Source organism: Corynebacterium sp. TUM25020, assembly GCF_056388495.1.
Genome location: NZ_JBWJFG010000007.1, coordinates 1 through 85,701 on the forward strand (window position 1 = coordinate 1; position 85,701 = coordinate 85,701).

Annotated in this window: 82 protein-coding genes and 3 pseudogenes; 29 read left to right on the top strand and 56 right to left on the bottom strand. The window is 56.9% G+C overall.

All coding sequences use genetic code 11. The features are described 5' to 3' along the window. Positions 1-60: 60 nt before the first annotated feature. From AC05K6_RS08100 to AC05K6_RS08250, 31 genes and pseudogenes are all read right to left on the bottom strand, one after another. A complete protein-coding gene (locus AC05K6_RS08100) occupies positions 61-384 on the bottom strand; it encodes a hypothetical protein (RefSeq protein ID WP_476728318.1) in 324 nt (107 codons plus the stop codon). Between the two features lie 115 nt (positions 385-499). Beyond that, the gene (locus AC05K6_RS08105; protein ID WP_476728263.1) at positions 500-1,171 is read right to left on the bottom strand and encodes a hypothetical protein; all 672 of its coding nucleotides are present in this window, start codon (positions 1,169-1,171) and stop codon (positions 500-502) included. After that, complete coding sequence (locus AC05K6_RS08110) at positions 1,168-1,701, bottom strand: hypothetical protein (RefSeq protein WP_476728264.1); 534 nt, start codon at positions 1,699-1,701, stop codon at positions 1,168-1,170. The genes AC05K6_RS08105 and AC05K6_RS08110 overlap by 4 nt, the downstream gene beginning before the upstream one ends. 283 nt (positions 1,702-1,984) lie before the next feature. Beyond that, the gene (locus AC05K6_RS08115) at positions 1,985-2,962 is read right to left on the bottom strand and encodes a hypothetical protein (protein ID WP_476728265.1); all 978 of its coding nucleotides are present in this window, start codon (positions 2,960-2,962) and stop codon (positions 1,985-1,987) included. 456 nt (positions 2,963-3,418) lie between these two features. Further along, positions 3,419-4,033: a hypothetical protein gene (locus AC05K6_RS08120; RefSeq protein ID WP_476728266.1), complete on the bottom strand. Its 615-nt coding sequence runs from the start codon at positions 4,031-4,033 to the stop codon at positions 3,419-3,421. A 390-nt stretch (positions 4,034-4,423) separates the two neighbouring features. Further along, on the bottom strand, positions 4,424-5,119 hold the full coding sequence (locus AC05K6_RS08125; RefSeq protein ID WP_476728267.1) for a hypothetical protein: 696 nt from the start codon (positions 5,117-5,119) through the stop codon (positions 4,424-4,426). Beyond that, positions 5,119-5,676, bottom strand: coding sequence for a hypothetical protein (locus AC05K6_RS08130; RefSeq protein WP_476728268.1), 558 nt, complete (start codon positions 5,674-5,676; stop codon positions 5,119-5,121). Before AC05K6_RS08130 ends, AC05K6_RS08125 begins: the two co-directional genes overlap by 1 nt. A 30-nt stretch (positions 5,677-5,706) precedes the next feature. Beyond that, positions 5,707-6,369: an RHS repeat-associated core domain-containing protein gene (locus AC05K6_RS08135; RefSeq protein ID WP_476728269.1), complete on the bottom strand. Its 663-nt coding sequence runs from the start codon at positions 6,367-6,369 to the stop codon at positions 5,707-5,709. 237 nt (positions 6,370-6,606) lie between these two features. After that, a complete protein-coding gene (locus AC05K6_RS08140) occupies positions 6,607-7,272 on the bottom strand; it encodes a hypothetical protein (RefSeq protein ID WP_476728270.1) in 666 nt (221 codons plus the stop codon). After that, complete coding sequence (locus tag AC05K6_RS08145; RefSeq protein ID WP_476728271.1) at positions 7,272-8,057, bottom strand: hypothetical protein; 786 nt, start codon at positions 8,055-8,057, stop codon at positions 7,272-7,274. Before AC05K6_RS08145 ends, AC05K6_RS08140 begins: the two co-directional genes overlap by 1 nt. A 372-nt stretch (positions 8,058-8,429) precedes the next feature. Beyond that, positions 8,430-8,690 (bottom strand): RHS repeat-associated core domain-containing protein, encoded by a 261-nt coding sequence (locus tag AC05K6_RS08150; RefSeq protein WP_476728272.1) that lies wholly within the window; start codon positions 8,688-8,690, stop codon positions 8,430-8,432. Positions 8,691-8,897: 207 nt separating this feature from the next. Continuing rightward, the gene (locus tag AC05K6_RS08155) at positions 8,898-9,023 is read right to left on the bottom strand and encodes a hypothetical protein (protein WP_296213198.1); all 126 of its coding nucleotides are present in this window, start codon (positions 9,021-9,023) and stop codon (positions 8,898-8,900) included. 126 nt (positions 9,024-9,149) lie between these two features. Continuing rightward, positions 9,150-9,590: a hypothetical protein gene (locus AC05K6_RS08160; RefSeq protein WP_476728273.1), complete on the bottom strand. Its 441-nt coding sequence runs from the start codon at positions 9,588-9,590 to the stop codon at positions 9,150-9,152. Positions 9,591-9,604: 14 nt separating this feature from the next. After that, positions 9,605-9,940, bottom strand: a complete 336-nt coding sequence (locus AC05K6_RS08165; RefSeq protein ID WP_476728316.1) for a NucA/NucB deoxyribonuclease domain-containing protein — start codon at positions 9,938-9,940, stop codon at positions 9,605-9,607. A 241-nt stretch (positions 9,941-10,181) separates the two neighbouring features. Then, positions 10,182-10,604 (bottom strand): hypothetical protein, encoded by a 423-nt coding sequence (locus AC05K6_RS08170; protein ID WP_476728274.1) that lies wholly within the window; start codon positions 10,602-10,604, stop codon positions 10,182-10,184. 29 nt (positions 10,605-10,633) lie between these two features. Further along, positions 10,634-11,284, bottom strand: coding sequence for a hypothetical protein (locus AC05K6_RS08175; protein ID WP_476728275.1), 651 nt, complete (start codon positions 11,282-11,284; stop codon positions 10,634-10,636). Between the two features lie 28 nt (positions 11,285-11,312). Further along, positions 11,313-11,453 carry a hypothetical protein gene (locus AC05K6_RS08180; RefSeq protein ID WP_476728276.1) on the bottom strand — a complete coding sequence of 47 codons (141 nt, stop codon included), beginning with the start codon at positions 11,451-11,453 and terminating at the stop codon, positions 11,313-11,315. A gap of 14 nt (positions 11,454-11,467) precedes the next feature. Continuing rightward, a complete protein-coding gene (locus AC05K6_RS08185) occupies positions 11,468-11,671 on the bottom strand; it encodes a hypothetical protein (protein ID WP_476728277.1) in 204 nt (67 codons plus the stop codon). Beyond that, positions 11,628-11,939, bottom strand: a pseudogene (locus AC05K6_RS08190) (RHS repeat-associated core domain-containing protein); the annotation flags it as partial. The gene AC05K6_RS08185 and the pseudogene AC05K6_RS08190, both read right to left, overlap by 44 nt. A gap of 157 nt (positions 11,940-12,096) precedes the next feature. Next, a complete protein-coding gene (locus AC05K6_RS08195; protein ID WP_476728278.1) occupies positions 12,097-13,074 on the bottom strand; it encodes a hypothetical protein in 978 nt (325 codons plus the stop codon). A gap of 108 nt (positions 13,075-13,182) precedes the next feature. Next, positions 13,183-13,620, bottom strand: coding sequence for a hypothetical protein (locus AC05K6_RS08200; protein ID WP_296213185.1), 438 nt, complete (start codon positions 13,618-13,620; stop codon positions 13,183-13,185). A gap of 95 nt (positions 13,621-13,715) precedes the next feature. Continuing rightward, positions 13,716-14,057 (bottom strand): NucA/NucB deoxyribonuclease domain-containing protein, encoded by a 342-nt coding sequence (locus AC05K6_RS08205; protein ID WP_476728279.1) that lies wholly within the window; start codon positions 14,055-14,057, stop codon positions 13,716-13,718. Positions 14,058-14,084: 27 nt separating this feature from the next. Further along, positions 14,085-14,285 carry an RHS repeat-associated core domain-containing protein gene (locus tag AC05K6_RS08210; protein ID WP_476728280.1) on the bottom strand — a complete coding sequence of 67 codons (201 nt, stop codon included), beginning with the start codon at positions 14,283-14,285 and terminating at the stop codon, positions 14,085-14,087. A 151-nt stretch (positions 14,286-14,436) separates the two neighbouring features. Further along, positions 14,437-14,964 (bottom strand): hypothetical protein, encoded by a 528-nt coding sequence (locus tag AC05K6_RS08215; protein WP_476728281.1) that lies wholly within the window; start codon positions 14,962-14,964, stop codon positions 14,437-14,439. A gap of 18 nt (positions 14,965-14,982) precedes the next feature. Beyond that, on the bottom strand, positions 14,983-15,642 hold the full coding sequence (locus tag AC05K6_RS08220; protein ID WP_476728282.1) for a hypothetical protein: 660 nt from the start codon (positions 15,640-15,642) through the stop codon (positions 14,983-14,985). Between the two features lie 71 nt (positions 15,643-15,713). Continuing rightward, a complete protein-coding gene (locus AC05K6_RS08225; RefSeq protein WP_476728283.1) occupies positions 15,714-16,178 on the bottom strand; it encodes a hypothetical protein in 465 nt (154 codons plus the stop codon). Between the two features lie 9 nt (positions 16,179-16,187). Continuing rightward, positions 16,188-16,766: an RHS repeat domain-containing protein gene (locus AC05K6_RS08230; RefSeq protein WP_476728284.1), complete on the bottom strand. Its 579-nt coding sequence runs from the start codon at positions 16,764-16,766 to the stop codon at positions 16,188-16,190. 58 nt (positions 16,767-16,824) lie between these two features. Further along, positions 16,825-18,052, bottom strand: a pseudogene (locus AC05K6_RS08235) (IS3 family transposase). Between the two features lie 149 nt (positions 18,053-18,201). Then, positions 18,202-19,203 carry a hypothetical protein gene (locus AC05K6_RS08240; protein WP_434829858.1) on the bottom strand — a complete coding sequence of 334 codons (1,002 nt, stop codon included), beginning with the start codon at positions 19,201-19,203 and terminating at the stop codon, positions 18,202-18,204. A 29-nt stretch (positions 19,204-19,232) separates the two neighbouring features. Beyond that, entirely contained in the window at positions 19,233-19,988 is a 756-nt protein-coding gene (locus AC05K6_RS08245) for an RHS repeat-associated core domain-containing protein (protein ID WP_476728285.1), read from the bottom strand. 27 nt (positions 19,989-20,015) lie between these two features. Continuing rightward, complete coding sequence (locus AC05K6_RS08250) at positions 20,016-20,186, bottom strand: hypothetical protein (RefSeq protein ID WP_476728286.1); 171 nt, start codon at positions 20,184-20,186, stop codon at positions 20,016-20,018. A gap of 505 nt (positions 20,187-20,691) precedes the next feature. Here AC05K6_RS08250 and AC05K6_RS08255 point away from each other — a divergent pair. Then, positions 20,692-21,085: pseudogene (locus AC05K6_RS08255) on the top strand (transposase); the annotation flags it as partial. Positions 21,086-21,422: 337 nt separating this feature from the next. Here AC05K6_RS08255 and AC05K6_RS08260 read toward each other — a convergent pair. The 11 genes from AC05K6_RS08260 to eccCa all read right to left on the bottom strand — a co-directional run bounded on the left by AC05K6_RS08260 (position 21,423) and on the right by eccCa (position 36,464). Next, complete coding sequence (locus AC05K6_RS08260; RefSeq protein WP_476728287.1) at positions 21,423-21,851, bottom strand: hypothetical protein; 429 nt, start codon at positions 21,849-21,851, stop codon at positions 21,423-21,425. A 12-nt stretch (positions 21,852-21,863) separates the two neighbouring features. Next, positions 21,864-22,817, bottom strand: a complete 954-nt coding sequence (locus AC05K6_RS08265) for an RHS repeat-associated core domain-containing protein (protein WP_476728288.1) — start codon at positions 22,815-22,817, stop codon at positions 21,864-21,866. Between the two features lie 654 nt (positions 22,818-23,471). Continuing rightward, a complete protein-coding gene (locus AC05K6_RS08270) occupies positions 23,472-24,224 on the bottom strand; it encodes a hypothetical protein (protein WP_476728289.1) in 753 nt (250 codons plus the stop codon). Continuing rightward, positions 24,217-24,579, bottom strand: coding sequence for a hypothetical protein (locus AC05K6_RS08275; RefSeq protein WP_476728290.1), 363 nt, complete (start codon positions 24,577-24,579; stop codon positions 24,217-24,219). Before AC05K6_RS08275 ends, AC05K6_RS08270 begins: the two co-directional genes overlap by 8 nt. Before the next feature lie 8 nt (positions 24,580-24,587). Further along, entirely contained in the window at positions 24,588-29,882 is a 5,295-nt protein-coding gene (locus AC05K6_RS08280; protein WP_476728291.1) for a DUF6531 domain-containing protein, read from the bottom strand. Positions 29,883-29,962: 80 nt separating this feature from the next. After that, positions 29,963-30,256 carry a WXG100 family type VII secretion target gene (locus AC05K6_RS08285; RefSeq protein ID WP_034966005.1) on the bottom strand — a complete coding sequence of 98 codons (294 nt, stop codon included), beginning with the start codon at positions 30,254-30,256 and terminating at the stop codon, positions 29,963-29,965. Positions 30,257-30,304: 48 nt separating this feature from the next. Then, positions 30,305-30,640, bottom strand: a complete 336-nt coding sequence (locus AC05K6_RS08290; RefSeq protein WP_434817235.1) for a WXG100 family type VII secretion target — start codon at positions 30,638-30,640, stop codon at positions 30,305-30,307. Between the two features lie 160 nt (positions 30,641-30,800). Further along, the gene (locus AC05K6_RS08295; protein WP_473963952.1) at positions 30,801-31,106 is read right to left on the bottom strand and encodes a WXG100 family type VII secretion target; all 306 of its coding nucleotides are present in this window, start codon (positions 31,104-31,106) and stop codon (positions 30,801-30,803) included. A gap of 3 nt (positions 31,107-31,109) precedes the next feature. After that, positions 31,110-31,427, bottom strand: a complete 318-nt coding sequence (locus AC05K6_RS08300; RefSeq protein WP_448308356.1) for a hypothetical protein — start codon at positions 31,425-31,427, stop codon at positions 31,110-31,112. Between the two features lie 3 nt (positions 31,428-31,430). Next, positions 31,431-32,132 (bottom strand): hypothetical protein, encoded by a 702-nt coding sequence (locus AC05K6_RS08305; protein WP_473963951.1) that lies wholly within the window; start codon positions 32,130-32,132, stop codon positions 31,431-31,433. A gap of 276 nt (positions 32,133-32,408) precedes the next feature. After that, complete coding sequence (eccCa, locus tag AC05K6_RS08310) at positions 32,409-36,464, bottom strand: type VII secretion protein EccCa (protein ID WP_476728292.1); 4,056 nt, start codon at positions 36,462-36,464, stop codon at positions 32,409-32,411. A gap of 117 nt (positions 36,465-36,581) precedes the next feature. Between eccCa and AC05K6_RS08315 the strand changes: the two genes are divergently transcribed. Continuing rightward, positions 36,582-38,087 carry an EsaB/YukD family protein gene (locus tag AC05K6_RS08315; protein WP_476728293.1) on the top strand — a complete coding sequence of 502 codons (1,506 nt, stop codon included), beginning with the start codon at positions 36,582-36,584 and terminating at the stop codon, positions 38,085-38,087. Positions 38,088-38,265: 178 nt separating this feature from the next. Here AC05K6_RS08315 and AC05K6_RS08320 read toward each other — a convergent pair whose 3' ends face one another. Both AC05K6_RS08320 and AC05K6_RS08325 read right to left on the bottom strand, forming a co-directional pair. Then, positions 38,266-39,195, bottom strand: coding sequence for a MaoC family dehydratase (locus AC05K6_RS08320; RefSeq protein ID WP_473963948.1), 930 nt, complete (start codon positions 39,193-39,195; stop codon positions 38,266-38,268). 44 nt (positions 39,196-39,239) lie between these two features. Beyond that, positions 39,240-40,562 carry a 3-oxoacyl-ACP reductase gene (locus AC05K6_RS08325; protein ID WP_476728317.1) on the bottom strand — a complete coding sequence of 441 codons (1,323 nt, stop codon included), beginning with the start codon at positions 40,560-40,562 and terminating at the stop codon, positions 39,240-39,242. 261 nt (positions 40,563-40,823) lie between these two features. On the opposite strand from AC05K6_RS08325, the gene AC05K6_RS08330 reads away from it, so the two are divergent. Then, positions 40,824-42,140, top strand: a complete 1,317-nt coding sequence (locus AC05K6_RS08330; RefSeq protein ID WP_476728294.1) for an acetyl-CoA C-acetyltransferase — start codon at positions 40,824-40,826, stop codon at positions 42,138-42,140. A 29-nt stretch (positions 42,141-42,169) separates the two neighbouring features. On the opposite strand, the gene AC05K6_RS08335 is transcribed toward AC05K6_RS08330, so the two are convergent. Further along, positions 42,170-43,423, bottom strand: a complete 1,254-nt coding sequence (locus tag AC05K6_RS08335; RefSeq protein ID WP_476728295.1) for a DUF4185 domain-containing protein — start codon at positions 43,421-43,423, stop codon at positions 42,170-42,172. Positions 43,424-43,484: 61 nt separating this feature from the next. On the opposite strand from AC05K6_RS08335, the gene AC05K6_RS08340 reads away from it, so the two are divergent. Together AC05K6_RS08340 and coaE are read left to right on the top strand one after the other, a co-directional pair. After that, complete coding sequence (locus AC05K6_RS08340; protein WP_476728296.1) at positions 43,485-43,832, top strand: hypothetical protein; 348 nt, start codon at positions 43,485-43,487, stop codon at positions 43,830-43,832. Between the two features lie 16 nt (positions 43,833-43,848). Beyond that, entirely contained in the window at positions 43,849-44,433 is a 585-nt protein-coding gene (coaE, locus tag AC05K6_RS08345; RefSeq protein WP_476728297.1) for a dephospho-CoA kinase, read from the top strand. Between the two features lie 3 nt (positions 44,434-44,436). Here coaE and AC05K6_RS08350 read toward each other — a convergent pair whose 3' ends face one another. Continuing rightward, positions 44,437-45,405 carry a YdcF family protein gene (locus AC05K6_RS08350; protein WP_476728298.1) on the bottom strand — a complete coding sequence of 323 codons (969 nt, stop codon included), beginning with the start codon at positions 45,403-45,405 and terminating at the stop codon, positions 44,437-44,439. A gap of 91 nt (positions 45,406-45,496) precedes the next feature. On the opposite strand from AC05K6_RS08350, the gene uvrB reads away from it, so the two are divergent. Continuing rightward, on the top strand, positions 45,497-47,626 hold the full coding sequence (gene uvrB, locus AC05K6_RS08355) for an excinuclease ABC subunit UvrB (RefSeq protein ID WP_408925802.1): 2,130 nt from the start codon (positions 45,497-45,499) through the stop codon (positions 47,624-47,626). Between the two features lie 10 nt (positions 47,627-47,636). Beyond that, positions 47,637-48,071 carry a universal stress protein gene (locus tag AC05K6_RS08360; RefSeq protein ID WP_293791982.1) on the top strand — a complete coding sequence of 145 codons (435 nt, stop codon included), beginning with the start codon at positions 47,637-47,639 and terminating at the stop codon, positions 48,069-48,071. A 9-nt stretch (positions 48,072-48,080) separates the two neighbouring features. Here AC05K6_RS08360 and AC05K6_RS08365 read toward each other — a convergent pair whose 3' ends face one another. From AC05K6_RS08365 to AC05K6_RS08375, 3 genes are all read right to left on the bottom strand, one after another. Then, entirely contained in the window at positions 48,081-50,381 is a 2,301-nt protein-coding gene (locus AC05K6_RS08365; RefSeq protein WP_476728299.1) for a HelD family protein, read from the bottom strand. A gap of 289 nt (positions 50,382-50,670) precedes the next feature. Next, complete coding sequence (locus tag AC05K6_RS08370) at positions 50,671-51,513, bottom strand: DoxX family protein (protein ID WP_293791977.1); 843 nt, start codon at positions 51,511-51,513, stop codon at positions 50,671-50,673. A gap of 118 nt (positions 51,514-51,631) precedes the next feature. After that, positions 51,632-52,318: an MBL fold metallo-hydrolase gene (locus AC05K6_RS08375; RefSeq protein ID WP_476728300.1), complete on the bottom strand. Its 687-nt coding sequence runs from the start codon at positions 52,316-52,318 to the stop codon at positions 51,632-51,634. A gap of 74 nt (positions 52,319-52,392) precedes the next feature. On the opposite strand from AC05K6_RS08375, the gene uvrA reads away from it, so the two are divergent. Further along, positions 52,393-55,239: an excinuclease ABC subunit UvrA gene (uvrA, locus tag AC05K6_RS08380; RefSeq protein WP_476728301.1), complete on the top strand. Its 2,847-nt coding sequence runs from the start codon at positions 52,393-52,395 to the stop codon at positions 55,237-55,239. Here uvrA and AC05K6_RS08385 read toward each other — a convergent pair. Then, positions 55,222-57,621: a DUF2339 domain-containing protein gene (locus tag AC05K6_RS08385; RefSeq protein WP_476728302.1), complete on the bottom strand. Its 2,400-nt coding sequence runs from the start codon at positions 57,619-57,621 to the stop codon at positions 55,222-55,224. The two genes, uvrA and AC05K6_RS08385, sit on opposite strands and share 18 nt — an antisense overlap. 407 nt (positions 57,622-58,028) lie before the next feature. Between AC05K6_RS08385 and infC the strand changes: the two genes are divergently transcribed. The 15 genes from infC to argH all read left to right on the top strand — a co-directional run bounded on the left by infC (position 58,029) and on the right by argH (position 73,623). Beyond that, positions 58,029-58,550, top strand: a complete 522-nt coding sequence (gene infC, locus AC05K6_RS08390; protein ID WP_080716109.1) for a translation initiation factor IF-3 — start codon at positions 58,029-58,031, stop codon at positions 58,548-58,550. A 32-nt stretch (positions 58,551-58,582) separates the two neighbouring features. Next, a complete protein-coding gene (gene rpmI / locus AC05K6_RS08395) occupies positions 58,583-58,777 on the top strand; it encodes a 50S ribosomal protein L35 (protein ID WP_269955193.1) in 195 nt (64 codons plus the stop codon). A gap of 113 nt (positions 58,778-58,890) precedes the next feature. After that, positions 58,891-59,274: a 50S ribosomal protein L20 gene (rplT, locus tag AC05K6_RS08400; RefSeq protein WP_011273437.1), complete on the top strand. Its 384-nt coding sequence runs from the start codon at positions 58,891-58,893 to the stop codon at positions 59,272-59,274. A gap of 155 nt (positions 59,275-59,429) precedes the next feature. Beyond that, entirely contained in the window at positions 59,430-60,221 is a 792-nt protein-coding gene (locus AC05K6_RS08405; RefSeq protein WP_293791969.1) for a hypothetical protein, read from the top strand. Positions 60,222-60,240: 19 nt separating this feature from the next. Continuing rightward, complete coding sequence (locus tag AC05K6_RS08410; RefSeq protein ID WP_293791967.1) at positions 60,241-61,056, top strand: TrmH family RNA methyltransferase; 816 nt, start codon at positions 60,241-60,243, stop codon at positions 61,054-61,056. Positions 61,057-61,221: 165 nt separating this feature from the next. Next, on the top strand, positions 61,222-62,277 hold the full coding sequence (gene pheS / locus AC05K6_RS08415) for a phenylalanine--tRNA ligase subunit alpha (protein WP_476728303.1): 1,056 nt from the start codon (positions 61,222-61,224) through the stop codon (positions 62,275-62,277). Between the two features lie 59 nt (positions 62,278-62,336). Continuing rightward, positions 62,337-64,895 carry a phenylalanine--tRNA ligase subunit beta gene (gene pheT, locus AC05K6_RS08420; protein ID WP_476728304.1) on the top strand — a complete coding sequence of 853 codons (2,559 nt, stop codon included), beginning with the start codon at positions 62,337-62,339 and terminating at the stop codon, positions 64,893-64,895. Positions 64,896-64,958: 63 nt separating this feature from the next. After that, positions 64,959-65,984, top strand: coding sequence for an N-acetyl-gamma-glutamyl-phosphate reductase (gene argC / locus AC05K6_RS08425; RefSeq protein ID WP_293791963.1), 1,026 nt, complete (start codon positions 64,959-64,961; stop codon positions 65,982-65,984). 7 nt (positions 65,985-65,991) lie between these two features. Continuing rightward, positions 65,992-67,209 carry a bifunctional glutamate N-acetyltransferase/amino-acid acetyltransferase ArgJ gene (argJ, locus tag AC05K6_RS08430; protein WP_476728305.1) on the top strand — a complete coding sequence of 406 codons (1,218 nt, stop codon included), beginning with the start codon at positions 65,992-65,994 and terminating at the stop codon, positions 67,207-67,209. An 87-nt stretch (positions 67,210-67,296) separates the two neighbouring features. Next, a complete protein-coding gene (gene argB / locus AC05K6_RS08435; RefSeq protein ID WP_476728306.1) occupies positions 67,297-68,262 on the top strand; it encodes an acetylglutamate kinase in 966 nt (321 codons plus the stop codon). After that, entirely contained in the window at positions 68,259-69,482 is a 1,224-nt protein-coding gene (locus AC05K6_RS08440) for an acetylornithine transaminase (protein WP_476728307.1), read from the top strand. Before argB ends, AC05K6_RS08440 begins: the two co-directional genes overlap by 4 nt. A gap of 10 nt (positions 69,483-69,492) precedes the next feature. Then, positions 69,493-70,428 carry an ornithine carbamoyltransferase gene (gene argF / locus AC05K6_RS08445; protein WP_476728308.1) on the top strand — a complete coding sequence of 312 codons (936 nt, stop codon included), beginning with the start codon at positions 69,493-69,495 and terminating at the stop codon, positions 70,426-70,428. Beyond that, positions 70,413-70,877 (top strand): arginine repressor, encoded by a 465-nt coding sequence (argR, locus tag AC05K6_RS08450; protein ID WP_293791956.1) that lies wholly within the window; start codon positions 70,413-70,415, stop codon positions 70,875-70,877. The genes argF and argR overlap by 16 nt, the downstream gene beginning before the upstream one ends. Positions 70,878-70,940: 63 nt before the next feature. Then, positions 70,941-72,137 carry an argininosuccinate synthase gene (locus tag AC05K6_RS08455; protein ID WP_293791954.1) on the top strand — a complete coding sequence of 399 codons (1,197 nt, stop codon included), beginning with the start codon at positions 70,941-70,943 and terminating at the stop codon, positions 72,135-72,137. 46 nt (positions 72,138-72,183) lie between these two features. After that, a complete protein-coding gene (gene argH, locus AC05K6_RS08460) occupies positions 72,184-73,623 on the top strand; it encodes an argininosuccinate lyase (protein WP_476728309.1) in 1,440 nt (479 codons plus the stop codon). Here argH and AC05K6_RS08465 read toward each other — a convergent pair. From AC05K6_RS08465 to thiC, 6 genes are read right to left on the bottom strand one after another with little or no spacing between them, the layout of a single operon-like run. Beyond that, complete coding sequence (locus AC05K6_RS08465) at positions 73,620-74,807, bottom strand: ThiF family adenylyltransferase (RefSeq protein WP_476728310.1); 1,188 nt, start codon at positions 74,805-74,807, stop codon at positions 73,620-73,622. The two genes, argH and AC05K6_RS08465, sit on opposite strands and share 4 nt — an antisense overlap. Further along, entirely contained in the window at positions 74,807-75,610 is an 804-nt protein-coding gene (locus AC05K6_RS08470) for a thiazole synthase (protein ID WP_293791951.1), read from the bottom strand. Before AC05K6_RS08470 ends, AC05K6_RS08465 begins: the two co-directional genes overlap by 1 nt. A 10-nt stretch (positions 75,611-75,620) precedes the next feature. Further along, a complete protein-coding gene (gene thiS, locus AC05K6_RS08475) occupies positions 75,621-75,839 on the bottom strand; it encodes a sulfur carrier protein ThiS (protein WP_476728311.1) in 219 nt (72 codons plus the stop codon). A 44-nt stretch (positions 75,840-75,883) separates the two neighbouring features. Then, on the bottom strand, positions 75,884-77,050 hold the full coding sequence (gene thiO, locus AC05K6_RS08480) for a glycine oxidase ThiO (RefSeq protein WP_476728312.1): 1,167 nt from the start codon (positions 77,048-77,050) through the stop codon (positions 75,884-75,886). Between the two features lie 42 nt (positions 77,051-77,092). Then, positions 77,093-77,755, bottom strand: a complete 663-nt coding sequence (locus AC05K6_RS08485) for a thiamine phosphate synthase (RefSeq protein WP_476728313.1) — start codon at positions 77,753-77,755, stop codon at positions 77,093-77,095. Beyond that, complete coding sequence (thiC, locus tag AC05K6_RS08490) at positions 77,745-79,661, bottom strand: phosphomethylpyrimidine synthase ThiC (protein WP_293791946.1); 1,917 nt, start codon at positions 79,659-79,661, stop codon at positions 77,745-77,747. Before thiC ends, AC05K6_RS08485 begins: the two co-directional genes overlap by 11 nt. Before the next feature lie 215 nt (positions 79,662-79,876). Here thiC and AC05K6_RS08495 point away from each other — a divergent pair, with 215 nt between their 5' ends. Genes AC05K6_RS08495 through tyrS form a run of 6 tightly spaced genes read left to right on the top strand, consistent with a single transcriptional unit; the run spans position 79,877 to position 85,418 of the window. Next, positions 79,877-81,532, top strand: coding sequence for a vWA domain-containing protein (locus tag AC05K6_RS08495; protein ID WP_408925789.1), 1,656 nt, complete (start codon positions 79,877-79,879; stop codon positions 81,530-81,532). 34 nt (positions 81,533-81,566) lie between these two features. Further along, entirely contained in the window at positions 81,567-82,232 is a 666-nt protein-coding gene (locus tag AC05K6_RS08500) for a hypothetical protein (protein ID WP_035002562.1), read from the top strand. Between the two features lie 60 nt (positions 82,233-82,292). Then, positions 82,293-82,421, top strand: coding sequence for a hypothetical protein (locus AC05K6_RS08505; RefSeq protein ID WP_476728314.1), 129 nt, complete (start codon positions 82,293-82,295; stop codon positions 82,419-82,421). 2 nt (positions 82,422-82,423) lie between these two features. After that, positions 82,424-83,869: a vWA domain-containing protein gene (locus tag AC05K6_RS08510; protein WP_476728315.1), complete on the top strand. Its 1,446-nt coding sequence runs from the start codon at positions 82,424-82,426 to the stop codon at positions 83,867-83,869. Positions 83,870-83,917: 48 nt separating this feature from the next. Beyond that, positions 83,918-84,085: a Trm112 family protein gene (locus AC05K6_RS08515; RefSeq protein WP_408925787.1), complete on the top strand. Its 168-nt coding sequence runs from the start codon at positions 83,918-83,920 to the stop codon at positions 84,083-84,085. Positions 84,086-84,131: 46 nt separating this feature from the next. Beyond that, entirely contained in the window at positions 84,132-85,418 is a 1,287-nt protein-coding gene (gene tyrS, locus AC05K6_RS08520) for a tyrosine--tRNA ligase (protein ID WP_408925786.1), read from the top strand. Positions 85,419-85,701 lie beyond the last annotated feature (283 nt).

Here is an 85,701-nt window from a genome sequence, read left to right on the forward strand (position 1 = left end):
ATATTTTCCGCCAAGATGCGGTCTTCCACGAGACGGACCACACGGTCCTTGGCATCCTGGTCAAATTTTCTTGGCATATTCCAGATTTTCCCATCTACTCAAACGGAACAAAACCTGGGACACTTCACCCACCCGTGCCGGATCGGTGTCGACGGTGGTGGTGACGGCTGCTAGTTGGTTGCCGGTGTGGGTGAACACGTCACGGTGGGTAACTTCTCCGGTGGTGGTGTTGATCGTGTCTTTGGCTACACGTCGGCCAAGCCCGTCGTAGGTGTAGCGGTAGCCCACAGTCGGTTCATCGGAGGAGGTAAAGCCGATGGGTTGTTCACCGGTGGCGTAGTAGAAGTGATGGACTAATGGTTTCTTGCCCAGGCGTTTGGTCACGGTCCGGGTGATACGCCCTGCATCATCGTAGGTGTAGGTAGTCCGGCCGACCTTGACCGGCAGGGTGTTGTGGTAGTCGATTGCCCCGCCGGTGGCTTGACAGTGCTTGTGGCTTTTAGGTGATGTTTAGCTTCTGCCATCCGTGTGTTGAATGGGTACCGGTGGTTATCCAAGTGGTGAGTTCGTGGATGACGGTGCTTGTTTCGGGAGTCGTGTGCCAGTAATGGTGCTGGGCATCGCCAAGGCGGATCTCAACCCGGTAGGTGCGGTCGGCGGGGCTGTAGTAGCACTGCATGTAATGCTGGTGTTTGGTGGCGTTGGTGATGATCAGGAAGTCCCGCGGATCGTTTCCTAAGTTCAGTTCAGCCATTGTGCAAGCGTTGGTGGTAATTAATTCAATCCAGGACGATAGACCTCGCAGACTTGCCCACGGGGCGCTGTATTCCGATGTTTCTGTCGAGAAGTTGGTATTTTCGTCACCAAAGTTCCAAACAAATTCTGAGAATTCAAGGACCGTAAGAGTAGGGTATCGAGACAGCAACGGGCTGATAAACTGAAGTATCTGGGGGATATGCTCGTCGTAGTCACTAATGCCTATACAGTTATCCCCAACCAGTTCTACGGGAAGGTCGTGCGGAGCCAATATCTTCGTGAGGTGCTGCTGGAGCTGAAGCGTTTGTGGCGAGGCATGTACTTCTTGCTGGCTGGCAAAGCTCACGTAGTCGTATACCTCGTGTGGGGCGACTGGTGCGGGTGGAAGGTTGATGATAATTCGTTCAGCGCTCATTGTTGGCAGTCTTCCATTCGCTGCGCGACCTTTGTCCAAAAATCTGGAACCGTGACTCCTACTCTTACGGCTATCGTCTGTAGGTTTGATGCGTTGTCAAAACTGGCCTTGAGCACTGTGAAAAACTCGTCGAAATCAGTACGTCTTTTCTCAAGGTCTTTGAGCTCCGGGGTACCAATTAAAGTTCGAACTTCATGGTCAGTATTTCCAAGGTAACTGTTGAAAAAGATCGAGTAGAAGTTTTCGTGTGTACCGTGGTAATCAATTTGAAGGTTTAACTGATCTTTTTCTACCAGTTGTCTGATTCCTATTCCCGCTCCGCAGAGTAGCTGTGTCCGTTCTCTAGTAATCCAATCTTGGTGGCCATAGAAAACTTTGATTTCGTAGCTCGGGCGCTCGGGATCTTTTTCGAATTTAATTAAGAAAGCTAATTCACCGGTTTCGTATGTCCAAAGCATTTTTCGTCCAATGCGGGAGAAGTGGGAATTAGCGGCTTCGGTTAGTGCTTTTTTGAAGTCTTTGAAGTCCATTTTTAGGGAGTATACCAATCGGCGGTGGCTATTACATCTGGCACAGTGCTGCGGCCAAGCTAGGCGCCGCTTTGCTGGCTAAAAGACTCGGCGTATTCCCTGTATTTGGCAAGTGGCTGCCGCTCGACAGGTACGTAGTCGCCCCAGTAGAGGATGTTGGGGAACATGCCGCCGGTGCCGACTTGGGCGGTAACACGGCCGTGGTCATCGTAGCGGTAGTGATACGCAGCACCATTCCAGCCGGCTGGCTGGCTTCTAGTGTGTCAGGACACAAGCTTCTGTGTTAGTCGTCGAAGTCTGTTCCTGCCGCTTTAGCTTGGTTGAGTGCTTGTTGCAGGTCGTTGGTGTTGTTGAACAGGTCTGTGAGTTGGGTGTGGAGTGGCTCCAGGGTTTCGGTGGTGCCGATGAGGCTGAACATGCCTGCTTCGCTGTCGAACTCAATGCCGTCGGTGGGTACGTTTGCTTGTCGGAGTAGGTACGTGGTGAGGTTGTCGAGGAAGTAGCCGTTGGGTGTGTGTCCTGCTTGTTCGATGACGCTGATTGCTTCTTCTGGCAGGGTGTCCATGGCGGCGAACAGGGTGGTCAGACTGTCGATTTCTGCGAGGTGGAAGAGTGGTTGGTCTTCTTGTTGTGTGTTGGTTGGCATTGTGTCGTGTTCCTGGCTTTCTGTGAGGTCGGGGTGTGCGGGGCGTGGGGTATCTATTAGTCCGTAGTAGGCAAGGGCGTCTTCAAGGGCGTATTCGATCTCGCGATAGCCGCCTAGGACAGTGGTCATAAAGTAGGTGCCTTCTGGGGCCTCGTCCGTGGTGCCGCCTTGTGGCGGATTTGTGTCGTGGATGGTGTAGTTGATGATCCGTCTTTCCTTCGGTACCCACTCATTTTCTTTTGTCGTAGGGACGAATGCTTGCTCCTCTGGTGACCAGAAATCAGCGAGTGTGTAGTGGAAGTAGTTGTCAAAAGGGATGGTCTTAGGATGGCTTTTCGCTGGGATTCTTTGAAAAGGTCCGCCTTTTCTGAAGTCACTCTTGGCGATCTGAATTGGTGGAATAAGTAGTTCGTTCTTTTCGACGAGCGGAAACCATGATGTATCGGATGGGTCGCTGATGAGCGCGCGATAAGGGTGAATCATTGCAGCCGCGCCGAAGAATGCTTCGGTGGAGGTGACACCAACAGGGATGTAACCGAGAGTGGTTTTCATCAGGTAGAGCTGTCCAGCTTTAGGGTGGCTGCCTTTAGGGCTGTCTAAAGAGAATTTTAGCATCTAGGTTTCCTCATCGAATCTCTGGTGCATTGATGTTTGTCCAGTTACGTCCGAAAGATGTGGCTCTTTCATAGAACTCGTGTCTAGGGCTCATTTAATTAATCTTGTTTTCAAGATTACCTACATTGGTCGTAGCACCGGTTGGCCTTCGCATTCCATATCGTTCAATTGGATGTTGCTCGTCTCTCCTTGCCCCGTAGTATTCCGAGTGGTTTTCTCTCGTCGACCGTAATGTCTCAGTAGGCCTTATGGTCGGCGGAGCTTTGTACAGAGGCCGAGTATGAAACCTGGCTTTGTGGTTCTTGGGTGCACTAGTGGCATCCCTTGGGCCTGTGGGCTCATTCGCCGTTTACGCTGCCGGTAGTGGGGTTGGTTTGGAATTAAATCTTAGACGCCGAGTCGCGGCTGGTCAGGCCTCACGTGGGGCTGTGGTTTTGGCGGCGTGTGGTGGTTTTTCTAGTGTTCTTCGAGAGCTGCTTCCGCGGCAAGGGCTTCTTCTCTGACCCATTTGACTCGGTCAGGTTTGCCCATGAATGTCATTGCATAGACAGATTCTGGGTGGTTGGCAAAGCGTGAGGTTTTCAGCCATTGGAATTCTGGGGCCATGCGGAAGGCCTTGGTTTTGATCGCGCCACAGAGGAACAAAGTTTGCCCTTCCATCAGTGCTTTGCCTTCGAGGCGTAAGTATCGGTTGAATTGCTCAAAGTTCGTGGGGGCTACGACGTCCATCATGTGGCTTTGATCTTGGGCGATCATTTCTAGTGCTGTCGGGTCGGTCGTGTTCTGGTACTGCTCTAGTTCGTCGACAATAGGGGTTACATCGAGATCTTTTGCACCTAAGGTGACAGCGATTGCGAAATATTTTCTTGTAGCTGGGTCGGAAAAAGTATCTGCGGCATACGGCCTAAGAAGCTCGATAGCCTTCTTGCGTTGAGCCAAGGTCGAGTTCTTTTTGATCGTAAGATTCCAGTGGTAGTCAATGCCTGAAAAGTCTGGTATCGCTTGGCGGATAATGTTGCTGGCTTTTTCATTTACGCCTGGAACTTTTTCGTAGGGGTTAACAATAGTCATGGGGATCCTTTCTGGAGTGTTGGTATTGGTGCATCCTATGTCTTAGCGCATATCGTCTTTGGTTTGTGAGTCCATGGCGGCTCCGTCCCATGAGTGGTCTCCTGCGGAAATATTTTTCATGAATTTCGACTCGACAATGTCTTTGTTGTTCAACGTGATATCGGGCATGCGATACTCTTCCGTTTCAGTTGTTGACGTGGAGGTCGCGACGTTTGAATGGGGCAATTGGTGGACCGAGACATGGTTTCACCAAAGTCTGGGTTACTGCACGTCAACTGAGGTTTAGTCAGGGCTTTGGGAAAACCCGACTTACGAATGAATGGAAGTTGATGCGGATGCCTAGGATCACGACCTGGAGCATCTCAATACCTCTAGGGGGCGTGGTTCAGTCTATGCTTGCGGGAACTCCAACTTGTGCCATCCTTCAGTTGAATGTGACTCGCTGGATATCCACGTGATGAATCTCTGGACTACAGCTTGTTGAGCCGTTTCTTCGCGCCAATAGTGATGCTCTTCATCACCTAGCCGCATTTCTACCCGGTAGCTTCTATTGACAGGATCGAAAACAGTTTGAATAAAGGTTTCTGTACGGTCTTCCTTCTTGACCACCAAGAAATCCTGATTTTGAATCTTACTTGGCTGACCTGGAGCAACTGTTGTGCGCTGTGTAATTTTATAAACCCATTGTGGGATCCCGGAAATGCTTACACAGGGGCATTCGAAGACAAAACCGTAATGGGATACTTTGGTTATAAAATCTATAGATTCATCCCCGAAAAGCCAAACGAGACGCGAATTTTCTAAGACCATAAGTGCAGAGGTTTCTAACGCTAATCGCGTTATGTGGTGAAGGATCCATGGCACTTCAGGTTCGCTGGCAGGAATGACTAAGCAATTGTCGCCAATTGGTTCTGAAGTAGGCAATGAAGCCTTGTTCAATTGATCATTAATAGCGTTTTGGAGCTGAAGCAGTTCAACCGAGCTATTTTGAATGGGTTTCTCGCTAGCGTTGAGGACGGTGCGAAGAACTTCTCCACCTCTAACAAAACTATTCGAGATATGAAGTAAGATATTCTCGTTTGACATTAGCAAGGCTCGCAATCAGGGAAATTGGTAACTCGTTGCTTCATACGGTCCCAAAATTCGCTGTTGAGGTTCCCGTCGAATTCGTTCTCAATGTCGTCAAGTGTATGAAGCGGTTGGAGTCGTTGACGAAGCACTTCAAAAAACTGAGTCCAGTCCTTTTTGCGAAGTTCTAGATTCATCATGTCGGGAAACTTTTCGCGTCTGTTCCGTGTGATGATATCGGAGTTGAGAAGACTGTCGAATAGAGCTCCGTGAAAGTTTTCCTCTATGCCTGGATATGTCACGGACAGGTTGAGATCACTCTTGCGAGTGAGTGCTCGGTATGAAGCTTGTGCGCCGCAAGAGATAGCTTCGTAATTACCATCTTGAATCCAGTCTCTATGCCCATAGAACAGTTGAATGTCAAAGTACTTCATCGCTTTAGGTTGGATTAGCTTAAGCAAGAAGATAACTTCGTCCGGTTGATAAACCCACATCATTTTTTTGCCGACGCGATGCCACGAGACAGCTGATTCCACAATTCCTGAACGAAAGTCCGAAAATGTGTATAGCTCCATATGTCCTCCTGATTCTACGAACTTCTGTTTTTATTCTCCGAGCTTAAATATAAAGTTCCCGTTTTCAACCGTATAGAAGTCAGCGTAGCTTGAAACTGTTGGGGCTGGCTGACCAGTAGCTTCGGAGACTCTTGCGTTGTTCTGGTTAGCAATAGTCTCGTATTTCTGTAGCTGTGCTGCACCAGCGCGGCGTCCTGTTGGAGTGTCAGGCTTCAGTTCACGGACTTCAGTAACGAAATTATCTTCATTTATCCTGTAGGCGTCTGGACGTTGGTTGCTATTCGGCAATGACCTATTGGTTTCGTAACCTAGAGCACTCATGGTTTCAGAATATTCAGCGTGCGCAGACATACCATCTCTGGTCAGCGAAGACTGGCCCATGAACTCACCATTTACCCTGTGACCATCATAAATGGGATGCGGGGCGCTAGGGTGCATACCGCGGGTGGCTTTGTGAGCCATGAGCCCGAGCACATCGACCCAGTGTGCTGCGTGGTCGACATACCCTTGTGCTGAGGCGAGTCGTGGGGCGAGTCCGAGTGGGGCTTGGGCGTTGTAGGCACCCAGGGTGGGACTGTAGTAGCGGAAGCGGTTGTACGCCCACCCGGATTCCGCATCCTCGTACTGACCGGCAAACAACAACGGGCTGGTGCACCGACCAGACCAGGTGCGTGTGCCGTACAGGGTTTGCATGGCCCGGCCTTCTACGGCTCCGGTAGTGGTGTTAATCAGTTCCTGTGGTGCATCTGCCAGGTGACACACCCGGGCATACCAATAATAAGATTTAGGGCAAAGCCTGGGAACATGCCTCAGGCCATTTCAGTCAATTGCCCGTTTTGGCTTCTTGCCTCAGCAACTTTCAGATTTTGATTTATGAGGTGATGTCACGACGCTGAGAACACTTGTCCTGTTGGCCATATCCCATAAAGCTTAGGATTCGCTGCGATTAGGCCACCACAATTGGCCATTCCCCAAGTGCAGTGCACCAAACTCTTCATACGGTTGAAGCTGATACTCCCGGGGCTCAATCAACATGTCATAAATGGACACTTGCTGGGCAAATAGCCCACAGGGAACCTCTTGAGTAGCAATACACAGCTGTTCGGGAAAACCATAAACGATTCCCTCCTTACTTGTGACGGTGTAGTCCCAGCCGTGATCAGTACGGAAGTATTCGAGGTTGGCAGATCCACCTGGTGTCTCTATTGTTGTGTTGCCATTCGCTGACGATTGATCTGCTATTAGAGAACTTGCAATCGAATAAATCTCACTGCTGATTTGTTGTTCGACGAAAGACCCTGACAGCTTCTCTGCCTTCAGCGAACCGACACAGAGCTCTCTCCACATGACGATGAGCAGAGTTCCAGGGTGAGCTCTTTGGTCTAGGCAATAGGGAACAAAGAAGGTGCTGACCAGCTGCTCCAGAGCATCCGAAACATATGTGGCAGATTCAAGCTTTCCAACGTCTTGGCGTAGCCACCCCAACAGGGAATCATCATTGTAGTTAGCTGCAAACCTTGGAACGACAAGCAGCTGCTCAATTGCAGAGTTCAGGCACTCTGCAAGACTGGAAGTGAGAATTTCAAACGTTTTCACTAGTTCTCCTCCTCGCCCCAGAAGCACATGTCAGTAACAAAGGGCATATCAATTGGAGTGAGTCTTGGAATCTTCCACCACGATAATCCGGATTCAGTTTCATTCCTACTGGCTTTGCCTTTCGCTAAGGCGCCTACGAAGGGAAAGTATTGTCGAGAATGGAGTAAACGACCTGTGGATGAACCGTGAGGTGTGTAGTTGCCTGTAGCTGCACATCCAATTGCGAACCAATGTTCGGGAGTTAGCAGGTAGTAATAGGTCTGTCCTTGGTTTGTGAGGATAAGGCCTATGGCGGGGCTTTCTCCGAATCGGAAGACTTGTCCCTCCGGATATTGCCGTGAAAGTTGCTCGGTCTGCTTCAACAGATCGTCAGGAGCTATCGGGGCTAGTCCCTGGATTCCTTTACCCGTGCAAACCCCAAGATAGTCGCCAGCTAGGTTTGTTTCTGGGAAGGTTTTGAGTTCGGCGCCTGCGTCCTTTAGAGATTGACATGCTGTTCCTATGAACTCCTGGATGATTTTTTTGTCGATGGCGGGGAAGTCATGCGAATGAAGTATGTGAAGGGCGGCCGAGTAGCGAAAAATGGTATCGATTGGTGAAATATCAAGGTGGTTGATCAGGCCGGTTTGGATAGGCTCTGCTAGGGAAGGAACTAGTTCATGAAGAGCGGTAGTTGGGTCGGCATATTGGTGAGCTTGCAGTTCGAATACCCAGTTCGGTAGAGCATTTTCAAATGGGTTTGAAAAGCTCTGAGTGTTATTTTCACTGTCGATCAGGTCTGTCAATACCCATTGGATTGGTCGTACGGGTAGGAGTTCAGATCCGGATGAATTCAACTTATCTCATTCCATTTCTAATAATGTTTAGTCCATCTTGCGTGAATCGGACTGGGTATGCAGTGTCCAGTTGGGGACTTACGGTCATGAATCCATTTCTGGAAAGGACTTGCTCACAACCTGGGATGGATCCGCCCCGAACGAAAGTGTCGCTGTCTCGCAATCCGATATCTGTAGGCGAAAGGCTTGAAGGAATGTCTGTAGATGCGCCATGAGCAAAGTACCTATTTCCATTAGTGTCTACTAGCATGGCAGAGTTTTGCCCGCGAGCTGCCGTAGAGTGCACAGTTCGAAGGGCTTCTTGATCCCTTGCAATATTTTCTAGAGCTTTTCCGCTTTCGCAGCATGACCTCCGCCATGCAACCCGAGCACATCGACCCAGTGTGCTGCGTGGTCGACATACCCCTGGGCCGAGGCCAGGCGTGGGGCGAGCCCGAGTGGGTCTTGTGCGTTGTAGGCCCCCAGGGTGGGGTTGTAGTAGCGGAAGCGGTTGTACGCCCAGCCTGATTCCGCATCCTCGTACTGACCTGCAAACAACAACGGGCTGCTGCACCGACCTGACCACGTACGTGTGCCATACAAGGTTTGGGTGGTGTGTCCCTCTATGACATCGGTGGTGGTGTTGATCAGTTCTTGTTGTGCCCCTGCTAAGTCTGCGACTAGGGCGTAGAACGTGGCATCAATATGGTCTTGGGGCCACTCGGTGGCTGGGATTGCTAGCGCTACTGTGGCACCACTAGTGGAGTCGGTGGTACCACTGGTGTCTCTGGTAGTGCTGCTTAGTTGGATTTATCCGTGTGTCTGGCCAGTGGCAGGGTCAGTGGTCCACACGTAGCCTTCACCCACACGTGCCGGATCGGTGGTGTCGATGGTGGTGGTGACGGCTGCTAGTTGGTTACCGGTGTGGGTGAACACGTCGCGGTGAGTGACGTGCCCGGTGGTGGTGTTGATGGTGTCTTTGGCTACGCGTCGGCCGAGTCCGTCGTAGGTATCGGAAGGGAAGAAGATCCGATCGCTGACTCTGCTAGAAACTCACTAGACTTAAGTCTTTGATGCTGGGCTAAATGTTAAGTGTAGACTAAGCGGCACTAACTCGCCCTCACTATTTCTCGAAAAACCTTTCGGAGCGCTTAACATAATTTCTGTAAAGCCAGACCATGGCAAGGAGTAAAGAGTTCCGACAAATCCCTCTGAACCTGCAATCTGGCTTTCAACGACATCTGATATTTCTATTTGCCCATTAAAAGTATCAATGACATGTTTAGAGAAAGTGTTTTGCTCTTCGATTGGGGTATCGGTAAAACAAACAGTTGCTGAAAACGTCTCGCCTATCTCTAGATCGGGAAGCGCTACTGCAAATGCCCCCTTGGCTTTACCGACCGGCGGATTATCAGACCAATGAAGTTCGGTTTCAGCAGATTCGTCGCCAAACACTTCAAAAATATAGTTTGTTGGCTCGATTTTAATGAGAAACGATTCCAATCGTATAATCCTAATCAATTAATAAAACTACTAAAGTAGTCACTATCGCCAATTTTGTCAGATCGGTAGCAACCGGACAATGAGCCTCCTTGACTTCTCTGCGCAGTACGTGACACTCCATCAACGGTTGGTCCTGCACCTCCCTGTCTACTTGATGCGTATGGAAATTCATCGGGGCCTCCCTTAGTGTAATCCCATCCTCTGGTTGCTTCGGTTCTATTTTGGCGGATGATTGATTGTCGGTCGTTCTTTGAAGTAGGGTCGGTTGGCCTTGTTGAATTGCCTTTTCTAGGGTCTGTGCAACCTCTGGTTGAGATGTGCGACTGACTTCGTAAGCTGGTATCTCGAATTGGTCATTTGGAAGTAGTGGCTCTTCTGTGTCAGGTGTCGGGCGTCCATGTCGCGAATGTCCCCAGCCAGCAAGCCCGAGCACATCTACCCAGTGTGCTGCGTGGTCGACATATACACACTCGGGGCCACCTCATTGAAGGGGGCTTGCTTTCAGAGTTTTTTGAGGTGACTACGGTAATGCCCGAGTGACGTGGTTGTCCTCGGGCATTGATTCAGGAGATTGTTGTGGCTGGCAGTTGGCTATTGGGTGAGTGTGCTGCCGTCGGGGAAGTGGATGGTGGTGGTGCCGCTGATGTCAATGAAGGCGAGGTTGTTGGCTTTGGCGAGTTCGAGGCAACGTTGTGCTGCGTCTTCGGCGACGGCGTAGGCGAAGGCGATGTAGAGGAAATCGTCGCCGATGGTGTAGTCGGCGGCTGTGTCATCATCGATCTCGTCTTCATCGTCTTCATCGTCTTCATCGTCGAGGTCGTCGGCGGCGTTGAGGTCAGGGAAGTGTTCAGTGATGGCGTTGTAAAACGCCGCAATAGCGTCGGTGGAGCCATCGGTAGTGGAATAATCTCGATCGTCGTTCCATTCCGTGGTCTCTTCGTACCAGGTCATGAAGGCAGCATGGGTAGAGGTGGGTACGGTGGTCGGTTCGATGATCATGATGTCGAAGCTCATGGGGTGTCCTTCGTTGATGTCGTTTGGGGTTAGCTGTGTTTGGCGATGTATTCGTCAACACCTTGACGAAGATGTTCGAGTTCTTCCACATCGCTCCATTTACCGGGTTGTGGCGGACGCCTCCTTAGATTGAATTGTTCTGGTGTCAGGCTGTGGGCGATGTCACGGGCGGTGTCGAAGTCGCCGACGTGAAGGGCCGCGTAGACATGTGAAAATCCTGTGCCTGACCAGGTGAATGGGCTGCGTCTGTCGTCGAGGAGTGGGCGGTAGTCCTCGACGTTGATCATTGCTTCGAGGTGGGGGACGTCGGTGAAGATTTTGTCGGCGAGCTGTTGCCACTTCGGGCCGAAGGTATCAGTTTCGACTTCTTGGCTGCTGTAGGCCCATTCGATGATGGCTTTTCGTTGAGTCATTACTTTTGCCCGTGTTTCGACGGTTCCGCTGCCTCGGACGGAGCTGTTTTTCAGTAAAGAATGGTCGAGTTGGGCAAGGGGCTTAGCACTCGCGCCGTAGGCGAAGCCGACATCGTCAATGCCTGCAATCGAACGGTCAATTCCGCCATAGATGTAGAAGACGAGTCCTTTTGATAGTTCTTTGAACCAGCATGCCTCCTGGGTGTACTTGCGTTTGTATCCGAGCTCTGCAAACTGGTCATCGAGAAAGGTCAATTTTTTTGCCATTGGTGTTCTCCGTTTCTTCGTCCGAATACTAGTTCATCTTCATCAGCAGTGATGCGAAGTCTTCAAGACCACGGTCGGTGTCCAAGCGGAATACGTGATAATCGCCATCCATGAGATCACTATGATTGAGGTCAAGTTGCTCAGCTCGCTTCTTTGAACGGAGTTCCACACTGCCGCCGTTGTTTACAACGTTTTGGACAACGGCTGGTTCTTTGTTAGCTGTGCATTGCCGGTCTTGAACTCGATAAATTGCATCCGACCAGTGCTTGTGTCGCGCAAGACCATATCAACTCGACTGCGGACGGTCTTGCCGGCGGCGTCCGTGGTCCGCACTGTCACTTGGTTAGCGTACAAGGTGTTTTTGTTTTTCAACATGGCTTCTGCCATGCCTTCGCCGACCTTCTCGAACTTTCTTCCCTTCGATAGCGTTGATGATGCAGGATAACAATCCGAAGAAGTCTACCCAGTGTGCTGCGTGGTCGACATACCCTTGTGCCGAGGCCAATCTGGGGGCAAGGCCGAGTGGGTCTTGGGCGTTGTAGGCGCCAAGGGTGGGGTTGTAGTAGCGGAACCGGTTGTACGCCCACCCGGATTCAGCATCCTCGTACTGACCGGCAAACAACAGCGGGCTGGTGCACCGACCTGTCCAGGTGCGTGTGCCATAGAGGGTTTGGGTGTCCTGGCTTTCGACTGTGTCGGTGGCTTTTGGCTACGCGTCTGCCGAGTCTGTCGTAGGTGTAGCGGTAAAAGATACGCAGCACCATTCCAGCTGGCTGACTGGCTTCTAGTCAGTCAGGACAAAAGCTTCTGTGTTAGTCGTCGAAGTCTGTGCCTGCGGCTTTAGCTTGGTTGAGTGTTCGTTGTAGGCCGTTGGTGTTGTTGAACAGATCAGTGAGTTGGGTGTGGAGCGGTTGGAGGGTTTCGGTGGTGCCGATGAGGCTGAACATGCCTGCGTCACTGTCGAACTCGATGCTGTCGGTGGGTACGTTTGTTTGTCGGAGTAGGTACTTGGCGAGGTTGTCGAGGAAGTAGCCGTTCGGTGTGTGCCCTGCTTGTTCGATGACGCCAACTGCTTCCTTGGGCAGGGTATCCATGGCGGCAAACAGGGTAGTCATACTGTCGATTTCTGCGAGGTGGAAGAGTGGTTGGTCTTCCTGCTGTGTGTTGGTTGGCATTGTGTCGTGTTCCTGGTTGTCGGTGAAGTCGGGGTGTGCGGGGCGCGGGGTGTCGATTAGTCCGTAGTAGGCGAGTGCGTCTTCAAGGGCATATTCGATTTCGCGATAGCCGCCTACGACAACGGTCATAAAGTAAGTACCGTCTGGAGCCTCATCAACCCTCCCACCTTGCGTTGGGTTGGAATCGTGGATTATGTACTCAAGGATCCGTCTTTCCTTCGGCACCCACTCATTTTCTCTTGTTACGGGGACGAATGCTTGCTCCCCTGGTGACCAGAAAATAGCGTCTAAGTAATGAAAATATCTATCAAAAGGGACAGGATCAGGGTGAGTTTTTGCCGTAACTCTGTAGAACGGTCCACCCTTTCTAAAGTCGGGTTTAGGGATGCGGAGTGGGGGGATTAGTAGTTCGTTCTTTTCGACGAGCGGAAACCAGGTTGTGTCTGATGGATCGCTGATGAGCGCGCGATAGGGGTGGACCATTGCAGCCGCACCAAAGAATGCTTCGGTGGAGGTGACACCAGCAGGGATGTAACCGAGGGTGGTTTTCATCAGGTAGAGCTGCCCAGCTTTAGGACGGCTGCCTTTAGGACTGTCTAAAGAAAATTTTAGCATCTAGGTTTCCTCATCGAATTGAAGTTAAAACTGCTTTTTGGGTCCTATTAATAAGGGGTCACGGAAAATGTGCGAAAAGGGAAAAGATAAGTTATATTTTAGCTCTGACTAGTTGAAAGATGGACAGACGAGTACAAAAAGTGATGTCGGAACCAGATGTCCATCGCGATCGGTCGCAAAACCTGTAGGAGACTGAAACTGCAAGGTCGTTTTTCCCGTCCAAGGCAAACGGAAGCTCCGTCCAACAACTCCCTCTCTACCTTCCGGATTTGAATTCAGAACATCTGCTACCTCAAGACCTTCAGAATCTATCAAAAGATCGTGTGAAAGAAATGCATCTTTGAGGATTCGCCGTGTGGAAGTTACTTCTACTGATACGTGAAAAGTTTCGTCATCTATCAATTCTTTGATGCCAAGACTTATCGCACCGTCTGCTAAGCCCACTAGAGGAGTGGTCTGCCAGATGAGGTCGTTGCTCGCGTCTTGAGATCCAAAAAACTCCACGCCAGCTAGCTCTGGCTCAATGTCTAACTCTATTTTCAGCATTGATTGTCCTATTCGGTGAGTTTCACTCGGAAGAAGTCACCGTTCTGAATATTATTTTGCCTGTAGAAGCCACGTAGGCGACCACCCTGCTTGTTCTATGCCAGTGTAGAAACTTCGTTTACGGTGGCCCCTTTACCTCCTTGCATTGTTGATGCGTTTGGAAATTCATCGGGGCTTCCCTTAGTGTAATCCCATCCTCTGGTTGCTTCGGTTCTATTTTGGCGGATGATTGATTTGTCGGTCGTTCTTTGAAGTAGGGTCGGTTGGTCGTGTTGAATGGCCTCTTCTAGGGTACGCGCAACTTCTGGTTCTGCTGACTTGCTTGCTTCGAGGGCTGGTACCTCTAATTGGCCTTTTGGAAGTAGTGGTCCTTCTGTGTCAGGTGTTGGGAGTCCATGTCGTGGATGTCCACTGCTAGCAAGCCCGGGCACATCCATTCAGTGTGCTGCGTGGTCGACAAACCCTTATGCCGAGGCTAGTCGTGGGGCAAGTCCGAGTGGCTCTTGGGCGTTGTAGGCACCCAGGGTGGGACTGTAGTAGCGGAACCGGCTGTAAGCCCACCCGGATTCCACATCCTCATACTGGCCTGCAAACAAAAACGGGCTGGTACACTGACCAGCCCACGTGCGTTTGCCGTAGAGGGTTTGGGTGGTGGGTTCCTCCACGCTTCTGGTGGTGGTTGGGATCAGTGGTTGTGTTTAATTCCGTGAGGAATTGTTCGGTTGTGGTTTCTGCCGGATTTAATGGCATGGCGTTGTCGGCCTAGTAGGCGGAAAGTGACATTGTCTCATTCTCCAGATGTGCACAGCGTGCGGATCATAGATCTTTGGATCGTGGGTGCAGGCTTTGCTGTGGTCGGTAGGTACCGTCAGTTTCCACGTCACGGAATACAATAGCGCCGCAGTTGACAGTGGACTTTAGCCATTTGGCGAAGGAGACTGAGATGTATTGTTCCACGCCGATTTCTGTGGGGTCTTGAAACTCCGCGAGTCTGAAGATGTTGGATTCAGGTGACTGGCCTAGAAGGTTGAAAGCTCGAAATCCTGTGTACGTGCCGAACTGGGTTTGGATTGTGCATTCTGCAATATCGCCACCGTTTTCGCATAGTTTTGGGCGCAGGATTTTCGAGGTGGCTTCGTCGGCGAGAAGTAGTCCGTATGTTGTTGTAATGGGGAAGTGAGGGAGATCGGAGCCATCTTCCTCGATACGCTCTTCGATTGCGTGGAATGTTTTGTTTTCTAGAACGTCGCGCGTTTTTGCCCAGGTGAACTTAGCAGTGCTCGGTGCGTTTAGGGATTGGAATCTGGTTGTTGAGTAGTTCAATCCCATTTGGATTACTCGCATTAGTGACCCTTTCAGTGTCTATGAGAGGCGCGGCTTGTGGTGCCGCCCTGATGCTCCATTGATGTTTCTGGCTTCGAGGGTGTCTATGAGGTCTTCTTCTTCCGTGGAATCCCATAGGATTGGTTCTGTGTGCCCGATGAAAGATATGGCGTAGGCCGATTCGGGAATGGTGGCGAATCGTGAGGTGGCTAGCCATTGGAATTCTGGTGCGTTACGAAAGGTTTTGTTTCTTACTGCTTTGCGTAGGAATTCGATCTGATTGTCGAGAAGAGCTGGGCCGTCGAGTTGCAGGTAGCGGTTGAGTTGCTCGAAGTTTGAGGGGCTAATTTCGTCTAGCAAGAGGACTTGGTCATTATCGATCATTTCTAAAACGGCCGGGTCTGTCGACTTTTGGTAGCGCTCAACCTCATCAACGATGGGGGTTACATCAAGTTCCGAGGCTCCCAGATCACTGGCAATGGCGAAAAACTGTCGCGTTGCCGGATCCTCGAAACTAGCGGTCGCAAAAGGGGTAAGAAGTTCAATGATTCTGTCGAGCTGTTCTGGGGTTGAACGGCGAATGATTCTTCTGTGCCAACCAGGTCCAAGAGCTGGAGTGTCGGGGAGTTCTTGGTTGACGAGAGCCCACGCTTTTTCGGTGACGCCTTCAACCGGTAGAACAGGGTTTACAACTGTCATGACTGTCCTTTGGAGCGAGTTTGGGCGAAATGACAGAAAAAACGCATTGCCTGGCACGACGCCCAAGTGAACTAGGAGTTGCTAGGGAATGCCATTTCAATAAGGTCAAGGTCTGAGTAGTAGTTGGGGTTCATCCAAGTGATGTTGACTATTTCGTCATCTTCGATGAAGAACCTGGTCCAATGCTCGTAGAGAATGATTTCTTGGTCTTGAACCATTGAGAAAGGAATTGAAGCGTTTGTTAGCTCTTCGCAAAATTCCGGTGGGGACAGCTTCAGCGGGATGTCATAAAAGGAGTCGGGATTGACAACTTTCTGGATCCCAATTTCTGCGACCACGCCATCAAGTTCAGTGATTGTAGTTAGCCGGGCCGGATGTATGAACTCGGCTTGCCCAACGTGGTGCATACAGTTAACTTCTGGGGTGCTGTACCTCAGTTTTCTTTCAATAGAACTTTTGTTTGAGAGGTGTTCTAAAAGGGCGTGAACGTCCAGCGAAAAAGAGAATTGGGGTGGTGGACTTGATTCGAAACGCATTTTTGTCCTTTACGGGATTAGTTGATCGGGTTGCCAGTCAGGACGGGCTCTGTCAGCCATCCAAGCCTGCAATAGACCCTCATCATAGTTGTGGGAAATCGATTGAACGTCTTGTATTTGTTCGCTGAACAGTTCATTTCGCCTACCTTGCTTGATCATATCGATTTCATGATTTCGTTGCGCATTTGCGCCTGGGAAGCTTCGGTAGTTATTTGTTTTCGCATGATCTTCCGGGGACATGCGCACGCAGATTCCTTCTCTGTGTGCAGTGCTCGCTTTCACTCCTCCTGGTCGTGTCTCCTTGAGCGCGTGACTTGAAATCAAGTGGTGGCGTTCGTATTTGTTTCCTTCGAGGTCCTTCGCGGTGAGATCTTTGTAGCGTCCGCCATTGAGCCTTGGGCAGGCCTTGAGCCCGAACACGTCGACCCAGTGTGCTGCGTGGTCGACATACCCCTGGGCTGAGGCGAGGCGTGGGGTGAGTCCGAGTGGGGCTTGGGCGTTGTAGCCACCGAGGGTGGGGTTGTAGTAGCGGAAGCGGTTGTACGCCCAGCCTGATTCCGCATCCTCGTACTGACCGGCAAACAACAACGGGCTGGTGCACCGACCAGACCAGGTGTGAAGCGTCCTGGGTTTAGTTCCGCTTCATTTACGACCCTGTGTTGATGAGCTCGGTGAGATAGTACTCGGTTTCCACTTCCTGTGGGGTGGCGTAACCCAACGCCTCGTGAAGTCGCTTGGTGTTCCACCAATGCACCCACCGCAAGGTGGCTAGATCGACTTCCCCCACCGATATCCACGGGCCTTGGGCATGAATCAATTCTGTTTTGTAGAGACCATTAACCGTTTCGGCGAGAGCGTTGTCATAAGAATCACCGACCGTTCCCACACTTGGCCGAATTTCGGCTTGCGCCAAGGCCGTGGAATACTTCAACGACACGTACTAACTACCCCGGTCACTGTGGTGAATCAGCTGACTTCCATGAACCCGGCCGGCCGCCGTGAGAGCATGCTCCAACGCCTCCATCGGCAACGCATCGGTACGCATCGTAGAGCCAGTGGCAACACCAACGATTTTCCGGTTATAGACATCCACGACAAACGCGGTGTAGGCGAAGCCAGACAAAGTACGAACGTAGGTAATGTCGGCCACCCACAGCCGCCCAGGGGCCTGGGCACGAAAGTTGCGTTGCACCACATCGGGGCGACGATCCGGTACTTTCGCACTCATCGTTGTTACTGGATTACGCCCACGGCGCCGACCGCTGACACCGGCTAGTTTCATCAGGCGTGCGGTCTTATCACGGCCGATATGAAAGCCCTCACGGTTCATCGCGTGCCACATCTTGCGGAGGCCGTAGACCGAGAAGTTTTCCGCATGGACGCGCTGAATCTCTGGGATAAGCAGGCTATCGCTTAAAGCCCTGGCACTCGGGGCGCGTGTGGTGGCTTTACGGTAGCCGCGTGAGGTGATGAATCCACGATCTGCCTGTTTCAAAACACGGCAGATGGTCCCAGGCCCCAAACTGAACTTTGTATGCGTCGATGTAGGAGATTATCTGGTCGTGGGTCGGTCGAGTTCCGCTGCGAAAAAAAGTCGAGGCAGTCTTGAGGATTCCGTTTGCTCGTTTCAGCTCGCGGCTTTCCAGGCGTAGCCGTTTGAGCTCTTCTTCCAATGTTTCGCTATCCGGCGTTGTGCGGCCATCTCGTGTGGAGGCACTGTCGCGGTACCAGGCGCGTAACGTGTGGTGGGACACGCCAAGAAGCTCCCCGACTTCCTCGTACGCGCGTTGCCGTGAGCAGGACTCCAGACGGACCATCTCTAAGACTTGATGGACCGCCTTCTCCTTGAATTCGGCGGAATACTTTCTGGGCATAGTGCCAATCCTTCCTTAGCAAAGGTAGGAACTAAACCCAGGACGCTTCAAGTCGAGCGCCGCAGATCTCAACTAGCCCTATGAAGTCACGCATTCGGCATCGAGCAATCCCAAGACGTTTGTCATGTGCGTCGTGTGGAGTGGGGTTGCTAGTTGTCGAATTCAATTCCGTCGGCTTGCGCGTTCTTGATGGCTTCGGCGACGGCGTCGGAATTGGTGGCTAGTTTGGTGAGCCAGTGTCGGAGTTCGGTGATGATTTTTCTGTCGCCGGTGATGGTTGAGTTTTCTGCGGAGGCATCGATGGTGAGGTTGCCGTGGTGTTGTTGTGCCCAGTGACTTAATAGTCCTTCCCAGATGTAGCCGTTGGCGTCCATTCCGGTGGTAGTTATTGCTTGTTCGAGAGGGCTGTCAATGACAGAGTTGACGGTCATGCTGTGTTGACCGGCGAGCTGGCTGTTGGATTCGTCGAGTTCGATGGTGCGGGTGCGCAGGCCGGTGTCGGTGTTGGCGATGAGTGGTTGGTTGAAGGAGATGTCTTCTTCGGGGTAGCTCAGTTCCGTTGGGAGGGGAAGCCCTAGGTGGTAGCAACGGTACTGTTCAAGCCATAAATCTAGGTGGCCGACTGAGTATAGCGTCCACGGAACAGAAAGAAGTTTTCGCTCATTTGCATCGGCCGAACGTGTGGATACTGACTTGATCCACATCTTTAGGGTCCATTGTGCTTTGTCGATAGCGGCGTCCGGGGTGCCAGTAGGAATGGAACCCGTAAATTCGCGGGGGACGAACGCGCACAAGTCAGGTCGGTAAATGGGCGATGAGTCGCGCAGAATATTGGTTGTACGTTCATTCCAAGAAGACGCAGGGGTGAGATTGCCTAAGCGTACGAAGGGTCCGCCTTTGGTAAAGGCGCTCTTTAGAAGAGCAAAGGGAGGAATAATCCACTCGCTGTGTATGCCGGACGGTGTTTGAACACTGGGCAGGCCGAGCGCGGCGAGATTTTGCGAATTGTGAGGAACTGAAGTAAGCGATGCAGCTTGGTCGCGGTATTTACTTTTGTGGACCTGAACTTCGACAGCTCCGTGAGATGTTGGCATAGACAGGATGGTGTTGTCGGAAACACGGATGGCCTTCATCGACTCGTCGAATGTCATTAGGTAAGGCATTGATTGTCCTTTCGGTATTAGAAGAACGGGATCGTGATTGCGCCCTTTTTGATCATGCCGTTTGCCCAGGCTACAGCACCATTTTTTATATGGGCAGGTGGTGCGCTGCCGATTTCGTTTCGAGCGTTGGCTAGGTTGTTGAGCCCCTTTGAGTCGATTGCGGCCTGTTCGAAAGCGCGAGCTTGACGCCTTGTGAACGAGTCGGCGTCTGTGCTGAGCAAGTTTGTGTCGATATCAGCAATTTCCATCTCCGTAGAGAATTTTTTCCCATGCTCAATGGCTCGGCGCGCCGGATCATTGCTCATACCAATATATTGCATTTCGTTTCTGTTGGGAGTCTGGTATGAGTAGAGGTAAGAGTCTGTGTTTCTTCCATTGAGCCAGTTGGCTACGTCGGTGGCTTCGTCTGTGGATAGGCCGAGCTTTTGGAATTCAGGCATGGATTGAAGTTCTTTTACCGTGACTTGGTGGCATTGCAGTCCGAGATAGTCGACCCAGTGCGCTGCGTGGTCGACGTAGCCTTGTGCGGATGCTAGGCGTGGGGCAAGCCCGAGTGGGTCTTGGGCGTTGTAGGCGCCAAGGGTGGGGTTGTAGTAGCGGAAGCGGTTGTAGGCCCACCCTGATTCCGCATCCTCGTACTGACCGGCAAACAACAACGGGCTGGTGCACCGACCGGACCAATACGCTTGCCATAGAGGGTTTGGGTGGTGTGTCCCTCGACGACACCGGTGGTGGTGTTGATCAGTTCCTGTGGTGCTCCGGCTAGGTCGCACACCAGGGCGTAGAACGTCGCATCAACCCTAGCCTGGGACCAACCAGCGGCAGGGTTCACCGGTGCCACTGGTGGTTAGTGCGATCTGGCCGTGTGTCTCACCAGTGGCAGGATCAGTAGTCCACACGTAACCTTCACCCACCCGTGCCGGATCGGTGGTGGTAACAGCCGCTAGCTGGTTACCGGTGTGGGTGAACACGTCACGGTGGGTAACTTCTCCGGTGGTGGTGTTTGAAGTGTCCCAGGTTTTGTTCCGTTTGAGTAGATGGGAAAACCTGGAATATGCCAAGACAATTTGACCAGGATGCGAAGGAACGTGTGGTCCGTCTTGTCGAGGACAGCATCTTGGCGGAAAATATGTCGATGCAAGCCGCGTGCCAGGCAGTTGCTCCAAAGGTGGGGGCATGGCACACGGCTCGTCAATGGACCCAGCAGGCCCGTCGTGCGGGAAGCATCCCAGAACCTGTGCCTGAAGACTTGGCAGCGGAAAACGCGAAACTACGCCGTGAAAATCAAGAGCTTCGTGACACTAATGAGCTGCTAAAGGCTGCCTCAGCTTTTTGCGTCGGAAATCGACCCAAAACGTCGGAAATGATCCGGTTCGTCGATGAATACCGGAATCGTTTCTCTGTCGAGTTTATCTGTAAGACGTTGAAGAATAACCGAGCTGGTGGGTTCATCACCTCGCGTGGGTATCGCCAGTCCAAGGCCCGAACAAGCTGTGGGTGGCTGACATCACGTATGTGCGCACGAAGAAAGGCTTTGTGTATGCCGAGTTTGTCACCGATGTTTACTCCCGACGGATCGTTGGGTGGGCGTTATCAGATTCCATGCGCACCGAAGCGTTGCCGCTGCAAGCTCTCAATCAGGCGATCGTGTGTGCTGAAGAAACAACAGGTCTCATTCACCGTTCGGATTACGGCTCACAGTATGTCAGCGTTGTCTACAACGAGTGTCTTGCTCAGCATGGGATTGCCGCTTCCACCGGAAACTGTCGGGGATTCTTATGACAATGCTCTGGCTGAAAACGTTAATGGTTCCTACAAGAAGGAGCTGATCCATACTCGCAGGTGGAATGACGTTGTCGAGGTGGAAATCGAGTTTTGGGAGCAGCACCCGCCGCTAGCAAGAATAGAAATCACGGCAAATGCCTAGGAACAAAACTCGGAGCACTTCATCATGTGGTGCTGGTGGCGGATCGTCATCACGATCGGAAAGGTTGGTCGTATCAGCCTGGCCACCATCTGACGGAGTTGGCGCAGTCCAATAGGGTGACTGAAGTCAAGGTGGGGGCATCGGCGGAGGATTTGCCTCAGGACACGGTGGTTCTACCTAGCGCTGATGCGCATTCCACGAGCCGTTCAAGGATTGTTCCTTCTACAAATCCTGAGGATGTTTCGATGTACCACCGGCTATTGACAAGGGTCTTTGGCGGTTAAGGCTTTGTAGCTAGGGTGTTCAGTTTTTCGATAATAGACGTATCGTCTTCAAATACTCCCCAGCAGTAGACGTAGTTGAATAAATCGTTGGAATTGAGGGGGCTTGAATCCAAATAACTCGCCATCTCGGTTGCTATTCCCGCTAATTCAAGGCGATCTAGTAGCGCATCTGATTCATTAGTGAGCTCTTCAGAATTCGATTTGTGGTCTATACGGTCTCGTTCTTGAATCGCAACTTCACTGATGCCTTCCAAATTGTCACTATTGAACTTTTGCGTAAATTCCTGTGAATAGAGATCAGAATAGCGATCTACGAACGTTTTCGCATTCGAGTAAAGAAACGTTCGGACTTCAGTTTGTGTGCAAGTTTGAAGAATTTTTTCAATTAGGTGATCAAACTTGTGGTGTAGGTTATTGAATGTCATTTTTCTCCTTCTCTATTTGAACGGGGTCGGTGAAGACACAATCCTATCGACAGCATTCTCAGTGAAGACAGTCTCTTGGCAAGATTGACAAACAGGTCTCGAGGCAGCGATGCGTTGATTCTTTGAAGCTCCAATTCTATCTAGAGCCTGTTGCGCGTTTACCTCGGCATGCTGACGGACAGAACCTTCCACCGTAGCTGGAGTGAGATTTGCAAATTCTTGATTTTCTAATGCTTGCCGAACCTCAGGTCTGAAATATGGAGTGCCGTCAGCTCTAGTACGTTCGCTTGAAGCTACTACACTGTGCACTCGACCTGCACTGTCTTCGCCTTGTCTGATCGCGAGTGTGACTCTTCCCTGAGCGTTTGAAGACATCGTCTCGTGAAGTTGATTGACTTGATGTTGTAGCGGGTCATCTGAATTCTTGAGACCATGCGCCATTAACCCGAGGGCGTCTACCCAGAATGCTGCGTGGTCAACATACCCCTGTGCTGAGGCGAGTCGTGGGGCGAGTCCGAGTGGGTCTTGGGCGTTGTAGCCACCTAGGGTGGGGTTGTAGTAGCGGAAGCGGTTGTACGCCCACCCGGATTCAACATCCTCATACTGGCCCGCAAACAACAACGGGCTGGCGCATCGACCAGTCCACGAGCGTTTGCCGTACAGGGTTTGGGTGGTGTGTCCTTCGACGATACCGGTGGTGGTGTTGATCAGTTCCTGAGGCGCTCCGGCTAGGTCGCACACCAGGGCGTAGAACGTCGCATCAACCCGGGACTGGGACCAACCAGCCGCAGGGTTCACCGGAGTGTCGGTGGTGTCACCGGTGCCACTGGTTAGTGCGATCTGGCCGTGTGTGGCACCAGTGGCCGGGTCGGTAGTCCACACGTAGCCTTCACCCACCCGTGCCGGGGTGGTGGTGTCGACGGTGGTGGTGACGGCTGCGAGTTGGTTGCCGGTGTGGGTGAACACGTCACGGTGGATAACTTCTCCGGTGGTGGTGTTGATGGTGTCTTTGGCTACGCGTCGGCCGAGACCATCGTAGGTGTAGCGGTAGCCAACACCGGGAGCATCACTTGAGCTAAAGCCGATGGGTTGTTCACCGGTGGCGTAGAAGAAGTGATGGACGAGGAATGCCCACTAGCTTCTTTCTGTTTGACGCCTAGCGTGCCCGCAAGAAGCGCCGCTACACCCGGGACCACTCCTTTAAATGGGGTCTGCTTATGGAATTCTTTGTAGCAAATGCGCTAAAGTGAGAGTGGTGCGCATATTCTTGGCGGAATTCTAGCTATTACCCTAATAAGTTTGCATAGGTTGATTATAAAGGGTAGGTGATTATATGTAAAAATGTTGCAATCTGTCGAGCGGATACAATGCACCAAATAACATAGTTTTAAAACTCAATAGGGCTGTTGAACTCATTGGAAGCTGATGCAAAATTAGAGTCCATGCTTTGAGTATTGAAATTTTCGACAATAGTATCTTACCGACGCCAGTAGGTAAATGCCCATATTTAGGGATTAGCAAAGGCGTTTTCCTAAGTGGGGTGCCGAATAACTAATCTTCAGGCTAATGGAAAGCGTGCTATTTTATGTCAACGATTTCGCAGCCTAAGGGGTAACTTATCTAGAAGTTCTCAAGCCAATCTAGTACTGTCTCAGTCGCCAAGTCTATAGATTCTATTCTTTTAAGTTCCTCTTCGTTCGCTGACGCACTGAGGATCGCAAAGTAGCGCCCGTTCTTTATGAATTTAACTTGCAATCTCTCGCCATGTGGAGATTCATAGGCCAAAAAACTAGACAATCCCTCCGTCTTTGGGTTGGATAAATGCTCCAACCATTTCGGGACTGCGCGTTTGGAGGCAAAGTCCAGCACTCCAAAAAGAGCAGTGTTAGTCCGAATACTCTTTGACTCGTCTCCTTCAATAAGAGGAATGAAGAGGTCTTTGCATTCAATCACTAGTCCACTACCAGCCCCTGTCCTGCAAATAAATATACCATCGAGTCCAATATTTGAAGAATATACTCTAATGGTGTCGCTGGAGACAATAGCTACTTTGTTCTGGAAATGGTCTATAATTTCGCTTTTGGCTGCTGCCGATTTAGCACTCTTTGTGACGTCGCGAATATCGATTGATACCCAATCGTCATGAGTTTCTTGATTTGAGACCAAGTCAAAAAATTCACTCTTTTGAATGTCGTCAATCAATAGCTTTGTAACTTCAGAGCTTAGTGAATCGAGATGTTTTTGAACTTCTGCATTTGAGCTGGAGCCAAGGATTGAATTAGTGAAAGATCGAAATGCGTCCGTTTCAAATGTTTGGTCGTAAACTTGTGCGTACAGTTCTGCAACTATATCGAGTTCAATTGGACTATTCATTGTGATTCATTCCGTAAACGTCAAAATGATAGTTTTTGGTTACCTTTCCGTGAAGTGGATTCGTTGATTCTGGGGCCATAAGCCAGCCAGCGACGGAATCCACGACATTATCGGGCAATGAAGATTCATTATTCTTGGTAATATGATATGTTACCGCATTCTGCAGTTGTTCATTCGCTGCAAGCTGAGCGGCGAGCTCGATCAAAATTAATGTAACTGCATACGATGCAATTTCAACGGCTTCATCTGAAGTAAAGCCTTTTTCCAAATCCGCAATTTTTTTCTCTACTTGCGGCCAGACTACCTCCGGCACAGTTTGCTGGAGTTGTTTCAGATCTTCGTTCGTTATTTCCATTTTGCCTTCTAGATTAGACCTGGGTTCCAAGGTATATTGGTCGGGTTGGTCACTCCTTGGGCTTTAAGCTGATCAATTCCAAAGTCGACGTAGGCCTGCGCTGTTTCAGTGCTAAATCCCACAGCCTTATGCGCCTCGACCTCGATTTCTCTTACTTGGTCCCACGTGTAGACGTCTTTTTCTGGATTGAACGTGGACGCATATTCATTATACTTGCTCTGTTGAGCGGCTGTAATCTCACGATGAAGCAGGTTGCCAGTTGCTGGATTGTTTGAGTTCGAAAGCTCGCTTATTGGAATCGCCGGCGCATCTCTTTGGTGAGCAGCGCTATTGACTGTGTTATTGTAGTTTGCCTTAGCTGGAATATGGTGCCCACCTACAGGCGAGCTTCCATATCGCTTCATCGTTGTTCCTTGGACGGTCTGAGGTAGTCCCACCTTCTTACTTGCTTCAGAAATATGGCTAGATGCGCCCTGCAACCCGAGTACATCCACCCAGAATGCTGCGTGGTCGACATACCCCTGTGCCGATGCGAGTCGTGGAGCAAGCCCTAGTGGGTCTTGGGCGTTGTAGGCACCCAGGGTGGGGTTGTAGTAGCGGAACCGGTTGTACGCCCACCCGGATTCCACATCCTCGTACTGGCCTGCAAACAACAACGGGCTGGCGCATCGACCAGTCCACGAGCGTTTGCCGTACAGGGTTTGGGTGGTGTGTCCTTCGACGATACCGGTGGTGGTGTTGATCAGTTCCTGAGGCGCTCCGGCTAGGTCGCACACCAGGGCGTAGAACGTCGCATCAACCCGGGCCTGCGACCAACCAGCCGCAGGGTTCACCGGAGTGTCGGTGGTGTCACCGGTGCCACTGGTTAGTGCGATCTGGCCGTGTGTGGCACCAGTGGCCGGGTCAGTAGTCCACACGTAGCCTTCACCCACACATGCCGGGGTGGTGGTGTCGACGGTGGTGGTGACGGCTGCGAGTTGGTTGCCGGTGTGGGTGAACACGTCACGGTGGACAACTTCTCCGGTGGTGGTGTTGATGGTGTCTTTGGCGACACGTCGGCCGAGACCGTCGTAGACGTAGCGGTAACCGGTGGTTGGTTCATCGGAGGAGGTAAAGCCGATGGGTTGTTCACCGGTGGCGTAGAAGAAGCGATGAACCAACGGTTTCTTACCCAGACGTTTGGTTACCGTGCGGGTGATACGTCCTGCAGCGTCGTAGGTGTAGGTTGTCCGGCCGACTTTGACCGGCAGGGTGTTGTGGTAGTCGATGACCCCGTCAGCAGTAGAGGCCAGCACACCTGCCGGGGTGAAGGAGTAGTTTTCCTGGGCGGAAACCCCGGTGGCAGAGCCTGATTGTGCTGGAGTGCCTGCTCGTGCAGGGGTGTGTGTCGTGGTGTGCGGTGGGGTGGAGCCCCGGTCACTGGGGTTGGTGTGGGGTGTGCGGGTCGCACTGGTAGCACGGCCGATAGCATCGACGGTGAAACGCGTGGTGCCACGCAGTTGGTCGGTGATGGCGGTGAGGGTGGAGTCTGCTCGCCAGGTGAAGTCACGACCAGCAACAGGGGCTAGCCCGCCAGGTGTTGCCGAATCCAATAGGTTGGTGTGGTCACCGGTGATGCGCCCACGGGTGTCGATGTCAATGGTGCGTACCAGGTTGTCGATGGCGGTGGTGGCGCGGTGGCCGCGGGTGTTGGTGGTGTAGGTCAGCTCGGCAAGCAGGCGACCAGTGTCGGCGTCACCGGTAGGTAGGTGTAGGGCTGAACCGTCGGTGGTATTTGGGGTGGTGTGTTGGGTGATGGTGCTGGTGGTGATCTCACCGGCAGCATTGCGCCCGTAGCCGGTGGTGATGGTGCCAGCAACAGGTAAGGTGAGGTGTTCGCCGGTGACCATGCCCGTGGCGGAGAGCTCGATAGTGTGGCGGGTTTCTTCGCCACTGGCCAGGCGTGTGGTTTCAGCAATGGCTCGGCCGTAGGTATCGCGGGTGTAGGTGACGGTCGCAGCCGGGTTAGTGATGCTGGTCAGGCGACCGAAGGGATCGTAGTCAAACAGTGTGGTGCCGGAGGCATCCTCAACGCTGGTGGCAAGGCCTAGTTGGTTGTAGGTGGTGGTGGTTGTTCCCGCTGGGGTGGTGACTGCGGAGACGAGTCCGTCGGGGCTGGTGGTGTTGGTGGTGACGATGCCGTTGTAGTCGGTTTGTTGGGTGATGTTCCCGTCGAGGTTGTAGGTGTAGGTCCAGGTGTGGCCGTCGGCGTTGGTGATGGCCACGGGTTGCATTTGGGTGTTGTAGGTGATGGTGGTGGTCGCGCCGGTGGCGTCGGTGGTGGTGATGGGTTTGTCGAAGACGGTGTAGGTGGTTGTGGTGGTCGCACCGGTTTCGTTGGTGGTGGTCAGTTGGTTGCCTTCGCCGTCGTAGGTGGCGGCGAGGGTGGTGCCATCAGGGTGGGTGAGTGTGGTGGGCCAGCCTTCGGGGGTGTAGTCGATACGGGTGGTGTTGCCGTCGGGGTCGAGGGTGTCGGTGATAAGGCCTCGTACGTTGAGGGTGTGGCTGGTACGTCGGCCGGCGGGGTCGGTGATGGCGATGGTGCGGCCGGCGTTATCGCAGTCGATGTGGGTGGTGGCCCCATCGGGGTTGGTGATGCTGGCAGGGGTGATGCCGGAGACACGGTAGTCGTAGGTGTAGGTGGTGGTGGCTCCGTCGGCGGTGGTGATGGCGGTGGTCATGCCGAAGGTGTCGACTTGGTAGTCGGTGGTGTGTCCGTCGCGGTCGGTGATGCGTACGGGCATGCCCCAGGTGCCGGGTTCGATGGTTGTGGTGGTCCCGTCGGGGTAGGTGGTGTCGACGATGAGGTCGTTGTCGTCGTAGGTGTAGCAGGTGGTGGCACCAGCCGCGTTGGTAACGGTGGCTGGGAGGTGGTGGTCGGTGTAGGTGGTGTCTTGGATTGCGCCTTCGGGGGTGATGATGCGCCAGACGTCGCCGGAGGCGGTGGCGCGGTAGACGGTGGGGCGGATGTCGCCGAGGAGGTCGTCTGTCAGCCAGTCGGTGGGGATGGTCCAGTCGGTGGTGTCGCGGTTGGTGGTGCGGCCGCGGCCGGTGAGGCCTGCTTCGTTTAGTCCACCGTTGAGGAGGGCTTGGTAGAGGGGGAGGTTGTGGAGCCGGTCGAGGTAGGTTTCAACGACGCTGTCGTCGGTGTCTAGGGGGTCACCGGTGAAGTCGCCGGCGGTTTCGATGAGCACGCAGACGGTGCCACCAAGTGGCGCGTCGTCGCCGGTGTCGTCGCCCCAGTAGAGGATGTTGGGGAACATACCACCGGTGCCGACTTGGGCGGTGACGCGGCCGTGGTCATCGTAGCGGTAGTGATACGCAGCACCATTCCGGTCACGCCAACCAGCAGTACGGCCTTGCTCATCGTAGAAGTAGCTCAACACACCAGCATGGGAGTTCACCACGCGAATGAGTTGACCTGCAGCGTCGTACTCATAAGAGATCAGCCGCTGAGGTGCTTCGTCAGGGTGAGTCTGCTGGTTATCAACCCAAATGGAAGCCACACGATTCGTAGCGTGATCCCAGACCAAAGACAAATGAGTTCCATCGCTGCGCGTGATATCTCGCATCTGGCCAGTGGCCTGATCCCACGAGTACGTGATGGCCGCGCCCGTGTGATGGACCAATGCCGTGACACCAACGGTGAAGCCCAGACCAAGATCAGCGGCGAAAGAACCGGTGCGCAACCCCGCGCCAGCCGAGTGTCCACCAGCTGCAGGGGAGCGGTCCTCCACACCCGATGTAGTGACGTAGCTCCCGTCACCAGAAACAGAAAAAACGTAGGTGATTCCCTCCGCGACATTGCGCACGCGGTAAGCACCATCTGCAAACGAAAGCAGCCACGCGCGGCCGTCCGCGCGGACCTCGGATCCGTCCGTTGGGGCTGGAGGGAACGTCAAAAGTGCACCATCGGGGGAGACCATGAGGACTTCGTCATCCAAGATCTCAATATGTACATCCATGCGCGAGACCCACTTGGAGCCCAAAGCTCGTCCCAACTCGTGCGCAGAATTAGCGTTTCGGTCGATGATCAGCGGCAAGATGCCAGGGATGTTGATGTCTTGAGTGAAATCGACCATGTTGCCCGTCGCCATATCGACAGGCTCAGCAGCGAAGCAAATCTGGCCACCGCGGGTGATCTTTGAATAGGCAGACTTGGCGAACTTTTCGCCAGCCTCGCCTGCGACACGGCTGGCTCCATTCGCCATCTTCAGTGCAGCCGAGTTGGCACCGGACTTCGCCGCCGCCTTTACAGCGGACGCTGCCTTGCCCATGCCCTTTGTCGCGTTGGCGATCGTGGATCCAAGTTTTCCAGCCTTAGCGAATTTGGCGATGCCCGCAAACGGTAGCGATGTGACGACATCGAAAAGTACCTCACCCCACGACGCATTGCCCGTTGCAGCGAGCAAAGCCTTCAGCCCAATGCCAGCAATCAACAGGCCAGCGCCGATTGCCTGAAGGCCAGGAACAAGAAGCAAAACGGAACCGACAATCTGCATGATGTCAGAAATAGCGGCGAGAACGTCGGCATGGTCAGACACCCAATCCTTGGTCTTCTGCCATGCACGCTCCAGCCAGTTCGGATTATCGTCAAAGTCTGCCCTGGCCTGCGTTGCGATAATGCTTACCGCGGAATCAACTTCTCCGCCGAGAGTGGCTTTAATGGTATCGGACGATGAAATATGACCATCCCAGACAGCGCGTATGGTATCCAACTTGAGCCGTGCGGCTTCCATCGCAGTGTGAGCGGCATTTGCCTCTGTCTCAGCTGATGCCGCAGCTGCTGCTGTGGCAGCGCCAACACCAGGAACCATTGCGGTGCCCACTGCCGTAGCGGCTGCAGCAGTTGCCGTTACGCGAGCACGCGCGGCATTGGCCTCAGCAGCATTAAACGCCACAACTGCCGCCTGGTGCTCAGCGTGAGTACCCATTGCCGTGCCAGCCAGCGTGCCCATCTCAGTTTGGGCAGTCTGCAATGCACTTTCATAAAGACCGATGGCTCGCCCAACACCAGAATGTGACTCGCCGGTGACATCCAGGTGGCTAGGGAAGTCTGCATTTAGCAGTTCCTTGAAACGGTCGCCTTCAGAGCCTTCGAACCCGCCATCATTGATAGTCCGCATGGCAGATGCGGCAAGCGACGCTTGGGAGCCAAAATGGGTATACCGGCGCGCGGACTCGCCGACTGCGACAACGTTTCCACCAATGTGGAAGTTTTTAACGGCGTACGTAGCAAAAGGAAGCAGCGGCAGTGCAGGCATGACGGGCTAAAATCCTCTGGTCTTAATCAGGTCTAAAGAAAAGGGGAAATAGAAAGATGAGGCTAGAAGGTCTAGCCCTCTTAGGAACCAGCGATGGCTTGGGAAGCGCGACCACGAGTTTCAGCGACAGACTGGGTGTTTTCGTCCAGCGCGCCGCGAATCTGGCCCAGAATTTCCTTCAGGTTATGTGCAGCGGAAGACCACTTACCGTGAACCTGGGAGTATTCCTCCTGCTCGGAGCCTTCCCAACTGGAAGCAAGCTTGCGAATATCAGAATCCATCTCCGACAGGGTGGACTCGATCTGGTTCATCACGCCATTGAGATCGCCAGACGTGGACTCGGCATCGGAATTGTTGTATGCATACACAGCCATAGTGGACGTTAACCTTTCTACGAATGAAGATGTGGTGACAGTGGTTGGTTAGAGAATGTTGCCCTGCTGGAAATTCATGCCGGCGAATTTTTGCTGCAGCGCGTTGGTCTGCTCTTCCTCACCCGACTGGTAGGACTTGCCAGCTTCATCAACGCGACCTGTCAGCTCTTCCAAAGCCTGCTTAACTTGATCCATGTTGTCCGACCATGCCTGAGTCATATTGTCCCAAGCGCCAACAGAGGATCCTTTCCAGGATCCCTTCAACGGCTCCAAAGCCTCCAAGAACTTAGAAGACTGATCCATTAGGTTCTGGTGGTTGGTCTGCAGAGAAGATACGTGACCAGAAACGGCACTGTGTTCAACGGAAAGGTGTTCGCTACCCATGATTACTCCTTGCGCGAGTCCGACAACTCGGGCTCGTCAATAGTGGTGAAAAACTTGTACAGGTTGGTGCGCAGTCAGTTCGGTGCTGGAATAACAAACGCGAGAGAAGATTTCCGACCTTCACCCGCATGCACCCCGCGCGTGACATTAGCTAACTGAGCTAACTGGTTTCATCAAGCACTTTGGAAATTCCTTCGCGAAGCTGTGTATTGCCATCTTTCATGTTTTGTAAGGCATCTTGAACGTCCGCGAGGACGTCCTTCAAATTGCTGGCGCCTTCTTTCCACTTGGTGATGATCTCGTAGTACGCATCGGCCTCAGTAGCCTCCCAACCGCCACGAAGATCTTCAATCGAGTTGTCGATGTCTTCCAAGGTATTCGCGATTTCGCCCATCACCGTATTGATATCGCCCTTTGTGGAATCTGCCGCCGAATCGCGGAACGCATAAAACGTAGCGCCAGACATGTGCTATTCCTTTCCCTTGAGCTTGGCGGCAAACTGGTTGAAACCATTTGCAGATTCGTCATCGTATTGCTGAGTGACGTCGGCGATCTTTCCCGACACATCGCCCAACTTCCCGACGTTTTCTAGAAGGCGCTTGCGTGGGCCATCCCACTCGCCGAAGTATTCGGCCACTGCCTGCTGGATCTTGTGGCCGTGGACGGTGTCCACACCGGACAGAAGGTCGGCACCGGTCTTATCGCCTTCTAGATCGGCCTTCATTCCGGCGAGATTGTTTGCAATATCACGCAGAGATTGCAAAGGGACTTGAATGAAATCGGACATGCCTTACTCCTGTTCCTGCAAAGCTTCCTGGCTACCAGCGAAGAAATTCGAATCGAGTAGATCCAGACCTTCAAACGTTTCACCCAACGTCTCTGGATGTGCCTGAACACTGTTGGCCACACGCTTTACGATGTTGCCCAGCAATTCACCAGTCTCCTCATCTGGAGCCGTTCCAGAAATGACCAGCGTCCAGGTGGTGGAGGGAATGGGAAGAAACGCCTGGTGGTTAAATGTCTTGCGCCGCTGAGATATTGGACCTGTCTGAGTGGTGTTGGATGAATACAGATAGGCCGTTCCCTTAGGGGTTGTGCACTGTTGTGTGGTCGCGTCCTTCGTAGAAAATGCCTGCTCCACGGTGCGCAGGCTAGCAAACTCAGGGGAGCTGTCGTACCACCGCAAGAGCAGTGTGGCCGAAGTTGCCTCCCCATCCTCCGACAGGCCAGGGAGGATGAGCGTTAGTAGAATGTTTCCATCGCGGGCAGCCTTAACCAGCTGCTCGAGCTGCTGAAGCACCAGCTTTTGTTCGGCTCGCTTCAAGCGATGGCCAGGAATGTAATTCTCCGCGATCTGGGACAAACGGTGTGGTGAAGCCTCTGGATGGGTGTCAATACGAACCCAGTTGGTGGGTAGGGAGGCTTGCCAAAGGAACCGTGGACGTGGGGCGTCCGGGTGGAACCGCACAGGCGAGGTGACCGAATTGGCCATAAAGCCTTCTCCTCTTTAATTCACTCAATCGCACCGTCAATCTTGAATACCTCTTCGAGGATGCCAGCTGAGCCCCCAGATTGCATTGCAAACTTCAATTAAAGGGGAAGGCGGAGCCCCTTATTAGAGAATCCTGAGCACTAGGAAATCTGCAGGTGTGGTGACACAGTTTGGGTATGTTTAGATAATATTTTGTACTAACCGCCGGACGAAATCTTATTTGAAAATTAGGTTTATATAAGGTGCAGTTCGCTTTAGGTTTACCTATGGTGCCCTCTAATTGGGGGAGCAGAAACCAAGTTGGACCAACTCCACACGGCCCGAGCCACGCACCCACTGTGCGCGGCCAGCCGGGAGCTGCTGCAGATAGACCTTTGGCCATACAGCACCTTCTTGCTTCTCGCCGCTGAGCAGCAAACCATTTGCACCGTTGTCCCGGATGCCTTGTGCAAAAGTGTCATACGTGGCTCTCGACACACCAGCCGCGCGGCGTGCAATCCACACGTGAAGACCAATATCTGTGCCATGGGAGAGGAAGGGCACCAGTGGCCGGAGCGGGTTATTGGTTCCCTCGAACTGCTCGAAGTCATCCACCACAATGTAGATTTCGGGGCCTTGCCACCACGACCGATTGCGCAATTGTTCCTGCGTTACATCCGCAGGGGGCAAACGCCTCTCCAGCTCCTTAGCGATACCTTTTGCCAATAACTCCGCCGCGGATTTTGTGCCCGCGTACTCACCCAGGAACTCCTCAGGACACTCGCCAAGCAAGGTGCGGCGGGCGTCGAAAATACCAAACATCACCTGGCCCGGTTGCTTGCCACGAATTGCCTCCGACATCAACGCGCGAAGCGCCGTAGTCTTGCCTGACGCATGCTCACCCACAATGAACAAATGACGCTGAGCGCCATCCAAATCGAAGCGCACCGGCTGCAACGTTGATTCCGCCAACGCCACCACAGCAGGCTGACCGCCGCTGGCCTCAATCAACTCCTGCAGCATTACCTTCTCCGGCAACATGCGTACCGCAGGCGCATTCTTAAATGGGCTTGCTTGAGCAATCGCGGAAATCAACGCCTGCATGGACTGCTCCCGAACCACATCTGGCTGGTTCAGCACAGGGCTTGCCACATGGGAGAACAGCTTGTCCGCCGACAAAATGCGACCCGTCGGCTGACCCGCCAACTGTTCTTGTGGCTTCTTCCCGATTGAAGAATCCAGAGGATCATTCAGGCGATGTTCCAGCTTTGTGCCAATTACAGCCTGCAGTTGCAGTCGGAAATCTGCCCAGCGTCCCGTTGCAAACACCACGTGTACGCCATAGCCCAGGCCACGGGCAGCCAAGTTCTGAGCCTGCTCTGCCAGATCCTCAAAGTCATGACGAAGAGTGGCCCAGCCATCGATAATGAGGAAGACATCCGCGCTGGGCAGCTCCGGAAGACGACCCGCCGCGTGTGCAACCCGCAAATCTTCCACGCTGGACAAGCGATGCTCAGCGAAAATACGCTCGCGATCGGCGAGGAACTGCAGCATCTCAGAAAACATGCGGCGCAGCTTATCCTCATCAAAACGAGTTGCCACATCACCAACATGAGGAAGCTCTGCAAACGCGGTGAACGCCGAACCATTCAGGTCCGCGATGTACATGGACACTTCCGCAGGAGTGTGCGTCAGAGCCGTGGCCAGAACCAGAGACTTCACCGTTGTCGTCTTGCCAGATTGCGGAGCACCCATGATAGCGACATTGCCCTGCGAACCCGCCAAATCGACAACAAGCGGGCCCTGCCACTGCTCCAAAGGCTTATCCTTTAGCCCCAGAGGAATCTGCAGTTGACCGGTGCGCTGAGCACGCATGCCGCGGTCAGATGTGAGCTCTACCTGGCCCAACGCCGAGCCAAGATCGATCCTGTCAGGAACCGGAGGAAGCCAAATCTGACGGGTAGGTTCCGCAGCGGGGATCAAGCGGGACACAACCAGCTCCAACGTCGTAGTCGGCTCTACCGTCGGTTGGATATCCGCCGACCTCTTGGCATTCGTAGCCAGCGAGAGCTGGTGAGCCTCAACACGCTGCTGCAGCCAGCTTTCCGTCGTATTCTCTAGCTCCAGAGGCATCGGAACAGGTGGAAGCTCGCGCTCCTCCTGGGATGCGGAGGACGTGTACGGTCCCGACACATAAGCGGCCTTAAAGCGGTCAAAGATATCCGGATCCACCTTCAAATAACCCGAACCGGGAATTGGGGGAAGCTCGTGGGCTGCCGTGGAACCAATGGCCGTGCGAGATTCGGACGCGGAAAACGTACGCAGGCCAATACGGTAGGACAAGTAAGACTCCAAGCCGCGCAGGCGGCCTTCCTCCAAACGCTGAGAAGCCAAGAGAAGGTGCACGCCAATGGAACGGCCGATGCGCCCGATCTGCACAAACAATTCGATAAACTCCGGCTTGGCTGCCAGAAGCTCACCAAACTCATCGATCACCACAAACAGGACAGGCAGAGGATCCATAGAGGTTGAGCCATCCTGGTCGATCTGCTTTTGTCGAATGGCGTTGTACTCCGCAACATTGGCCAAGTTGCCAGCCTTTTGTAGAACATGCTGGCGACGCTGAATCTCGCCCAAAATTGAATCATGCAGGCGATCCACCAAGCCAGCCTCGTCCGCCAAGTTATCCACCACCGCAGCCGTGTGAGGGAGTGGCTCCAAGCCGGCAAAGGTCGCGCCACCCTTAAAGTCCACCAGAACCAGCGACAGCTGATCGGGATGATGGTTGATGACCTGAGCCAAAACGATGGTGCGCAACACCTCAGACTTACCCGAACCGGTCGCACCCACACATAGGCCGTGCGGACCCATTCCGGATCTCGCCGATTCCTTAATATCTAGGTAGATCGGTTGCGCTTCGGCGTCGATTCCGAAAGGCACCTTCAAGAACTCATCCGCGCCGCCCGGACTCCATTGGTGGGCAATGTCGTAGGTAGCAAAGTCATCAATGCCTAGCATCGCATCCAAGCCGATGGTCTGTTCAAGCGGAGCGTCGGGCGTGGCATCCTCCACCAAGCGTAGAGGTGAAAGCGAACGCGCCACGGATTCCGCTAAGGCAGGGGAGACCTGATCCAACCGGCCACGGAAGCCTCCATACAGCATGCGCTCTACAAAGCCATCCTCGCCAGGTTTGGGCTCGCGCACCTCACCACGGTCGATCAGCTGAACCTGGAATTCGCGGGAATCCTCAATGGATACACGGACGTCCACGTGGCTCGGCTCATCCTGCTGACGCAGAGACGTGGCCAGCACAGCAATACGGGCCTTCTCCAGGCTCAACACCTGAGACAACTGGCCCTCCAGCCAGCGCCCATGCTCGGAGTCCATGTTCAGCACCACCACAATGAAAGGCTCCTCCAGAGACCTCATTTGGTACCGGGCGCGCTCCTTCAACTCGTCATTGCGGCGCTCCACCTCCTGAAGCAACGATTGGGCGGAAGTTTCATCGTGGCTCACCTGGCGCTTACCCAGAGGGCCATCAAACTCGTCCTCACTCAAGACGTGAGGAAGCCACAGCGCCCAATCTGCCGTATCCGCATGATCAGCCAACGGCAATGCAAAGTGGAAACGCACATCGTCAGGAGCATGAAACACCGCCGCCTGGGTGACAATCGTGCGGAGGGCCTCCGTTGTCAGCTGTGGAGATCCCACCAAACTGACCACACCACGGGCGGGAATGGCGATGGGAGTATTCTCCACGGTTTGAGTGCGCTTCAGCATGCGTTCGGCGTGCGCTTGGGAGATCGGCTCCGGAATGGCCAACGGATCCGTGGCCTCCTTCACCTTGATGCCGCACGCCAGTTGGCACGTTCCTGATCCGATGCGGGTGACCAAAACATCTTCGTCACCACGACGCCGCTCCCACAGACGGAAGGGATTTCGAATGGCATCCTGCAGCGCGCCTGGCTCGGGGCTGCGCATTGCTGCGACTTTTTGTTGCTCAGTTGCCTTGTCTTTTGCCTTCGCCTCCATTTCCTTCAGGTGCTCCAAGAAACGAACGCGGGCTGTTTCGGCCTCCTTGCGCTTGCCCGTGCGCGAACGCGCGAACATCACCAGCGCGCTGACAATCACCATCACGAACATCACCGAGCCAATGGCCATGCGGATAGGGTTGCCGGACGACATCATCATGAGCACCATGCCCATGCCACCAATAACTGGTAGCAGGAACGTAACCGCATTCGCCGCCGCGCCATTGGAACGGATCGTTGGAATCTGAGCCAACTCCAACGGCCCTTGTGGCATTATGGCTCGATTCGCGCGGGCCGGACGGTGAATAATTTTGGTGGACATTACTTCAGCAAAAACTCTCTACGCACGTATCGGGGATCAACAGGACAATCGGCCACTAGGCGCATACAAGGGCACCCAGCCACGTGCCACACGACAATCCATGTAATCATTACTACTATGTCTGCGATGTTTGTGAGATTAAGTGTGTTTTGGCAAGACCATCAACTGGATGTCAGCCTCCCAGCACACAGGCCCGTTATCGACTACCTCGATGACGTGGTGGAACTGTTCCGGGGACGAGTAGCAGATTCCAAATTTACCGCAGACGTGGAAGCTACCGCGCACCTGTGGGTATTGTCCTCCCCAGAAACGGGGATTATCAACGCTGAACGCTCTCTCGAAGACTATGAGGTGCTGGACGGGCACAAGCTTTACCTGTCGCAGCGAGCTGAAGCCGCCCACGCACCATTTGTCGATGACATCATGGCCGAAATGCGCAGCACCATTGGAGCCTCCCAGTTTGCGTGGTCTGGAACCACCCGCACGGATGGACTGCTGGCAACTATGTTGGCCACTATTACGTTGGTTGGCTTCGTCGCACTCAAGGGTGTGTGGGGTAGTAGTCTCGCAGGGCTTGGCTTTGGGCATAGCTCGTCAGCCGGCGGACACGTTGTGGAGGCGTGGAACTCAGGTCGAATCACAAGCGTCGTGACCGCTACTATCCTGACCCTCCTGGCAATCGGGATTGCCCTGTGGAAGCCCCGTCCGTGGGCACAGAAGTTGGCGTGGGCCCTGCCTATCTTCGGGTTCATTGTCTCCGCAGCCGTGTTACGCCCCGTGGAAAGTGCGCCAGGGCTAGCCTGGACGATCAGTATCACTGCGCTCTGTACAGCCATCGCAGCTTGGATCGCGCTGAGTAGGCAAGCGACAGCTACAGCGGTTGCAGCCGGAATCGTCGCCATTGCTGCGGCGGTCTTCGGCCTGGCAACCTTCCTTGGAGCAAGTCCTTTTGCGCTGGGTGCGTGGACAGCCTGGCTGCCTATTGCGATGCTACTGACCACGTCGACTCTTGCCATCAGTAGCACCGGGCTTGCCGCGATGCTGCGTCGCAGTGACGCAGGTGAATCCATTAGCCGCGAATCCATTCGCGCTGCCGCCCTGCGCACTGAAGCAATTAGTCGCGGTATTAGCTGGGCCGCAACAATCATGGGCGCCCTCATTGTTCTTGTTCTCAACTCAAGCAGCTACTGGCAACAGGGGCTCATTGCAGCCCTGCTGGCGATCATCTTGATCCTGCGTACGAATGGCTTTTCGGATGCTCGCATCATTAGCCCTCTGCTCATCGCCGGAATCATCGGCCTCGCCATGAGCGCTGGCAGCTTCGTGCATTGGCTCTCAGGTGACCAAACGCAGACTGGCAAGGACTCCACTGATGAGTTTGGTGTGAATGCGTGGGTCTTCAACGGTGCTACTGATAGTTGGCAACCATGGGCTGCAGCCGCCCTGGTCACCGTCATCTCGCTGATTGTTCTAGCCTTTATCGCAAATCGTCAGCCGGACGAACTAGCCGAGGCTCGCATGGCCAAAGTCATCACATTCATTGACGTGGTGGCGTCCCTTGCTTTCATCCCAATCGTCCTGATCGGGCAAGGTGTGCTGACCTACTACTGGGCGGTCAGTTAGGCGTCGTTCTACAGTTAGGCGTCGTTCTACTAGGACTCTGGCGATAGATAAAAGAAAGCTCGTGGCGCGAGGAACGCACCACGAGCTCTTTTAGAACCAGCGTATTCTACCGAGAGTTATCTAACTGGCAGCTGTCCAGCCAGTTCGGTCCACCCAACTTACGGTGGCTAGATTTTGGCTAGATTCTCTCGATCTTGCCCACTGCGTGCAGAGTCTTCAACTTGGAAGCCTTGCGCAGCTGCAGATCCCACTCGCTGGGGCGCGGGTAGGCCTTGTCGCCCGCAGCCTCGGCGAAGAATGCCACGGTGGTCGGCAGCGTAACGGGCTTGGCGAATTCCACGCTGAAACGTGCGGCGGACGGCAGCACACCCTCCAAGCCACGCAGCATCGTGGCGGCGGACCACATTCCGTGCGCGATGACGGCCGGGAAGCCGAACGCCTTCGCACCAATGCCGGAGACGTGGATCGGATTCTTGTCACCCGAAGCCTGCGCGTACTCCTGAATATCCGCCGGGGTCACGCGGTACTTCGCGGTAGGAGTTGCGTTGTACTCGTCGAACTCAGCCGGCTCCAGAATACGGCCGTCGGTCGGCTGCTGATCCTTGTAAGGGGAGGAGCTAGACAGCTTCGCACCCTTGGATAGGAAGCCACTAGTCTGCTTCCATACGTCCTCGCCGTTTACGGAGACAACGGTGACAACATCCAGCAACACGCCCTTGGTGTGCGGGCGCAGGTTCTCCGCGTGTACGCGGATATCCAGTACGTCATCCACGGTCAGGTCGCGGGTTTGCTCGATGCGGTTGGTCAGGTGCACCAGCCCCACGGCGTTGACGGGGGAGTCCTTGGCCGTCAGGATCTTCATGACGATAGGGAAGCTCAGCACGTACGGGTACGTCAGCGGCAGCTCGTTGCGCAGACGCAGACCCGTTGCCGCGTTGTAGGCCGCTAGTTCGGGCACGTTGATCTTGACGCCCTCAACCTTGAACGCAGTCGTTGGGTTCTCCTTGGCGCTGCGGGAGCTACCCACACCCGGAACAACATCCTTGACTGCATTGCGGTATTCCTCCATCAGAACCGGGATGGAGTCCAGCTTCTTGTAGTCAACCACTAGTCGTGGCTCCTTTCTCTACAGCTCGCTCGAAGAGGCTCGGCTTAGGCTCCCAGCATTGCCTGGCCACACACGCGGACAACGTTACCGGTGACAGCCTGGGAAGCCGGGGAAGCGAAGTAGGCAATGGTCTCGGCAACGTCCACGGTCTCGCCACCCTGCTGCAGGGAGGAGAGCAGACGGCCACCGACGCGGGTGCCGAACGGGATAGCAGCGGTCATCTGAGTCTCGATGAAGCCCGGAGCAACAGCGTTGACAGTGATGCCACGGTCAGCCAGCTTGTCGGAGAAGGAATCGACAAAGCCGATCACGCCGGCCTTGGTAGCACCGTAGTTGGTCTGACCACGGTTACCGGCGATACCGGCAATGGAGGCCACACCGATGACGCGACCGTTGTCGGCCAGGCCACCGTTCTCCAGCAGCTTCTCGGTGATGCGAACCGGTGCAACCAGGTTCACGGCGATAACGGAATCCCAGCGACCCTCGTCCATGTTGGCCAGCAGCTTATCGCGGGTGATACCAGCGTTGTGAACGATGATGTCGACCGGACCGCCGTGGCGAGCCTCAGCGTGCTCCTTCAGCTTGTCCGCAGCGTCTGCCGCAGTAACGTCCAGCGGCAGGGCAGTGCCGCCGACCTTGTTGGCGGTCTCGGCGAGGCCCTCGCCAGCCTGCGGAATATCCACGCAAATGACCTTTGCGCCGTCGCGAGCCAGCACCTCTGCGATGGTGGCACCGATACCACGGGCAGCGCCGGTAACCACAGCGATCTTGCCCTCGGAAGGCTTGTTCCAATCAGCCGGGGCGGTCGCGGACTGGGCGTCAACGCGAATAACCTGTGCGTCCACGAAGGCCGACTTAGCAGATAGCACGAAGCGCAGGGTGGACTCCAGGCCAGCCAGATCGGCGGCAGCGTCCGGAGCGGTGTAGACCAGCTGGATGGTAGCGCCGCGCAGCAGCTCCTTACCGACGGAGCGGGTGAAGCCCTCCAGAGCACGCTGAGCGATGCGCTCGTCAACGTCGTTGATCAGTTCCGGGGTGGTGCCGATAACCAGCAGGCGTGCGCAGGGCTGTAGCTGGCGCATGACCGGGTGGAAGAAGTCGTACAGCTGGCGCAGATCCTCTGGCTTGGTGATGCCGGTGGCGTCGAAAACCAAGCCGGCGTACTTGTTGTCGCCAGCAGAAGTGGAGACGGTGTAATCGTCGGCAAGCAGCTCCTCGATACGGCCGACCAGGCGACCGGAGCCACCCAGCAGTACGCGACCGTCCAGGGCGGGCTCGCCCTCCTTGTAACGACGCAGCTTCGTCGGTACCGGCAGGCCAACCTGCTTGGAGACCTTCTTGCCGAGATCCGAGTTGATGAACTTCAGGTATGCATCCTGGTTTTCAGGCACTAGCTTAAACTCCTCATGTCGATAGAAGTATGTGGTTGAAGACTACGTGGAGATTTACGCTTCCTCATCGCAATGTGCGGCAAGTGAGCGCGAAATATACAAGTCTTGTCGGCAATACGTACACGTGCATAGCCGTGACAATGTATGTTCTCATGTATAACCATACGGTGTGATCGAGCACACCGTGTAGGAAAACGTTCTTTCAATTCACATTCTTCGATGGAGTGACACAAAAATATGACTAACGGAGCACCCCGCAAGGTCGCCATCCTGGGCGGCAACCGCATCCCGTTCGCACGTTCCAACAAGGAATACGCAAACGCGTCTAACCAAGACATGCTGACCGCTGCCATCGACGGCCTGGTCGCACGCTACGGCCTGCAGGGCGAAGAGCTGGGCGAAGTCGTCGCCGGCGCCGTGCTGAAGCACTCCCGCGACTTCAACCTGACGCGCGAGACCGTCCTCGGCTCCGCACTGTCCTCCACCACCCCGGCCTTCGACCTGCAGATGGCCTGCGGCACCGGCCTGGCTGCCCTGGTGCAGGTTGCAGACGCACTCGCCCTGGGACGTATCGAGTCCGGCATCGGCGGCGGCGTAGACACCACCTCCGACGCACCGCTGGCCGTCAACGATCAGCTGCGCAAGACCCTGATCAAGCTGAACAACGCGAAGACCACCACCGATCGCCTGAAGCTGGTCGGCCAGATCCGTCCCTCCCAGCTGGCTCCGGAGCAGCCGAACAACGGCGAGCCCCGCACCGGTCTTTCCATGGGTGACCACGCGGCCATCACCGCCCGCGAGTTCGGCCTGACCCGTGAGGAGCAGGATCAGCTGGCGGCAGAATCCCACCAGAAATTGGCTAAGGCCTACGATGAGGGCTTCTTCGAGGACCTCATCACCCCGTTCCTGGGCGTGCAGCGCGATACCAACCTGCGCCCGGACTCCAACGTCGAGAAGCTGGCTAAGCTGAAGCCGGTCTTCGGCAAGAAGGACGCCGAGCAGCACGGCACCAAGGCCACCATGACCGCCGGTAACTCCACCCCGCTGACCGACGGCGCTTCCGCAGTCCTGATCTCCTCCGAGGAATGGGCTGCAGAGCACAACATCCCGGTCAAGGCATACCTGGTGGACTCCGAGGTTGCTTCCGTGGACTTCATCAACGGTCGCGATGGCATGACCCCGGACGGCCTGCTGATGTCCCCGACCTACGCGGTTGCTCGCCTGCTGAAGCGCAACAGCCTCACCCTGCAGGATTTCGACTTCTACGAGATCCACGAGGCTTTCGCTTCCCAGACCTGCGCCACCCTGAAGGCATGGGAGTCCGACGAGTACTGCCGCGAGCGTCTGGGTCTGGACGGCGCTCTGGGTGCTATCGACCGCGAGAAGCTGAACGTCAAGGGCTCCTCCCTGGCAGCTGGCCACCCGTTCGCTGCTACCGGCGGCCGCATCATCGCTACCGCTGCGAAGGTGCTGGAGCAAAACGGCGGTGGCCGCACCCTGGTCTCCATCTGCGCTGCAGGTGGTCAGGGCATCGTCGCCATCATCGAGCGCTAGTGCGCTAGTGCCCTAGCGCTCTCGCAGCGCTAGAAGACCTTCGCCAGATCGGTCTTGTACACCACAGCGTTGTAGCTATTCCACGACGTGGCTACCCAGTACAGGTTCCCGTCAGTCTGGTGTGGGTACATGAAACCGCCGTAGATATCCGGCACCTGGGCCCTGGAGATCAGTGTTTTCTCGCTGCTCCAGGGTCCTTCTGGTTTATCGGCCTGCCGCAGTACCATGCCCTGGGTGGTTTCGTACAGAGCCAACCACTTGCCGAGGTGCTTGTTGTACTGCACCGATAGTTCGGAAACTCGCCCGTCCAGCACAGTTTTCGCCGCGTCCATTCGAGTGGTCCATCCTTGGCCATCCCAGAATTCTGCAGAGCTGAAGTCGGGGAACTCCGCTTCGCTGATGCGCGCCAACCGAGCCTGGCCCGAGCGCCCCGAAGGGGTTCCATAGACGTACACATAGCCGCCCTCGGCAGCCGTGCCTTGAGGAGGCTTAGCAAAGGCCGTCATCTGGAAGTTATCCGCGCCGGGGGAGTGAGCGGGGAAGTCTGGCAAGCGGCTATCCCCAGAGGCCACGGAACTACTGCGGTAGGAATCGCGGATCACAGAGAAAGTCTTACCGCCATCAGTGGACTTCGCGGTCGCGGCGTAGTTGGTGCGCCACTGTCCTGGGCGACCCCAGTCGCGGACGGACATGAAGTCCACATACTGTGCACCGTTAACCTCAATGCCGGCGGTAGGAATAATGGTTTTCTCCACCCCGTCGATCTTCAGCGATGCGGGGAGGAACTCCTCGGAGCGACTTCCAGTGGCAGGGCCGGTCAGGTAGATCCCGTTAGAGGGGTCCATGTCGTCCGTTTCGTACAGCGCATTGGAGTGCCAGCCATTGTTACCGGCCCCGCAGCGGAAGGAGTCGCCGAAGGCGGCGAGCACGCGTCCGTCTCCGGAATCCCACATGATGCCCAGGTCGGTGGAGCTAAGCCCGGTCTTGTCGGTGCGATCTGGCCCAAAGCGCCCCGTGAGCATGTGCAGTGCCTCGGTGTTGCCGGTGACCTTTGGCATTCCTTCGGGCTTACCGGTGAGCCATTGCGGTTGCCCCAGGCTGCCTGCCAGGGAACCGGTGCTGCTAGCTGCCAGGCCATCGCTCATGGTGGGGGTGTAGGTCCAGCATGGGTCTGCGGCGGCGTGACCAGTGGAAAGGGCGGTCACCACGGATGCGGTGGCGAGGATTGTGCCGGTGGAGAGGGTAGCTGCGAGGGAGCGACGGGCGCTGAATGTGTTCTTCATGAAGCTAATGTTTACACATGTTGTGCTGCACCGCCTGGGGAGCTTCGCTATATTCACCCATATGGCAAAATCCTCTCGCATCGCTTCCATCGTCGCCGCTACCTGCCTATCCCTTTCCACTGCAGCGGGACTCGCTGGTGCTGCGGACTCTGGCACTGCACCTGAGACCCTCCAGCCGCTTCCCACCGTCGAGGTGCCTGCGACGGGCAGCTCCGGCAGCTCCTCGCGAGTGCCGAAGGCATGCCAGAACCTGAATCAGCAGATCGATGAGGTGCGTAAGAAGTGGGATGCCGCCGTCGCGGAGCAGGATATCTACAAGGCCAATGCTTTGCGCGTCGATTTCGGCAACCTCGCCGCCAGCTACTACCAGTGCCGTTTGGCCGGGAACACCATTTCCGGTTCCCTGTAGCCGCTAGCATGGCTTCATGATCACAATTGGGCTAACTGGTGGAATCGGATCGGGCAAGTCAACCGTCTCGTCGCGGTTGGCGGAGCTCGGTGCTTTTATTGTTGACGCCGACCTGGTGGCGCGCGAGATCGTCGAACCAGCTCAGCCAGCTTTGGCTGAGCTGGCGGAGGCCTTTGATGGGGTGTTAAACCCCGATGGAACGCTGAACCGTGCTGAGTTGGCTCGCCAGGCTTTTGCGACCCCGGAAGCCACAAAGAAGCTCAACGCGATCACCCATCCGCGTATTCGTGCGCGCACGGAGGAGCTATTCAAACAGGGCAGGGAATCGGGTGCGGAAGTATTGGTCTACGACATGCCCTTGCTCATTGAGAATGGCGAGGTGAATAAGGTCGATCATGTACTGGTGGTGGATGCTCCCGATGAGCTGCGCATCGAACGCCTCGTTCAGCACCGCGGCCTGGATGAGGACGACGCCCGGCGCCGCATCGCCGCCCAGATCGATCGGGAGACTCGCCTAAGTGCTGCAGATACGGTGTTGGACAACTCCGGCAGTTTGGAAGACCTGCTGGCTCAGGTCGATGGCTTCTGGGACGGGCTGTAAAACCTACCAGAAGCGGGGGATACCAGCTCCGAAGATCGGCGGAAGGCCGTCGGCTACGACTGTCTCCGGGAAGATATACAATCCCACCGCGTCGCGGTAGCGGGACATGCGTTCCTTGGCTAGGTTCCGCTGCTGCACTGGGTCGGACTTCGAAGCCAGGCCATAAACGGTGGTACGGGGGCCGAAGGCGATGCGGTAGTCACTTACACCTCGGTGCAGGTGGCTATCGGTGGTCGCGATGACCAGCTGGCGAGGCAACGCCGTACTGCGGGGAGCGCTGGTGGCATGCTTGTTCATGCGAGCGAACACCTTCGCGCTGTGCCATGCGTTGCTAATGGTGGACCAGGAGTTGCCTTCCACATGAATGCGCTGTGGGGAAATGCCAGCCTTGACTAGCCAATTCTTCATCGCCTGGGCCTCGACATGGCCATGTTCGGTCTTTCCACCCGAGGTGATGATAGGGCTGGCGGGGTGCTTTAGGGCGTAGTCCCGGGCTACCTCCAGGCGGCGCTGTAGGTTCGGGTGTACAGAACCGTCCGGGTTCAGACCATTACCGAGGACAACCACGGTTGCGCGCGGACTGGTGGACTTTCCAGGCGTTTGGACGGGGGCTTCCAAAACCCTCAGGATGTGCTTGATCTCGGTACGTCGAGCTGGGGAGAGTCTAGCGAGCGCCGGGCGAGGATCCTTATTCATGTACTGAGCGGCTATGGCAGCTGCGGAGTAGGCGTCATCAACAGTGCGGGCAGTGCGAGCCCCGCTGGGGCCCACCGGCAACAGATCGCCAGGAATAACGACGGTGTTGGGGCCGATCGGCGCGGGACCGACAACGATCGGTGGAATGGCAGGCGTAGCTATGGCAGTAGGGGTTACAGCGGGGGCGACAGACGGTGCGACAAGAGGCGCCGCAAAGAGAGTGACGGTGAGGAAAGAAGCGAGGGAAGAAAAGCGCGCACGGGAAGAGAGATTCATGTGAATTACCTTAGAGTGGCAAGGGTAGATGCGCTGGGCAAAGGGAGCGAGGTAGTGAGTGCTGTCCTGGGCGACACGTAGACTGGTGCGCATGGCCTTTGCAGCAGAACGTCCCGAATTGTCGTACTCCGAGTTCCGTCCCGTAGGGGAGGTCGAACGCTCGAATGCGAAGTTCGAAGTCATCAGCGACTATCAACCCGCTGGCGATCAGCCGAAGGCTATCGAGGAACTGCACCAGCGGTTAAACAGAGGCGAGCGCGACGTGGTGCTGATGGGCGCCACCGGTACCGGCAAGTCCGCGACCGCGGCGTGGCTAATTGAGAAGGAACAGCGCCCCACCCTAGTGATGGCGCCAAACAAGACCTTGGCGGCACAGTTGGCCAACGAGCTGCGCAGCCTGCTGCCGAACAACGCGGTGGAGTACTTCGTCTCCTACTACGACTACTACCAACCAGAGGCGTATATCGCGCAGACGGATACGTACATCGAAAAGGATTCCTCCATTAACGAAGACGTGGAGCGGCTCCGTCACTCCGCGACCTCTGCGCTGCTATCGCGCCGGGACGTGGTGGTTGTGTCCTCGGTCTCCTGCATCTACGGCCTCGGCACCCCGCAGTCTTACCTGGACCGCTCGGTGGTCTTGAAGGTCGACGAGGAGGTCGAACGCGATCGGTTCCTGCGCCTGCTGGTGGATATCCAATACTCCCGCAACGACGTCGCCTTTACCCGCGGCACCTTCCGCGTCAAGGGCGACACGGTAGACATCATCCCCGCCTACGAGGAACTGGCAGTTCGTGTGGAGTTCTTCGGCGACGACATTGATGCGCTGTACTACATCCATCCCTTGACGGGAGACGTGATTCGTCAGGTTGACGAACTGCGCATCTTCCCAGCCACCCACTATGTGGCGGGTCCGGAGCGCATGGAAAAGGCGATGCAGGCGATTAAGGAGGAGCTGGCGCAGCGGCTGGAGGAATTGGAAAACCGCGGCAAGTTGTTGGAGGCTCAGCGCCTGCGCATGCGCACCGAGTACGACCTGGAGATGATCCAACAGGTGGGCTTCACCAGCGGTATCGAGAACTACTCCCGCCACATTGACGGACGTGCGGCAGGGTCTGCGCCCGCTACGCTAATCGACTACTTCCCGGAGGACTTCCTCACGATTATCGACGAGTCACACGTGACCGTCCCACAGATCGGCGGCATGTTCGAAGGCGACATGTCTCGCAAACGCAACCTGGTGGAGCACGGATTCCGCCTGCCTAGTGCCCTGGATAACAGGCCATTGACATGGGAGGAGTTCGACGATCGTAAAGGCCAGTGCGTCTATATGTCTGCGACCCCCGGCGATTACGAGATTGCCGCCGCCCAAGGCGAATATGTGGAGCAGGTCATTCGCCCGACTGGCCTCGTGGATCCGAAGGTAGAGGTGCGTCCAACCGAAGGCCAGATCGACGATCTGATTGAGCAGATCCGTCAGCGAACCGAGAAGAACGAGCGCGTGCTGGTGACCACCCTGACCAAGCGCATGGCAGAGGACCTCACCGACTACCTGCTGGAACATGGTGTCAAGGTGCGCTACATGCACTCGGATATTGACACACTCAAACGCGTGGAGCTGCTGCGCCAGCTACGCCTCGGCGAATTCGATGTGCTGGTCGGTATCAACCTGCTGCGTGAGGGTCTTGACCTGCCAGAAGTATCGCTGGTCGCTATTTTGGATGCGGACAAGGAGGGCTTCCTGCGATCCGAACGATCCCTGATCCAGACCATCGGTCGCGCAGCCCGCAACGTCTCGGGCGAAGTCATCATGTACGCGGACAAGGTCACTGACTCTATGCAGTACGCCATCGACGAAACGGAGCGCCGCCGTGCCAAGCAGATCGCCTACAACAAGGAGCACGGAATTGACCCGCAACCCTTGCGCAAGAAGATCGCCGATATCTTGGATCAAGTTGCGGAGCTTGAGGCAGAAGCAGGAAATGACGCCGATACCACCTCCGGTGGCAAGGGCGAATCGCCCGAAGCAGATTGGGCGCTGGTACGCGGCTCCACCGATGAGCCAATGGCACGTCCACAGCTAGAAAAGCTCATCCAAGAGATGACCGAGCAGATGAAATCGGCGGCCAAGGAGCTGAAGTTTGAACTTGCTGGTCGCTTGCGCGATGAAATTGCAGACCTAAAAAAGGAACTACGGGGCATGATCGACGCTGGGTTGTAAGATTGGGGTTATGTACAACACAGTCGTGGTCGGAACCGATGGGTCAGAATCTTCTTTTCTAGCAGTGCGACGTGCCGCAGGCGTGGCCGCAGCAATGAATGCAGAGCTTGTTCTGGCCAGCGCGTATGTGGGGGAGCATGCGGATACCGCGGCAAAGCAGACCACCGCAGTGGAAGGTGAAATGTCTGCGTCTGAGGTGTTGGCGTCCGCACGAAAAGAAGCTGAGGACGCAGGGGCGGCAAAGATCCGTGCGGTGCTGAAGGAAGGCGACCCGGTCGAGGCTTTGATGAGCATCGTGAAGAGCGAGGGAGCAGATCTGCTCGTGGTTGGAAACCGTGGGATCAATTCCCTGACAGGCCGACTACTGGGAAGCGTGCCTGCCGACGCTGCGCGCCAGGCGGAATGCGACGTGATGATCGTTCACACCGTAGGGATGAAAGACTAGGCCTTTAATCTAGCGCCACGGCAACGGGCGCGTGTGTACGACTGTAAGCCCCTGAGTGGCACGGGTCATTGCTACGTAGAGATCGTTGAGCCCTTGGGGGGAAGCCTCCACAATGTCCGCCGGCTCGACCAGCACAACCTCGTCGAATTCCAGCCCTTTCGCAGATGCCGTATCGACCAGCACCACTTCCGCGCCGGTGGCCTCTAACAGCTCGGCTATCGCCGACCGTAAGGCGTCCGGGGCAGCGGCAATGACACCGATCAGTCCCTCTTCGCCTGTCAGTTCACGGGCTTGCGCGATGGCCTCCCGCACTCCTTCCGACAGTGGCATCTCATCCGTGGGAACTACATAGCGCACGCCCGTGCCGGACTCTCGCAGCGCTACGGGATCAGGTTGAGCGGGATCGATCTGCTGCAACAGAGGTGCGGCAAGATCCGCAATGTCTTTCGGTGTCCGATAGTTCACCGTCAACTGGTGCAGTTGCCAACGGTCGGCCACGAAGGGCGAGAGTGCCTCCGACCAGCTATCCACCCCACCGGGGTTGCCCGTCTGCGCTGGGTCACCGACCAACGTCATCCACTTGTTCGGCGAGCGGCGGAAAACCATCCTCCAGGCCATGTGGCTTAGCTCCTGGGCTTCGTCCACGATCACATGCCCGAAGGCCCAACGACTATCAGCTGCAGCGCGTTCGGCAGTAGTGCGCTGATCGCGTACCCGCTGGCGGGCGGCGAGCGTTTCCGCGTCGATGACGTCGTAGGCCATCAGCACCTCGGGCGCGAAGCCATCGTCGAGGTCTTGGCTAGCCGAGCCGGTAAGAATGTCGAGAGCCTCCTGCGCCTCCGCGATCTTCTCCAGCCATTGTTCACGTTCCTCGGCCGCGGACTCCTCGTCGGAGACATAGCCAAGCAAGTCGATGAGTTCGTCAATGAGTGGCGCGTCGGCGTCAGTCCATTCACCGCTGGGGTGTGCGGAAAGACCGCGCCAAGTGTCCTCGTCATAGTCGACGGCGATAGCCGCGGGGTTTGCATAGAGCCGCTCTAAGACCTCGGTGGGGTGCAGTTCAGGCCAGAATTGCCCCAGCGCGTCCACGATCGCAGGGTCTGCGCCGAGCTCCTCACGCAGGGTGGCAATGTCCCCCTTACCCAGCAGGTTCGCGCCACCAAGCGGGTCGGCACCAATGTTTTCTCCCAAAGCCTCCGCCAGGGCGTTGAGACCGTGGTCTAGGAAGGCCGCTCGCGCGTGGTTGTGTGGCTTCCGGCTGCGGCGAGCACGAGTGCGGGCTGAGCGCACCATCTTTGGTGTCAGCTGCACGTTGAGTCCGTCGATGCTGAGCTCGATGTCGGTGTCCGGCACGGTTTGATACGCCTTGATGGCGTCGGAAAGGATCGTTAGCATTTCCCCCGAGCCTTTCACTTCGCGCGCCAGCAGGTTCGTCTCCGGCACGGTTTTTAGGTTCGGCAGAAGGGTGCCGGGGGTCGCGAGCACCACGCCGGTTTCGCCCAAAGACGGAAGCACCTGCGAGATATAGGAAAGGAAGCGGTCGTTTGGCCCGATGATCAGCACGCCAGTGTTGCTCAGTTGCTCACGCCATGTGTACAGCAGGTATGCCGCGCGGTGCAGTGCGACGGCCGTCTTGCCAGTGCCCGGTGCGCCTTGCACGACAGTTACTCCGCGGTGTTCGGCGCGGATGATCTTATCCTGCTCCGCCGCGATCGTCTCGACGATGTCCTGCATATATGGGGTGCGTGCTCTGTTGACTGCGTCGAGCAGCGCCTCTTCTTTGGCGACGCCACCTCGCGCTCCCGCCCCCGCAGAATCAGCGGGGTTTTGCGTATTGGAAAGCTGCTCGTCTGCCACGCTGCGTACTGTGCGGCCACGAGTGGTGATATGCCGTCGCGTATGTACCCCGTCGGGGTGCAGGGTAGTGGCCAGGTAGAAAGGGCGAGCTAGGGGAGCACGCCAGTCCATAAGGAGGGTACGCATCTGCTCGTCATCATCGTGCAATCCGATGCGCCCGATATAGCGGCGATCCAGCTTTTCGCTTCCAGGCGCGGGATTTTCCGCCTCCGGGTCTTCGACGTCGATACGCCCGAACATCAAACCAACTTCTGCAGCGGAATAGGAATCGAGGCGTTGGGCAATGTCCCTTGCCTCGCGGTCGCGAACCATGAGTCCCTGCGGGTCGTCGATATCGGCTTCAAGGCGGACGGCCTTGAGGCGTTGTTCCAGTCTCTGGCGGGCGTTATCTACCCGCGAGAGGAGATCGTCGAGGTAGTTCTGCTCGGCGGCGATGTCGTTGTTGGGCGCCAAGGTGGTTGCGGGTTCCCTTCTGTCTAAGTCGGTGGTCTGCGGGTGTGTTGCAGGCGTCTAAAGGGGTAGAGCAAGCCATCATACTCTCTTGCCTGTTGTTCGTGATGGGAGTTCGTGCAGCGCTCGGCATTATCGCCAACTTCCTGATGCAGAACTTCGGTCCACGCTAGAAGCGCCACGGCCAGAACCCCAGCCAGAATCCTGGGAAACAAGCATAAAAAAAGAACCCCTGGGCAGGGGTTCTTTTTCTTTCCCCACTACCCAGACCGGCAGGAGGGGAGAAAAAGGGCTACTTCTGCAGGCGCTTTTGTGCCTTCTTGGCGCGCTTCTGAGCCTGCTTCTGTGCCTTCTGCGCACGCTTGCGCGACTTCTTGGTAGCCTTCTGAAGATCCTTCTTCAGGGCTTCAGAGTCGAAGTCATCCCACGCACCCTGCGCCTTGGCAGCTGCGGTCTGCGCGTAATCGGAAGCCTGGTCGCCGAAGTCAGCTGCGCGCTCGCGCAGGTTCTCGGCGGTTTCCTTCCACTCGTCCTGGTGCTCGTCTACATAGTCGGCAACCTTCTCCTGCACCTGACCGGCAACTTCCTTCGTCTTGGCAAAGAAGCCCTGTGCCTGGTCGGAAGCGTTAGCGGCGAAAGCCTTGGACTGGGTCTGAGCGTTCTCCAGCATCTTCTGCTGCTCGGACTTACCCGGCATTGCCTGCTGTGCGCGCCACTTCAGACCCGGCTTTCCAGCGGTGTCTGCGGAAGTGATGACGAGGCCTCCCAGCAGAGCCAGGTCGGTAACCAGGCCACGGATCTCTTCCTTGCGTTCTGCACCATTGGTGGCGTTCCAAAATGCGTGGCGGGACAGAGCCGTCGGGATCTGTACCGCAGCCAGGGTGGCGGCAGCCAGGCGCGGAGCCTTACCCGTTGCCAGCAGGGCAGAAGCTACAACCTTGGTGGTGCCAACGATGCGAACGGTGGATTCTGCATCGTCTGGAATCAGGCCGGCCTTATCCTGCGGCAGAACGGAACGCAGGGTGCCGTTGATGGCCTTTGCGTCCTCGGCGTACTCGTTGCTATTCAGCAGCATCTGAGCACCGTCGACGGCAAAAGCGGATGCCAGCAAAGGGCGGGCAAGGGTACGGAACATTTGGGTCTACACACTCCTCAATCGTTGGTGGCACGACCCTTGACTAATTTTAGTCGTGCTCGATCACTCATCCAGGTTACCGGAAGTGACCACGTCCCGAGTGGAAGTACACCGCTTGCTACCAACCCCGTGCGGCCCATTCCGCAAGTTTGCCCTTTTCTGCTCCGACGGTAGTGGAGTCGCCGTGACCAGGGTGAATGCGAGTGTCCTCCGGGAGGTTGAAGATCCTGTCGCGCACGTCGCCCAGGAGCTGCTGGAATTGCTCGGGATTGTTTGTTTTTCCGACGCCACCGGGGAAAACACTGTCACCCACCCACGCTCGTGGCACGCGCCCGTCGGCCAAATCCAGCACTGCCAAGCCGCCCGGGGTGTGGCCCCGGAGCTCGACTACCTGCAAGCCGAGCTCCGGCAGCTGTGCACCAGCCAGGTCCAGTGGTTCCCGGGAACCTTCGTCGTTTCCGTACACCCGATCCGGCGCCACGGGCAGCGCCTCGGCATCCAGGCGCGGCCCGTGGTGGCGGGCGCCTGTCGCCTTTAGGACGTCTGCCAGCGCGCGAGTGTGGTCTGCATGCTGGTGAGTAGTGAGCACATCGGTGATGCGCACACCCAGCCGTTCGGCCAGGCCCAGCAGGTGTTCTGCATCATCGGCGGCATCCACCAGCAGCGCTTCGCCGTCCCGGCACAGCAACCACACATTGTTGTCCATAGAACCCACGGTGGTAACGGCATACGTATGGGCGTCAGAACTTAAAACCTGCACGTCGCGCGGTGCGGAAAGATGGCTAAATTCAGTAACTTGCTGCATGGCACCACACTAGCGATGTCTCGGCGATGGCGTAGACTAGCAGGGTTGATGCTTCAACAATTAAGGAGTAAATAGTGGCCGATCAGCTGATTGTCCGTGGAGCCAGCGAACACAACCTCAAGGGCGTGGATATCGACCTGCCACGCGACAAGATGATCGTGTTTACGGGCCTGTCCGGCTCGGGTAAATCCTCCCTGGCCTTCGACACGATCTTCGCAGAAGGCCAGCGCCGATACGTCGAATCTTTGAGCTCCTATGCGCGCATGTTCCTCGGGCGCATGGATAAGCCGGACGTGGAGCTGATCGAAGGGCTGTCCCCTGCGGTTTCCATCGACCAGAAGTCCACGAACCGCAACCCGCGCTCGACCGTCGGCACGGTAACCGAGATCTTCGACTACCTGCGCCTGCTGTACGCCCGCACCGGTACCCCGCACTGCCCGAAGTGCGGCGAGGTGATCCAGCGCCAAACTCCCCAAGAGATCGTGGATCAGATCCTCGCGATGGAACAGGGGCTGAAATTCCAGGTACTTGCGCCCGTGGTGCGTACCCGCAAGGGCGAATTCGTGGACCTTTTCGAGGATCTTTCCGCACAGGGCTACTCCCGCGTGCGCGTCGACGGGGCTGTGTACCAGCTGTCGGATCCCCCGACACTGGAGAAGCAGGTAAAGCACGACATCGACGTCGTGGTTGACCGTCTGCAGGTTAAGGATTCCCAGAAGCAGCGTCTGACCGACTCAATCGAAACTGCGCTGAAGCTGGCCGACGGCATTGTGGCACTCGAGTTCGTCGGCCTGCCAGAGGACGACCCGAACCGCGTGCGACGCTTTTCCGAGAAGATGGCGTGCCCCAACGGCCATGCGGTGCAGCTAGAAGAGCTCGAACCGCGCACGTTCTCTTTCAACTCTCCCTACGGTGCCTGCCCCGCCTGCGACGGCTTGGGCACGCGCCTGGAGGTTGACGAGAAGCTGGTGATCCCGGACGAGGATGCGCCGGTCATTAACGCGATTGCACCGTGGGCTTCGAGCCCGAACAGTAAGTACTTCACCAAACTTGTGACTGCGCTGGGCGAGGCGATGGGCTTTGATCCTAAGTCCCCGTGGAGTGAGCTCTCGGCGGCCCACCGCAAGGCCCTCCTGAATGGCCACAAAACTCAGATCAAGGTGAGCTATCGCAATCGTTACGGTCGCTCCCGCAACTACAACGCGCCTTTCGAAGGCGTGATGCCTTTCCTTAAGCGCAAGCTCGACCAGACCGATTCCGACTGGTCGAAGGAACGCTACCGCAGCTACATGCGCGAGGTTGCATGCCCGACGTGCGACGGTACGCGCCTGAAGCCGGAGGTCCTTGCCGTGACCATCGCTGCGGGGGATCGGGAACTATCCATCGCCGAGGTGTCTGATCTTTCTATTGCCGACGCCAGTAGTTTCCTGGACAACCTTTCTCTCACCAAGCGCGAGGAGATGATTGCCGGGGCGGTTCTACGGGAGATCCAGGCGCGCCTGAAGTTCCTTTTAGACGTCGGACTGAATTATCTGTCGATGTCCCGCTCCGCGGGCACACTGTCTGGTGGCGAGGCGCAGCGTATCCGTTTGGCGACACAGATTGGTTCGGGCTTGGCGGGTGTGCTGTACGTGCTGGATGAGCCATCGATTGGCTTGCACCAGCGCGACAATGAACGTCTGATCCGTACTCTGCAGCATCTGCGGGATCTGGGGAACACCTTGATCGTGGTGGAGCACGATGAGGATACGATCCGCACCGCCGACTGGCTGGTGGATATTGGTCCGCGAGCTGGCGAGTACGGCGGCGAGATTGTCTACCAGGGCGAGCCTGAGGGAATCCTTAAAGAAAAGAAGTCTCTAACCGGCCAGTACCTCTCCGGCGAGCGAATCCTCGCGGTGCCGGAAAAACGACGTGAGATAGATAAGGGTCGTGTGTTGCAGGTACACGGGGCGCAGGAGAACAACCTGCAGAACGTGGATGTCACCCTGCCTTTGGGTGTGCTGACAGTCGTGACGGGAGTGTCTGGGTCGGGTAAGTCGTCGCTGATTAACGGCATTGTGGCTAAGTCGTTGAGCAATACCCTGAACAAGGCACGCCAGGTGCCCGGCCACCACAAGAAGATCACGGGCACGGAGCACCTCGACAAGTTGGTGCAGGTGGATCAAAGCCCGATCGGGCGCACACCGCGATCCAACCCGGCCACCTACACGGGCGTTTTCGACAAGATACGCAAGCTGTTCGCCGAGACGACGGAGGCGAAGGTCCGCGGCTATGGCCCGGGACGATTCTCCTTCAACGTGAAGGGCGGACGCTGTGAGGCCTGCCATGGCGATGGCACGTTGAAGATTGAGATGAACTTCTTGCCCGACGTGTATGTTCCCTGCGAGGTGTGCAATGGTGCGCGCTACAACCGTGAAACCCTAGAAGTGCACTACAAAGGAAAGTCCATTGCAGAAGTTCTGGACATGCCGATCTCTGAGGCTGCGGAGTTCTTTGAACCTGTGACCTCCATTTCGCGCTACCTGAACACGCTGGTGGATGTTGGACTGGGGTATGTGCGCCTGGGGCAGGCAGCAACCACCTTGTCTGGCGGTGAGGCGCAGCGCGTGAAGCTGGCCGCAGAGCTGCAGAAGCGTTCCAACGGGCGCACTGTGTACATCTTGGACGAGCCGACGACCGGCCTGCATTTCGAGGACATCCGAAAGCTCATGCTGGTAATCCAGGGGCTGGTGGACAAGGGCAACAGCGTGCTCATCATTGAACACAACCTGGATGTGATTAAGGCAGCCGACTGGATTGTGGACATGGGGCCGGAAGGTGGCTCCGGTGGCGGCACGGTCGTTGCCGAGGGAACCCCGGAGCAGGTTGCAACGGTGGAGGCCTCACATACAGGCCGTTATCTACGGTCGATGCTCTGATCCAGGGCTTGGCTGCTGAGGCTGTGCCGGACGCTGGGGCTGTTGGGACTGCTGAGGTTGTGCCGGACGCTGTGGCTGTGCTAGACGTTGGGGCTGCTGAACATGGGGCGGAACAGGGGAACCCGTCGGTGCCGCGGGTTCCATACGCGTAGCGGGCACCTGAGCATTCGTTTGGATGTTTGTAATGCCATTGCTCTTGTTCGGCTTTTCGCGCGTAACCGCCGCAATGAGCAGCACCATGCCGCAGATCAGGAATGCCAGCGCCTGCACCAATCCACCCAGAACGGAGAGGTCATAGAACACGAGCTTCCCGGTGGCGATGATTGCCAGGATCAATCCCAGCTTCGAGTTGTTGCGGTACAGCAGATATACCGCCCCCAACATCCAGCTGACGGAGATAAAAACATGGGCGATCATGAACGACAGCTTTGTGGCCGAGATGGCCATTGCAACCGCGGGAACCGCCGACGAAGCCAAGACGAGTGTGACTCCGCCGATACACATAAGAATCAATTCGGGATTGACCGTCGCACCGGGGGCTTCCCGACCGGCAATGCCCTGTAGACCCGAATCCAAGAGGTACTTATGCCGGTAAGCCAAGGCCACGGAAAGCGCCAGGCTGGTGACGAGCACAATCGCGGAGTCCGGGATGCGCATGTTGTCTGCCTCAACCCAGCTTTGCGGGGCATAGGTGAACACCACCAAGAACGAGCAGACCAATGAGATCCAGGCTATGGCCTTATATATCCGCGGCAGTCCCCATACAATTGCAGCGGAGTACAGCAGCAAGGCTACGGCGATTGCTACGGTCGAGTAGTTCAGAAACTGGACACCCTCAAGGTCTCCATAGCTAAACGCGGAGAGTTTTTGCCAACGGAAGAATCTGATGAGAAAGACGATCGGCAGCGTTCCCGCGGCGATCGAAAACAGGAAGGACGTAGCCACGGTCGGAGGCAGTGGAGCGTTTGCTGTGTAATGGGAGTCGACTTTGTAAATGGCTCCGTTGAAGTGCGCGATGAGGTAGGCAAAAAGTGTTACCACCGAGATAAAGGCAATGCTTCCCCAAGAGTCGTGGCTGCTAAGGATAAGGACAGGAACCACTACGACGGCAATGACACTACTGATGTGAAGCTGGCGCGTAGCCCATGGTGGTACGAAGCTGATGATCGCGATCAGAGTGAATCCAACTACGCCAAGCAGGAACGTTGTGAGGACGAATGAGGCACTCATGAACAGCGCGGCCATGTATGTGATCGTCGCGGTGATTTGTAGCTTGAACCACGGCCGTCCCCAGCGAGCAGCAAAGCCGCAGATAGCGGCAGCCAAAAGGCTACCCGCGAAATAGCCATTGTGGATCTCTCGCTGTGTCATTTGGTCGGCGGGGAACATCGAAAGGAAGCCGGCGGCTATTGGAACGATGAAAAGTGGGGCAAAGGCGGTGATGATGACCGCCAGAATCTCCTTCTTCCACGTATAGGCAAGCCCCAAGGCAGCTGCGCATATTACCACTGTCAGGACACTGCCGAGCGCTTCACCGAACCAATCCAGTTGGAACACCGAGACCCACAGATCAGCTAGGCCACCCAGCGTGGCAACGACAAGCAATGCTGATGCGCCGACTCCGTCCGGCTGGCGCCGGTGGATCACGGTAGAAGCAAAAGCCAGGCCTCCACAGAGGACAGCAGCGAGGACGACGGCGGCTTCTGGGCTTAGAATGCCAGAGGCATAGGCCAGCAGAGCCAGGAAGGTAAGACCCACGACGGTGATCGAGCCGCCGATAATCGCTAGCAGGCGAGTGACCAGATCCTCCTTTTCCCACCACTGCTTTAGCCTATTGACAGCAACCGGTTGGGGAGCGGGACGTGGTTGAGGGTGCGGTTGTTGCCCCTGCGGTTGAGCCTGCCGTCGTTGAGGTTGCTGACGCTCCGGCTCGCTCTGCTGAGGAGGTCCCTGCTGTGGCCGGGGAGATTGCATTGATGGGGTTGCCGCCACCGGACGTGTCGGGCGGGGTGGCTGCGTCGGCATAGGTCGTGGTGGCTGCACCTGCTGGGGTGGCTGTGTTCGCTGCGGTGGTTGGGTCTGTTGCGGTGGCTGCGTGCGCTGAGGTGGCTGTGTGCGCTGAGGCTGTACCGGGGAGGAGAGCCGTGCCTGCGGAGAGGGAACTTGCGTGGCATGTTTGGGTTGTGGGGCGGCAGCGGCTTGTGGCGTCGCTAGCTTCTGCTGATTAATAGCAACCTCGCGCAGAAGAGCGAACAGCTGTGCCTGGACCTTCGCATGCGTTTGCGCAACATCCTCGATGCGCTGCACCAGATCGGATGGGTTATTGTCGGAACTAGACCCGTTCGAGTGCCTTCTATCCTGATTGTTCTTAAAATCATTCATGTCATAAAGGTCGCTTTTCTTTGGCCAGCTCCCGCTCCTAGAGATCGGAACGGACAGGGCGTTTTGTGTTCTATTGGTTACTTGTTATACTTCCAGGTACTACCGTCTCGTTCCGTTCATTTGGGACATTTTGTTTCAGGCAGTTTGTTTGAAACGCATTGCTCCAAGGAATTGGAAACGGGCTGCAAGTGGAGGTTCCTTCTCCCACCTAGAGACCGCCTTAGAGGTTGGGCTCGGGTCGTGGCCACAGGCACGGATGGGTTCTGAAAATCCGGAAGTGCAATGCACGGAAGTGTGGATATGTTCCCGCTGGTGCTTCTGTGGTTGTGATAGTGGGGGAACACAGGGGATCTTCAGTACTGCAGGGGTCGGTAAGACATTAACCAAACTGCTACTGAGGAGTTCACATTAGCGCAGAAGCTCGCATCAACGACCGTATTCGAGTCCCTGAGGTCCGACTCGTCGGTCCAGGCGGCGAACAGGTCGGTATCGTCAAGACAGACGATGCGCGAAAGCTGGCCTATGAAGCTGACCTCGACCTTGTAGAGGTTGCACCGAACGCCAAGCCACCCGTGGCGAAGATCATGGACTTCGGCAAGTTCAAGTACGAGCAGGCCCAGAAGGCTCGTGAAGCTCGTAAGAACCAGCAGCAGACCGTGGTGAAGGAACAGAAGTTCCGTCCGAAGATCGACGACCACGACTACGAGACCAAGAAGGGCAACGTTATTCGTTTCCTGGAGAAGGGCTCGAAGGTCAAGGTCACGATCATGTTCCGCGGGCGTGAGCAGTCTCGACCGGAACTCGGGTTCCGCCTGCTGGAGCGCCTGGCCAACGACGTCGAAGAGTACGGCGTAGTTGAGACTCGTGCGAAACAGGATGGTCGCAACATGACCATGGTGCTGGGCCCGATCCGCAAGGGCAAGAAGTAGTAACAGAACTAGTTGTTAGAGGTTTTTCACCAATGAAGCAGAAGACTCACAAGGGCGCCGCAAAGCGCATCAAGATCACCGGCTCTGGCAAGCTGCGTCGCGAGCAGGCTAACCGCCGCCACCTGCTGGAGGGCAAGCCCTCCAAGCGCACTCGTCGCCTGAAGGGTACCGAGGACGTCGCTCCGGCTGACGTCAAGCGCATGAAGCGTCTGCTGGGCAAGGCATAGCGAAAGCCCACCTTTCCACCCCCATTCACCTCACCGCCTCATCGAGTAATAACCGCACTTCCGATAGTGCTTTTCGTGAGGCGTGCACAATTTAAAGAAAAGGAAGTATCACCGTGGCACGTGTCAAGCGCTCAGTGAACGCCAAGAAGAAGCGTCGCGAAGTACTGAAGTCCGCTAAGGGCTACCGTGGTCAGCGCTCTCGCCTGTACCGCAAGGCAAAGGAGCAGATGCTCCACTCCAAGACTTACGAGTTCCGCGACCGCAAGGCTCGCAAGAACGAATTCCGTAAGCTGTGGATCCAGCGCATCAACGCTGGCGCACGCCAGAACGGCATGACCTACAACCGTCTGATCCAGGGCCTGCGCCTGGCTGAGATCGAGGTTGACCGCAAGAACCTTGCCGAGCTGGCCGTCAACGATTTCGACGCTTTCACCGCTCTGTGTGAGGCCGCTAAGGCTGCCCTGCCGGAAGACGTTAACGCACCGGCTGCATCCTAAAAGCTAGCCGGAAGGCTTAGTTCACCCCTCATCCTGGATTTTCCAGGGTGGGGGTCTTTTGCGCATTTTGGACTTCTTGACCGACGGATTACCGATAGATTGAGGTAAAAGCTATCCCTTCGTTTCGCCAGTGTTTCCTGAGGAGATAACCCCCAATGAATGCGTACACACGACGATCTGCAGCAGTACTGCTTGCTCTTTCTCTCGCCGGATCCGTTACCGCCTGCAATATGAGCACAAACGAGGATGCCGAGCAGGCAGTCGAGAAAGCCTCGGAGAAAGCGCACGGCGGGGATACTGCTACCAACGAAAATGGCGCGGGCGAAGATCTTTCTTATGCGGACATGTCCAAGGAAGACTTCGCCGAACAAGCGGCGAAGGCTATCGACGACTGTCTGAAAAACACTACGGATTCCTCCCTTGTGCAGGCCATAGACGAGCTGCCCGACGAAGAGAAGAACCTGCTGAAGCGAGTCGATTCCGTGGAGCACTACGCGGAATTGAGTGATGAAGAAAAGGATCAGGTCTTTGAAACGGCCGACAAGATCTACAACATGCGTCACTACTTTGCGGGAGTCGATGAAATGAACACGGACGACCGTGGCGCATTCGTGGCGGGGCTGAACTTTACGCTGGATGCAATATGGCGCTTTACAGCTGGAAAGGGTGGTATGTCGGTCACCGCAGACCTCGAGAAGGCTGAGGTTGACGAGGGGCGCACGAAGGCCACCTTCCCGCTGGGATCCCTGGACATGAAAATGGGCGGAGTGCCGGGCAACCAGGGGGAGCCCATGACTGCGGTCGTTGAGGACGGTCAGCTCCGCGTCGATGGTCACTACCTCATCGAATTGGGCCAAGAGGGGCGGGGCGGAACCGTCACCAAGACCCATGTAGAAAATGGTGTGACCACGACGGAAGAGGCAACCCAACGTCTCTTTGAGGAGTAGGTGCCCTAAGCTGTGGGGTATGAACCCGCAGGATGCACAGGAAATTTTCACCGAACGAACCCCCCGTGTGGTCAACGCAGCCAAACTTCACCGTGCGGCTGCGCGCAAAAAGGCGGGGGTTTTCCTCGTGGAAGGGGAAAATAGCGTAGAGGCGGCTATTGCTACCGGCAGCGCCACGGATGTGTTTGTGACTATGGCGGCGGCCGAGCGTTTTGAGCCGATCATTCGTACCGCCGGATACCTCAATGTCTACGTTCACTACATCAACGACAAGGCCGCCAAGCATTTGGCTGATACCGCCACGACCACGGGTTTGTTCGCCGTGTGTAAGCCGGTTTTGTGGTCTGTCGCTAAGGCATTGACGCCGCAGCCAAGATTGGTGAGCGTTCCCGTGGAAACGAACGACCCCGGCAATGCCGGAACTCTCATCCGAGTGGCCGATGCCATGGGTGCGGATGCCGTGGTGTTCGCCGGGGAGACTGCTGATCCGCAGTCGTGCAAAGCTGCGCGTGCCTCCGCGGGATCGCTGTTTCATGTCCCTGTGGCACGTTCAACGAATGTGAAAGATGTCCTCGGCCAGCTGCGCGCACAGGGGCTACAGATCGTTGCCACTGCCGCCGACGGGGAAGTGAGTCTGGACGATGCGGGGGAGATCCTCGCCAAACCAACCGCGTGGCTGTTCGGCAATGAAGCGCACGGACTCGGGGAGGAACTGCTGGCGGAAGCAGACCTGCGGGTTTCCATCCCCATCCGGGGACGCGCGGAATCCTTGAACCTGGCCACCGCCGCTTCCATTTGCATGTATGAGTCGGCGCGAGCCCAAGCACAAAGTTAACTCGAGCTAACTCGAGCTAGCTAGAGCTATCTAGACCAAACTAGACACAGCGTCCGGTACAGCGGTTGGGTGGAAGACGAATAACCCCGGCTAGGTGCGAGGTCGCCCTCGCCGGGTATTATTGACCAGGTTAAGCCGTGCACGTAGACAGAGGAGCGCACACAAGTGACGGATTCCGCGGACACTCCCCAGGTAGAGCTCTCGGAGCAGAGCCTTAACGCTGCCGCCGACGCAGCGGAGAAGGCTTTCACCGACGCTGCAAATCTGGAAGAGCTGGCGGCTGCTCGCCGCGAGCACCTGGGCGACGATGCCCCCATTCCCGCAGCCCGCCGAAGCCTGGGCAGTCTGCCGAAGGAACAGCGCAAGGACGCTGGCCGCATGGTCAACATGGCACGTGGTCGCGTCGAAAAGTGTTTCGGGCAAGTTAAGGCAGAGCTCGAGCGTAAGCGCAATGAGGAAGTCCTGCGCGCCGAGCGTATCGATGTAACCGAACCGACGACACGTGGCCAGCGCGGCGCTCAGCACCCAATCACCATCCTGTCCGAACAGATCGCCGATATCTTCGTCGGCATGGGTTGGGAAATCGCGGATGGCCCGGAGGTTGAGGCGGAGTACTTCAACTTCGACTCCCTGAACTTCATTCCGGATCACCCCGCGCGAACGCTGCAGGATACTTTCCACATTGCCCCAGAGGGGTCTGGCCAGGTTTTGCGCACCCATACCTCTCCGGTGCAGATGCGTACGATGCTGTCCCGCGATCTTCCTATCTATATTGCTTGCCCGGGACGCGTATTCCGTACCGATGAGCTGGATGCCACCCACACTCCGGTCTTCCACCAGGTTGAAGGCCTGGCTGTTGATAAGGGTCTGACGATGGCACACCTGAAGGGCGCGCTGGATCACCTGGCTAAGACTCTGTTCGGAGAGGAAGCTAAGACCCGCATCCGCCCAAACTACTTCCCATTCACCGAGCCTTCCGCCGAGGTCGATGTGTGGTTTGCAGATAAGAAGGGTGGCGCCGGCTGGATCGAGTGGGGTGGCTGCGGCATGGTCAACCCCAACGTCTTGATCGCTGCGGGCGTAGACCCGGAAGTGTACTCCGGCTTCGCCTTCGGCATGGGCATCGAGCGCACCCTGCAGTTCCGCAACGGCCTGCCCGACATGCGTGACATGGTGGAGGGCGACGTCCGCTTCACCCTGCCATTCGGCGTCCGCGGTTAACCCATATTCACTCTTCAGAGCACCCCATTTAAAGCCCCAATAAGGATCTTTCGAACATCATGCTTATTTCCCAGTCGTGGCTGACCCGAATCCTGCAGACTTCCAACCCGCAGTGGAGCGTGAGCGCCGAGGAATTCGACGCTGGCTTCGTCCGCGTCGGCTTTGAGACCGAGGGCTACGAGGCGATCCCTGAGACCACCGGCCCACTGGTGATCGGTCGAGTAGAAAAGATTGAGGAGCTCACCGAGTTTAAGAAGCCGATCCGCTACTGCGATGTGAACGTCGGCCAAGCCAACGGCACTGGCGAGTTGCAGCACATCATCTGTGGCGCTCGGAACTTCGCCGAGGGCGACAACGTTGTTATCGCCCTGCCCGGCACGGTACTGCCCGGGCCTTTCGAGATCTCGGCGCGTAAGACCTACGGCAAAATCTCTGAGGGCATGATCTGTTCTGCGATGGAGGTTGGTCTGGCCAGCCAGCAAAACGCAGGCATCATGACTATTTCTGACGCCGATTTGGCCAGCGCCAACCTCCAGGTAGGCGACGATGCCCGTGGGCTGTTGGGTTTGCAGGACACTATTTTCGATGTGAATATCACCCCAGACCGCGGATACGCACTTTCGGCCAGGGGGCTTGCGCGCGAGTTGGCGTCGAGCTTTAACCTGCAATACCGCGACCCGGCGCAGGACCCGGCGGCAGCAGCGATGCGCGATGACCTTTTCGCCGGCCTGCCCGGCACGGGCGGTGAGGTTCAGGCGCTGAAGGTTGACGCGGACACGAAGTGTTCGAAGTTTGGCATGCGTAAGGTGCGGGGAATTGATCCGAAGGCGGAATCTCCGCTGTGGCTGCAGCGAGAGCTGATGCTTTGTGGCCAGCGACCTGTGAACCCGGCGACGGACGTGACGAACTACGTGATGTTCCTACTTGGCCAGCCGATGCACGCTTTCGATGCGGATAAGGTCAACGGCGAATTGCACGTTCGTCTGGCAAATAAGGGGGAGAAGCTCACCACGTTAGACGATGTGGAGCGCACCCTGGATCCGGAAGACGTTGTGATCGCCGATGAGTCCGGTATTCAGTCCCTGGCTGGCGTGATGGGCGGATCGACCTCCGAGATTTCCGATGAGACCACCAACGTGCTGTTTGAAGCCGCTCACTGGAATCAGATCACGGTGGCACGTACGTGCCGTCGCCACAAGCTGTCCTCCGAAGCGTCGCGTCGGTTTGAGCGTGGCACGGATGCGGCGGTTATCGAGGACGCGCTGGACTTCGCTGTTGCACTGCTGGTGAACATTGCCGGCGGCGAGGTGGAGGAGGGGCGCACCCTGTTCGGTGCAGTGCCCGAGATGCCGACGATCACTATGCACACGTCGCGCCCAGGTAAGACTGCGGGCATGATCTATCCCGACGGCACCACTATTTCCCGCCTGCGTGAGGTGGGCTGTGAGGTGCGTGAGACAGGTTCGCGGGACGACAATGGTGCCCGCGAGATCGAGGTGACCCCGCCGAGTTGGCGTCCTGACCTGACGATGCCCGCCGACCTAGTGGAGGAGGTGCTGCGTCTGGAAGGGCTGGAGGATATTCCTTCTGTCGTTCCGACCGCTCCCGCAGGTCGCGGTTATACTCCGCGCCAGCGGATGCGTCGCAATGTGGGTAAGGCTTTGGCATGGGCCGGTTATGCAGAGATTCTGCCGAGCCCGTTCATTGCTAATGATGTATTCGACGTATGGGATCTGCCCGCTGATGATCCGCGTCGCGTGACGGTCAAGGTGCAAAACCCGCTAGAGAGCGATTACGCGCAGATCGGCACCACACTATTGCCGTCGATGATCGAATCGCTGCGTCGCAACGTCACTCGTGGTCAGCGAGATGCAGCCTTGTACGGCGTGGAGCAGGTTTCTGTTCCGAAGTCTGCCGAGCAGTTCTCGCCAATGCCTTCTGTTAAGCAGCGCCCGAGTGACGCCGAGCTGTCCGAGCTGCTGGATTCGCTGCCCGCACAACCACTTCATGTTGCCGTCGTCGCGACGGGTAATCGCCAGCTGCAGGGCACGTGGGGTGCGCCGGAAGCTTTCACTGCTGCGGATGCCATTGAATCTGCCCGTGTAGTCGCCCGCGCTGCCGGTGTGGAGATTACTCTGCGTAACGCCGAGTACCTGCCGTGGCACCCGGGCCGCTGTGCTGAGATCCTGGTGGGCGACAAGGTCGTTGGCCACGCAGGCGAGCTGCACCCGCAGGTCTGCGAGCGAGCCGAGCTTCCCCCGCGCACCGTGGCCATGGAGATCAACCTGGATGCGCTGCCGTTGGAGGAGACTTTCCCGCGTCCGGTGCTGTCTGCATTCCCGGCCGTTCTGCAGGACATTGCGGTTGTCGTAGATGAGTCCACTCCGGCGCAGGCGGTCGAAGATGCTCTTCGGGCTGGTGCGGGCGAGCTGTTGGAAGAGATTCGTCTTTTCGACGTTTATCGCTCTGAGTCCTTGGGCGAAGGCAAGCGTTCGTTGACTTTCAGCCTGCGTTTCCGCGCTGCAGATCGCACCTTGACGGAGGAAGAGGCCAGCAAGTCCCGCGAAGCAGCTCTGCAGGCCGCGGCGGAGCGTGTGGGAGCCACGCTCCGCGCATAGTTGCATAATTCCCACAATATTGAATAATTTGCATTCGTGGGTCACGTAGGGCAGAATCGTCCTATGTTGAAAATTGCAGTAGCAGGCGCCAGCGGGTACGCGGGTGGCGAAGCGCTTCGCCTCCTCCTCAATCACCCAGGCTACGGCGTGGACTTCGAAATTGGTGCGCTGACCGGCGGTTCTAATGCCGGCGCACGCTTCGGTGATCTCAACCCAGGGCTTCCCGCACTGGCGGATCGCGTGCTCGAGGCCACCACTGAGGATGTTCTCCGCGAGCATGATGCTGCAATCCTGGCTCTTCCGCATGGCGTTTCTGCCTCCCTCGACCTGCCGGAATCTATGAAGATCGTGGACTGCGGAGCTGACTACCGGTTAAAGAACGCAAATCATTGGGCACGCTTCTACGGCACGCCGCACGCCGGCACCCGCACCTACGGCATTCCGGAAATGCCGGGGCACCGAGAGGATATTGCGGCAACGAATTACGTAGCCGCCCCGGGTTGTTTCCCGACCGGCGCGACGATGGCTCTCATGCCAGCTATTGTCAGTGGCCTTATGGCTCCGCAGGTCAGTGTTGTATCCGTCACGGGAACCACGGGTGCAGGCAAGAAAGCGGCAGTGAACCTCCTTGGTTCCGAGACTATGGGGAACCTCCGTGCCTACGGTGTGGGAACCCACCGTCACGCCCCGGAGATCAAGCAGAGCGTGGAGGAACTCCTTCCTGCTGGTCACTCTTCGGACGACGTGCATGTCACCTTCACACCAGTACTCGCGCCGCTGACCCGCGGAATTCTCACCACAGTCACCGCTCCAGCACGAGGCCAGGCGAGCGATATCCGCCGTGCCTATGAGGACTTCTGCGCCGATGAACCCTTCCTGCACTTGCTGCCCGCTGGCCAGCAGCCGGAGGTAAAAAACGTCGTGGGCTCCAACATGGTTCACCTGCAAGTGGAAGTCGCCGACGGCATGATCATCGCCACCAGCGCCATTGACAACCTCACCAAGGGCACCGCCGGTGCTGCTATCCAATGCCTCAACCTGATGGTCGGTTGGGAAGAAACCGCGGGTCTTCCGCAGACGGGACTGTGATCCGACAATGAATAGCCCACAAGAAGCAAACCCAGACACCAGCACGGCGCAGAGTACCTCTGCAGAGCTCGGTGTGACTGTTCCCCGGGGCTTCAGCGCTGCCGCGGTGACTGCAGGCATTAAGCCTTCCGGTAAGTCGGATATGGCTCTGATCCGCAATGACGGTCCGGACACTATTGCTGCAGCAATGTTTACCCGTAACCAGGTCACGGCAGCTCCCGTGCGCTACACCAAGGCACATAACGATGGCAGCTTCCGTGCAGTGGTCGTCAACTCCGGAAATGCCAATGCCTGCAACGGTGCCCAGGGCGACAAGGATGCCCGTGCCACGGCGGATAAGGCCGCTGAGGTGTTGGGCTGCCAACCCAGCGACGTTGCCGTGTGTTCCACGGGACTTATTGGCGATGTGCTACCGATGGACAAGATCATCTCGGGCATTGATGAGCTCGCAGGAAATTTGGATCAGTCCATTGCGTCAGGAAACGCCGCCGCCCGTGCCATCATGACCACCGATCTCGTGGCCAAGGAAGCCGTCTACCACGGCGACGGCTGGTCCATCGGTGCGATGGGCAAGGGCGTGGGGATGATGGCTCCGTCACTGGCGACGATGCTGGTGTTCATTACTACCGACGCCCACCTTCCCAGTACCGAGATGGCCCAGCAGGCACTGGCGGGTGCGACCCCGACGACTTTCGACTGCATTGACATCGACGGCGCAACCTCCACCAATGACACCGTGCTGCTTATGGCCTCCGGTGCGTCCGGAGTGACCCCCGAAGCAGAGGAATTTAACGCTGCGATCCACCAGGTGTGCTTGGATATCGCGATGCAGCTGCAGGCGGATGCTGAGGGCGTCACAAAGAGAGTCTCCATCACCGTCGGCGGCGCAGAAACAGACGTGGACGCGCAGACCGCAGCTCGCGTCATTGGCCGCGACAACCTCTTTAAGTGTGCAATGTTCGGCTCGGATCCGAACTGGGGCCGCGTGCTAGCAGCAGTGGGAATGGCACCGGTGAAGATGAACCCAGAGGCTATCAGCGTGTCCTTCAACGGTCACCCAGTGTGCATCAACTCCACCGGTGCACCCGGTGCGCGGGCGGTCGACCTATCCGGTGCGGACATCGCTGTCGAGGTGGATCTTGGCGTAGGCGAAGGGCGCGCGACGGTATGGACCACCGACCTTTCGTACTCCTATGTAGAGATCAACTCTGAGTACTCCACCTAGCACTCCACCTATCGCTTCATCTGGCATGCACCCAGACTTACAAAAGCACCCTGCACCAAGAATCGAATGATTAGGGACTAAGCACCAATGACTTCCAATCACCCGCCCATCGATACCACCGGGCTGACCCCCGAAATGCGCAGCCACGTGCTGGCCGAAGCGCTGCCCTGGTTGCTGCATTACCGCGACAAAATCGTGGTGGTGAAGTACGGCGGCAACGCGATGATCGACGAGGATCTCAAGCGAGCATTCGCCGCCGACATGGTCTTCCTACGCGCTATTGGTGCCCGCCCGGTCGTGGTGCACGGCGGTGGCCCGCAGATCAACGACATGCTGAAGACCGTCGGCCTGGAAGGCGAGTTCAAGGGCGGCTTCCGTGTAACAACCCCGGAGGTCATGGAATACGTTCGCATGGTGCTCTTCGGCAAGGTCGGACGCGAGCTCGTTGGCCTGATTAACGAGCACGGCCCATACGCCATCGGCACCTCGGGTGAGGACGCGGGACTATTCACCGCCTCCAAACGCACCATCACCATCGACGGGGAAGATGTGGATCTTGGGCGTGTGGGGCAGATCGAACACGTCAATGCAGAAAGCTTGCTAGATCTCATCGACGCAGGCCGCATCCCCGTCGTCTCAACGATCGCTCCCGATGACCAAGGGCGCATCTACAACATCAACGCAGACACGGCTGCCGGTGCATTGGCTGGTGCCCTGGGAGCCGAGAGACTGATCGTGCTCACGAACGTTAAAGGCCTATACACAGACTGGCCGAACAAAGATTCGCTCGTTTCCAGCCTCACCCCGGAGCAGCTTTCCGACCTGCTCCCTAACCTGGATTCCGGCATGGTGCCGAAGATGGAAGCCTGCCTTGACGCCCTGCGTACCGGGGTGCAGGCCGCACACGTCATCGATGGTCGAATCCCGCACTCCGTACTCTTGGAGCTAATGACCACCGGCGGCATTGGCACCATGATCTGCCCTGCAGATTGGGAGGATGTAGACGGAACCGAGATTCCCGCCGCTATCAACTACCGGGAGGACTTGTCATGAGCCAGCACATGAACTCCACTGACTGGCAGAGCCACTGGAACGCCGCTCTGTTCGAAACGTATGGCACTCCGCCGCGCGAGCTCGTGTCCGGTCGCGGAACCGTCGTCACCGACGCAGAGGGTAACGAATATCTCGACCTGCTCTCCGGCATCGCCGTCAATGCTCTAGGGCACGCTCACCCTGCCATTGTCGACGCCGTATCGAATCAGATCGCCACGCTCAGCCACACGTCGAACCTTTTCGCCCACCCGCAGGTGATCAAACTCGCGGAGCGGCTCAAGGGACTGGTGGGGGAGCAGGCCGCGGAGGCGCGCGTGTTCTTTTCCAACTCCGGAGCAGAGGCCAACGAAGCGGCCTTCAAGATCGCCCGCGCTACGGGAAGAACTAAAATTCTGGCTGCCGAGCGTGGCTTCCACGGTCGCACCATGGGTGCGCTCGCCCTGACCGGCCAGCCTGATAAGCAAGAACCTTTTAAGCCGTTGCCCGGCGGAGTGGAGTACTACCCCTACGGCGATATCGCGGCTCTCCGGGAGCTGGCGGACGATGACACCGCCGCAATCTTCCTGGAACCAATTCAAGGAGAGACCGGCGTGATCCCCGCGCCGGATGGATTCCTGGCCGCCGTACGTGAATTGTGCGACGAGCACGGCATTCTCATGGTCGTCGACGAGGTACAGGCGGGCATGGGGCGCACCGGCCAGTGGTTCGGCTTCCAGCACGAACCCGATGTGCTGCCGGACGTTATCACCATGGCCAAGGGACTGGGCGGTGGCCTGCCGATCGGTGCAACGCTGGCCCTACCGAAGGCACAACTCCTGGCCAAGGGCATGCACGGAACCACCTTCGGCGGTAACCCCGTGGTCTGTGCCGCTGCGAATGCGGTGATCGACACGATTGAGGCCGAGGATCTCTTGTCCAACGTCGCTACCCAATCGCAGGCTTTCCGCGACGGTCTGGTCGACCACTCCAGCGTGCAGACGATCCGCGGGCGAGGGCTCATGCTGGGCATCGTGCTGGATGAACCGCTGACACTCGACCCTCTTGATTACGGGCTGATTGTGAACAAACCCCAGCCCGACGTGATCCGCATTGTTCCCCCGCTGAACATCTCGGCTCAGGAGGTGCAGGGTGGCGTCACCAAGATAAGGCAGATGCTGGACGACAACCGCGAACAGAGCGAACAGAGCTCGAGTAAAAAGAGCTCGAGTAAACAGAACTAAGGAACACCACATGACGAACTCCCTTAACAATGGGCTGCTGCGCCACATGCTGGCCGACGATGACCTCACCCCGGAAGAGCAGGCCGAAGTGCTGGCATTGGCCGAGGAACTGAAGGACAATCGCTACGGCAATGGCTATCGCAACCTACTGGAACGTCGCTCTGTCGCAGTCTTGTTCGACAAGACCTCTACGCGCACGCGCTTTTCTTTTGACGCCGGCATCACCGAGCTGGGCGGCAATGCCATCGTCGTAGACAGCGGCAGCTCCCAGATGGGCAAGGGCGAGACCTACCAGGACACCGGCGCGGTACTGTCCCGTTACGCCACCGCTATCGTGTGGCGCACCGGTGCCCACGACAATCTGCACCAGATGGCAGAGACCGCGAGCGTTCCGATTATCAACTCACTGTCCGATGACTTCCACCCCTGCCAAATCTTGGCGGATCTCGTGACCATCAAGGAACACAAAGGAAAGCTCCAGGGGCTGAGTGCCGTGTACTTTGGCGACGGTGCGAACAACATGGCAAACAGCTACATGCTGGGCTTTGCCACCGCGGGAGTGAACATCACCATCGCCGCACCGAAGGGTTTCCAGCCTGATGCAGAGTTCGTTGAGCGAGCGCAGAAGCGGGCGGAGCTGACCGGTGCGACCGTTACCGTAACGGATAACGTCGATGCCACCGGCGCAGATGTGGTGATCACCGATACGTGGCTGTCGATGGGACAGGATGCCTCCGAGGATCGCAGTGCGCTGCGCCCATACCAGGTTGACGAAAAACTAATGGGCACCGCCAAGGACGATGCGATCTTCCTGCACTGCCTGCCGGCCTACCGCGGCAACGAAGTGACTACCGAGGTGATCGACGGGCCACAGTCTGTGGTCTTTGACGAGGCGGAAAACCGCCTGCATGCACAAAAGGCGCTGATGGTATGGCTTCTTCGTTAACCCGCACAGCACGGCAGGACATGATCGGGCGCATCATCGGCGCCGAGAAAGTAGCCAGCCAGCGCCAGCTGCTCGGCATCCTCGTCAACCGCGGCATCGACGTCACGCAGGCAACGCTGTCTCGCGACCTGGTGGATTTGGGTGCCAAGAAAGTGCGTGTAGGAGGAGAAGTCTACTACTCCCTCTCCGACGATGTACGGGTGGACGGGCCGGACAAGCTGCGACGAGTGCTGGCAGAATTGCTGGTTGACCATGACCACTCGGGAAACATCGCGGTGCTGCGTACTCCGCCAGGTGCGGCACAGTACCTGGCCAGCATTCTGGACCGCTCGGATGTTAACCGGGTGGTGGCCACCATTGCCGGTGACGACACTGTGTTTGTCCTGGCGCGAGAGCCCCTCAACGGCAAGGAGCTGGGGGAGTATTTCTTCCACCTGGCACAAAGCTAAAATCAAATAACGGATAACAAAAAAGAACCCAAGAGAATCTTTCGAAGGGAAGCGTAGAGAAGAATGAAGGATCGCGTAGTACTCGCATACTCCGGCGGACTCGATACCACCGTTGCTATCAGCTGGATTGCCAAGGAGCGCAACGCTGAGGTCGTCTGTGTCTCCATCGACCTGGGCCAGGGCGGCGAGGACATGGAGACCGTCCGCCAGCGTGCACTGGGCGCCGGCGCTGTGGAGTCCATCGTCGTGGATGCCCGCGATGAATTCGCCAACGACTACTGCTTGCCGACGATCAAGGCCAACGGCATGTACATGAAGGAGTACCCGCTGGTCTCCGCTATCTCCCGCCCGCTGATCGTGAAGCACCTGTCCGAGGCTGCTGCTGAGCACGGCGGCACCGCTGTCGCCCACGGCTGCACCGGCAAGGGGAATGACCAGGTTCGTTTCGAGGTCGGCTTTGCCAACACCGCGCCGGATCTGGACATCATCGCCCCGGTTCGTGACTACGCTTGGACCCGTGAAAAGGCCATCGCCTTCGCTGAGGAAAACGGTATCCCGATCGAGCAGTCCAAGAAGTCCCCGTTCTCCATCGACCAGAACGTTTGGGGCCGCGCCGTGGAGACCGGCTTCCTGGAGGACCTGTGGAACGCACCGACCAAGGACGTGTACGCCTACACCGAAGATCCAGGTCTGGGTCAGGCTCCGGACGAGGTCATCATCTCCTTCGAGGCCGGCAAGCCCGTTGCCATTGACGGCAAGAAGGTCACCGTTCTGGAGGCCATTGAGGAACTGAACCGCCGTGCTGGTGCACAGGGCGTAGGCCGTCTGGATATGGTCGAGGACCGCCTGGTGGGCATCAAGTCCCGCGAGATTTACGAGGCACCGGGTGCCATGACCCTGATCCGCGCTCACGAGGCACTGGAGGCCGTCACGATTGAGCGCGAGCTGGCCCGTTACAAGCGCGGCATCGATGCTGAGTGGTCGAACCAGGTGTACGACGGCCTGTGGTTCAGCCCGCTGAAGCGCTCCCTGGACGCTTTCATTGAGTCCACCCAGAGCCACGTCACCGGCGACATCCGCCTGGTACTGCACGCAGGATCCATCACCGTCAACGGTCGCCGCTCCAGCAAGTCCCTGTACGACTTCAACCTGGCCACCTACGACGAGGGCGACTCCTTCGATCAGTCCATGGCTCGAGGCTTCGTGGAGCTGCACGGCCTGTCCTCCAAGATCGCCTCGAAGCGCGACCTGGCAAACTAACCGCTCAACAACGGCTAATAGGAAAAGAAAGGCAGCATTTCCAACCATGACCACCGAGGCACACGGCACAAACGAGGGCGCCCTGTGGGGTGGCCGCTTCTCCGGCGGCCCGACCGAGGCGATGGCCGCCCTGTCGAAGTCCACTCACTTCGATTGGGTTTTGGCTCCTTATGACGTGCTGGCCTCGCAGGCTCACGCACGGGTGCTGCACAAGGCCAACCTGCTGAGCGACGAGGATTTTGATACCCTCATCGCCGGTCTACAGAAGTTGGGCGCCGATGTCGCGGACGGTTCGTTCGGACCGGATCCCAGCGACGAGGATGTCCACGGCGCCATGGAACGCGGCCTGATCGATCGCGTCGGCCCCGAGGTCGGCGGTCGACTGCGTGCGGGACGCTCCCGCAATGACCAGGTGGCCACCTTGTTCCGCATGTGGCTACGCGACGCGATCCGCGACATCACCGCTGGTGTCCTGGATGTTGTCGATGCGCTGGTCGCCCAGGCAGACCGCCACCCGGAGGTCATTATGCCGGGCAAGACTCACTTCCAGGCCGCCCAGCCGGTACTCCTGTCTCACCAACTATTGGCGCATGCACAGCCGCTGCTGCGCGATGTTCAGCGTTTCCAGGATCTCGACAAGCGCCTCGCCGTGTCCCCTTATGGTTCCGGCGCGCTGGCGGGTTCTTCTCTGGCGCTCGACCCGGAGGCCATCGCGCAGGAGCTCGGGTTTGACTCTGCTGCGGATAACTCTATTGACGCCACGAGTTCACGCGACTTCGCATCTGAGGCAGCCTTTGTGTTTGCCCAGGTGGCAGTGGATCTTTCCCGTCTTGCCGAGGAAATCATCGCCTGGTCCACCCCGGAGTTCGGTTATGTCACGCTTGCTGATGAGTGGTCGACTGGCTCGTCCATCATGCCGCAGAAGAAGAACCCGGATGTGGCTGAGCTTATGCGTGGCAAGACCGGCCGCTTGATCGGTAATGCCACCGGCCTGCTGGCCACGCTGAAGGCCATGCCACTGGCTTATAACCGCGATCTGCAGGAGGACAAGGAGCCAATTGCGGATTCCGTGGCTCAGTTGAACCTGCTGCTGCCCGCTATGGCCGGCCTGGTGGGCACCCTCACTTTCCACCCGGAGCGCCTGCGCGCACTCGCTCCCGCTGGCTTCACCCTGGCTACGGATCTGGCGGAGTGGATGGTGCGTCAGGGTGTTCCGTTCCGCGTTGCTCACGAGGCCTCTGGTTCCTGCGTGCGCATCGCTGAATCTCGCGGTGTGGATTTGGTGGATCTCACTGACGAAGAGTTGGCGGGCGTGCACGAGGCACTGACCCCTGAGGTGCGCGAGGTGTTGACTATCGACGGTGCAGTAGCTTCCCGCTCTACCCGCGGTGGCACCGCGGGTGTGCGCGTGGCAGAGCAAAAGGAGCGCGTACGCGAGGCAGCGAACGAAAACCGCACGTGGGCCGAGAAGACCCGACTGGTTTAGATCTCTACCCCGTGCTCATTCGCCCCGCCGGGCAGGTTGTGCAAGCGCACTCCCTGCCCGGCGGCGTGCTGTTCAAAGCGTTCGACAAAGCTCGCAGAACGCTTCCCCGATGCGCAGTAGATCACGACGTCGGCGTTAGGTTCTTCAGCCCCGATACTGTCAAGGAGCTGTTCCGCCAGCTCCGACTGTTCGCTCCACACCGAGGTGGGCAGGTGATAGCCAGGGTGGATGGCGAATGTCGGCAGATCCTTGATGGCTTTCTCTCCCGGTTCACGCACATCAATCGCGACCGCCGCGCCACTTTCAAGATCGTGTAGCAGCGAAGTTGCCTCTCCCGTTTCCACCTCATTGCTCGACGGCTTCACCGCGCAATCTGACGCTTCTGTAGCCACGATCTTGGTAACCAGCTGCCGTTGAGGATCAGCGGTGACGTTGAAATGCTGAATACTGGCGCTAAGGGCGTCATAAATATGCAGCTTCCCAACCTGCTGTATGCGCGCGGACGGATCGCGCAGAAACTTGATGGTTTCGGTGGCCATGAGACCGGCGACAACGGAGGTCGTCACGCCTAGCACTCCGGCGGTCGCGCAGTCCGGCACACTGTCGGGATCCGGCTGGCTGGGGTAGAGGTCGCGCATGCCGACACCTCGACCATCCGGTTCTGCGGTAGAACCCGACCACCAGACGGCCACGTCACCGCGATAACGCAGCACGGAACCCCATACCAGGGGAGTGCCGGTGGCCTCGGCGGCATCTGCGGCGAGGAACTTCGTCGCGAAGGTATCGGAGCCGTCGATCAACACGTCCACGCCATCTAGCAGTTCAGCGGCATTGTCAGCGCCAAAACGCCCGTGGAGACCACTAAAACGCAGGCCGGGCTGCAGCTCCCGCAGCCGTGCACCCGCGACATCCACCTTCGCCCGGCCAACGTCGCTGGCGCCGAACAGGATCTGGCGGTGAATATTGGTGATATCCACCGTGTCATCGTCAATGACGGAGATATGACCGACTCCCGCCGCTGCCAGTGATTGCATCAGCGGGCAACCGAGCCCACCCGCTCCAATCACCAGCACATGCGCCTCGTGTAGGCGCTCCTGTTCCCGCAGTCCGTGGCCGGGAAGGATCGTCTGCCGTGCCACGCGCTTTAACTCCGCTGCGGGCAGTGTTGTGTAATCACTGAGCATTACAGAACCTCGTCAGCCCAGCCATCCCAGCTGGCCAGACCATCGAAGCTGGAGGAAGCAAGTGCGCCCTGCGCGTGCGTACGCTGCGGGATGCGTCCCGCTTCGCGTGCCAACCGTCCGGCTTCCACAGCAGCTTTCATGGCCTGTGCCATCGCAACCGGATCCTGGCAGCGATTGACTGCGCTAGCCAGTAGCACACCGGAGCAGCCCAGCTCCATCGCAAGTGCTGCGTCGGAGGCCGTACCCACGCCTGCGTCCAGCAGCACCGGAACCTGTGCGCGGGAGCAGATCAGTTCAATGTTGTGAGGGTTCAAAATGCCTAGTCCAGTGCCGATCGGGGAGCCCAGCGGCATGACGGCATCCACGCCTACGTCTTCCAGTCGCCTGGCAACCACCGGGTCGTCGCTGGTGTAGGCCAGCACCACAAAGCCCTCGGCCACCAGCATTTCGCAGGCATCCACCAGCTCCACCACGTCCGGCAGCAGTGTGTGGTCATCTGCGATAACTTCCACCTTCACCCAATTGGTTCCCAATGCTTCGCGTGCCAACTGGGCCGTCAACATCGCATCGCGTGCAGTCTGGCACCCGGCGGTATTCGGCAGAACGTCGATATTCAGGCGATTTAGCAGCTCGAATACGCTCTCGCCGCCTCCCGTAGTCTGCGCACTGTGCCGGCGCATCGCCACCGTCGTCAGCTGAGTCCCGCTGGCCACCAGCGCTTCTTCCAACAGCGCTTGGCTGCTGGATCCACCGGTTCCCATGATGAGGTGTGAGTCGAATTCCTTATCCGCGATCTTCAGCATTGTCTTCTCTCTAGCCGCCCTGTACGGCGATCAGGATGTCGACGGCGTCACCTTCCACAAGTGCGCGCCCCCAGTCACTGGCCGGTACGACGGAACGATTGACCGCTACCGCAACTCCCTTTGCACCCTCGACATCAGAAACCTCGCGGCCGGTTTCCGCGGTTACGACCTCGGCTACGGTCGGTGCAGTATCTGCCGACCGCGGCTCGTCATTGACCGTGTAGTTCATGGATTCTCCTTAGATCTTTTTCACAGCGCCTGCGGCTTTTGCCTCTAGGCATGTCGCAGTGGCGCGCAGTCGGTCAGGTTAATCTCCGGTTCCAACGTAGGAACCGGCAGGCCCATTCCCAATGCTGCCCCCACTGTAGCCCCCAGTGCGGACAGCAGAATGCCGTGGCGGAAGTAGCCGGTGGAGACGACCAGCTTGTCATCAACCTTCCCCAGGTAGGGCAGGTCATCCGGGGTGCCCGGTCGTTCGCCGGTGATCGCCTCGATAAACTCGCACTCTTGCAGTCCGGGCACAATCCGGATCGCGTCGCGCAGCAGCGTGTAAACCCCGTCTACCGCCGGGCCGCGACGCGCGTCTTCCCGGCTGGTTGCGCCCACAGCAATGGTTCCGTCGGTACGGGGGATGATGTACACCGGTCGATCCTCCACGAACCCCCTGATAACGCGCCCTGCTGGGGAGTCCATTCCTTCGGGTACCCGCAGTCGCAGCATGTCGCCACGCACCGGGCGCAGCTTCAGCGGTGAGTGCTCGCCCTCGTACCAACCATGTACCTGCCCGGCACCTAACCCGTTGCACAGGTACACCATGCCTGCGGTATATGTCGCCCGGTCGGTTGTCACGGTTCCGGCTTGGCCGTCCACGCGGTTCACGCACTCGTCGAAAATGGTTACGCCCATGTTTTGCAGAGCATCCAGCAGTGCCGCGCAGTACATCCGTGGGTTCACTTGATGGTCGCCGGGGATTTCGACCACGCCGGAAAGCTGTGGACTGAGGCCTCTCTCTATCTTCCGCGCTTGGCGGAGTGGCAGCCGCTGCACTTCCATTCCATGCCCGTGCTGGTGATCGGTCAGCTCGGTGAGGTGTCGCGCGTCCGCCCGATCTGCTCCTACCACGAACGTTGATTCTGTTCTGTGTCCGGTGCTGCACGTAGTTTTCTCGCTCAGCCGTTGCAGCAGGTCGTCGTACAAGTTTTTGGACGCCACCATCAGCGGGTATAACGGCTCCTGTTTGTACTGCACTTCGGCCACTGGAGCCAGCATGCCTCCGGCGACGAAAGAAGCCCCACTGATAGGGGCCGGGTCGATCACTGCCACGGTCGCCGGATCTGCCCCGAAGTCCACGAGTTTGAACGCGGTGGATAGGCCGACAATTCCAGCTCCTACCACGATATGGGCATAGCGCTGGGAACTGACGGGACTGGGATTAGTCACGGGTTTTCACTTCTCTCTTAGGGCGGGTTGCAAACGGAGGCGTCATGAAGAAAAACCAGTGAGCACTTGGCGGGCGGTGCTGTGTGGGTCGGGGGAGTTCATAAAGCCCCGCACAATCGCCACGCCAGCTACTCCGGTAGAGGCGAGGTCGCGTGCGTCCTCAGCGCGCACGTCGCCAATGGCAACTACCGGGACGCGCGACGCTTCCACCAGCGCAGGGTAACCCGCCAGCCCGAGCGGCTCACGGCCGGAATTTTTGGTGGGGGTGGGGCGGAAAGGTCCGGCACCAATGTAGTCGATCACGTCGGCGTATTCGTTTGCCTGCTGTACGAGTGGCAGGGTGCCGGTGGTGAGCCCGATGATTGCGTCGTCTCCCAGCACAGCGCGTGCCAGGCGCGGGTCGAGGTCATCCTGGCCGATGTGAACACCGTGGATATGGTGATGGCCCATCAGGGCAGCAGCAACGTCCACGCGGTCGTCGATCAAGACCTTGGTAGCTGGGTTGACAGCTGCGACGGCGGCCGCGACCTCAATCGCGAGTGCGGTGAGGTCCCGCACGCTAATGGGCTTGCTACGTACCTGCACAACACCGGCGCCACCGGAGGCTGCTGCTGCGGCGACATCCACCACCTTCTCGTGGGGTGTGCCCGTCACCAGATAGCAACGTAGATCTAGCTGATCTGCGCGCGAGTGATTAGCGCTCACCTTGCGCTGCCGCCTCCTTCTGCAGATCCTCGGCAACTTCCTTGGCTTCGTCGCGGTTCAGGTACAGCTGGGAGCCCGCGCGGCGGAACTCCTCAGCCATTTCCTCTTCGCCCTCAGCACTCTGTGCTGCGTCGACGCTCTGTCGACCGAAGCCCGGCAGGCCCAGATCCTTGACCAGGGACTGCTTTTGGTCGGTGGCCAGCGCTTCGTCGATCTCGTCGCCGAAGGCATCGCGGATGTCCTGGCTGATGCGCATGGAGCAGAACTTCGGGCCACACATGGAGCAGAAGTGTGCCGTCTTCGCCGGCTCGGCAGGCAGCGTTTCATCGTGGTACGCCTGCGCGGTATCCGGGTCCAGGGAAAGAGCGAACTGGTCGTGCCAGCGGAACTCGAAGCGAGCCTTGCTCATGGCATCGTCCCACTCGTGGGCGCCCGGGTGTCCCTTGGCGACATCGGCAGCGTGTGCGGAGACCTTGTAGGTGATGACGCCGGTCTTTACGTCGTCCTTGTTCGGCAGGCCCAGGTGCTCCTTCGGGGTCACGTAGCACAGCATTGCAGTGCCACCCATGGCGATGTTCGCCGCACCGATGGCAGAGGTGATGTGGTCATAGCCCGGAGCAATGTCCGTCACCAGTGGTCCCAGGGTGTAGAACGGTGCACCACCGCACCATTCCTGCTCCTTTTCGTTGTTGACCTGCACCATGTTCAGCGGCACGTGACCGGGGCCTTCGACCATGACCTGCACGTCGTACTCCCAAGCGCGGTGGGTGAGCTCACCGATGGTCTTCAGCTCTGCGAACTGGGCGGCGTCGTTGGCGTCCGCAATGGAGCCCGGGCGCAGGCCATCGCCCAAAGAGAATGCCACGTCGTATTTGGCGAAGATCTCACATAGCTCGTCGAAGTTCTCATAGAGGAACGACTCCTTGTGGTGCGCCAGGCACCAGCCGGCCATGATGGAACCACCGCGGGAGACGATGCCGGTGACGCGCTTCGTGGTCAGCGGCACGAACGGCAGGCGCACGCCTGCGTGGATCGTCATGTAGTCCACGCCTTGTTCGCACTGCTCAATGACGGTATCGCGGAAGATCTCCCAGGTTAGGTCCTCGGCTACGCCGTCGACCTTCTCAAGTGCCTGGTAGATCGGCACGGTACCGATCGGTACAGGGGAGTTCCGCAGAATCCATTCGCGGGTGGTGTGGATGTCGTTACCGGTGGAAAGATCCATTACGGTATCCGCGCCCCAGCGGGTCGCCCAGCGCAGCTTATCCACTTCCTCGCGAATAGAGGAGGTGACGGCGGAGTTACCGATGTTGGCGTTGATCTTGGTGGTGAAGGCGTTGCCGATAATCATCGGCTCGGACTCCGGGTGGTTGATGTTGTTCGGAATAATGGCCTTACCGGAGGCCACCTGTTCGCGAACCTTCTCTACATCACAGTGCTCACGGAGCGCTACGAACTCCATTTCCGGGGTGATGATTCCCTGGCGGGCATAGTGCATTTGGGTAACACGCTTACCCTCCTTTGCACGCAGCGTGGCGCGGGTAGAACCCTTCCACTCTTCGCTGGCCTGTCCGCGCTTGACGGCACGGTTGCCGTCATCCAGTAGGTTGCGACGACGACCGTCGTAGGCCTCCACATCGTCACGGGCTTCGATCCATTCGCTGCGCAGTCCCTGCAGCCCCTCGGTGGGTTCCGCCCACGGGCCGCGGGTGCGGTAGATCCTCACCGGCTCATTCGGGCCGGTCGGCGAGTCGTCCAATTGGATCTCAGTCTCCGGCACCTGCAGCGTGAAGGTCTTGCCGAAGGATTCCACCGTTTTCTCGATGGGGGAGAAGCTGTGCTTCGGGTGAATCTCCGCGCCGTACTCGTCGGTGGGGGTGATGTTCTGGGTAGACGTATCCGTCATTAAGACTCTCCTGACTCTTCCTTCGCTGGTTCTAACCAGACAGGTTCTAGCGGTACTCGCGCGGGGCTTCAGCGCGATCTCAGCTCGATACCTCGAGCGCCCGTGTTCGGTTGTGCTCTCCACTGTAACGCACCTCTCACAAGCTTGTAGTTTTGCCCTGTCTGCTTGATCGGTTTGGCCTGAAAAGTAGCTGCGTGTGAAATAAGATCAGGCCTATGACGAGCACATTCCCCAGCAGCTTGAACGCCAATGACGGCAAAAAGAGCAGTTCAAAGTTTTTCCTTGTGGTTGTGTTGCTGCTGATAGCAGTAGGTGCTTATGTGGTCGGCTCGGGGAATTTCCCCGGCGGTCTTACCGGATCTGGCGGGAAGTCTTATGACACCAGCAAGCCTTTGAAGATTGTCGCTGCTACAGAGCTGTCGGATATGGAACCGTTTATCGAACAGGCTTCCTCGGACTTGGGGTTCGAGATTGAAATGGAGTACGACAGTGGCACTCTCGTCAACACTCGTAACCTGGTGGATGGTGATTATGGGGATAAGTATGACGCCACCTGGTTTGCAACCAACGCGTTTGCCAGAGCGGAGGGCTCATCCCCGCAGTCCGAAGATCACAGCATTGCCCGTTCGCCGGTAGCTCTGGGGCTCAAACAGGACGCGGTCAATCGCTTGGGGTGGCGGTACAAAGACGTCAAGTGGTCGGATATCGCTGAGGCCGTAAAGCGCGGTGATCTGACGTTCGGCATGACAGATCCGCAGGAATCCAACTCCGGTTTCCTTACTCTTCTTTCGGTCGCCGCGGCACTAAGCAACTCTCCGCAGGGGCAGAAGTTCGATCTTTCGACGGCATTTCTCGACAAGCCACGCATGAAGGACTTCTTCTCCGGGCAGACGATCACTTCCGGATCCTCCGGTTGGCTGCGCGATACCTTCGTAAAGAACCCTGGCAAGGCGGATGGCATCTTTAACTATCAATCCGTTCTGCAATCAATGAAGGAAAACGATGGGGTGGATATTGAGGTAATCGTCCCCGGGGATGCCGCGGGCGCTGCCGATTACCCCCTCTCGGCGCTCACGAAGCCCGGCGAAACGGAGCCTGAGGCGGACACCATAGCGAAGGTCGAAGCCCTAGCCGATTGGTTTAAAGAGCACAGCGAAGAGGTAGGAGAGCGAACCCACCTGATCGTTTCGGGCAAGGACGCGGAAAACAAGGGCTCCCAAAACTACTACGAGTATCCGACATCGAAGGATCACATACGTTCTCTTGTCAGCCTGTATCGGGATGACCTTCGCCGCCCCGCTGACAGCAATTTCCTGCTCGACACGTCCGGCTCGATGCGAGGCAACCGGCTGGCAGATCTGAAGGGCATCCTGAACAGGCTTATCGACGGCACCGCAGGTGAAGACGGTAATCCGAAGGGATTCGGCCGTCGCGAAACGATCACCCTTATGCCTTTCAGTAGCAAGGTTGCCGATGGATACACCCAGGAGCACTACGACCCGGACAGCGCGGAGCAGAGTCGAGGCCTGCGGGATTACGTCAATGGTCTGCAGCCCCGTGGTGAAACTGCGATTTATGACGCCGTGTTGCGCGCCTACGACCGTGTGGGTGAAGGCGGCGGTTCCCTGAATTCGATTGTGCTGATGACCGATGGTGAGTCGAACTCCGGCACGAATCGCCAGGAGTTCATCACCAAGATGAAGCGCAAGATGGCCGAGACTGACCGCAAGATCCCGGTGTTCGTCATCCTCTATGGGGAGGCCAGCGAGGAGGAGATGAACTTCCTGGCGGACTTCACCGGTGGCAAGGTTTTCAACGCTCGTAGCGGTGATCTGTCTAAGGCGTTCGAAGAGATCCGCAGTTACCAGTAGGCCGCAATCAGTAAGACAGGGTAGGAAAGAAACCATGAACTCCAAGTACTTTCCGAAAATCGTTGCTGGGCTTGTCGTTTTCGTCGCGATCGTGGGCTTGCATGCTGCGGTGGATCTAGGATCTCTGTGGATCGTCGTGGCGGGAGCCCTCGCCGGTGCTGCTGGGATGCTCATGCCGGAAGGACAGGAACAAAAGTCGCTAGAGGGGAAGCCAATCCAGGATGGGAAGCACTCTCTGGAAAAGAAACGGCACGAACCTTTTAGTAAACCAGCTCCCGCGTTCTATGAGGTTCCTACCGAGTCCCTACAGGGCATCCGCACCCACTCTAAGCATCTCAAAGAATCCGTGCGCGTCTCCGGCCAGCAGCGCCAAGAGTTCTACGCGGATCTCGATCATTTCTACAGCACGTGCAAGGACGTTGTGCACGAGTGGGATCACTTGGCTGCGGATCCGCCGCAAGAGAACAAGGTTCGCCGCATTTTGGACGTCTATTTCCCAGAGACCTGCCGAATTCTTGATGACATGCCGACTGCAACGCATAACCAGGCCGTTGAGGATTTCCGTGCTTCGCTGGCAGTTTTGCAATCGGAAATGGACAAAGTCCACCAAGCGATCATGCAAGATAACCTCCAAGAGCTGAAGGACAATCGCACATTCCTAGAACTAGAATTCGGCGTGCTACGGAAGCCCGAGGAATGAGTATAAATCAATTAGGTTTCAAGATAATGCATCGGTTAGCGCACAAATAGAGTTGAAGAAATGACTAATGCTTTCTCCAAAAAGACCGCCAGTATTCTCCTCGTATTTATCCTTGTTGTGTTTTTTGTGGCTGTGGGGACTGTAGCCAAAAACGTGATGGAGGAGAAGATGAGCGCCCGCTGCGGATAGTGATGGCGAATGACATTCCATTCAGTCCGTTCCTGTGGGTGGAAGCGAAGCGTGACTACGGAATGCAAGTCGAGATTGACCGCGGGGGAGACACAGTTGAGCTTTCCCGGAAGATTGCTAATGGGGAGCTAGGGGATGAGTACGATGCAGTCTGGTTGGCGACTAACTCCTATGTGAACCTGCAAAACAATGAGGCGCTCGGAGAGAGCTACGGGTTGGCTTCGGATACGTTGGGGCTCGCATTAAGGAGCAAAGACCTGGATCGTTTGGGATGGCGGAAGAAGCAAGTTACGTGGAACGATGTCCGGGAAGCGGTCACAAGGGGAGACCTAACTTTTGGTATGGCAGATCCGGGCAAATCCAACCTGGGGATGCAGTCTCTGATCGGCATACTATACAAGATCGGGGGCTTGCAATCAGATGACTTAGCAGAAGAGGTTGCAGGTAAAGTTCATCCTCAATTGAAGAAGTTTTTCGGCGCTCAGGTGCTTTTAAGCGATACTTCTGATGAATTGTATGACAGATTCTCTGCTACAGATGATGTTGCTCAAGCAGTTTTCGCGTTTTCTTCTGATGAGAAACTTTTAAGGGATAACGGAGAAATTACCTTTGTTATCCCCGCTGACAGGATCGGGTTTAACGACTTTCCGATTTCGGTGATCAAGAATCCAGATGACGAAGAAGCTGAGGCTTCTGCTCATGCTAAGACGAAAGCCTTCGCTGATTGGATCACTCAACATGGCAACGAACTCCGGGATAAAATACGAGTTGAATTGGGCGACTCACCTGGGCAACGCCGTGCTGATACAACCACTCATAAGCTCCCTAGCTCCAAGCAGGAGTTCGATAACACATTGCGCTTTTATCGGGAGGAGCTGCTTCGCCCCAGAGACATCAACCTGCTAGTCGACGTTTCCGCTTCCATGCAAGGGGAAAACCTTAGGGAAGTAAAGAAGGACGTACTCGATTTGCTTGGTGAACAAGCGGGGGTCGATGGCAGAGCGGTAAATATCACAACATCCAGTACATCCTCGAGCAAAGCGTTCACCCAAAAGGACTATTCCTCAGATGATCCAAAGCATGCACGCGCTCTAAAGGATTACGTAGACCGTATGGCGCCCCGGCAAGAGGCCAATATCTATTACCAGCTGTACAGGGAATACCTGCGAATTCCGCGAAGAGGAAACTTGATTCAAGGACAGTCAATAGTCTTGCTGACTAGTGGAGCACCTGCCAAAGGTGTGGACTATGCGGAATGGTCGCACGAACTGAGGGACAGGGAGCGCAAGGAGGGGGTAATTTTCCCCGTATACATCGTCCATTACGGCAATGAAAACGCAGAGGACATGCAGCGTCTTGCTGAAGAGACCGGCGGTGAAGTCTTTAAGGCCAAAGAGGGCGGCCTGGCCACTGCCCTGGACAGGGCCAGTAAGTATTGGGCTACGTAGGGGGCGTCACTAAGAGAGTAGCCCAAGCCACCAGCTAGACTGGGCAACATGATTGACCAGAAGCTCCTAGAGATCCTCGCGTGCCCCATCGACAAGCAGCCGCTGGAGGATCACGGTGACTATTTGGTGAACCCCCGCCTGAGTAAGGCCTATCCGGTGCAGGATGGTATCCCGGTGCTGCTGGTCGAAGAAGCTCAAGACTGGCCGGTCAAGTAACCCCGTCAAGTAGCAACGCATAAAAGAGGAACGAGAACGAATACGCATGAGTGACAACAAGAACATCATTGACGAGTTGCAGTGGCGCGGCCTGATTAATCAGTCCACGGACCTGGAGGCGTTGAAGGAGGCCACGCAGGATCCCATCACGCTGTACTGCGGTTTCGACCCGACGGGTAGCTCCCTGCACGCGGGCCACCTGGTGCCGCTGATTATGTTGAAGCGCTTCCAGCAGTTCGGCCACCGCCCGATCACCCTGGCTGGTGGCGCGACCGGCATGATCGGCGACCCGCGCGATGTGGGCGAACGCTCCATGCTTTCCGAAGAGCAGATCGGTGAGAACATGGTGGCCATCAAGAAGCAGCTGGAGGCATTCGTCGATTTCACCGGCGAAAACGACGTGGACAGCCCGGCCGTGATGGTTAACAACGCTGACTGGATCAGCCAGATGAACGTCATTGAGTACCTGCGCGATGTCGGCAAGAACTTCTCGCTGAACACCATGCTGGACCGCGATACCGTGAAGCGCCGCTTGGAATCGGATGGCATTTCCTACACCGAGTTTTCCTACATGCTGCTGCAGGCTAACGACTACGTGCACCTGCACAACGAGTACGACTGCGTGCTGCAGATCGGCGGTGGCGACCAGTGGGGCAACATCGTTTCTGGTGTGGATCTGAACCGCCGCGTGAACGGTGCCAAGGTACACGGCCTGACCGTGCCGCTGGTCACCGATGCGGAGGGCAACAAGTTCGGCAAGTCCACCGGCGGTGGCAAGCTGTGGCTGGATCCGCAGCTTACCAGCCCGTACTCCTGGTACCAGTACTTCATTAACGCTGGTGATTCCGTGGTGATTGATTACCTGCGTTGGTTCACCTTCCTTTCCCAGGAGGAGATCGCGGAGCTGGAGCGCAAGGTCGCCGAGGAGCCCTTCAAGCGCGAGGCGCAGCGAGTTCTGGCCCGCGAGATGACCACTCTGGTGCACGGCGCTGCTGCCACCGAGGCCGTGGAGTTGGCCGCCCAGGCGCTGTTCGGCAAGGCTGAGCTGCAGGATCTGGACGAGGCCACCCTATCTTCCGCACTGCAGGAAACCGAGGTTGCCGAGGTCGGTCCCGATGTCACCATCCTGGACCTACTCGTCGAGTCCGGTCTGGAGAAGTCCAAGGGTGCCGCCCGCCGTACCGTCGGGGAGGGTGGCGCTTACGTGAACAACCAGCGCATCGAGGACATCGAATGGTCCCCGTCCGCCGACGATCTGCTGCACGGATCGTGGCTGGTGCTTCGCAAGGGCAAGAAGCGTTTCGCCGGTGCGCGTGTTGGGGCTTCTTCATAGTGACGCCACGCCACACGGCCTATAACGGCTAAAGCGATCCCTTGGTAGTTGCGTTTTTGCGCTTCTACCAGGGGATTTGTGTGTTTGTTGGGGCGGGTGTACATTAAATCAAGTCGCCGAGAGCGAGCAGGACAAAGATTCTGACTTAGACGATCGGTGTGCGTAGGTTGTTTGAGAACTCAATAGCGTGATGAACCAAGTTTAGATACTTTGTTGACCAACCTTTGTGTTGATTCTGATGCATTGTATGTCTTTTGCTTTGTGACTTGTTTCAGCTTCTCGT

Bases quoted from the DNA above. Each gene is read 5' to 3' on its own strand.
- AC05K6_RS08105 (WP_476728263.1), bottom strand. From the start codon at position 1,171: ATGAGCGCTGAACGAATTATCATCAACCTTCCACCCGCACCAGTCGCC.
- AC05K6_RS08110 (WP_476728264.1), bottom strand. From the start codon at position 1,701: ATGGACTTCAAAGACTTCAAAAAAGCACTAACCGAAGCCGCTAATTCC.
- AC05K6_RS08115 (WP_476728265.1), bottom strand. From the start codon at position 2,962: ATGCTAAAATTCTCTTTAGACAGCCCTAAAGGCAGCCACCCTAAAGCT.
- AC05K6_RS08120 (WP_476728266.1), bottom strand. From the start codon at position 4,033: ATGACTATTGTTAACCCCTACGAAAAAGTTCCAGGCGTAAATGAAAAA.
- AC05K6_RS08125 (WP_476728267.1), bottom strand. From the start codon at position 5,119: ATGTCAAACGAGAATATCTTACTTCATATCTCGAATAGTTTTGTTAGA.
- AC05K6_RS08130 (WP_476728268.1), bottom strand. From the start codon at position 5,676: ATGGAGCTATACACATTTTCGGACTTTCGTTCAGGAATTGTGGAATCA.
- AC05K6_RS08135 (WP_476728269.1), bottom strand. From the start codon at position 6,369: ATGCAAACCCTGTACGGCACACGCACCTGGTCTGGTCGGTGCACCAGC.
- AC05K6_RS08170 (WP_476728274.1), bottom strand. From the start codon at position 10,604: ATGAGCTTCGACATCATGATCATCGAACCGACCACCGTACCCACCTCT.
- AC05K6_RS08175 (WP_476728275.1), bottom strand. From the start codon at position 11,284: ATGGCAAAAAAATTGACCTTTCTCGATGACCAGTTTGCAGAGCTCGGA.
- AC05K6_RS08185 (WP_476728277.1), bottom strand. From the start codon at position 11,671: ATGGCAGAAGCCATGTTGAAAAACAAAAACACCTTGTACGCTAACCAA.
- AC05K6_RS08195 (WP_476728278.1), bottom strand. From the start codon at position 13,074: ATGCTAAAATTTTCTTTAGACAGTCCTAAAGGCAGCCGTCCTAAAGCT.
- AC05K6_RS08200 (WP_296213185.1), bottom strand. From the start codon at position 13,620: ATGCTGAAAATAGAGTTAGACATTGAGCCAGAGCTAGCTGGCGTGGAG.
- AC05K6_RS08205 (WP_476728279.1), bottom strand. From the start codon at position 14,057: ATGGATGTGCCCGGGCTTGCTAGCAGTGGACATCCACGACATGGACTC.
- AC05K6_RS08215 (WP_476728281.1), bottom strand. From the start codon at position 14,964: ATGCGAGTAATCCAAATGGGATTGAACTACTCAACAACCAGATTCCAA.
- AC05K6_RS08220 (WP_476728282.1), bottom strand. From the start codon at position 15,642: ATGACAGTTGTAAACCCTGTTCTACCGGTTGAAGGCGTCACCGAAAAA.
- AC05K6_RS08225 (WP_476728283.1), bottom strand. From the start codon at position 16,178: ATGCGTTTCGAATCAAGTCCACCACCCCAATTCTCTTTTTCGCTGGAC.
- AC05K6_RS08240 (WP_434829858.1), bottom strand. From the start codon at position 19,203: ATGACATTCGACGAGTCGATGAAGGCCATCCGTGTTTCCGACAACACC.
- AC05K6_RS08260 (WP_476728287.1), bottom strand. From the start codon at position 21,851: ATGACATTCAATAACCTACACCACAAGTTTGATCACCTAATTGAAAAA.
- AC05K6_RS08270 (WP_476728289.1), bottom strand. From the start codon at position 24,224: ATGAATAGTCCAATTGAACTCGATATAGTTGCAGAACTGTACGCACAA.
- AC05K6_RS08275 (WP_476728290.1), bottom strand. From the start codon at position 24,579: ATGGAAATAACGAACGAAGATCTGAAACAACTCCAGCAAACTGTGCCG.
- AC05K6_RS08280 (WP_476728291.1), bottom strand. From the start codon at position 29,882: ATGCCTGCACTGCCGCTGCTTCCTTTTGCTACGTACGCCGTTAAAAAC.
- AC05K6_RS08285 (WP_034966005.1), bottom strand. From the start codon at position 30,256: ATGGCTGTGTATGCATACAACAATTCCGATGCCGAGTCCACGTCTGGC.
- AC05K6_RS08290 (WP_434817235.1), bottom strand. From the start codon at position 30,640: ATGGGTAGCGAACACCTTTCCGTTGAACACAGTGCCGTTTCTGGTCAC.
- AC05K6_RS08295 (WP_473963952.1), bottom strand. From the start codon at position 31,106: ATGTCTGGCGCTACGTTTTATGCGTTCCGCGATTCGGCGGCAGATTCC.
- AC05K6_RS08300 (WP_448308356.1), bottom strand. From the start codon at position 31,427: ATGTCCGATTTCATTCAAGTCCCTTTGCAATCTCTGCGTGATATTGCA.
- AC05K6_RS08305 (WP_473963951.1), bottom strand. From the start codon at position 32,132: ATGGCCAATTCGGTCACCTCGCCTGTGCGGTTCCACCCGGACGCCCCA.
- eccCa (WP_476728292.1), bottom strand. From the start codon at position 36,464: ATGTCCACCAAAATTATTCACCGTCCGGCCCGCGCGAATCGAGCCATA.
- AC05K6_RS08315 (WP_476728293.1), top strand. From the start codon at position 36,582: ATGTCTGCGATGTTTGTGAGATTAAGTGTGTTTTGGCAAGACCATCAA.
- AC05K6_RS08330 (WP_476728294.1), top strand. From the start codon at position 40,824: ATGACTAACGGAGCACCCCGCAAGGTCGCCATCCTGGGCGGCAACCGC.
- AC05K6_RS08335 (WP_476728295.1), bottom strand. From the start codon at position 43,423: ATGAAGAACACATTCAGCGCCCGTCGCTCCCTCGCAGCTACCCTCTCC.
- AC05K6_RS08340 (WP_476728296.1), top strand. From the start codon at position 43,485: ATGGCAAAATCCTCTCGCATCGCTTCCATCGTCGCCGCTACCTGCCTA.
- coaE (WP_476728297.1), top strand. From the start codon at position 43,849: ATGATCACAATTGGGCTAACTGGTGGAATCGGATCGGGCAAGTCAACC.
- AC05K6_RS08350 (WP_476728298.1), bottom strand. From the start codon at position 45,405: ATGAATCTCTCTTCCCGTGCGCGCTTTTCTTCCCTCGCTTCTTTCCTC.
- uvrB (WP_408925802.1), top strand. From the start codon at position 45,497: ATGGCCTTTGCAGCAGAACGTCCCGAATTGTCGTACTCCGAGTTCCGT.
- AC05K6_RS08360 (WP_293791982.1), top strand. From the start codon at position 47,637: ATGTACAACACAGTCGTGGTCGGAACCGATGGGTCAGAATCTTCTTTT.
- AC05K6_RS08370 (WP_293791977.1), bottom strand. From the start codon at position 51,513: ATGTTCCGTACCCTTGCCCGCCCTTTGCTGGCATCCGCTTTTGCCGTC.
- AC05K6_RS08375 (WP_476728300.1), bottom strand. From the start codon at position 52,318: ATGCAGCAAGTTACTGAATTTAGCCATCTTTCCGCACCGCGCGACGTG.
- AC05K6_RS08385 (WP_476728302.1), bottom strand. From the start codon at position 57,621: ATGAATGATTTTAAGAACAATCAGGATAGAAGGCACTCGAACGGGTCT.
- rpmI (WP_269955193.1), top strand. From the start codon at position 58,583: ATGAAGCAGAAGACTCACAAGGGCGCCGCAAAGCGCATCAAGATCACC.
- AC05K6_RS08405 (WP_293791969.1), top strand. From the start codon at position 59,430: ATGAATGCGTACACACGACGATCTGCAGCAGTACTGCTTGCTCTTTCT.
- AC05K6_RS08410 (WP_293791967.1), top strand. From the start codon at position 60,241: ATGAACCCGCAGGATGCACAGGAAATTTTCACCGAACGAACCCCCCGT.
- pheT (WP_476728304.1), top strand. From the start codon at position 62,337: ATGCTTATTTCCCAGTCGTGGCTGACCCGAATCCTGCAGACTTCCAAC.
- argC (WP_293791963.1), top strand. From the start codon at position 64,959: ATGTTGAAAATTGCAGTAGCAGGCGCCAGCGGGTACGCGGGTGGCGAA.
- argJ (WP_476728305.1), top strand. From the start codon at position 65,992: ATGAATAGCCCACAAGAAGCAAACCCAGACACCAGCACGGCGCAGAGT.
- argB (WP_476728306.1), top strand. From the start codon at position 67,297: ATGACTTCCAATCACCCGCCCATCGATACCACCGGGCTGACCCCCGAA.
- AC05K6_RS08440 (WP_476728307.1), top strand. From the start codon at position 68,259: ATGAGCCAGCACATGAACTCCACTGACTGGCAGAGCCACTGGAACGCC.
- argF (WP_476728308.1), top strand. From the start codon at position 69,493: ATGACGAACTCCCTTAACAATGGGCTGCTGCGCCACATGCTGGCCGAC.
- argR (WP_293791956.1), top strand. From the start codon at position 70,413: ATGGCTTCTTCGTTAACCCGCACAGCACGGCAGGACATGATCGGGCGC.
- AC05K6_RS08455 (WP_293791954.1), top strand. From the start codon at position 70,941: ATGAAGGATCGCGTAGTACTCGCATACTCCGGCGGACTCGATACCACC.
- argH (WP_476728309.1), top strand. From the start codon at position 72,184: ATGACCACCGAGGCACACGGCACAAACGAGGGCGCCCTGTGGGGTGGC.
- AC05K6_RS08465 (WP_476728310.1), bottom strand. From the start codon at position 74,807: ATGCTCAGTGATTACACAACACTGCCCGCAGCGGAGTTAAAGCGCGTG.
- AC05K6_RS08470 (WP_293791951.1), bottom strand. From the start codon at position 75,610: ATGCTGAAGATCGCGGATAAGGAATTCGACTCACACCTCATCATGGGA.
- thiS (WP_476728311.1), bottom strand. From the start codon at position 75,839: ATGAACTACACGGTCAATGACGAGCCGCGGTCGGCAGATACTGCACCG.
- thiC (WP_293791946.1), bottom strand. From the start codon at position 79,661: ATGACGGATACGTCTACCCAGAACATCACCCCCACCGACGAGTACGGC.
- AC05K6_RS08495 (WP_408925789.1), top strand. From the start codon at position 79,877: ATGACGAGCACATTCCCCAGCAGCTTGAACGCCAATGACGGCAAAAAG.
- AC05K6_RS08500 (WP_035002562.1), top strand. From the start codon at position 81,567: ATGAACTCCAAGTACTTTCCGAAAATCGTTGCTGGGCTTGTCGTTTTC.
- AC05K6_RS08505 (WP_476728314.1), top strand. From the start codon at position 82,293: ATGACTAATGCTTTCTCCAAAAAGACCGCCAGTATTCTCCTCGTATTT.
- AC05K6_RS08510 (WP_476728315.1), top strand. From the start codon at position 82,424: ATGGCGAATGACATTCCATTCAGTCCGTTCCTGTGGGTGGAAGCGAAG.
- AC05K6_RS08515 (WP_408925787.1), top strand. From the start codon at position 83,918: ATGATTGACCAGAAGCTCCTAGAGATCCTCGCGTGCCCCATCGACAAG.
- tyrS (WP_408925786.1), top strand. From the start codon at position 84,132: ATGAGTGACAACAAGAACATCATTGACGAGTTGCAGTGGCGCGGCCTG.